Below are 94,577 nucleotides of genomic sequence, written 5' to 3'. Positions count from 1 at the left end.
GGGGGGGGGCCCCCCCCCGGCGCCGCGCCGCCGGGGTCTGGGACTCCCGCCACACCACGGCTCCTTGCCCCGGCCCCCCCCCCGGCCCCCCCGCCCCCCCCCCCCCCCCGGCCCGGTGCCGGCGGGGCGCTACGACTGAGCGGCCCCGTCCCCCTGCGTGGCGTCCCCCGCCGCCACGGTCCGGCTGGTCCGAGAGGAGCGGCGCTTGCTCTGGGTGAGCGCCGCTCCGGCCAGCACGATCAGCGCGCCGACCGGGGTGTTCCAGGTGAGCTCCTCGCCGAGCAGGGTGACGCCCGCCGCGGTCGCCACGACCGGGATGAGATACGTCGTCATGGTCGCGGTCGTCGGACCGACCTCGGCGACCAGCCCGTACTGGAGGAGGAAGGCGAGCCCCGTGCCGAGCGCGCCCAGGGCGAAGATCGCGAGCAGCGGCCCGGCGGGCAGGGCGGACGGCAGCGGGCTGAGCAGCGGCGCGGCGACGCCGAGCTGGAGCGCGCCGACGAGCAGCTGGCCGCCGGACAGCGCCAGATGCCCGTCGCCGGTGCCCGACAGCGTGCGCCGGACGTAGATCCAGCCCAGGGCGTAGCTCACCGAGGCGACCAGGGCCATGGCGGTGCCCTTCGGGTCCTGCCCCGAGAAGCCCTGCCAGGCCCCGAGCACCACGAGCACCCCGATGAAGCCGAGGCCGAGCCCCGCGAAGCGGCGGCGCGTCGGCCGGTCCTCGGAGAGCGCCACGAGCGAGAGCACCATGCCCCACAGCGGGGTCGTGGCGTTGCAGACGCCGGCGAGGGTGGTGGGGATCGTCAGCTCGGCGTAGGCGAAGAGCGTGAACGGAAAGGCGTTGCAGAGGAAGGCCGCGACGGCCAGATGACCCCAGGTACGAGGGGAGCGCGGCAGCCGCTGCCGCTTGATCACCAGGGCCGCGAGGAGCACGGCCGCGCCGAAGAACATCCGGCCGAAGGAGACATAGGGCGGCGCGAAGCCCTCGGTGCCGAGCTTGATGAAGAGGAAGCTGAATCCCCAGACGACCGAGAGCACGGCGAACTTGATCCGCCAGTCGAGGCCCCGGCGCCCCGGGCGAGTGGCTGTCGTGACGGTGGGGGAGAGGGTGGGGGAAGGGGGTTGCTTCGGCGTCGCGACGGTGCTCATGCCGACTACCATGCAGGGCAAATAAGTCTTAGAACAAGCAAATAATTCTATGGGCTATCGCGTAGCATCGCTTACATGTTGAACCTGGAGCGCCTGCGCACCCTGCACGCCGTCGCCCGCCACGGTTCCGTCAGCGGCGCGGCGGAAGGGCTGCACGTGACGACCTCGGCGGTCTCGCAGCAGTTGTCCAAGCTGGAACGGGAGGCCGGGCAGCGGCTGCTGGCCAAGTGTGGCCGCGGTGTGCGCCTCACCGACGCCGGGCGGCTGCTCGCCGAGCACGCCGGGCGCATCCTCTCCCAGGTGGAGCTGGCCCAGGCCGACCTGGAGGCCCAGCGTGGCCACGCCGTCGGCGAGCTGCGGCTCGGCGCCTTCCCCACGGCCGCCCGCGGTCTGTTCCCGGCCGCGCTCACCGCGCTGCGCGCGGACCACCCGCAGTTGCGCGCCCGGCTGGTGGAGATGGAGCAGGAGGACGCCGTCGAAGGGACGGTGCGCGGCGACGTCGACCTCGCCGTGGTCCTCGACTGGTACAACAAGCCGCTGCCGGTGCCGGACGAGCTGGTCAGGGCCCCGGTCCTGGACGACCCGGTGGATGTCGCGGTCCCCGCCGGGCATCCGCTCGCCGACCGGGCGGACGTCACCCTCGCGGACTTCGCGGAGGACGAGTGGATCGCCTGGCCCAAGGGTGAGTTCTGCCACGACTGGCTGCTGTCCACGCTGCGCGGCCAGGGCATCGAGCCCCGGATCGCGCACATGGCCGAGGAGCACGCCACGCAGCTCGCCCTGGTCGCCGCGGGCCTGGGCATCGCGGTCGCCCCCCGGCTCGGTCGCGGCCCCCTGCCGGAGGGGGTGCGCGCGGTGCCCGTACGGCAGGCGATGTGCCGCCACGTCTTCGCCATCTGGCGCGCGGACGCGGACCGCAGACCCTCGATCCGCGCGATGGCCGACGCGCTGCGGGCGGCGGCCGGGGGCGTACGGGGGTGACGGACGGGGGCGACGGACGGGGCGTACGGGCTGGACGCCCCGGCCCGGGGCCCGGCGCGAGCGCTCCGAGGGGCGCGCCCACCCGTACCGGGTCACACCTTCCGCAGCTTGCGGAAGTCCCAGGAGACGACGGCATCCGGCGCAAGCCGGAGCCAGGCGTGCCGGCCGTCGTGGGGCATCGTCGCCAGGCCGAAGTACTTCTCCGCGAACAGCTGCTCGGGAGCCACGAGCTCCGGGCAGGCCACGCCCCGGCGCGGGGCCTCGCCCACCACCGTCACCGTGCCCGACAGCTCCGCGCCGCGCAGCTCCTCGTACTCCTCGCCGTCGTCGACCACCACCGCCACCCGCGGGTCATGGCGCAGATCGGCCCAGCGCCGGCTGCGGACCAGGGAGTACAGCCACAGCGCCCGCCCGTCCCAGACGAACCACAGCGGGCCGACGTGCGGCCGCCCCTCCCGCCCGGCCGTCGCCACCCGGCAGACGCGCCGCCCGGCGAGGAAGACGTCGAGCTCGGCCCGCGTCATCATGGCCCGGCGGCCCCGCCGCTGTGTGACGGTCATCCCCGCGTCACCTGCTTTCCGGATCCGACGTACGCGACCGTGCCGACCGACTGATCTGACTGCTCGTCAGAAGAATGGGGCCTCTTCCCCGGCACCGCAATGCCCACTAGCCTCACGCGGGCCCCCGACGGGGCCCAGGTACGGACCATCACCGGGAAGCGGGGAGCGCCATGGCCACTCAGGACCCGTTCGCCGAGGAGACCGACCCGGCGAGCACGGTGCTGCTGACCGTCGAATGCCAGCGCGGGGTCGTCGGCCCCGACAGCGCGCTGCCCGAACTCGCGGCCGTCGCCCGCGCCTCCGGAGCCCTGGTCAACGTCGCCCGCCTTGTCGCCGGAGCGCACGAGGCGGGCGTCCAGGTCGTGCACGCCGTCGCCGAACGCCGCCCGGACGGCCGCGGCGCCAGCCGCAACGCCCACCTCTTCCGCGTCGCCGAACGACTGCCCGTGCAGCAGCTGACCGGCACCCACGCGGTCCGGGTGGCCGATCCCGTACCCGTCGGCGACGGCGACCTGGTCGTCCGCCGGCTGCACGGGCTCTCGCCGCTGGCCGGGACGGGCGTGGACGCCCTGCTGCGCAACATCGGCTGCCGCACCCTGATCGTCACCGGCGTGTCGGCCAACGTCGGGATCCCCAACGCCGTCTTCGACGCCGTCAACCTCGGCTACACGGCCGTCGTCCCCTCCGACGCCATCGCCGGGGTGCCCGCCGACTACACGGCGGCGATGGTGCGCCACACCCTCGCGCTGGTCGCCACCGTGACCACGACCGATGCCGTCCTGCGGGGCTGGCGCCGGCGGGGCCGTACCCGCCCGGCGCCCGGCCCCGATGGGCTCAGCCCAGCGTGATGGAGTCCCCGTTCACCGAGATCCGCTCCTCGGGCAGCGGCTTCTGCGCCGGGCCACCCCGTACGGCCCCGTCGGTGACCGAGAACCTGCTGCCGTGGCAGGGGCAGTTGATGGTGCCGTTCGCGACGTCCTTCACCACGCACCCCTGGTGGGTGCAGACCGCCGAGAACGCCTTGAACCGTCCCTTCGACGGCTGGGTGACCACGACCTTCCGGTCCGGGAAGACCTTGCCGCCGCCCTCGGGGATGTCCGACGTCCGGGCCAGGGCCGCACCCGCACCCGCCCCGGACGTGGCCCCCGCCCCGGGCGTACCCTTGTCGCCGGCCGCCTGCCCCGGCGTCCCCTTCGACGCGTCCGAAGAGTCGCCGGAGTAGCCCGAGCCCGCGTCGTCGGAGCCGCCACCGCACGCCGCGAGGACGGCGGCGAGACCGGCGGCTCCGGTCGCCGCGACGACGGCACGGCGGGTGGCACGGCGGGCGGCGCGGGCAGGACCGGCCGGGGCAGCCGGATCGGCCGGTCCTGCCGGATCGGCCGGATCGGCCGGGGCAGACGGCGTGGATGGCGCGGGTGACGAATGCGTCATGATCGTTCCTTTGCTGTCGCTTCGCATCAGCTGGTTCGAGGACTCATACGGCCACGCCGCGCCCGGCGTTCAGACGGTCACCCCCGGGCGATTAATCTGGGTCGATGCTTCCCGAAGTCACAGCCACCCGCTATGTCACGCCCTTGCGTGAGGGTGGCTCGCTCCCCGGCATCGTCGAGGCCGACGATCTCGGCACGTACGTCATGAAATTCACCGGCGCCGGACAGGGCCGCAAGACGCTGGTCGCGGAGGTCATCTGCGGACAGCTCGGCCGCCGCCTCGGCCTGCGCGTTCCGGAGCTGGCCCGCATCCAGCTGGACCCGGTCATCGGCCGCGCCGAGCCGGACCAGGAGGTCCAGGCGCTGCTCAAGGCCAGCGGCGGGCTCAACCTCGGCATGGACTTCCTGCCCGGGGCGCTCGGCTTCGACCCGCTCGCCTTCGAGACCGACGCCGCCGAGGCCGGCCGGGTGATCTGGTTCGACGCGCTCATCAACAACGTCGACCGCTCCTGGCGCAACCCCAACCTGCTGGTGTGGCACGGCAGCCTCTGGCTGATCGACCACGGCGCCACCATGATCTGGCACCACAACTGGCCCGGCGCCGCGACCGCCGCCGGCAAGCCGTACGACGCCTCGGACCACGTCCTCGCCACCTTCTCCCCGGACATCGCCGGGGCGGCGGCCGAACTGGCCCCCCGGATCACCGAGGAACTGCTGGCCGAGGTCGCCGCGGACGTCCCCGACGAGTGGCTCGCCGACGAGCCGGGCTTCGACAGCCCGGACGCGCTCCGCCGGGCGTACGTCGAGGTGCTGCTCGAACGCGCGGCGACCATCGGCGAGAGGATCACCATGGGCGAACGCACCGCGGTCAAACCGTCGCAGGCGCCGGAATGGGTACGTGTCAGGCTGGACGGAAAGGGCGCCGCGAAGTGACGGGCCGCGAGAACGGGCACGGGGCGCAGCAGTCGCACCGTGCCACCCAGGACCACAAGGGCCGCGACGGCGCGAAGCGCGACGTCTTCGAGTACGCGCTGCTGCGCGTCGTCCCCCGCGTCGAGCGCGGGGAGCAGATCAACGCGGGAGTGGTCGTCTACTGCCAGGCGCAGTCGTATGTGACCGCCCGCGTCCACCTGGACGAGAACCGGCTGCTGGCCCTCGACCCGGCGGCGGACGTGGCCGGCGTCCGGGCCGCGCTGCACGCCGTCGAGGGGGTCTGCGCCGGGGGCGACCGGGCCGGGCAGGCGGCCTGCGACGACGCCGGCCGCCGGTTCCGCTGGCTGATCGCGCCGCGCAGCACGGTGGTGCAGCCGGGACCGGTGCACACCGGGCTGACGGCCGACGCGGAGCGCGAGTCGGAACGCCTCCTCGATCTGCTGGTGCGATAGCGCCGGTGTGATGAGTGCTGGTGGGACGCGCCGGCGCGATGGCGGGGACGCCCGGGACGAGGGGCGTGCGGTGAGGCGTTGACAGCGCGTGGCGGGACTTCTAGCGTCTGATCGACCGAGCTACTGAGCGGTTGCTCACCCCGCCGCCGCTCCCCTGGCCGGAGCGCGCCGCCGGGGCGAGCCGCCTTCGAGGTGAGGAGAACCCGCATGTCCACCACCGAGCAACGCGTAGCCCTTGTCACGGGCGCGGCCCGCGGCATCGGCGCCGCCACCGCGCTGCGCCTGGCCGCCGAGGGCCGCGCGGTCGCCGTCCTCGACCTCGAGGAGGCGGCCTGCGCGGACACCGTGGAGAAGATCACGGCGGCGGGCGGCAGGGCACTCGCCGTGGGCTGCGACGTCTCCGACGCGGCCCAGGTGGACGCCGCGGTGGCCCGCGTCGCCGCCGAGCTGGGCGCGCCGGTCGTCCTGGTCAACAACGCGGGTGTGCTCCGGGACAACCTGCTGTTCAAGATGAGCGAGAACGACTGGGACACCGTCATGAACGTGCACCTGCGGGGCGCGTTCCTGATGTCGCGCGCCTGCCAGAAGCACATGGTGGACGCGGGCTTCGGCCGGATCGTCAACCTCTCCAGCAGTTCGGCCCTCGGCAACCGCGGCCAGGCCAACTACGCGGCCGCCAAGGCCGGCCTCCAGGGCTTCACCAAGACCCTCGCCAAGGAACTCGGCAAGTTCGGCATCACCGCCAACGCCGTCGCCCCCGGCTTCATCGCCACCGACATGACGGCGGGCACCGCCGCCCGCGTCGGCATGAGCTTCGAGGACCTCCAGGCCGCCGCGGCCACGCAGATCCCCGTACAGCGCGTCGGCGAGCCCGAGGACATCGCCAACGCGATCGCCTTCTTCACCGGCGACCAGGCCGGCTTCGTCTCCGGCCAGGTGCTGTACGTGGCCGGCGGCCCGCTCGACTGACCTGGCCCGTAGGGCAGCACGGCACCCCCCACGCGGGCCGGGGAGCACCGCGAGCGGACGGCATGAGCGCAGGGGTGGTCGTCGGCCGCACGTGGTCGTCGACCGCATGCGGTCATCGGCCGCCCGAGGAGAAAACCAAGGAGAACGGACAGCATGCCCGCCACGCCTTCCACATCCGCTACGCCCTCCACGCCCGCTCAGGAAGGCGAACCCTCCGGCAAGGTCGCCCTCGTCACGGGTGCCAGCCGCGGCATCGGCCACGGCATCGCCCGTGCCCTGGTGGCCCGCGGCGACCGCGTCGTCATCACCGGCCGCAACGAGGACGCCCTCAAGCAGGCCGTCGAGTCCCTCGGCCCCGACCGGGCCATCGGCGTCCCGGGCAAGGCCCACGACGAGGCCCACCAGGCCCTCGCCGTCGAACGCGCCATGGAGGCCTTCGGCCGCGTGGACTACCTCGTCAACAACGCGGGCACCAACCCCGTCTTCGGCCCCATCGCCGACCTCGACCTCGCCGTGGCCCGCAAGGTCTTCGAGACCAACGTCGTCTCCGCGCTCGGCTTCGCCCAGCGGACGTGGCACGCCTGGCAGAAGGACAACGGCGGCGCGATCGTCAACATCGCCTCCGTCGCCGGGGTCGCCGCCTCGCCCTTCGTCGGCGCGTACGGCATGAGCAAGGCCGCCATGGTCAACCTCACCCTCCAACTCGCGCACGAATTCGCCCCGGGCGTCCGCGTCAACGCGATCGCCCCGGCCGTCGTGAAGACCAAGTTCGCCGCGGCCCTCTACGAGGGACGCGAGGAGGAGGCCGTGGCCTCCTACCCGCTCGGCCGGCTGGGTGTACCGGAGGACATCGGCGGCGCGGCCGCCTTCCTGCTGTCGGACGCCGCGGGCTGGATCACGGGCCAGACCCTCGTCGTGGACGGGGGGCTCTTCCTCAACGCGGGGGTCTGAGGGCACGCGGCCGGGCCCCGCACCGGGGCACCGGCGCGGGCGTTGTCAGTGGTCGGCGGTAAGTTCTCCGGCGAGAACGGAACGAACCCCGGAGGTTGTCGACGTGACCGTCACCGACGTGCTGCCCGAGTCCTGGCACGGTGCCCTCGGCGAAGAGCTGGAGAAGCCCTACTTCAAGGAGCTGACCGAGTTCGTGGAGGAGGAGCGGGTCAAGGCCCCGGTGTATCCGCCGCGCGGGGAGGTCTTCGCCGCCCTGGACGCCACCCCGTACGAGCGGGTGAAGGTCCTCATCCTCGGCCAGGACCCGTACCACGGCCCGGGCCAGGGCCACGGCCTGTCCTTCTCGGTGCGGCCGGGCGTCAGGACGCCTCCGTCGCTGCGCAACATCTACAAGGAGATGCGCGAGGAGCTCGGCTACGACGTCCCGGACAACGGCTACCTGCTGCCGTGGGCCGAGCAGGGCGTCCTGCTGCTCAACGCGGTGCTGACCGTCCGGGGCGGCGAGCCCAACTCCCACAAGGGCAAGGGCTGGGAGAAGTTCACCGACGCGGTCATCCGCGCCGTCGCCGCCCGCCCCGAACCGGCCGTCTTCGTGCTCTGGGGCAACTACGCGCAGAAGAAGCTGCCCCTGATCGACGAGGAGCGGCACGTCGTCGTCAAGGGCGCCCACCCCTCGCCGCTGTCGGCGAAGAAGTTCTTCGGCAGCCGCCCCTTCACCCAGATCAACGAGGCGGTGGCGGCGCAGGGCCACGAGCCGATCGACTGGCGGATCCCGGACCTCGCGGTCTGACGGTGCGGTGACGGCCGGTCCGGCGCGGAGGGGCCGCAGGGAGCGGACGGGGCGCAAGAGAGCCGGGGGTCAACGCCCGTACACCTGGTGGCAGATCCGCGACGCGTCGCCGCCCTTCTCCCACTTCCCATAGGAGTCGCCGAGGGCGCACAGCCCCTTGCCCTGCTGCTGCCCCCGCGACGCCGGGGCCGGCGCGGGGGCCGGGGCCGCGTGGCGCTCCTCCGGTTCGGGTGCCGGCCGGGGGGCCGGGCGTTCGGGCTCGGGCGGTGCCGGGGCGGGCTCCTGCCGCTCGGCCCGCCGCTCCGGGGAGGGGGCCCGCCAGGCGCCGCCCGGGTCGGTGGCGGGTGGGGGAGCGACGAGGGACGGCGCGTCCGGGGAGCGCCGCGCCCCCTGGTCACCACCGGCCGCCCGTGAGGGCCCCGGGGGGTCCCAGGGCATGGTCGGATCGGCCGGGTCCTTGGGGTCCTTGGGGTCCGCCGGGTTCTTCGGGGCGTACGGGTCGTACGGGCCCGTCCGGAAGGGGTCCGCCGTCGGGCCCGGTGCCCCGTCCACCCCCGGCGCAGGCCTCCCGTCCGGGGACGGCGGCCGGGAGGCGCCCGGGCCCGTGACGGTCAGCGACTCGCGGGCCGGACCCTGGACAGCCCGGGGTCCTCCGGGCCCGCCGGGCGCGAGGGGGCGGGGGGAGACGGAGACACAGCCGACCGCGGCCGACATGGCCACCGCCACCAGGACGGCGGCTGAGGGCACTCGATGCATTCGGCCAACCCTGCTGCCCGCCAAGGGACATGGGGAATTCCCCGCAGGGGTGACATGGAATCACGGCCCCGGCCGCGCTCCGCTCAGGCTCCGGTCGCGCCGTCGACGCGCTCGCGGATGAGGTCGGCGTGGCCGTTGTGCCGCGCGTACTCCTCGATCATGTGCGTGAGGATCCAGCGGAGGTTGAAGGTCTGGCCCGGGCGGAACCCGACGCCGGTGCCGGTGTCGTCCAGCGACCGCGTGGCGACGAGCTCCCGCGCCCCGGCGATCTCGGCCTGCCAGGTGGCGAGGGCCTCCTCGCCGGTGTCCTTCTCCGTGACCTTGAAGTCCTTGTCACGGTCGGTCTCGTCGTAGTAGATCGGCGGCGCGTCCTCCCCGGACAGCACCCGCCGGAACCAGTGGCGCTCCACCTCGGCCATATGCCGCACGAGCCCCATGAGGGACATGATGGACGGCGGCGCGGACGCCGTCCGCAGCTGCTCGTCGTCCAGACCGGCACACTTGGCGGCCAGCGTGGCCCGGTGGAAGTCCAGCCAGGTCTCCAGCATTTCGCGTTCGCCCGCGGTGGTCGAGGGCATGGGGCGCTTATCGATCGTCATGGTGTCATCATCGCTCCGTAGTTCGAATCCATGCCAGGGGTTATCGTCCTCACGCCAGGGGTCATCGTCCCAGCGCTCCCCGCAGCAGCTCCCTGAACCCCCGCCGCAGTTCGGCGCGGCCGGGCACCTCGGCGTGGTAGGAGCCCGCCGCGCACGAGAACATCAGCCCCTCGCACCACGCGATGAGCGACAGCGCGTGCCGCTCCGGTTCGGGGGAGCCCGCGGCCGTCAACAGCGCGATCACCGGAGCGCGGAAGCGGCCCCGGCCCGTCGCGTCGTAGATCTCCCTCAGCCCGGGCCGGCGCGCCGCCTCCAGCGCCAGCTCGTAGCGGGCGAGGAGCAGCTCGCGCTGCCCGGTGAGCGAGCGGTGCAGCGCGAGCGCGAGGGCGTCGGCCAGCGCGTCGAGCCCGTCCGCCCCCGCCGGGTCCGGCATCTCGCGGGGTGCCAGCACCGCCTCCTCGCGCTCGGCCAGCCGCCGTACGGCCGCCTCCAGCAGCGCGGAACGGGTACGGGCGTGGTTCGACGTCGAGCCGGGCGGCAGCCCGGCGGCCTCGTCCACGGCGCGATGGGTCAGGCCCCGCATGCCGCGTTCGGCGAGCAGGGCGAGCGCGGTGTCCGCGATCAGCTGGGCGCGGGGGCGGGTGGGAGCGGTCTTCTCGGGGCGCACGACGCCAATCTACTGCCCGCACTACAGATGTAGTAGCTTGCTGTCACTACATCTGTAGTTTCCAGTCTCCGGTTTCCTGTTTCCCGGTCGGGAGGGACCCATGGCACAGCCCCGCGCCGTCGTCATCGGCGGCGGCATAGGCGGCCTCACCGCGGCCTGCGCCCTGCACCACGACGGCTGGACCGTCACCGTCCTCGAACGCGCCACCGTCCTCGAACCCGTCGGCGCCGGCATCGCGCTGGCCCCCAACGCCCAGCGCGCCCTCGACACCTTCGGCGCCGGCGACGCCGTACGCGCCCTGTCCGGCTGGCAGGCCGACGGCGGCCTGCGGCTGCCCGACGGCCGCTGGCTCTCCCGTACGAGCAACGAGGCCGCGGCCCGGCGCTTCGGCGGCCCGGTCGTCGTCGCCCACCGCGCCGACGTCGTCGGCCTGCTCGCCGCCCGCCTCCCCGAAGGGGCCGTACGCACCGGCAGCCCCGCCACCCTCGCCGACCCCGGCGCGCCGGACCGCCCCGCCCGCGTCACCACCCTCGACGGCGACCTGGAGGCGGAGCTCGTCGTCGCGGCCGACGGCATCCACTCCGCCGTCCGCGCCGCCCTCTTCCCCGGCCACCCCGCCCCCCGCTACACCGGGGCCACCGTCTGGCGCCTGGTCGTCCCCCGCCCCGCCACGCCCTTCCCGGCGCACGAGACCTGGGGAACCGGCCGGCTGTGGGGCACCGTCCCGCTGCACGACGGCCGCGTCTACGCCTACGCCCAGGCCGTGGCCCCCGCCCGGGCCGTCGCACCGGGCGGCGAACTCGCCCAGCTCCGCCGCCTCTTCGGGGACTGGCACCACCCCGTGCCCGACATCCTCGACACCGCCGACCCCACCGCGATCCTGCGCAACGACGTCCACACCACGACTCGTCCCCTGCCCGCCTTCCACCGGGGCCGGGTCGCCCTCCTCGGCGACGCCGCCCACGCCATGGCCCCAAGCCTCGGCCAAGGCGGCTGCCAGGCCATCGAGGACGCCGTCGTCCTCGCCCACGCCGTGGCCGCCGCCGACCCTTGTGCCGCCCTGGGCGAGTACACCCGGCAGCGCCTGCCGCGCACCACGGTCGTCGTCCGCCGCTCGGCCCGCGTCGCCCGCCTGACCCGCCTCTCCTCACCCCTCGCGTGCGCCCTGCGCACCGGTGCCCTCGCCACCCTCAACCGCCTCGGCCCCCGCGTCGCCCTGCGCAGCCTGGACGGCGTGGCGGACTGGCGACCGCCCGCGCGGCCCGAGCGTCAGCCGGCGGACCTCATGACGAGCCATACGAGCAACTCCACGGCCCCGTAGAGCGCCAGGGCCGCCAACGAGCCGTAGACGGCCCAGTCGCCGGCCCGGACGTACGGGCTGGTGCCGCGCGCCAGGGGCGCGTCGTAGACGGCCGCGGCACTCCGTTCCGTGCCCAGCCGCTCGCCGACGATCCGTCCCCGCGGGTCCGCCACCGTGCTCACGCCCGTCAGCGTCGCGTGCACCATGGGCCGCCAGGTCTCAGCGGCCCGCAGCGCCGCGAGCGAGGCGTGCTGGGCGGGCGCCCAGCTGTGCTGGAAGGTGGACGTGGCCGACTGCGCGACGAGCAGCTGGGCCCCGTCCCTGGACAGCTGCCGGCTCATGTCCGGGAAGGCCGACTCGAAGCACACCAGCGGCCCGACGAGCAGCCCCCGGCCCCGGGTGTCCGGCAGCCGCATCACCACCTGCCGGTCGCCGCGCCGCCGGTCCTCACCGGCGGCCTTGCCCACGGACGTCGCCCAGCCGAGCAGCGAACGGGCCGGAACGTACTCGCCGAAGGGCACCAGCCGCATCTTGTCGTAACGGTCCCCGGTGGGCCCGTCCGGCCCGACCAGTACGGAGCTCTTGAAGATCCCCGGCCGGTCGGACCGCCGCGCGTCCACGTTCACCAGCAGGTCCGCGCCGACGGTCCGGGAGAGCGCGGTCAGCCGGTCACGCAGGTCGGGACGGTTTCCCAGATCCTGCCCGACGCTGCTCTCGCCCCATACGACGAGATCCACCCGCTGCCCGGCGAGCCGGCGGGTGAGCTCCTCCTCGCGATCGAAGCGGCGCTGCACACTGCCCGTCCCGTCGATGACGCCGGGCTGAACGACCGCGACCCGCACCGTCCCCGCGAGCTCCGGCACCGGCGCCCACCCCCACACCCCGGCGACCACCGCCACCCAGACGAGCAGCCCCGCGGCCCCCACCGCACGCGCACGGGGCACCGAAACCAACGCGACGACCGCGGTGTTCACCGCCACCAGTACGAACCCCACCAGCCAGACGCCCCCCACCGACGCCATCCGCAGCGCCGGGGCGACCTGCCACTGACTGGCCCCGAGCAGCCCCCAGGGCCCGCCCAAGTACTCCCAGGACCGCACGAGTTCGACGCCGATCCACCCGGCAGGCACCACGAACAACGCCGCCACCACCCGCCCGGGCCCCGCTACGCCCCCCAGCAACCGGCGCACGAGCAGCCCCCAGGGCGCCCACAACAGCCCCAGCAGCGCGGCCAGCACCAGGATGAACACATGCAGGCTGGGCAGCAGCCAGTGATGCACGGCCAGCAGAAACCCGGCTCCGCCCAGCCACCCCTCGAGTGCGGCCCGTCGGGCGGATACCGCCGAGCGGACCAGCAGCATCCACGGGACCAGCGCCACCCAGGCCAGCCACCACAGCGACGGCGCGGGAAAGGCGAGGGCGGGCAGCGCGCCGGCGGCGACGGATGCGACGGCCCGCGACCCGGGTGAGGTGAGCAGGGCCTCGCTCGGTTCCTCCGCCATGCGGTACCTCCCTCTCCCCATGTGCCAGCCATGCCGGAGTACACCGTTCCATGCGTTTAGGGCGTACTGTCCGGTGTCCACCGTCCGGCGGAGGGTACACCTCCAAGCGGTGCCCACCCGGGGAACAGCTCGCGTTCGATGCGTATTTGGTACGGGGCGGACATGGGCAGGCCCAGATCGGCTGCGACAGCAAGTGTGCTTTGGATCCACAGAGTCGTAGGTTGAACATGACTCTTTGTGGATCGCCCTTCTAGTGACCGGGTACCACCCCGTTCGGACATCTGCGTCCTCACATACCCGCTCTTGTGACCATGCCGACAGGTTGATGACAATAGGCCAGTGGCTGGGTCTTTCGTCCTGTGTGTCGCCATCATGATTCCGTGCAAGCGGTGGCGCACGTGACGTATGGCGCTCGGCTGGGATCGGTGTTGCCGTAGCTCGCGTCTGCCCGGCAGCTCTTTCCGTCCTTGCGTGGCCTCTCGTTCGCGACAGGAGAAGTTGCAGCTAGCGTCTACACCACGAGCGGAGCGATCATGATCAACAAGGGTGGTTCAGCGGTCGCAGCCCCCCTCCCGGTTCAGATCACCTGCGCATCCGCCTTCCGGACATCCGGCGTTGTCGCGGGTGGTGGAGAGGTTCCCCAGCACATCGCCTTCATCGTCGACGGCAACCGTCGCTGGGCGAGGGAGCGCGGCCTCCCGCCCGAAGAGGGCCATCGCCGGGGGGCGGAGAACATCTGCAGGGCTCTGGAGTGGTGTGAGGCGGCGGGCATCCGGATCACGACCTGGTGGCTGCTCTCGACGGACAACCTCAACCGTTCTCCCGGCGAGCTCCGTGAACTCATGAACATCATCGGTGACCTCGTCCGCCTGCTCGCCACCAGCCACCGCTGGCGGATCCGTCACCTGGGCGATCCCGCCATGCTGCCGTCATCACTGGTGACAGAACTGAAGGAAGCGGCGGCCAGGAGTGCTGGCGACGTCCTACGGCCACAGGTCAACCTGGCGATCGGCTACAACGGGCGGGACGACATCGTCGAGGCCGTCCGAACCGTCGTTCTGGAGACAGCTCTCGCGGAAACAGGCGCCAACGCCTCTCTCGACGTGACCGAGAAACGGATCGCCGACGCTCTGTCCACGAGGGGTCAGCCCGATCCGGACCTGGTCATCCGGACGTCGGGTGAGCATCGTCTCTCAGGGTTCATGGCATGGCAGACCAGCATGGCCGAACTGCACTTCTGCCCTGTCATGTGGCCCGACTTCCGGCGTACCCACCTGGAATCGGCCCTGGATGATTACGCGGGGCGGAAGCGACGATTCGGCGTGTGAGAAGCCATCGGCCGCCCCTTGGACGGCCCATGATTCACCTGATTCACCGGTCTCGTGCCACCCATGGCCGCTGGGTGAGTTCGCTGTGCTGTACGCCTGTCGCCGAAGTAAAAGGATGTGCGGAATGGACAAGTCGCGGGTGCCCACACTTCCTGCGTCGCTCTCGGGCACCGGGGTCAATCCCCATATGGAGGAGGCCCGGCGGCGTATGTACGCGTGGGCCGACTCCTTCGGCCTGATCCCTGGGGCCGTACGCGTTCACATGGATCGCAGTCGTATGGAGTATCTGTCTGCCCTCTATTACCCGACGCCTGATGCTGAAACCTTCGACGTGGTGACGGGATGGATCCTATGGGGAACGCTCGTCGATGACGTGATGGACGACGGTCTCGCCGACCAGGCACCCGCAGTGTGCCGGATCGCTATGGCACAGGCGCTGGCTTACCTGGAGCATGGTCATTTGAGTGACACGCCCGTCATCAGGGCTCTGGACCACCTGTGGCAACGCACCTCAGCGGGGCGTTCGGAAGGCTGGAAGCGATCTTTCATCAGTCACTGGCGGCAAGGGTGGCAATCCGGCTGCGCGTCACAGATCGACCGCCTGTCCGGCCGCACCCCTTCGGTGGCCGAATACCGGGAACGCCGACGACACGACATCAAAATGCTTCCGATGGCCGACCTTCTCGAAGTGGCCCTGCGTATCGACCTCCCTGAAGACATTCGTCACCTACCGGCTCTCGAAGCGCAGCACAACTTGGCGTCCGATTACGCCGGCCTGGTCAACGACCTGGTGTCCGTCGACAAGGACCTTGCCCTGGACGGCCCTCAGAACATTGTGACGGTCATCCACGCCCATGAGGAATGCACAATTCAAGATGCGATCGAACGCGCCCGGGAGATGGCCAGGGAGTGCGTACGCTGGTATCTGCGTGCCGAGAGTGAGTTGCCCGTACAACTCGATGCCGCAGGCATCTCCGGCTCACAGCGCGCCGACGCGCTGCGCTACGCGCACAGTCACCGAGCGACCTTTAACGGGAACCGGCAGTGGCATCTTGAAGTCCCGCGCTACACCCATCATTACGACACTACGCAGGCCGGTGAGGCTGCACACATCACCGACCTGCTGACCGTGCTCGGGGATTCCTGAGGGAGCTGTGCCCTACCGGCCGCGGAGCCAGTTCCGCAACGACGTCCACCAGGAGTTGCGAGAAGTCGACTGCTGCTCGGGCTGAGTGAGACCGCCGGCCCGAGCAGCGGTGGCAGGCTCCATGGCCTGATCCTCCTCGGCCGTCATCTCCGGATCCTGTGGTTGATGTGCCGTGAACTTCACCGGCAGTTCGATGAGGTGGCGCGAAAGCAACGAGGAGCGGTAACGCAGACCGGACTCCTCAACAGCGAGGGCGAGGTCGGGAAGCCGGAGCAGCAGAGCGTCGATGCCGGTTCCGGCGATGGCTCGGCCGACGTCCTGACCGGGGCACTCGTGCGCCCCACCGCTGAAGGCGAGGTGTGCCCGGTTCCCGTGGATCGGGGCGTCCAGGTCAGGTCGGACGACGGTGTCGACATTTCCGGCGGCCAACCCCAGGACGAGGGCGTCACCTTCCCTGATCTGCTTGCCGGCGAGCTCGGTGTCCTGCGCGGCCCAACGGCCCAGAACGGTCACGAACGGCGGCTCGTCCCAGAGAACCTGCTCAACGGCGTCAGGGAGGGTCATGTGCCCACCCGCGAGCGACGCCCGGAACCGGACATCGGTCAGGACCATCTTCAGGGTGTTCGCGATGAGGTTCGCCGTTGTTTCGAACGCTGCGATGAGCACCAGCCTTAGATGTTGCTGGACTTCGTCGTCGGACAAGCCCACAGGGTGTTCGAGCAGCCAGGTGGTGAAGTCGGCTCCGGGCTGGGCGTGCTTGCGTGCGACGAGCTTGCGGAGCTTCTCCTGCACGAACTCATTGCTCGCGATGGCGGTCTCGGTGCCCCTGAGCATGTCACGGGCGGCGTTGACCAGCTGTGGGCTGTACTCCTCGGGCATGCCCAGGAGCTGGGTCATCGCCATCATCGGGAGATGCTCGGCGAACTGGTGCACGAGATCGGCGTGCCCTGCGGCACAGAAGTGGTCCACCAACTGGTTGGCGCACTGCGTCACATGGCGGCGGATGCCCCTCTTGTCGAAGCGTGCGACGCTGTCGTTGACCGCGCCGCGCCACCGCTCGTGCTGCTCGCCGTCGACGAACGACATCATGGGCTGCCAGGTGACGATGGGGAGAAGCGGGTTGTCGAGGGCCACCCGTCCCTCCCGCATCTCCGTCCACAGCCGTGCGTCACGCGAAAACCGCGACGGCGTCCGTGTGACGTCCAGGATCTCCCGGTATCCCAGTACCAGCCACGCCGGTAGATCGCCGGAGAGCAGCACCGGCGCCACCGGGCCGTGTTTGGCGCGCAGCCGCTCGTACAAGCCGTGCGGGTCGGATTCGGCCTCCGGCCCGTACAGCCGGGTCGCACCGACATGGGACGCGCCGAGGTGGGCAGGACACCCCGGCGGGGGAGAGACAGGGGAGTCCGTGGGGGAGTGTTCGGAGAGGGGGTTGGTCACTGAGGCTCCGTGGAGACGGTCGTGAGGGTGTACAGATAGCGCATCAGCGCCATCAGGATGTCGCGGCAGGAAATGCGGTCGCGGGCGTCGCAGTCGATCATGGGGACGGAGTCGTCCAGGTCCATCGCCGCCCGGAGTTCCGATACGGGGTACTTGGGGGCGCCGGGGAAGGCGTTGACCCCGACGACGAACGGGACGCCGCGCTCCTCCAGGCGGCCGATCACGTCATAGCTGACCTCCATCCGGCGGGTGTCGAGGAGGACGACCGCGCCGAGGGCGCCCTCGAAGAGGCCGTTCCACAGGAACCAGAAACGCTCCTGGCCGGGCGTGCCGAACAGGTACAGCACCAGTTGGTCGTTGATGCTGATGCGGCCGAAGTCCATGGCCACCGTGGTCTCGGTCTTCTGCTCGATGCCGGCGAGGTCGTCCACGCCGACACCGGCCTGGGTCATCGTCTCCTCGGTGGTCAGCGGCCGGATCTCGCTCACCGCGCCGACCAGGGTCGTCTTGCCGACCCCGAAGCCCCCGACGATGACGACCTTGACGGCCGCGGTGGCCGTGGCGGGGAGGATGTCCTCGCTGCGCGGCCCGGCGTAGTTCTCAGAGCTTCTGTAGTCCATGCATCACCGCCTCAAGGATTCGGACGTCGGGCAGCGCGGCCGCGGGTACCGGTGGGCGGGCCTCGACCTTTCCGCCGGCGAGCAGCTCGGTGAGCATCGGGGTCAGGGTGCTCACCGGCAGCTCCAGATAGGCGGATATCTCCGCGACCGAGAGGGGGAAGTCGCACATCCGCACGACGGCGGCGTGCTCGGGCTGGAGACCGGGGTCGGGCTCCGCACGGGAAACGATCAGGGTGACCAGATCGAGGTGCGTCGAGGCTCTGGCCCGGGTCTCCGCCGTGCTGAGGATGTACAGCCGGTCCGGGTTGCCGGGCGGCTCCGCTCCGGGCTCGTCGTCGGGTCGGGAACCGTTCACGTGGCCGCCCCGCCGACCCGGGGCGGGCTGGTGAGATGGGAGCCGATGCGGGCCACCAGGTCGCGCATCTTCATGCCCATCAGCCCGGCGTCCACGTCGTCGTCGGCCAGCACGGCCAGATACGCCCCGGCCCCGGCGGCCATGAGGTAGAAGAAGCCGCCGTCGACCTCGATCACCACCAGCCGCATCTCCCCGTCCCCGTGCGGGAACTCCTGGGCGATGGCCGTCGAGAGGCTCTGCAGTCCGGCGCAGGCGGCGGCGAGGCGGTCGGCGACCTCCGTGTCCGTACCGTGCTGGGCCATGCGCAGGCCGTCCGAGGACAGCACGATCACGTGGCGGGTCTGGGGGACGCTGGTGGCCAGGTCCTTGAGCATCCAGTCCATGTTGAACCGCGGCTGCTGCGTCACTTGGCTACTCTTCCTTGTCTGACGGGGTATCAGTGATGGGCCGCCCGTTCTGCTCGTGCTGCTCGTGCAGCTCGCCGTTCACGCCGCTGGTGAAGGCGGCCAGCCACAGTCCGGGCTGCACGGGCGGCTCCTCGGGCGTGGGCGGGACGGGCTTGCGCCGCTCGGTCGCGTTCCGGGCCCGTTCGGCGGCCGCGCCCCGGCCGAAGGGGAGCGGGGCCGGCCCGCGCCGCCGACGGCGCTGGGGCAGACCGGTGTCGCCCATCGGCGGCGGGACGGGACTGTCCATCATCGGCGTCGAGGACGGCTGGGCGGGGATGGAGCCGGGGCGCCGCTTCTTCTTGGCGGGCGGAAGCTTGGGGGCGCGGGCGATGTCGCCACCGGGGAACCTGCTCGCGGTGATCAGGTTCGGCGGGATGACCAGTACCGCGCGGACGCCGCCGTAGGCCGAGGGCCGCAGCGACACGATGAAGTCATAGGTGTTGGCCAGCCGGCTGACCACCGCCAGCCCCAGCCGCGGGGACTCGCCGAGGTCGTCCAGGTCCAGGCCGCCCTCCTTGGACAGCACCCGGTCGGTACGGCGGCGGGCCTCGTCGGTGAGACCGACCCCGGCGTCCTCGATCTCGACCGCGATCCCGGACTGGATGTCGACGGCGGTCAGATGCACCCGGGTCTGCGGCGGCGAGTAGCGGGTGGCATTGTCCAGCAGCTCGGCCAGGGCGTGGATGACCGGCTCGACGGCGGGACCCACCACGGCGACGTCGGCCACGGAATGGAGATCCACACGGCGGTACTCGAGGATGCGGGACATCGCGCCGCGCAGCACGTTGTAGAGCGGGATCTCGGAGCGCCACTGACGGCCGGGGCGCGAGCCGCCCAGGACCGCGATGCTGTCCGCGAGACGGCCGGTCAGGGCGTTGCCGTGGTCGAGATGCAGCAGATCGCCGAAGACATCGGGGTTGTTGCCGTGCTTGTGCTCCATCTCCCGGATGTCGTACGCCTGCTGGTGCACGATCGCCTGCATACGGCGGGCGATGTTGACGAACGCGCGGTGGGCCGCGTCACGCAGCGCCTCCTCCTGCTGCACCGCCTCGATCACGGACCGCACCACGGCCCGGTGCGCGGCGGCGAAGCCGGGCTCCAGCTCATGGGCCGGGACGGTGACCCGTACGACCTGGTCGGTCGGGGCGCCACGGCGCATCAGCTTGAGCGCCTCGGGGAGGACGTCCCGGGCGAAGCGCCAGGTCTCGGCGTCGTGCTGGTCCAACCGACGCTGGAGGAGGGCCTCCCGCTCGGCCAGGCGCCGGCGCAGCCCCGCGATCACCCTGCCGCGCCGCGCCGCCTCGGTGGAGGCCAGCCCCACCGCGACGGTGGCCGCCGCTCCGCACCAGGCCACGGGCGCCCGCGCCGCCGGGGCCACGGAGAGGACCGCGGTGCCCGCGCACACGGCCAGCACCAGTGGGGAGATCAGCCATATGAGCGCGGAGGCGGGCCGCCTGGGTGCCGACGAGCCTGTACCAACCATCGAGATCCTCGGAACTCTTGAGACAAGGGAGTGGGTGCCGGAGCGCGGTATTTTCCTCGCTTCTTGGGCGGGAAAGACGGCGGCAGCACAGCACTTGATCGCGGCGGGCCGTACACACGGCGGCCCGCTGCGCGACATGGAGCGTAGCCGGTCGTCGGACGCTCCCGGCGCGAACTTGTCATATTCGCGGAATGAGCTGACGAGCGAATTCGAAAGGCTTCATAATGGCCCACGCCCTAGTGGGCGAATGCATTTCCGAATGACAGGGGGCGCGTTCGGCCCGGAGCGAAGGTCACGCTCACGGGTGGTCCGTCCACCGAACCCTGCCCTTTGGCCGGTGGACGGGGCTAGGCTCGCTCCACCACATCCTCCGGGGAGACACCGTCATGTCGGGGCAACAGCGTGAACGCGTCCTATCTGCCGCCCTGTTCGAGCGAGAGCGCGAGCTATCCGTCGTCGAGCGGGCGGTGTACGGCCTCTGCGGCCGTGAGATCCAGAAGGAGAGCACTGAGAACGAAGAGGTCGAAGCGGTCCTCGAGACCGAGCCCGGGGAGCCCGATGGGGCCAAGGCCGTAAGGGAAGGCGGTCTGCTCCTCGTCAGCGGTGAAGCCGGCCTGGGCAAGACGTCATTGCTCACCCATGTGCGCCGGCTCGCGGGCGAGCGCGACGACTGCACCGTGCTCTTCGGCCGCGGCAGCAAGTCCGCGGAGAGAGTGCCCTTTACTGTCGTCCGGCAGCTCCTCCAGCCCGAGCTCGCCGCTATGACCCAGGAGGCTCGGCGGGGGCTGCTAGGCGACTGGCACGACATCGCCGGCCCGGCGCTCGGCATCATTCCGCCCGTCGGCCCGCAGGCCGACCCCCAGGGTGTGCGCGACGGACTCGACTGGGTGATCACCCAACTTGCCCTCAACAGCAAGCCGTTGATCGCCATCATCGACGACGCCCACTGGGCCGACCCCGAGTCCCTGGCGTGGATCACCTCATTCGCCGTACGGCTGCGGGAGATGCCGCTCCTCATCGTGCTGGCCTACCGGCCGGAGGAACTGCCCGACCACACACCGGGCTTCAAGGATCTGGTCGCCGGTCGGGCGACCCGCCCCGTAGAGCTGCGCGCCCTGACCCCCGAGGCGGTGACCGGGCTGGTGCGCGACGCGCTCGGCCCCGGCGCGGACGATCCGTTCTGCCGGGAGGTCTGGGCGGTCACCGGCGGAAACCCCTATGAGGCCGTCGAGCTGATAGCCAAGGCACGGGACCGCGACATGGATCCGGTCGAGGAGTCCGCCGCGCTGCTGCGCGACCTCGGTGCGGCCGCCCGGGGCCCGGGCCTGGTCGCCCGGCTCGAGCAGCTGGGGTCCGCCGTGACCCGATTCGCCTACGCGGCGGCCGTCCTCGGCACGGAGATCGAGCCGAGGCTCGCCGCCAACCTGGCGGGCATGGGCCCCGCCGAGGCCGATCAGCGCGCCGACCAGCTGCGGGAGGCCCGGATCCTCACCGGCACCACAACGCTGGAGTTCGTCCACCCGCTCATCGCCACCGCCGTCTACCGGGCGATCCCGACGGGCACCCGCACCGCCATGCACGGCCAGGCCGCCTGGTTGTGCCACGACGCGGGCAAGGGGGTCGCCGTCTCGGCCCGGCACCTGCTGGAAGTGCACCCCGACGCCGATGTGGAGGTGGTCGGCCAGCTGCGCGCGGCGGCAAGGGAACACCTCGCTGTCGGCGCTCCCGGCGCGGCCCGCCGCTGTCTGGAGCGGGCGCTGCTGGAACCCCCGCAGGAAGAGGAGCGGGCCATGCTGCTCTACGAGCTGGGCTGCGCCGCGCTGCTGACCTCGCCCCCGACCACGGTCAACCATCTCCGTGCCGCCCTGGCCCTGCCGGATCTGAGCGAAGAGCTGCGCATCGACGCCACCTTCCGGCTGTCCCAGGCGTACGCGCACAACAGCCAGCTCGACGAGGCCGCCAGAGTCGTCGCCGACCAGGCCAAGCGCACGCCGCCGGGCCGGGGCCGGATGCGGCTCCAGGCGGCCCACTACATGTGGAAGGGCATCCAGGTCGAGGAAGAGGACACCCTCGGCCGTTCCCGCCGCATCGCCGAGCTGGCTCGCGACCTGGAGGGCCGGGACGACGCCGAGCGCACCCTGCTGGTGCTGCGTGGCTTCGACGGCCTGATCCGCGGTGAGAACTCCCTGGAGGTCACCGAGTTCATCGACCGGGTGTTGGTGGACGGCAAGTTGCCCGAGGGGCTGGGCTGGACCAACGCGGAGTGGGGCTTCGAGATCCCCAGTCTCGTCGGGATCATCTGCGCCTACACCGACCGGCTCGACGAGGCCAGGGAGCTCTTCGACCAGGCCGTGCGCGCATTCGAGATCGCCGGCTGGAGCGGTGCCCACCTCGCGTTCGGCAACTACTTCCGGGCGTTCGCCCTCCGGCGCCGCGGCGATCTGGCGGAGGCTGAGCGCGTCCTGCGCAAGGGGCTGGGGCTGGCCCACCGGCTCGGTCCCGGGCTGCCCATCCAATGGGACGGCACATGCATGCTGATCGACACCCTTCTCGCACGCGGCAAGGTCGACGAGGCTCAGGAGGTCGCGGAGAACAACTCCTTCCTCCCGCCGTACTCACCGGTCATCGTCCTACCGGACGCCGCCTGTCTGGCAGGTCGGCTGCTGCTCGCCCGGGGCAAGACCAAAGAAGCCATCGCCGAACTGGAGTCGGCCGGCCGCAGGCTCGAGGAACGCGGTCGCCACAACACCCTCTGGGCGCCCTGGGCGCTCGACCTGGCCGTCGCCATCATGGACGAGGAGCCGGAGCGTGCCCGGACCCTGGTCGGCCAGGCGCTCCAGCACGCGATGCGATTCGGCACCGACACGGCCATCGGCGAGGCGCTGCGCCTGGCGGCGAGGGTCGACGCGCCGCAGGAGCGGCTGGCCAAGCTGGGCAAGGCGGTCACCCATCTGCGGATGTCTCCCTGCCGCTACGAGTTCGCGGCGGCCCTGGTCGACCATGGCGTCGCGCTGCGCGAGTCCGGCCACAAGGCCGAGGCGATGGAGCGGCTGCGGGAGGGCCTGGAGGTCTCGGAGCGCTGCGGCGCGGACGGGCTGGTCCGCACCGCCCGTGCGGAGCTGGTGGAGCTGGGCGCCGAGGAGGTCGAGCCCGCGGAGTGAGTTTCTTTGTTGACGCGGTGGGTTGACGTCCGTCGGTGACGTTGCCTTGTGGCGTGAAGAGGGGCTGCCGGGCCGCTGTGCGAAATGCTCAGGAGGCTCGGTGGCCCGTCTTCTTCTCCGCGGTCTTTTTCGCCGTGCCGCTCTTCGCGGTGGTACCCCGGGCCGTGGTCTTTTTGGCCACGGCCTTTTTACTCGCATCTTTGCTCGACTCGGTGGCTTTTTTCGCGCGCCCGGACGACGTGGATTTCGCCGCCGCCTTCGCGGGGGCGCCTTTCCCGCTCGCCGAATCGATGGACGCCTGGAGGGCCGCCATCAGATCGATGACATTGTCGGGCGCGGCCGTGGTCTTCTTCCGGGGCGCCGGCCGGTGATCCAGATGAGCGCTGATGAGCTCGCCGAGGGCGATCTCGTACTCGTCCTCCAGCGTGTCGAGGTCGAAGTCCTCCGACAGCGTGTCCATCAGGCTCGTGGCCATCTTGAGCTCCTGCGGCCGCACGGTGACCGAGGAGGACGGGGCGAGGCCCTGGCTGTCGCGGATCTCGTCCGGCCAGTACATGGTGTGGAGGACCAGCAGGTCCTCGTGGACCCTCAGCAGGGCCAGCGACTCCCGGGTCCGTAGCGCGATCTTGGTGACGGCGACCCGCTCGGTCTGCTTCAGTGTCTCCCGCAGCAGGACGTACGGCTTGTCGGCGGCCGCGCTCTCCGGGGCGAGGTAGTAGGCGCCGGAGAGCCGCAGTGCGTCGATGCGGTCGGCGTCGACGAACGCCAGGACGTCGATGAGCTTCTTGCTCGGCAGGGGCAGGCCCGCCAGCTCGTTCTTGGTGACGACGGCCGTGTTGCCCTCGTCGTCCTCGTAGCCCTTGGCGACGTGCTCGTAGTCGATCTCCTTGTCGCACGCGTCGCAGACGCGCTTGAGGTGGATGCGGCCGCCGTCCTCGTCATGGACCTGGTGCATTCTGAGCCCGTGCTCCTGGACGGCGGCGTAGAGCCGTACGGGCACGGAGACCAGGCCGAAGCCGATGGCGCCCTTCCACATCGTCCGCATGGATCCGTCCCTCCGCGGGGAATTCCTACCTTATGCCCGACTCATCGGACCGGCAGGTGGTGGAGGTCGAGGGCCACAGGCTGGCCCTGTCCCACCTGGACCGGGTGCTCTTCCCCGGGTCGGGGCACACCAAGGCGCAGCTGCTGCGGTACTACGCCCGGATCGCCCCGGCGCTGCTGCCGCACGCCCGCGGCCGGCCCGCCTCGTTCGTCCGTGCGCCCGAGGGCCCGGCGGGGCAGAGCTGGATCGCCAAGAACCCGCCGGGTGGCTCCCCCCACTGGGTGCCCCGTGTGCCGGTGGAGCACCGGGAGGGGCTCACCGAACAGATCGTGCTGGACTCCACGGCCGCGCTGGTCGCCATGGTGAACCTGGGCGCGTACGAGGTGCACGTGCCCCAGTGGACGGCCGGGGCGGGCCCGGACGGGCACGACCGCCTCGTCCTTGACCTGGACCCCGGTCCCGGCACCGACCTCGTCGTCTGCTGCCGGGTGGCCCAGCGGCTGCGCCAGCTGCTCGACGCCGACGGGCTCACCGCCTACCCGGTGGTCTCCGGGTCCAAGGGGCTGCACCTCTACGCGCCCATCCGGCCCGCCTCGGGCCGGGCCGCCTCCCGGTATGCCAAGGAACTGGCCGGGCGCATGATGAGCGAGCACCCCGGGCTGGTGGTGGTCTCCATGGCGCGGGCCGAGCGCCGGGGCAAGGTCCTCATCGACTGGTCGCAGAACGCGAGCGCCAAGACGACGGTGGCGCCGTACTCCGTACGTCTGACACCGGACCGTCCGGGTGTCGCCGCGCCGGTCGGCTGGGACGAGGTCGCCGGCTGCACGGACCCGGCCGGGCTGACCTTCGGCCCGGAGGAGGTCCTCGACCGCGTCGCCGACCACGGCGACCCGCTGGCGGGGTTGGGGGGAGGGCGCGGGCGCGCGCCGCTGCCGTGAGCCGAGGGCGCCCCGGGCCCCGGATGCCGGCCCCGGCGGGCCCGACCGGCCGCGGGCCCGACCGGCCGCGGGCCGGGGCGGCGCCTACGCCAGATCCGTCAGATCCGGCCGGAGCCGGTGCCACGTGGGGTGGCGGAGCCGTCCGGACGCCGTCCAGCCGCTGAAGACGACCTCGGCCACCAGCCGGGGCTCGGCCCAGTGCACGGTCGGTACGTCGACCGGGCCCGCGAACGGGGAGTCGGGCCGCTGGACCACCGTCAGATAACGGGCCAGGTCGGCGCGTTCGCGTTCGGCGAGGCCCGAGCCCACGGAGCCGATGTAGCGCAGGCCGTCGGGCTCGCGCAGTCCGGCCAGTACCGCGCCGGGCAGGCCCGTCAGCCGGCCCTGGCCCTCGGTCCAGCCGCCGATGAGGACGTCGATCGTGATCACGTGCTTGGTCTTGCGCCAGTCGGGTGACCGGAGACCCGGCGCGTACCGCGAGGTCAGCCGTTTCGCGATCACGCCCTCGAAGCCGCTGCTCAGGGTGGCGTCCCAGGCCCGTCTGCCCTGGCCCTCCAGGTAGGCGGGCACCGACCAGTTCGGGCCGCCGATGCCCAGCCCCGAGAGCACGGCCCGGCGCTCGCGGTAGGCGAGCTCGGTGAGGAGGACGCCGTCGAGGTACATGATGTCGAAGAGCATCAGATGCACCGGGTACTCCATCGCCAGGTGCGCCGCGCGGCGTGGGTTGGCGACGCCCATCCGGCGCTGGAGCAGCCCGAAATCGGGGCGGCCCTCCGCGTCCAGGACCACGATCTCGCCGTCGAGCACCACCGGCCGGCCGTGCAGTTGTTCGCCGAGCGCCTGGAGTTCTGGGTAGGTGCGGGTCGCGTCGTTGCCCGTGCGGGTGACCAGGCGCAGGGTGCCGTCGCCGGGCGTGTCGACGACGCAGCGCACGCCGTCCCATTTGACCTCGAAGGCCCAGTGGGCGTCCTCGCCCTCGACGGGCAGCGGCCCGGGGGAGGCCAGCATCGGCTGGATCGAGGGGCGCTCGGGCAGCGGGGCGTTCACTTCGAACCGGCCCAGTCCAGCAGGCGGTCCGCCGGCCAGGTGGTGATGACCCGGTCGGCGGGCACGCCGCACTCCTCGGCGCGGGCGCAGCCGTGGATCTGCCAGTCGAGCTGGCCGGGCGCGTGGGCGTCGCTGTCGATGGCGAACAGCACGTCCGCGTCCAGGGCCCGGCGCAGCAGCCGGCGCGGCGGGTCCAGTCGCTCGGGGCGGGAGTTGATCTCCACTGCGGTGCCGAAGCGGGCACAGGCGGCGAAGACCATGTCCGCGTCGAACTCCGACTCCGGCCGCCCCCGCCCGCCGTGCAGCCGTCCGGTGCAGTGCCCCAGGACGTCCACGAGGGGGCTGGCGACGGCGGCCACCAGCCGCCGGGTCATGGCCGGCGCTTCCATCCGCAGCTTGGAGTGGACGGAGGCGACCACCACGTCCAGCCGGGCCAGCAGCTCCTCCTCCTGGTCGAGCGCGCCGTCGGCGAGGATGTCGCACTCGATGCCCGTCAGCAGCCGGAAGCCGTCGCCCAGCCTCGCGTTCACCTCGGCGACCACGTCGAGCTGCCGCCGCAGCCGCTCCGGGGACAGCCCGTGGGCGATCGTGAGCCGGGGGGAGTGGTCGGTGAGCGCGGCCCATTCGTGGCCGAGCGCGCGGGCGGCGCGGGCCATCTCCTCGATGCCGCTGCCGCCGTCCGACCAGTCGGAGTGGAGATGGCAGTCGCCGCGCAGTGCCTTCCGCAGGGCCAGCCCGCCCTCGGTGAGCGGGCCGCCCGTCTCCTCCTCCAGCCGCGCCAGATAGCCGGGCTCCCGGCCCGTGAGGGTCTCGGTGACCACGCCGGCGGTGCTGGGGCCGATGCCCTTGAGCGCCGTCAGGGAGCCGCCGGCCGCGCGCCGCCGCAGCTCCTCGTCCGGCAGCTCGCGGATCACGGCGGCGGCCGTCCGGAAGGCCTTCACGCGGTACGTCGGCGCCTGTGAGCGCTCCAGCAGGAACGCGATGCGCTCCAGCGCCTCCACGGGCTCCATGGCACCACCTCCACACCACCACCGTGCGGTACGGGGGAGCGGCGCGCATGTGTTCCGGGCGCGCGCGGTATGGGCAGAGCATGCAGTGCGTGCACTGTCCCCACCGTGGCGGAGAAGGAGCGGGCATGAGCGATGCGCACAGTGACGACGGTGCCGTTCCCGGGCGCCGGGCCGTGGTGCTGGGCGGCGGAATGGCGGGGATGCTGGCCGCCTCGGTCCTGGCGGACCACGCCGACGAGGTGGTGGTCGTCGAGCGGGACCGGTTGCCGTCCGGGGCCCTGCCCCGCAAGGGGCTGCCCCAGGCCCGGCACGCGCACCTGATGCTCGCGGGCGGGGCACGGGCGGTGGAGTCGCTGCTGCCCGGGATCACCGACCGGTGGCTGGCCGGGGGCGCCCGGCGGGTGGCGCTGCCGACGGCGCTGGTGTCGCTGTCGTCGCAGGGCTGGCTCCCCCGTACGCCGGAGGCGCAGTTCCTGATCTCGTGCAGCCGGGACCTGCTGGACGCGGTGGTACGGGAGCGGGTGCTGGCCCATCCGCGGATCACGCTGCGGGAGGCCGGTGAGGTCCGTGGGCTCCTGGGTGACGCCCGGCGGGTGACGGGCGTGCGGATCGGCGAGGTGGGCGCGCGCGAGGCGCGGCCGCTCCCGGCCGCGCTGGTCGTCGACGCGACCGGGCGGGGTTCGCAGGCCGCGCGGTGGCTGACGGAGCTGGGGCTCCCCGCCGTCCGGGAGGAGACCGTCGATTCGGGCCTCGTCTACGCGACCCGCCTCTTCCGGGCGCCCCCGGGCGCGGAGGACTTCCCCGTCGTGAGCGTCGCTCCCCGCCCGGACGCGGCTCTGCCGGGCCAGGGCGTGACGATGCATCCGGTGGAGGGCGGGCGGTGGCTGGTGACCGTGTCCGGCACGAGGGGCGGTGAACCGTCGCGGGAGGCTGGGGAGTTCGAGCCGTTCGCGCGCCGGCTGCGGCATCCGCTGGTGGCCGATCTCATCGCCCGCGCGGAGCCGCTCACGGAGGTGCGGCTCAACCGCTCCACGGTGAACCGGCGCCGCTACTTCGAACGGATGGCTTCCTGGCCGGGCGGTTTCGTCGTCACGGGGGACGCGGTGGCGGCGTACAACCCTGTCTACGGGCACGGGATGTCGGTCGCCGCGCACGGCGCTGTCGCCCTGCGCGAGGTCCTGGCGGGGCAGGTCCTCGGCGATCCGCGGCTGGCCCGGCGGGCGCAGCGGGCGGTGGCCCGTACGGTGGACGGGCCCTGGGCGATGGCCGTGGGCGAGGACATCCACTACCCGGGCGCGATCGGGGAGCGGCCGCCGGCCGCGGCGCGGCTGCTGCGGGGCTATGTCCAGCGGATGATGCTCACCGCGACCGTGGACCCGGCCCTGACCCGGGCCATGGTGGATGTGATGACCTTGTCGGCGCCCCTGTCGGCGCTGTTCACGCCGGGGGTGATGGCGCGGGTGGCACGTGGGCCCCGGCGGCTGCCGCCGACGGGGCCGCCGATCACGGCGGCCGAGCTGGCTCGGGCGGGTGTGGCGGCGGCCTGACGCCTGGACGGCGGCGGCCTGACGCCTGGACGGCGGCGGCCTGACGCCTGGACGGCGGCGGCCTGACGCCCGTCGCTGAGCCGGCCGGGGCTGGTCCGCTGAGCCGGCCGGGGCAGGTCCGGGGAGCCGGCCGGGGTTGGTCCGGCGCCCACCAGCCGCCCGACAGCGGCCTTCGGGCGCGGTGTCCGCCCGGTGCCTGGCTTGTCGGCCTGGCGTTCGCCCCCGCTTCAGCGGGCAGGTCGGCACCGCCGGGTCGCGCTCGTGTGGCCGATCGCCGTCGCGGCGGGGGGACAGGCCCCTGCCCCTCCCCCCGGCCACCGCCGGGAGGCGCCCCCACTTCCCGTTTCCCGGAGGCAAGCCCCCGGCCCCCCCCCGGGGGGGCCGGGGCGGTGCTCATGCGCCTCACGGCCGTGCCAGCCGCGCCGGCGGCAGATACTCCCGTACCAGCGTCCGGTGCCACCAGCAGCCCGTCTCTCTGAGCTCGCGCCAGGTCGTGAAGCGGTAGAGGTACAGGCGGGCGCGGACATGGGTGGGCGGGGCGGTGGGGAAGGGATTGTGGCGCAGCAGGCGCAGGGTGGCAGGGTCGGCCGTCAGCAGGCGTTCGACGAAGGGGCCGAACCATTCGCGGGCGTAGCCGGGGGAGATCCCGGCGAACCACATCAGCCAGTCGAGGCGCAGGTGGTACGGCGCGAACTGGCGGGGGAGCCGGCGGGGGTCGCCGGGCTTGCCCCTGAAGCCGTACTCCTTCCACACCGTGTCCTCGGTGAGCCCTTCCTCATCCGTTCCCTCGACGACGACCTCGTAGCGGCTGCGATTGATGCTGCCGAAAGCGCCGTACGTGTTGACCAGGTGGAAGGCGTTGAAGGACATGTTCATCCGCTGCCGCGCGGACAGCAGATTCCGCACCGGCCACCAGCTCAGCACGGCCACCAGAGCAGCGGCGGCAAGCACCAGCACCTCGAACCAGAGCGGGGCGGGTGCCGCCGGGGCGTGCCGGGGGAGGCCCAGCAGCTCGGCCAGGGCCGTGCCGTCGACGGCGGAGAGGGCGAGGACGATCGTCAGCCAGTTGAGCCAGGAGAAGTTGCCGGAGGCGACGAGCCAGAGCTGGGTACAGATGATCAACCCGGCGGCGACGCTCGCCACCGGCTGCGGGGTGAAGAGCCCGAACGGTACGACCAGCTGGGCGACGTGGTTGGCGGCCGTCTCCACCCGGTGCAAGGGCCTGGGCAGCCGGTGGAAGAACCAGCTCAGCGGCCCCGGCATGGGCTGGGTCTCGTGGTGGTAGTACAGGCAGGTCAGATCCCGCCAGCAGGGGTCGCCGCGCAGTTTGATCAGCCCGGCGCCGAATTCGACGCGGAAGAGCAGCCAGCGCGTCAGCCACAGCGTGAGCACGGGCGGGTCCGTCCGGGTGTTGCCCAGGAAGACGGCCAGGAAGCCGGCCTCCAGCAGCAGGGACTCCCAGCCGAAGCTGTACCAGGTCTGGCCCACGTTGACGATCGACAGATAGAGCACCCACAGCGCGGCCCACATCGCCATCGCCGCGCCGAGCGGCACGGCGTCGGCCGCGCCCGCCACGACCGCGGCCGACAGCAGCGCCCCCGTCCAGGCCCACGCGGCGAAGAAACGGTCGGAGTAGTGGAACTGGAAGACGCTGGGTGCCCGGCGCGGCGGTACGTACGCGACGTACTGGGGGACCGGCAGCATGCCCCGCTCGCCGATGAGCGCGCGGAACTGGAGGGCCGCCGAGACGAAGCCGACCAGGTAGATCGCGGCGAGCGCCCGCGTCAGGAACAGCCGGCTCAGCCAGTACCCGGATGCCGTGAACCACTCCATGGCGCCCTCCGTACCGCTTGCGTCCCTCCGGACCATGCAGTCACATCGAAGAAATCGAAGAAACAGACAAAAGATGGCAGGGTGACTCTATGGTTGATCGGGGAGCGACGCCTGCCGCCGTACCGCCGCCGGACGACTGGCCCGCCCGCCCGGAGACGGTGCTCGCCCTCAATCGCATGGGCGGCTTCGACTGGGACCTGATCAGTGGACGGCTGCACCTGGACCCGCAGGCGCTGGAGCTCCTGGAGGTGCCGCCGGAGCGGTTCCACGGCCGGATCACCGATCTGTCGTACCGGGTGTCGCGCCCCGACGCCGCCCGGCTCGACAGCATGGTGGCCCGGGCGCTGAAGGACGGCAGCGAGAGCTACGGCGGCTACTACCTGGTCCGTTCCGACGACGGCTCCCAGCGCTGGACCTACACCCAGGGGCACATCCGGCGCGACGCCGACGGGCGGCCCTGCCGGATCATCGGCATCGTCCGTGACGCCACCGAGGAACTGGGCCGGACCGGGCCCCGTGAGACCGACGAGGAGCGCCGCCACCAGACGACGGTCGTGGAGACCACGACGGCCGCCCTCGCGCACGCCCGGACAGTCCAGGACGTCATCGACTTCTTCCGGGACGCGCGGGCCGTCGAGCACCTCGGCTCCGATCTGCTCGTCCTGGGCCTGCTCGAGTCCGGCCGCATCCACCTCGTCGCGGAGGGGCCCTCGGAGCACTTCATCCCCGGCACCCGCTACACGCGTATCGACGACAACTTCCCGATGAGCGAGGTGATCCGCACCCTCTCGCCCCGGTTCATCGAGTCGCCCGAGGAGTTCTCCACCCACTACCCCTGGCTGTGGGAGCGCATCAGGGACATCGGCATCTGCTCCGCCGCCTACCTCCCGCTGATCGCCCAGGCCCGGCCCATCGGCGCGCTGGGGCTGCTCTACCGCGAGGCGCGCGGCTTCACCCAGCAGGAGCGCAACCTCTACATCGCGCTGAGCAGCAGCCTGGCGCAGGCCATAGCCCGGGCGATGCTCTTCGACCAGGAGCACGACCTCGCCGAGGGCCTCCAGCAGTCCATGCTGCCGCGCCGCATCCCCGACGTTCCCGGCGCGCAGATCGCGGTGCGCTACCGGTCGGCCCGGATGGGCCGGGACATCGGCGGCGACTGGTACGACGCCATCCCGCTGCCCGGCGGCCGGGTCGGGGCGGTCATCGGCGACGTCCAGGGCCATGACACCCACGCGGCCGCCGTGATGGGCCAGCTGCGGATCGTCCTGCGGGCGTACGCCACCGAGGGGCACGCGCCCGCCACCGTCATGGCCCGCGCCTCGTCCTTCCTCCACGAGCTGGACACCGACCGCTTCGCCACCTGCACCTACGCGGAGGCCGACCTCGCCACCGGGCTCGTCCAGCTGGTCCGCGCCGGCCATGTGGACCCCATGCTGCGGCACGCCGACGGCACCTGCCGCCGGCTGCCCGTCTCGGGCGGGCTGCCGCTCGGCCTGTCCGCCGAGTTCGGGCGGCTGGACTACCCGGTGACGACCGTCGAACTGGACCCGGGGGAGACCCTGCTGATGTTCACCGACGGCCTGGTCGAGCAGCCCGGCTCCGATCTCGACGAGGGCATGCGACGGCTCGGCGCCCTGGTCCGCGAGGGCCCCTACGACCTCCACAAGCTGGCCGACCTGCTGTGCGGCGTGGTCGGGGAACGGATGGGCGAGGACGATCTGGCCGTCCTGCTGCTGCGCCGCCAGGGCCCGGCCGCCCGCGGCGGCGGACGGCTCCAGCAGCACATCGCCCCCGCCGACCCCGAGGCCCTCTCGGCCGGGCGGCACATGATCCGCGCCGCGGTACGGGCGTGGGGCGCGCGGGAGCGCTCGGACGAGATCGAGCTGGTCGCCGACGAGTTGGTGACCAACGCCCTGCTGCACACCGACGGCGCCGCCGTCGTGACGATCCGGATGCTGACCGGGCCCGAACGGCGGGTGCGGGTCGAGGTGGAGGACAAGTCCAGTGCCCTGCCGCGCCGCCGGGAACCCGGAGAGGCGGGGGTGTCCGGGCGCGGGCTGCTGCTGGTGGACCGGCTGGCCGACGTCTGGGGCGTGGAGCCGCGCGGAACCGGCAAGTCCGTCTGGTGCGAGTTCGTCGTGCCCGACCGGCACACGGCCTCGGACGACGGCGACTGAGCCAGGGCCGGGGCCGGGGCCGGGGCCGGAGCCGGTTGTCCGGGAGTTCGTGCCCCATACACCTTCCATTGCAAAGGAATTGCAAATTCCGGTCTTTTCGGATCAACTATTGACGCATTCCCAACTGACGGATCGTCGAAAAGGCCGAAACCGATGGGCACCCCCCGCCGCCACCCCCTCCGCCGCAGAGCCGTCCAGCTCCTGGGCGTCGTCTCCCTCGCCCCCGCCGTGCTGCTCACCGCCCAGGCCGGTCCCGCCGGGGCCTTCGGCACCGTCAGCGCGTTCGGGCAGCACGCCGAACACGAGGCGATCACCCGCGCCGCCCTGGCCTGCGCCCCCGGCACCCGGTCCGACGGCACCTGCTTCGAACCCCGCTCCCTGGACCAGCTCGCCGGCCACAAGGGCACCTTCGGCGCGGTCGGCGCGCCCGACACCGACGAGATCGTCGTCCCCGCCGCCCACTGCGACAACGCCGACTTCCTCGCCGCGCCCGGCTACCCGCGCGACCGCGCCGACGCCACCCGGCAGCTGCTGACCTGCATAGCCAGGCTCCAGACCCGCTTCACCGAAGGGGTCACCGCCGCCGGCGGCACGACCGCAGCGGACGGCACGGTCGCCCCGGGCGAGACCGACCTCACCAAGGACTGCACCTTCACCCTCGGCATCCGCGGCCGTGACAAGTGCGAGGCCATCGAGGGCCTGGGCCGCGCCCTCCACGGCGTCCAGGACTTCTACTCGCACAGCAACTGGACCGACAAGGCCGCCGACCGCCCCCTCGGCAAGGACAACCCGCCCGGCCTCGACCGCACCGGGCCCGCCCCGCTCCTCGTCCTCGGCACCGGCCGCCCGCCCGCCGCCACGGCCGTCCCCACCGACCTGACCACCGGCTGCTTCTCCCTCCTCCCGCTCGGCTGCGTCCGCCACGTCCAGCACGCGGGCCTCAACAAGGACACCGGCGTCATCGACCCGGCCACCGGAGCCACCAGCGGCCCCACCACACCCCGCGGCAAGGTCGCCGGGAACTTCGACCGCGCCGTCCACGCGGCCGTCGCCGACACCCGCCGCCAGTGGGCCGACTTCCGCGCCGCCCTGACCGCCAAGTACGGCAAGGACCGCGCGGAGACCATCGGTTGCGCCCTCACCCACGACACCCCCGCCCGCGACTGCGCGCCCAAGGGCTGAACACCGCGGCCCGCCGGGAACCGGTCCACCGGGAAGAGGCCAAGGTCACAACGGTTGCCCCTGCTGCGGAACGCACCCGCTCACTAGCCTTCCCACCATGACGGTCCTGCCCGACGACGGCTTCCACCTGGCTGCCGAGTTCCCGGACGCGTCCCGTGAGCAGTGGCAGCGCCTCGTCACAGGCGTGCTGAGCAGAACGGGCACCGCGGCCGAGGGACCGGCGGCCGAGGACGCACTGGCCACCGCGCTCCAGGACGGGCTCGCCACCCGTCCCCTGTACACCGCCGACGACGGCGGCACGGTGCCCGGCCCGCCCGGCTTCCCCCCGTTCGTCCGCGGCGGGCGACCGGAGGGCACCGCGCTCACCGGCTGGGACGTACGCCAGCACCACGGCGGCCCCGACCCCCGGCGGGCCAACGACGCCGTCCTCGCCGACCTCGAGAACGGCGTCACCTCCCTGTGGCTCGCCGTCGGCGGCGCCGGACTGCCCGTCGAGGCCCTCCCCACCGCCCTGGACGGCGTCTACCTCGACCTCGCCCCCGTCGTCCTCGACGCGGGCGAGGAGTTCGAGCCCGCCGCGCGGAAGCTCCTCGGCCTGTACGCCGAGCGCGGCCTGCCGCGCGACGCGGCCGCCGGCAACCTCGGCGCCGACCCCCTGGGCACCCTGGCCCGCACCGGTACCGAAGCCGACCCCGCCGAGGCCCTGGACGCCGCCGCCCGCCTCGCCGCCCTCTGCGTCCGCGACCACCCGCGCCTGCGCGCCCTCACCGTCGACGCGCTGCCTCACCACGAGGCCGGCGGATCGCCCGCCCAGGAACTGGGCGCCTCCCTGGCCACCGGCGTCGCCTACCTCCGTACGCTCACCGCCGCCGGGCTCACCGTCGACGAGGCCTGCTCCCAGCTGGAGTTCCGCTACTCCGCCACCGCCGACCAGTTCCTCACCATCGCCAAACTCCGCGCCGCCCGCCGGCTGTGGGCCCGCGTCGCCGAGGTCAGCGGCGCGGCGCCCGCCGCCCGCGCCCAGCGCCAGCACGCCGTCACCTCCTCGGTGATGATGACCCGGCGCGACCCCTGGGTGAACATGCTCCGCACCACCATCGCCTGCCTCGGCGCCGGCGTCGGCGGCGCGGACGCCGTGACCGTCCTGCCCTTCGATACGGCCCTCGGCCTGCCCGACGCCTTCGCCCGCCGGATCGCCCGCAACACCTCCTCGATCCTGCTGGAGGAGTCCCACCTGGCCCGGGTCGTCGACCCGGCCGGCGGCTCCTGGTACGTGGAACGGCTCACCGACGAACTCGCCCACGCCGCCTGGGCCTTCTTCCAGGACCTCGAACGCGCCGGCGGCCAGGCCGCCGCCCTGCGCTCCGGACTCCTCGCCGAACGCCTCGCCGACACCTGGCGCACCCGCTCCGCCGACCTCGCCACCCGCCGCGAACCCATCACCGGCGTCAGCGAGTTCCCCCACCTCGGCGAACAGCCCGTCCACCGCGAACCCGCCCCGCCCGCGCCCTCCGGCGGACTGCCGAAGGTCCGCCGCGACGAGGCGTACGAGGCGCTGCGCGCCCGCTCGGACGCCCACCTCGCCGCCACCGGCGCCCGGCCCCGCGTCCTCCTCGCGGCCCTCGGCCCCGCCGCCGCCCACACCGGCCGGGTCACCTTCGCCGCCAACCTCTTCCAGGCGGGCGGCATCGAGCCCGTCACCCGCCAGGTCACGGCGGAGGAGGCCGCCGACGCCCTCGCGGCCGAGGGCGCCACGGCCGCCTGCCTGTGCTCCGGCGACGCGCTCTACGCCGAGCAGGCCACGGCCGTCGCCGCGGCGCTCAAGGGCGCCGGCGCCACCACCGTCCTCCTCGCCGGAAAGCCCAAGGGCGAACTGCGGGAAGACTTCTCGCGGGCGGGAGTCGACGCGTTCGTCTTCGCCGGCGGCGACGCCGTCGCCGTCCTCTCCTCCGTCCTCGACCGCATGGGAGTGGCGTGATGCGGATCCCCGACTTCTCCGGCATCGACCTCGGACCGGCCGCCACCGGCCCCGCCGACCCCGGAGCCTGGCGCGCCGCGCTGAAGGAGAGCACCGGCAAGAGTGCCGAGGACCTCCTCTGGGAGACCCCCGAGGGCATCGGCGTCAAACCCCTCTACACCGCCGAGGACCTCGACGGGCTGGACTTCCTCGCCACCTACCCCGGCATCGCGCCCTACCTGCGCGGCCCGTACCCGACGATGTACGTCAACCAGCCGTGGACCATCCGGCAGTACGCCGGCTTCTCCACGGCCGAGGAGTCCAACGCCTTCTACCGCCGCAATCTGGCGGCCGGTCAGAAGGGCCTGTCCGTCGCCTTCGACCTGCCCACCCACCGCGGCTACGACAGCGACCACCCGCGCGTCACCGGCGACGTCGGCATGGCGGGCGTCGCCATCGACTCCATCTACGACATGCGGCAGCTCTTCGACGGCATCCCGCTCGACAGGATGACCGTCTCCATGACCATGAACGGCGCGGTGCTGCCCGTCCTCGCCCTCTACATCGTGGCCGCCGAGGAACAGGGCGTACCGCCCGAGAAACTGGCCGGGACCATCCAGAACGACATCCTCAAGGAGTTCATGGTCCGCAACACCTACATCTATCCGCCCCGGCCCTCGATGCGGATCATCTCCGACATCTTCGCGTACACCTCGCAGAAGATGCCGCGCTACAACTCCATCTCCATCTCCGGCTACCACATCCAGGAGGCCGGGGCCACGGCCGACCTGGAGCTCGCCTACACCCTCGCCGACGGCGTCGAGTACCTCCGCGCCGGCCAGGGCGCCGGCCTCGACGTGGACGCCTTCGCGCCCCGCCTGTCCTTCTTCTGGGCGATCGGCATGAACTTCTTCATGGAGATCGCCAAACTCCGGGCCGCCCGGCTGCTGTGGGCCAGACTCGTCAAACAGTTCGACCCCAAGAACACCAAGTCCCTGTCGCTGCGCACCCATTCGCAGACCTCCGGCTGGTCGCTGACCGCCCAGGACGTCTTCAACAACGTGGCGCGCACCTGCGTCGAGGCCATGGCCGCCACCCAGGGCCACACCCAGTCGCTGCACACCAACGCCCTCGACGAGGCGCTGGCCCTGCCCACCGACTTCTCCGCCCGCATCGCCCGCAACACCCAGCTGCTGATCCAGCAGGAGTCGGGCACCTGCCGGGTCATCGACCCCTGGGGCGGCAGCGCCTACGTCGAACGGCTCACCCACGACCTCGCCCGGCGCGCCTGGCAGCACATCCAGGAGGTCGAGGCCGCCGGCGGCATGGCACAGGCCATCGACGCCGGCATCCCCAAGCTCCGCGTCGAGGAGGCCGCGGCCCGCACCCAGGCCCGCATCGACTCCGGGCGCCAGCCGGTCATCGGCGTCAACAAGTACCGGGTCGACAGCGACGAGCAGATCGAGGTCCTCAAGGTCGACAACTCCTCGGTGCGCGGCCGGCAGATCGAGAAGCTGCGCCGCCTGCGCGCCGAGCGCGACGAGACGGCCTGCCAGGACGCCCTCCACGCCCTCACCCGCGCCGCCGGAGCCGGATCCGGCCCCGGCCTGGACGGCAACCTCCTGGCCCTCGCCGTGAACGCCGCCCGCGCCAAGGCCACCGTCGGGGAGATCTCCGACGCCCTGGAGAAGGTCTACGGACGGCACGCCGGGCAGATCCGTACGATCTCCGGCGTCTACCGGGAGGAGGCCGGCATGTCGTCCGGCGTGGAGCGCACCCGCGCGCTGGTCGAGGCGTTCGAGCGGGAGGACGGGCGCCGCCCGCGCATCCTGGTCGCCAAAATGGGCCAGGACGGCCACGACCGCGGCCAGAAGGTCATCGCCACCGCCTTCGCCGACCTCGGCTTCGACGTGGACGTCGGCCCGCTCTTCCAGACGCCCGCCGAGGTCGCCCGGCAGGCGGTCGAGGCGGACGTCCATATCGTCGGCGTCTCCTCGCTGGCGGCCGGCCACCTCACGCTCGTCCCGGCGCTCCGCGAGGAGCTGGCCGAACAGGGCCGCGAGGACATCATGATCGTCGTGGGCGGGGTCATCCCGCCGCAGGACGTCCCCACGCTCCGTCAGATGGGCGCCGCCGCGGTCTTCCCGCCCGGCACGGTCATCCCGGACGCCGCCCACGACCTGCTGAAGACCCTCGCCGGGGTCCTCGGCCACGAGCTGTGAGCGCCCATGGCGTCCCCCGTGCGCAAGGCCATTGACCTCGACGCCTACGTCAAGGGCGTGCTGGACGGCAAACGGGCGGCCATCGCCCGCGCCATCACGCTCGTGGAGTCCCGGCGCGCCGACCACCGGGAGCTCGCCCAGCGGATGCTGACCGAGCTGCTGCCGCACTCGGGCGGGGCGCGCCGGATCGGCGTCACCGGGGTGCCAGGCGTCGGCAAGTCCACCTTCATCGACGCCTTCGGCACCATGCTCACCGGCTTCGGCCACAAGGTCGCGGTGCTCGCCGTCGACCCGTCCTCCAGCCGCACCGGCGGCAGCATCCTGGGCGACAAGACCCGGATGGAGCGGCTCGCCGTCGACCCGGCGGCCTTCGTACGCCCCTCGCCGACCGCCGGCACGCTCGGCGGGGTCGCCAAGGCCACCCGCGAGACCATGGTGGTGATGGAGGCCGCCGGCTACGACGTGGTCCTGGTGGAGACCGTCGGCGTCGGCCAGTCGGAGACCGCCGTCGCCGACATGGTCGACACGTTCCTGCTGCTCACCCTGGCCCGCACCGGCGATTCGCTCCAGGGCATCAAGAAGGGCGTCCTGGAGCTCGCCGACGTCATCGCCGTGAACAAGGCGGACGGACCGCACGAACGGGACGCGAAGGCAGCGGCCCGTGAACTGTCCGGGGCGCTGCGCCTGATGCACCCCCACGACGCCGCCTGGAACCCGCCCGTCCTCACGTGCAGCGCCCGCGAGAGCACCGGCCTGGACACCCTGTGGGAGCGCGTGGAGGCCCACCGGGGCGTCCTGGAGACCACCGGCGGCCTCGCCGCCCGCCGCCGGGAGCAGCAGGTCGACTGGGTCTGGGGCATGGTCCGCGACCGGCTCCTGGCCGAGCTGCGTGACCACCCCGACGTCCGCGCGCAGGCCCCCGGCCTGGAACAGCGGGTGCGCGAGGGGACTCTGACAGCGGCCCTGGCCGCCGAGCGACTGCTGGAGGCGTTCCGTCCGCTCCGCTAGACGGGAGGCCGCCGCCCGGTGCGGAGCACCCTCGCGCCCATGACATCCTGAGCCGTCACGCCCCGCCGGGGCGGGCACGGCGGATGTCGGGATTACGAGGATGATGCAGCACATGAGACTCTGCTTCCTGGTGGAGGAGCAGTACCGGTACGACGGCATGCCGGTGGACGTGATCCGCCAACTCACCGCCTGGGGACACCGGGTGGACGTGCTGCGGCCGGGCGGTTCGCTGATCCGGCTCTCCGAGACCGTGCGCTCCGGGCACCACGACGCCTGGGTGCTCAAGACCGTGTCCGGCGGCCCAGGGCTCACCCTCCTGGAGGGCGCCGCCGCCGTGGGGCTCACCACGGTCAACGACGCCCGGGCGATCCGGGGCGTACGGGACAAGGCGCTCGCGGCCGTGATCGCCGAGGCCCGGGGACTGCCGGTCCCCGTGACCTACGCCGCCACCCGCGCCGAGGAGTTCGCCGAGCTGCCCGCCGACGCCTTCCCGCTGGTGGTCAAGCCCGCCGACGGCAGCTCGGGACGGGCCGTGCGGCTCGTCCCGGACGCCGGACACCTCACCGACCCCGCTGCCGAACCCACCGGGGACGGCCTCCTGATCGCCCAGCCGTACGTCCCCAACTCGGGCGTCGACCTCAAGGTGTACTGCCTCGACGGTGAGCTGTACGCCACCGAGCGTCGCAGCCCCCTCCACCCGGACCGGCCGCCCACGGAACGCCACGTACCCCTCGCGCCCGAGGTCGCGGCCATCGCCACCGAGGTGGGCGCCGTCTTCGGCCTCGACCTCTACGGGGTCGACATCGTCCTCGGCCCCGACGGCCCCGTCGTCGTCGACGTCAACGACTTCCCCAGCTTCCGCCAGGTGCCGGACGCCGTCGCCCGGGTGGCCCGGGCCGTCCTCCGGCTGGCCGAGGCGGGCGGCACCGCCCACGTACTGCCGATGCCCCGCCCGGCGCTGACCGCGCCCGCGCGCGCGATCGGCGGCAACGCATGAGGATCTGCCTGCTCACGCCCGACCCGGACCACCCGCTGCTGGCCGCGACCACCGCCCTGCTGACGCCCCACCATCAGGTGGAATGGCTGGATCCGCAGGGCTGCGACGACTTTCCCGAGAGGTTCCCCGACCCTTCGTCCCTCGCCGACGTCTACCTCCTGAAGACCCGCACCCCCCGCGCCCTGGCCCTTGCCCGGTACCTGGAGACCCACGGCGCGCCCGTGCTGAACTCCGCCTCGGCCACCGCACTCTGCCAGGACCGCACCGCCATGGCGGACGTGGCCCGCCGCGCCGGACTGCCGTTCGTGGCCACCCGCACCGAGCCCTCGCTCGCCCCCCTGGTGGCGGCCGGGGAGCCGGCGACGCCCGTCGTGGTCAAGAGCCGCCACAGCCGCCGCCACGACCTGGTCGCCCGGGTCGACGACGCCGCACGGCTGCGGGAGCTCGCCGCCCGCTGGCCGGACGAGCCCGTGGTCGTCCAGCCCTTCGCCCCCAACGACGGCTGGGACCACAAACTGTGGGTCGTCGCCGACCAGGTCTTCGCCGCGCTGCGCCGCTCCGAGCTGGCCGACTCCGTCCCCGGCGAACGCACCCGCACCTTCGGCCCCGGCGAACTGCCGGCCGGATGGGCGGACCTGGCCCGGCGGGTGGGCGAGGTCTTCGCGCTGGACGTCTACGGCGTGGACCTGCTGGACGCCGGGGGAACACCGGTGATCGTCGACATCAATGCCTTCCCGGGCATCCGGGGACAAAGCGGAGCCCCCGAGGCCCTGGCCGCGCTGGCGCTGCGCACCGCCGCGGGCAGCCGCCGGCCGCGCGTTCCGGCGGCCCCGTAGGCCCGTACCGGCCGGTATCCGGAACTTCCTTCGAAGTTTCCGGTCCATGACTCTCGCTGTCGCGACGGTCCGGGCCGATACTGCGGACGCTCCGTCGTCCGCGGTACCCGGAGGAGAGCGCCATGCTTCACGGCATCGATGTCAGCAGCCACAACAGCGCGAGCTACGCGGTCCAGGGACTGGACTTCGTATTCGTGAAGGTGACCGAGGGCACCTCGTACACCAATCCCAAGTGGGTGACCCAGCGCAACCGGGCCCGGAACGCCGGGCTCGTCGTCGGCTACTACCACTACGTCACACCCGGCTCGATGTCCGCCCAGGCCGGCTACTTCCTCGACAAGATCGCGTTACGCGCGGGCGACGTGCTCGCCCTCGACTGGGAACACCCCGACGTCTGGTGCCTGGACAAGGACCGCTGGCTGGAGGACGTCAAGGACGCGGCGCCCGCGCACCGCGTCGTCCTCTACTGCAACCGCGACTACTGGTTCAACCGCGACACCACCGACAACGCCGGCGACGGCCTGTGGGTGGCCGACCCGGACCACGCCCCCGGCCGCCCGGCGGTCCAGCACCCGTGGACCTTCCACCAGTACAGCTGGGCCGGCGGCCTGGACCGCAACGTCGCCCGCTTCGACACCCGCGAGGCACTGCGGGAGTGGGCGGGCGCGTAGGGCGCGCACGAGGACGGGCCCGGCCGCCCGCCGGGGTCCGTCCGGACCCGTCAGCGTGCCCTTCCACGCGGCTTGAGGGATGTCGGCGGAAGTTCCGGGGCCCTCAGCGCGGGACCGTCGTACCCCCGCACCGCGCCGAACCGGGCCCCCGTCGCCCACGCCTCGCGCGCCTCGGCGATCTCCTCGTGCGTACGGCCCACGAAGTTCCACCACATCACGATCCGCTCCTCGAACGGTTCCCCGCCCAGCAGCATGAACGCGCTGTCCACATCGGCGCGCAACGGCAGCTCGGACCGGCCGCAGCCCAGATACAGCATCGACCCGGGCGCCGGCCGCACCCCGTCCACCTCCGCCTCGCCCGACATCGTCAGCGCCGCGTACTCGAAGTCCGGCCGCACCGGCAGCCGTGCCGAGGTCCCGGCGGCCAGGAAGACGTCCGCGCCGACGATCGGGGTGAACGCCGTCGCCGGGGAGACCGCCCCGTCCAGCTCGCCCATCAGGACGGTGGCGCTCAGCCCGTTCCCGCCCGTCACCCGGGGCAGCTCGGCGTGGTGCTCCCACATCGGCGCCGTGTGCCGGTGCTCGTCCGGCAGCGCCACCCACAGCTGCGCCCCGTGCAGCAGGGGAGCGTGCTCCCGGGGGGACTCCTCCGAGTGGGCGATGCCCCGCCCGGACGTCATCAGCCCGAGTCGCCCCGGCCGCAGCGTCCGAAGGCTGCCGAGGCTGTCGCGGTGCAGCACCTCCCCGTCGTGCAGCCAGCTGACGGTCTGCAACCCCATGTGCGGGTGCGGCGGCACCTGCATCCCGGGCTCCCCGGCGATGTCGTCGGGGCCGTAATGGTCGACGAACGCCCAGGCGCCGACCATCCGCCGGCCCATGCTCGGCAGCAGGCGGCGGACGACCGTGCTCTCGCCGAGCGGGACGTTCTTGGCGGGCAGCAGGTCCCGCACGGGACGGCCGGTGACGTCGGCGCGGCCGCCGCAGGTGGCCGGCGCTGGATGGAGGTCGAGGTTGCTCATGCCGGCACTCTTCCACCGGGCGGGCCCGGTATCCACCGGGCGGCGGCCGGGTGGTTCACGCGGCGCTTCCGCTTCGGGCCGAGGGGCGGCGCCGTCCTCGTCCTGTGCCCCGCCTCACCCGCCCAGCGCGCTCAGCCCCGGTACGAACGTCACCAGCACGGGGACGACCGGCACCAGTGCCGCCATCGCCGTGAGGCGGAGCCGCTGGAGGGCCGTCAGCCGGGGCGCGGGGGCCAGCAGACGGTCGACCCGGTCCGGGAGCCGCGAGACCCCGGCCGGACAGGGGCCGAACACGCCCCGGTCCTCGTTGAGTTCGACCAGCGCGAGCGCGGTCGTCAGCCGGCCGAAGCGCCGGGAGGCCGAGTCGTCGGCGGCCAGCTCGACCAGGTGGTGCATCTGGTCACGGAAGGCCGCGAACACCGGCACCCGCGGAAAACCCTTGGCCAGCGCGGAGGAGACATGCAGCAGCCAGTCGTGCCGGGCCCGGGCGTGCCCCTGTTCGTGTGCGAGGACCGCGTCCAGCTGGGAGCCCTTCAGCCGCCGCAGCGCCGCCGTCGTGATGACCAGCCGGGGCGCGGCACCGCCCCGCAGCAGCCACGCCTCGGCCCGCTCGCCCTCCAGCACCACGAGCCGCTCACCGCCGCGCTCCTCCCCGGGCAGCAGGGGCGCGCGGACGAGCAGGTCCGCGCGGCGCCGTCGGCGCCGGGACCGGGCGGTCCGGATCTCGTGGGTGAGCATCGCCGCCGTCCGGACCGCCCCGCAGGCGAGGACGACGGCCAGGGGAGCGGCCCAGGTGCCGTACCCGCCCAGGGCGTACGCCTCCATCACCCCGCGCGGCGCGGGCGCGAACACATGACCGCGCACCGCCGCCCACGCGGCGGCCGCGCTCAGCGCCATGGCCAGCGCACAGCACAACAGCACGGCGGCCACGGCGCATTGCCACACGAGCAACGCGAGCACGGGTTCCCGGCCGGGCCAGTCGGCACGTGCCAGCACACGCGGCGCCAGCGCCGCGACCAGGCCGCCGAGGACCAGCAGCGCGAGCGGGACCATCATGGGCGTCAGCCTATGAGGGCCGCGCCGTGCCCGGATACGGGCACCGCGGCGAAGTGACACAGGACACGCGGCCCGTGGTCCGGCTGTCACACCGTCCTGTCACATCGCCCTGTCACATCGTCAGGAGCATGACCAGCATCCCTATGGCCATCGACAGCCGGCACGCCGTGGCCACCCCGGCTTCGGCGGGCGGTTCCGGGCGCGCCGCGCCGCCCCGCGCCACCGGCGCCCCGGCCGGGACGGGGACGACGCCCGCCGCCGTACGGACGACGTACACCGCGAAATACACCAGCAACAGCCCGGTGAGCAGCGGCGTCCCGGCCGGCGGGTGGTCCGCGCCGGTGTGGCCCGCGTGGGTGCCGGCCGGGACGACCGCCATGGCGAGGGCCATGTAGACCATCGCGAAGGCGCCCACCGCGTGGTGCAGATGATGGGGGCCGGGATCCGCGCGGGCGGCGGTCAGGGCGTGCAGCCCCATCGCCCCGAACAGCGCGGCGAAGAGCGCGTGACCCCAGGGCGGGGTGTCCAGGACGGCCGTGGGCACGGCCATGGCCGCCATGCCGAGGGCCATGACGGCGTCGCCCCCCGCGACCGCGGCCCGGCGCTCCCCCGCCGCGCCGGGCCGCGCCCGCAGAAGGCAGTACACGCCCGCGGCGGCGCACAACGCGACCAGTGACCAGCCGACCAGCGGCGGTCCGTGCACGGCACACCTCCCCACGCGGGCCTGCCTCCGGATGATGCCCGGGCCGGACGCCGCACATGGGAGCGCACAGGCGCACGGCCGTAGCACGGACGGGCTCGTACGCGCGCCCGCGCAGCGCCGGTGCGCGACCGCGGTGCGCCGGGCGGGGGAGGCTCGGGGCGAGCGGGACGGGGGAGTGGGGCGGGGGAGTGGGAGGGGGGAGTGGGAGGGGTGTTCAGATGGCCGGCCGGTAGCGGATCGGGTGCCCCTCCGGTACCTCCACCACCGCGATGCGCACGCCGTCCGGGTCCGCGATCCACATCTCGATCAGCCCCCACGGCTTCTTCTCCGGCGGCTCCAGCACCACCACGCCCCGCTCCAGGAACTCCGCGTACGCCGCCGCGGCGTCCGCCACCTGGAACCAAAGCTCGAGCCCGGGCGCGGGAGGGGTCTGCGACCTGCCCGACACCTCCAGGAAACCGCCACCCAGGAAGTAGACGACACCGCGCTCCTCTCCGGTGCCGAACTCCCGGTAGACCGCGAGCCCCAGGGTCTCGCCGTAGAACCGCCGCGACCGCTCGGGATCGGTCGGTCTCAGTAGCAACCTGCTGCTCAGTACATGCACCATGCCCGCGACTGTACGCACACCCCCTCCGTTAGGGTCGTTCATACGCCCGAAAGCCACCAGGACGTGCGGATCAGGACGCGCGCACCGGACGCGCGGGGAACCGCAGGAGAGGATCAGGGAGCCCATGGAGACCGCCAGCCGCCCCACCACCGAGCCGGCCTTCCGGATCGCGACCGCCGATGACGTACCGGCGCTCGTCCGGCTGGTCGAGTCGGCCTACCGGGGCGACGAGAGCCGGGCCGGCTGGACGACCGAGGCGGATCTGCTCGACGGCCAGCGGACCGACCCCGAGGGCGTGCTCGCCGTGATCACCGACGGGAACAGTCGGCTGATGATCGCGGAGCGCGACGGCGAACTGCTCGCCTGCTGCCAGCTGGAGCACCGGGGTGACCACGTCTACTTCGGCATGTTCGCGGTCCGGCCCACCGCCCAGGGCGGTGGCCTGGGCAAGCTCGTCATGGTGGAGGCCGAGCGCGTCGCCCGCGCCGAGTGGGACGCCCGCGCCATGCATATGACCGTGATCAGGCAGCGTGACGAGCTGATCGCCTGGTACGAGCGCCGCGGCTACCGGCGCACCGGTCAGATGAGCCCCTTCCCTTACGGCGACGAGCGCTTCGGTGTGCCGCAGCGCGACGACCTGGAGTTCGAGCTGCTGGTCAAGGAACTCAAGGAGCCCACGGAACCCAAGGAGCTCGCGGGCTGAGCGGCGCGGCCGGAGATGGCCGGAACACGCCTAGAACGGCCCCGGTGGCGGCAGGGGCCGGGGAGACGGATGATCGGAGCTGATGCCCCGGACAGAGGAGGCCGACAGGAAAAACAGCGGCGTCACCGGGGGGTCGGCAGGATAATTTATGGCTGCACCTCTTGAGCCGGAGAACCTCGCATGGATACGGTGTCTTAACGCCAGGTTCTCCAGAGGAGGGTTAGTCGTGACGGAAATCTTTGCGTCGACGGCAACGCAAGCCGACATTTTGTCTGTGGATCGTGTTGTCGAGCATCCCGCTTGGGCTGCCCTCAAGAGCGCCGTGGAGACAATCCGGCCCTGGCAGTCCGCCGACGGCTCCATCGACCTCGCCGCGGAGGGCGCACCACCGGGCGAGGCGGTCCGCGCCGAGGTCGAGGTGGTCATAGCCGCCGTGGAGCAGCTCTCGCCGCTCCTGCCGCACGACGTGGAGTACCACGCCGCGCTCGTCGCCGACCTGCGCCGCTGGGCCGACGGCGGCTTCGGCGTCCCGGACTTCCTGGAGGCACTGCTGGCCTTCCAGCCCGCCGCCCAGCGCGCCGACGGCCTCCAGCACCTTGTCGTCTTCCCCATGTACACGCAGAACGGCAACCCCGACCGCAACTTCGAGGCGGTCGTGCTGCGCGTGGTCTGGCCGGAGTGGCTCGCCGAGCTCGAGCGCACCCGCTACGACAACCCGCTGTTCCTCGGCATCACCTTCGAGGACTTCACCTCGGGCTACGACACCAATTCCGCCGTCCTCTTCCCGGAGACCATCGCCGTGCGCGAGGCCCCCGAGCGCTTCACCTGGGGCGGCATCTTCTGCGACCGCGAGGCCGCCCGCTTCCGCCGGGTCACCGAGGCCGCCGTGGAGACCCTCAAGCTGGGGCTCCCCGACGACATCGCCGCCATGCTGCACGACCAGCAGCGCTGCCAGGAGGCATTCGTCCTGTGGGACATGGTCCACGACCGCACCCACAGCCACGGCGACCTGCCCTTCGACCCCTTCATGATCAAGCAGCGGCAGCCGTTCTGGATGTACGGCCTGGAGGAGCTGCGCTGCGACCTCACCGCCTTCAAGGAGGCCGTGAAGCTGGAGGCCGACGGCTACGCCCAGGGCCGTGACGTGCAGTACGCCGTCCTCTTCGACCGGATGTTCCGCTTCCCGCTCACCGGCGACCGCGTCCGCAACTACGACGGCCTCGGCGGCCAGCTGCTCTTCGCGTACCTCCACAAGCACGACGTCGTACGCTGGACGGACAACACCCTGCACATCGACTGGGACCGTGCCCCGCAGGTCACCAACCAGCTGTGCGGCGAGATCGAGAAGCTCTACCGCGACGGCATCGACCGCCCCAAGCTCGTCCACTGGTTCGCCGCCTACGAGCTCGTCTCGACCTACCTCGCGCCGCACCCCGGCTCCGTGTGGGCCAAGGGCCCCGACGCCCTCGACCTCAGCCTCCCCCCGCGCAAGCTGGTGGACGAGGTGCTCGCGGACGAATTCCCGCTCAGCATGTTCTTCGAGGCCCTTGCCAAGAAGCTGCGCGGCGTGATCGCCTCGACCAAGGGGATCACCGCGGCCGGCGCCGAGCAGGTGGCCGCGTGAGCGGGCGCGAGAAGGAGGCGACGGGCATGAGCATTCCGACGAACGGGAACGGCGGCCCGCTGGACGGTGCTGTCGTGGCGGTGGCCGGAGCGGCCGGCCCGGCGGGCCGGGCGGCCCTGCTGCGGCTCGCCGAGGCCGGGGCGACCGTCGTCGCCGCCGACGCGGACGCCGCGCGCCTCGCCGAGGCCGTGGACGCCGCCCGCTACGCCCACGGCGGCGCCACCGTCACCGGCGACACCGTGGACCTCCTCGACCCCGACGCCGCCCGGGCCTGGGCGGACCGTACAGAGAAGGAGTTCGGGCGGATCGACGGCCTGGTCCATCTGGTCGGCGGCTGGCGCGGCTCGGCGACCTTCGCCGAGACCGACCTCGCCGACTGGGAGCTGCTGGAGAAGCTGCTCATCAAGACCGTCCAGCACACCTCGCTGGCCTTCGAGGCCCCCCTGGCCCGCAGCGGCAACGGCCGGTACGTGCTGATCAGCGCCGCGGGCGCCAGCAGCCCCACCGCCGGGAACGCCGCCTACTCCGCCGCCAAGGCCGCCGCCGAGGCCTGGACCCTGGCCCTCGCCGACTCCTTCCGCAAGGCGGGCGGCGAGGGCGCCCCGCCGGCCGCCGCCACCGTCCTGGTGGTCAAGGCGCTGGTGCACGACGCGATGCGTGCCGAACGACCCAACGCGAAGTTCGCGGGCTTCACCGACGTCAAGGACCTGGCGCAGGCCATCGCCGGCGTCTGGGACAAGCCCGCCCAGGAAGTGAACGGAACCCGTCAGTGGCTGACCCCGCAACCGTGACCCCGCCCGTGACCGACGCGATACGCCGGCACGACCCCGAGGTGCGCGGCTTCGCCAGCGACAATTACGCGGGCGCGCACCCCGAGATCCTCGCGGCGCTCGCCCTCGCCAACGGCGGCCACCAGGTCGCCTACGGCGAGGACGACTACACCGCCCACCTCCAGGACGTGATGCGGGCCCACTTCGGGCCCACGGCCCAGGCGTTTCCCGTCTTCAACGGCACGGGTGCCAACGTCGTCGCCCTCCAGGCCGCCACCGAGCGCTGGGGAGCGGTCGTCTGCGCCTCCTCCGCGCACATCAACGTCGACGAGTGCGGGGCGCCCGAGCGCGTCGGCGGGCTGAAGCTGCTCCACGTGCCCACCGAGCACGGCAAGCTCACCCCCGAGCTGATCGACCGCGAGGCGTTCGGCTGGGAGGACGAGCACCGGGCCCAGCCGCAGATCGTCTCGATCACCCAGACCACCGAGCTCGGGACCTGCTACACCCCCGAGGAGATCCGGGAGATCTGCGACCACGCCCACGAGCGGGGCATGAAGGTCCACCTGGACGGCTCCCGGATCGCCAACGCGGCGGCTTCCCTGGGCCTGCCCCTGCGCGCGTTCACCACGGACGCCGGGGTCGACCTGCTCTCCTTCGGCGGCACCAAGAACGGCATGGTCTTCGGCGAGTGCGTCGTCGTCCTCAACCCGGACGCGGTGCGGGCGATGAAGCACCTGCGCAAGATGTCGATGCAGCTCGCGTCGAAGATGCGCTTCGTCTCCGTGCAGTTCGAGGCGCTGCTCTCCGGCGACCTGTGGCTGCGCAGTGCCGGGCACGCCAACGCCATGGCGGCGCGGCTGGCCGAGGGCGTCCGGGGCATCGAGGGCGTCGAGGTCCTCCACCCGGTGCAGTCCAACGCCGTCTTCGCCCGGCTGCCGCACGACGTGAGCGAGCGCCTCCAGAAGCGCTACCGCTTCTACTTCTGGAACGAGGCCGCCGGGGACGTCCGCTGGATGTGCTCCTTCGACACCACCGAGGCCGACATCGACGCCTTCACCGCCGCGATCGCGGAGGAAATGGCCAAGCGGTAGCGGCCGGCCCTACCGGCACCTACGGATGCGGGGTACGTACGGTGACGTACGTACCCCGCGCCCATTCGCGTAGCTCTTGGCGTCAGCGCCGTCCATCCGCCCCGGCGACCGCCGGGACGGGGGCCGTGCCGCCGAGGTGGGCGGGGATCCACCAGCTGTCGCCGGGGCCCTCCGTACGCACCGGATAGGCGCGCTGGGCGGCCTCCAGGAGGTCCTGGACCCGGGCGCGGACGCGCTCGGTGACCTGCTCGGCGGGCTCGGCCGGATCCGCGGTCACCGGCTCGCCGACCCGGATGGTCACCGGGATGTGGTTGCGGCGCAGATCGCGCTTGTGGCCCTTGGTCCACAGCCGCTGGGTGCCCCACAGCGCCACCGGCACCAGCGGCACCCCGGCCTCCTGGGCCAGCCGGGCCGCGCCGGACTTGAAGTTCTTCAGCGTGAAGGAGGTGGAGATCGTCGCCTCGGGGAAGACGCCGACGATCTCACCCGACCGCAGGGCGGAGAGCGCGTGCTTGTAGGCGTCGAGGCCGGCCGAGCGGTCGACGGGTATGTGCTTCATCGCCCGCATCAGCGGCCCGGAGACCTTGTGGCGGAAGACGGACTCCTTGGCCATGAAGCGCACCAGCCGCTTGGCGGGCCGGGCGGCCAGCCCGGCGAAGACGAAGTCGAGGTAGCCGATGTGGTTGCTCACCAGGACCGCCCCGCCACGCGACGGGACGTGCTCGCTGCCCTGGATGTCGAAGCGCAGGTCGAGCGCCTTGAACATGGTGCGTGCCATACCGATCACCGGGGGGTAGACGAGCTCTGCCATATCGGGAAGATCCTTCCGGCCTGGGGAGGGTGCTCCCGGCTGAAACGCTGATGTGCTGAAGCGCCTAAGTTACGCGTACGTAGGGTTGGCTTTCGCCAGATCGTGCCTGAATGCCCGCCGAGGAGCCAGCCGGGTGCCCCCGGGGTCCACGAGATCCTCGTCACGTCGGGAAATTTCCCGGTGGACGATGATGCTGCAAGCAGAGACCGGAGGTGGACACCGGTTACGGACGAGGGAGGGTGAGCGTGCCCGTAGGGGACGAACGGGAAGGCGCGCCGGAGCGGCTGAGCGCCGCCGGGATCGGAGTGGCGGAGCTGGGGGAGCGGGCGACGCTCGTCCAGTTCTCCAGCGCCTTCTGTCAGCCGTGTCGCGCGACCCGGCGCGTCCTCGCGGACGTCGCGGCCATGGTCGACGGCGTCACGCACGTCGAGATCGACGCGGAGGACCGTCTGGAGCTCGTCCGCGCCCTGGGTATCACCGCCACCCCCACCACGCTCGTCCTGGACGGCGCGGGGCGCGTCGTACGGCGTGCCACCGGGCAGCCGCGGCGGGCCGATGTCATCGCGGCACTGGGCGCGGCGGTCTGACGCCGTGCTCCACTCCGTCCTCTTCGTCCGCTTCGGCAGAAGGGCAACCCCATGACGGTCTCCCCCGGCTCTCCCGGGATCGACACCGCCGGTCCCGAGCTGCTGCGCTCGGTCTTCCGCAGGCACGCGGCCGGCGTGGCGGTGATCACCGCGCAGGGCACCCGCCCGGTCGGCTTCACCGCCACCTCCCTGACCTCGGTGGCGGCGACGCCCCCGCTCGTCTCCTTCGGCGTGGGCACCGGCTCCTCCAGCTGGCCCGTGCTGGCGGAGGCCGAGCACGTCGGCGTCCACATACTCGGCGAGCACCAGCGGGAGCTGGCCGCGACCTTCGCGCGCAGCGGCGCCGACCGTTTCGGCGCGGCCACGGGCTGGCGGCCCGGCCCGCACGGGGTGCCGCTGCTGGAGGGCGTCCTGGCCTGGATGGTCTGCCGTGTCGTGGCCAGGGTGCCGGCCGGTGACCACCGTCTGGTGCTCGCCGAGGCGGTCGCCGGAGACCCCACGGGTACGGGCCGTCCCCTGCTGTACCACCAGGGAAGCTTCAACGGTCTGCGCGACTGAGGCATCCCTTTCCTGCGCGTTGGGCAGATCACAGTCGACCGGCCTTGCGTTCGGTGAACAGCCTCGATGTACTGACGAGTAACATTCCGGTCGAGGGCGGGAGCCGAACCGATCGGGGTCCGCCCCACCAGGCGCCTATGCTGCCTGCGAAGGCAGCTTTGATAGAGACGATGCAGTAGGAGAGCCGGCGTGAGCTTGAGGATCGTTGTCACTGTGAAGTACGTGCCTGACGCCACGGGCGACCGGCACTTCGCCGAAGACCTGACCGTCGACCGCGACGACGTGGACGGCCTGCTCTCGGAGCTCGACGAGTACGCGGTCGAGCAGGCGCTGCAGATCAAGGAAGCGGCCGACGACGCGGAGATCACCGTCCTGACCGTCGGCCCGGAGGACGCCAAGGACGCCCTCCGCAAGGCGCTGTCCATGGGTGCGGACAAGGCCGTCCACGTCGAGGACGACGACCTCCACGGCACCGACGCGCTGGGCACCTCCCTGGTGCTGGCCAAGGCCCTGGAGCACGTCGGCTACGACCTGGTGATCTCGGGCATGGCCTCCACCGACGGCGGCATGGGCGTCGTCCCGGCGATGCTCGCCGAGCGCCTGGGCGTGCCGCAGGTGACCCTGCTCTCCGAGGTGGCCGTCGAGGGCGGCAAGGTGACGGGCCGCCGTGACGGCGACGCCGCGAGCGAGCAGCTGGAGGCGTCCCTCCCGGCCGTCGTGTCCGTCACGGACCAGTCCGGTGAGGCCCGCTACCCGTCCTTCAAGGGCATCATGGCCGCCAAGAAGAAGCCGGTGGAGTCCCTGGACCTCTCCGACCTGGGCATCGAGGCCGACGAGGTCGGTCTGGACGGCGCCTGGACCACGGTCGACGAGGCCACGGAGCGTCCGGCCCGTACGGCCGGCACGATCGTCAAGGACGAGGGCGAGGGCGGCAAGCAGCTCGCCGAGTTCCTCGCGGGCCAGAAGTTCGTCTGAGCCTGAGCGCTGGGCCTGAGCGCTGAGCTCCGAGCCCGAACGCCCACCGTTCCTTCCTTCGTACTTGCAGGAGAGCAACACCATGGCTGAAGTTCTCGTCTACGTCGACCACGCGGACGGCGCCGTCCGCAAGCCCACCCTCGAGCTGCTGACCCTCGCCCGCCGCATCGGCGAGCCCGTGGCCGTGCACCTCGGCGCCGGCGCGGACACCGCCGCCGCGACGCTCGCCGAGTACGGCGCGGTCAAGGTCCTCACCGCCGACGCCCCCGAGTTCGCCGACTACCTCGTCGTACCGAAGGTGGACGCGCTCGAGGCCGCGTACAACGCCGTCTCCCCGGCCGCCGTGCTCGTCCCGTCCTCCGCCGAGGGCAAGGAGATCGCGGCCCGCCTGGCCGTCCGCATCGGCTCCGGCATCATCACCGACGCCGTCGACCTGGAGGCCGGCGACGAGGGCCCGGTGGCCACGCAGTCCGTCTTCGCGGCCTCGTACTCCACCAAGTCCCGTGTCACCAAGGGCACCCCGGTCATCACCGTCAAGCCCAACTCCGCCGCCCCGGAGGCCGCCCCGGCCGCCGGCACGGTCGAGCAGCTGGCCGTCTCCTTCGGGAGCGCGTCCACCGGCACCAAGGTCGTCTCCCGCACCCCGCGCGAGTCCACCGGCCGCCCCGAGCTGACCGAGGCCGCGATCGTGGTCTCCGGCGGCCGCGGCGTCAACGGCGCCGAGAACTTCACCATCGTCGAGGCCCTCGCCGACTCCCTCGGCGCGGCGGTCGGCGCCTCCCGCGCCGCGGTCGACGCCGGCTGGTACCCGCACACCAACCAGGTCGGCCAGACCGGCAAGTCCGTCTCGCCGCAGCTCTACATCGCGGCGGGCATCTCCGGTGCCATCCAGCACCGCGCCGGCATGCAGACCTCGAAGACCATCGTCGCCGTCAACAAGGACGCCGAGGCCCCGATCTTCGAGCTCGTCGACTACGGCGTCGTGGGCGACCTCTTCGAGGTCGTCCCGCAGCTGACGGAGGAGATCAAGGCCCGCAAGGGCTGATCGGCTCCCTGCCTGGCCTTCCCCCCGTTCCGGCTCACGCCGGGGCGGGGGGTTCGGCTTTGTGTCAGTGCTGCGCGCAGGTCGTCAGCGGACGTGAGCGTGGATGCCGCCTCTGCGGGGAAAAGCAGCCGCAGCGGGCACTTTGACCATACTCGGCGTGATGACGGATCTCCCACTGGCATGAGCCTCAGTGGGGGATCCGTCATTGCTGCCAACATTGCCGCGGAGTCTTGGGATCAGGCTTCCCCGTGTGTGGCCGCCCTCTCTCCCTGAGGCGAGGCGGGGTGTGGGTCTCCACAGCGACGACTCGCCCGCCTGCGAAGCTCCCACCCAACTGCTGCCGTCAGATGCCGCAGTAGCCTCAGAGGAAATGAGCTGGCGCAGGTTTGGGGAATTCTCGCGCCCGCATATGTCAGGCGAGCTTGAATTCGCTCTGGACGACACCGTATTCCGCAGGTTCCTCCCAGCACGTGTAACGACGCCCAAGCAGCTCTGACAGATCAATCCCAAGCTGCTCCGCCAGCCCGGCGGCCCCGGTCTTATGTGTTCGGGAGGAGCCATCGGCAACTTGATAGTGGGCAACAGCCCCACGCAGCTCTACAACAACGCACTCCACGCGCTTGCCCTGCCCGGTCGCCAACTCCTCATCGTGCTGCTGATGGGAATGTTGAGCATCCATCAGCTGACCGCAGAGTCCGCAGCGCATGCCTTCTCGAGAGGCATCCATGGCAGGAATCGTACTGGCATGGCGCTCCGCTGGCGAGTGAACAGGGAAGCCGTTGGTATCACGGCATCACTTGCCCAGTCTCACTGAGAGCCGAAACCTGAAGCCGGAAGGAGCCTGATCGCAACGGTAAGGCTCCTGCCGGTGCGGCATCTATCCGATGTCCGCCCAGCAGGAGCCTCGCGCATTAATTACACGCCACTAACTCGTGATGACATGATGCGGAATGCGGTCAATGGTTACCCGGAGGCTGACCATCTATTCATCCCGCCCTTGCCGTCCGGCCACAGGTATTCAAAGGTTGAAGCTGTATCTTCGGCGGACATCGCATCTGCTTTTGGCAGGGTCCACAGGGTGGCCTGGTGCCCGTTATTCTCACCAGTCCATCTTCGGGGACAGGGCTGGCACCCCAAAATGGATCGTCGAGAATTACGTGATCCTTGATCATTGGTGCACCGCCGGCTGCCCGTGCTGCCCGATTCTCCGTGTGGACCGCTTGGCGCGCCCTTCCCTCGCCCAGACTGGCCTCTTCTGGGGTCGTGGCGCCGCTTCGAAGGGAATATGAGTCGATCTGACTCCCGTGCGCGTCATAGACTTCCACATCGGCGAAATGTGTTTTAGCCGTGATCGGTCCGCAAATTTCCGGAAGGTTGGCGTTGTGGACCAAGACCGGGGCGGCGTCGGCCACGACATAGTACGTGTGCAGACCATTGACCGTGAGGTCGTATGTGACCGCGTCCGCGTGGTACAGCCGGACTGCCGTGACCTCGACATCCCCGGTCTCGGTCTGGAGCCGATCGCCCTCGTGCAGGTCCTTCGCTTCGACGAATGACGACTGCGTCTGGTCGTAGAAGGGGTGGTGGTAGGTGGTGGTGATAGTCGACGTGGGAGGCGTCGACGTGTTGGCCGCGCTCGGGGCCAGAACTGCCGCAGCGGCGGCCACGGTGGCCAGGCCGGCGGCGGCCTTCTTCAGGACGCGGCCTCCCAGGCCACCGGTCTTGGTGGTCGGGGCGACAGTTACGTCGACGAAGTCGTGGTCGGTGGCGGTGACGATGACCTTGTCGACCTTGTGGGTCTCCGTGGCACCGGCCTTGCCCGGTATCGCGTTCTTGATCTCGTCGCCGACCTTGATCTCGTCGATCCGCTTGGACGAACTGTCGGCCATGGCCACCCGGGTCGATCCGGTGAAGCTGTGCGGTTTCCGCGAGCAGGACGGTCCTGTCGACTCCTCCTCACCGCGCCCCGCACTGATCCGGCCCCTGACGCGGGCCGCCGCGGCGGAGGTGACCGCGCCGGCCGCGCCGATGACGGCACCCATCGCCGCACCGCCGGCCGCTGCCTTGCCCGCTCCGGACCAGGAGCAACCCGCACCGCTGCGCGAGCAGCTGATGCCGTATTCGCCCGCTCCGATCACGCCGCCCGATATGCCGCCGATGGCGGCGCCTTCCAGGGTGCTGGAGACGACCTTCGGCAGAACGTGGCCGAGCGCGGACTCGGCGAGCTTGCCACCGAGCGCGCCACCGATCGCGCCGCCGACGGCACCGATGCCCACCGCGCCGGCGAAAGCACCCACCGAGCAGGCACCTGCCTGGCCGGACATGCACTTCGCGCCCTGGTTGATCGCGCCGCCGACCGCACCGGCCAGTGCGCCGCAGCCGGCCGCACCCACGATGGGGCCGATGCCCGTGGGGGCGAGGGCGGCCTCGCAGCCGGCGAAGACGGCGAGCGAGGCGGTGAAGGAGGCGATCGCCGCCGCGTGCTTCTTGACATAGACCGCGGCCGCGTTGACCACCTTCGCGGTCGCGTGGTACGCCGTCTTCACCGCTTGGACGGTGTGGTGGTACGCGTGGCTCACCACGTGTTTGGTCACGTGATACGCGTGGCTGACGTGACGTCTGACGTATCGATAGCCGTCATGGACAGCACGGCCGGCCCGGGAGACGGCCCTGTGCGCGTAGTGCGACAACGTGTGGGACGCGCGCTTCACGTACGACGTCGTGGCGTGGTACGCGCTGGAGGTCCAGCTGGATGCGGTGTCGTAGGCGCTGGACGCCCACGACGAGACGGTGTTGTACGCGCTGGACGTCCACGACGAGAACGAGTCGTAGGCGCTCGACGCGTAGGACGTCAAGCTGTGCACGCCGCTGGAGACGGACTTCTTGAAGTTGCCCCACCAGCCGTGACCCGACGGGTCCGTCCCCTTCAGCGGGTTGTCGTCCACGTACGCGAACGGGTTGGCCGTGACCGAGTTCGGGACCGGATTGAAGGCCATCGTGTCGCGGTTCATGAACTGGCCGGTGGCCGGGTTGTACCAGCGGGCGGCCATGTTGACCTTGCCCGTGGCGTTGTCCGTCCAGCCCGACTGGTAGCCGAGGTGGCCGAATGGGGCGCCGGTCGTGCCGGTGGGGTTGCCCAGCGGGTCGTAGCCGACGGAGCCGGAGAGGTCCGTACCCGTTGCCGTGAAGTTGCCGATGACGTCGTCGTGCTGGTCGGTGAGGGCGAGCACGCCGGGGACGGAGCCGCCGGGGGTGCCGATGCCGATCAGGCCGTTGTCCGGCGTCCAGGTGTAGGTGTTGGCGCCGTCCGAGGCCAGGGTGTTGCCCGTGCCGGTGTAGGCGAAGGTGGCGTTGGCCCCGTTCGCGCCGGTGTTGGTGACGACCCGGCCCAGGGCGTCGGTGACATACGTCTGGGTGCCCTGCGTGAGCTGCTGGTCGAAGGCGTCGGAGGCGAAGACGGTCGGCGTGCCGATGGCCGTCGACTGCTGGGTGAGGGTGCCTCGGGCGCTGTACCGGTAGGTGTTGACTCCGTCGCTGGTCAGCTGGTCTCGGGCGTCGTACGCGTAGACGTTGGAGCTGACCCGGATGCGGTTGCCCGAGTCGTCGTAGCCGTACGCGGTCGTGGTGTTGCCGTTGTTCCAGGAGGTGAGGCGGTCGGCCCAGTCATAGGTGTAGGTGTTGTTCGACGGGCCGGCCAGACCATTGGTGGTCTTGCTGGTGAGGTTGCCGTTGGTGTCGTAGCCGTAGCCGATGGAGGCGACGGTGTTGCCCGCGGCGGTCTTGAGGGTGTCGCCGGTCAGCCGGTGCAGCTTGTCGTAGCCGAAGCCGCGGACGTTGCCGTCCTTGCCGCCCTGCGTGTACTGGATACGGGTCGGCTTGGAGAGGTTGTTGTAGGTGTAGGTGAGCTGTGTGCCGGTGGCCGGGTCGGTCAGGGTGGACAGGCGGCCGGCGTTGTCGTAGCCATAGCCCGTGGTGCCGGCGGCGTCGGTACGGGTCGTGACGAGGCCGTCGCCGTTGTAGCCGAAGGAGCTGGAGCCGGACGTTCCGGCAGCGGTCAGCAGCAGGCCCCGGTCGTTGTAGGTGAAGGTGTTCGATGTCGCGGGGACGGGCGTCCCGGATATCGCAATGGTCGCGGCGGAGGTCATACGGCCCTCGGCGTCGTAGCCGAAGCTACGGGTCGCCGTGCCGATCTCCGCTCCGCTGCCGGACTGCGTGGTCAGGTTGCCCAGCGCGTCGTAGTCGGAGGTGACCGTCACCCCGCCGGGCGAGGTCTGCTTCACCGGTCGGCCGGCCGCGTCGTAGGCCGTGGTGAAGGTCGAGTCCGCGGCGCTGGTGTAGCTGTACGTGGACATCGACACCGACGGTTCGATGACCGACTCGGGCAGGTTCCAGGAGTTGAAGGTGTAGTAGCGGGCGTTGCCGCGGCCGTCGGTGAAGCGGGTGCGGTGTCCGGCCGCGTCGTAGCCGAAGCCGGTCGTGATCGAATGCGTCGCGTCGACCGGCTGCACCTCACCGGTGACCTGGCCGAGCGCGTCGCGCGTGAAGGCGGTGGTGTGCTGGTTGGCGTCCGTGGAGGACAGCAGGTGACCGGCGGCGCTGTAGGTCGCCGACCGCGTCGAGAGCACCGTCTTCTTGTCGGTGTCCAGCGCCTGAGTCCGGACGGGGTTGCCCAGCTGGTCGTAGGTGACGGTGTTCCACGTGCCGTCGGGCAGGCCGACGGCCGTCTTCTGGCCCTTCAGGTCGTAGGTGTTCTGGGTGGTGTTGCCCGCCGCGTCGGTGACCTGGGTGACCTCACCGGCCCGGTTGTAGCCGTAGCTGGTGGTCACACCGTTCTGCGAGGTGGTGGAGGCCAGGAAGGCGCCACCGGGGTTGGCCGCGGAGGTCGCGTAGGAGTGGGTGGTGGTCGACGTGGCCGGGTTGGGGAAACGCTCCAGGGTCGTCGTGGTGAGCTTGCGACCCATGAAGTCGTACGTCGCCTGCGTCTGCGCGCCCGACGGTGATGTCACCGACAGGGCGTCACCGTTGGCGTCGAAGACGGTGCGGGTGACGCCCTTGTTGGCGTCCGTCACTTGCACGACGTCACTCAGCTGGTCGTAGACGTAGCCGGTGGTGCGCCGCAGCGGGTCGGTGACCAGTGTGACGTTGCCGAGCGCGTCGTACGTCCAGTTCGTCGTGGCACCGGCGATGGGTGTGCTCGAACCGGGTGGCGTGTAGTCGGGCAGGGTCTGGGCCGTCTTGCGGCCCTCGGCGTCGAAGGAATTGGTGGTCGTGTTGCCGTTCGGGTCCTGCGTCTCCGACTGGTCGCCGAAGGTGTTGTAGCCGACCGTGACGGTCGGGTGCACCAGGGTCGGCCCTCCGCCGTTGATCTCCGCGTTGACCGCCGGAGCGACGGTGACGGTCCGGTGACCGGCCTCGTCGTAGGCATAGCCGGTGACGTTGCCGTCGGCATCGGTCATGCTCACCGGCAGGCCCCGCTTGTCCAGCTTCCAGCTGGTGGTCGCCTGGCCGCCGGACGCAGTGGTGCCGCCGGAGCGGTCGGCGCCGTACAGGCGGGCGACCTCGTCGCCCGAGAGGGCGCGCGCGTAGGTCTGGACGTTGTCGATGGAGCCGTTGACCTGGTTGTACAGGCCCCCGCCGGTGGTGTGGATCGCACCGAAGGTCGTTTGACCGGGGGCGTTCCACGGGCTGGAGTTCGTCGCCGTGCCGGCCGGCTGGCCGTTCACGTAGAGCTTCATCGTGCCTGTGCCCGAGTCGAACGTCGCGACCAGGTGCGTCCAGGTGCCGGCGGCCGCGCTGCCCGCCGGCGCGAGCGCGGCCGGGTAGGCGGCGGTGGAGCCGTCACCGGTGGTGGACCCGAAGGACCATGTCTTGGTGCTCGCGCTGTAGCCGAGGTAGAGGGCCTGGCGGTTGGCGCCGCCCTGGCCGACGAACGTCTGGTCGCTCGCCGCCTGGCTGTTCAGCTTGACCCAGGTCGAGACGGAGTACGACGACGCCGTGTTGAGCGCGGGACCGTTGGTGCCGATCACGCTGGTGGTGCCGTTGAGTGAGGCCGCTCCATCGTTCCAGGCGACATCCGTGGCGACGGCGGTGTTGCCGGTGCCGGAGGCGTCGGCGACCGTGGTGCCGGCCGTCTGGTTCAGCGGCCACCAGCCGGTCGGACGGCCGACGCCGTCCTGCCGTATGGAGCGGCTGGTCAGGTTGCCCATCGCGTCGTAGGTCGAGCTGGTGGTGTCCGCCGTGCCGCTGCCGTCGTTCAGGGTGCTCGTGGCGATCCTGTCGTCCGGCGTGTACGACACGGTGGTCGTGCGGTTGACACCCGTCGGGTCGACGGCGGTCGCGGTCACGCGGTCAGCCGCGTCGACAGTGGACCTCGTCACGGTGGCGCCGTTGTTGGTCGCCTGTTCGATCAGGTTGCCGGCGGGGTCGTAGGTGTTGGCCTGCTGGACGAAGACGTTCTTTCCCGACGGGTCGGACTTGGTGATCGTCGCCGTGAGGTCGTTGTCCGTGTAGGTGTACGACGTGGTGTTGCCCATCGCGTCGGTGATGGACTGCAGCCGCCCTGCCGGGTCATAGGCCCGGGAGGACTGGACCAGGTCCTTCGCCGGCGAGGGGTTGGCCGGGTCGCCCGTGTAACCCTTGAGGGTCTGGGTGAGCAGGTGCCCCTCGGCGTCGTAGGCGAAGGCGAGGGTGTTGCCGAGCGCGTCGCGTTCGGTCGCCTTGTTGCCGTACGCGTCGTAGGTGAACGAGGTGGCCGACTTCGTCGCGTCGGTGTTCGTCTCCAGCTGGTTGTACTGGTTGTACGTGGAGGAGACGGTGCGCGGCGCGTCGCCACCGGAGAGGTCGGCGACCGTCTGGGAAGTGACCAGTCCGTCCGCGTCGTAGACCGTGCTGGTCCTCGCCTGGTGGAGGGCACCGCGTGGCCGCCACCTGCGTCCCGCCGACCGCGATCACGACATCGCAGTGCCGCTGGACGAGCGTGTTCACATACGGCACGGCGTTCGCCACGGTGTCCGGGCCGAGCACCGGCAGATTCATCACCTTCGCCTTGGTGGCGAGGGAGGCGTCCTCCATGCCCGCCCAGACCGGGGCCGCCTCGCTTCCCGTCACCCCGTGCTCGTCGGTCAGCAGGCAGGCGCTGTGGGAGGTGTACTGACGGGCTCTCGGCGCGGGCTCCCCGTCGTCGTCCCCGCTCAGCAGGACGGCCGCGATCACCCCTCCCACCAGCACCACTGTTCCGGCCCCGGCGGCCAGCCATGACGTGCGACGCATCGCGCGCTTCCTCTCGCGTGGGACCGGGCCCGCTGCCCGGTCATGGATCCGCGCGAGCATAGACACAAAGGGAACCCGCCGGTCCGGCCGGGGGAGCCGTCATGCCGTCAGGTGCAGTCCGTGCCGCCCGGGCCGCCGTGGAAGAAGTACTCGTTCCAGGGGGGATCGGCGTGGTTCACCTCGCAGGTGAAGCAGTTCGGAGAAGGCTGGGACGGCGTCAGGGAGGCCTCCACCGCGCCGCCCGCGGTGGGGTAGTAGACGACGTCGCGGTGGTACGCGGCCCACTGCCAGCCCGACGAGGCGAACATGCCGCTGCCCATGGGCGGCCAGGCCGTGTTGTCCACGACCTCGCCGCCGTAGTCCACGTCCGACGCCGCGCCGGAGGCGAGCGGTCCGCTGCCGAACAGCGAGCCCGGGTAGTAGCCCACGGCGTTGCTCGCGCTGGTGCCCCCGAGGTAGAGCCACCAGTTGCCGCCGTTGAAGTAATAGGTCACTTCCAGCTCGTACTGCGCGCCGCCCAGCACGCTCACCGGGCCCAGCGTGCCGCCGAAGGCCCAGTTGGGGTTCGTCTGGACGAAGGCGGAGCAGTCGTGGTTGTAGCAGCCGGTGTTCTGGTAGCCGTCGGCGGTCCAGTAGATGAAGAGGCACGGCTGGGTGGTGCCGTACTTCCCCGGGTAGACCTGCCAGCCGCACTCGACCGTCTGCACCGGTGAGCCCGCGGCGTACCAGTGCTGGGAGAGGGAGAAGACCTGCGACCCGACGGCGGGGTCCCAGATATTGATGAAGCTGTGGCCACCGAGGTTGCCGGCCACCTGATAGGCGTGGGCGTACTTGTGGACGCCCGCCTGCACGGCGGGCGGGCTGAGCCGGGGGTGGCGGCCGGTGCCCAGGGGGCTCTTCTGGAAGAAGTTCCGGAGGGTGCCCCTCCGGGCCAGCTCGTCGAGGGTGATCCGGCGCAGGGCGATCGTGCCCGGCGGACACGCCATCGCGTGCCCGAACTTGTCGATGCGGTCCGATCGCAGCTGCGGCTGCAGCGGCAGGCCCTGCGAGGCGGCGCGAGGGCCGGGTGCGGCCGGGGCCTCGGGCGGCGCGGGCGGGGCTTCGGTGGCGCCCCGGAGAGCGGGCTGGCTCCTGACGGGGACGCAGTCGAAGACCTGGTCGTTGTCGTCCACGAAACTGTGGGGGACCGTCTCGATACCGGCATAGAGGGACTGGATGTGAGCCCTCATCCCGTCGAATTCCTCGGCGCCCACGCGCAGGGCGGGGCGGGCAGCGGTGAATCGTGCGTGCTCCGCGGAGTTCACACGGTCGATGAAGGTGGAGTAATCAGGAAAGTGCGGCTCGTTTCGCGAGGGCATGATCGGACTCTCCGTTCCGTTCGGTGCGGGCGTGCCGATGCGCGGCCTTTACATGGTGGATTCCCGCCGGTTCAGCCGTTCAGCAGAGAAGTCGCCCGAACGGTCCAGTCCGGTTTGGGGCGGCCTCGGCGCCGGCTCTTTGCCGGAACCCGCGCTCAATGGAACCGCCGCTCATCGGGTCCGCCGCCGTCCGGGTGATGTGGGCGGGGGCCGGGGTGTCCGCCGTGACCGGGCGTTGGAAGAGATACGGCATGCAGACTGACACCCTGACGCGGTTCCTCCATGCCCTGAGCCCCGCGAGCCGAGAAGACGTCGAACAGCTGCCGCGCGAGCAGCAGGAGAAGATGGCCGAGGCGTGGGAGGGATATCTGCGCGACGACACCGATCTGCTGTCGCTGAGCGAACTGGACCCGGCCTCGGCGGAGAACCGGGCCGCCGAGCACGTGGTCCGGGACTACTTCTGAGCGACGGACCGCCCCGGTGCGCAGGGGTGTTGACCCCCCGCCGTTCCGCTGACTAACTTCGCGACACGGATGGTCGATTCCGTGCAGCGGAAGTTGCTTGGTCGGGGAGGGGTACCCATGGGGCAGCGGACGGCGGTCGCCACGACCTTCACCAGCGCGGTGCGGGAGAGCGTCGGCGACTCCCTCGCGGCGGTCGACGCCGAGCTCGCCCGGCGCTATCCGGGCGACACCGGTACCCGCCAGCCCGTGCACACCGTCTACGTCCCGGCCGACGCCTTCACCGCCGGCACCGTTCGTGAATGGGGCGACCGGGCGCTCGCCGCCCTCGACGAGCACGCCCCCGGCGCGGAGGCGTTCGCCGCCGTGCTCGGGCTGCCCGGCGAACTCGCCGGGCCCGTGTACGAGCGGGTGCGGGCCAAGCTGGAGCGCGAGCCCGTCGAGGACCTGCGGATCGACTTCGAGGACGGGTACGGGCCGCGCCCGGACGCCGAGGAGGACGCGGCCGCCGCCCGCGCGGCCCGGCTGGTGGCGGAGGCGTACGCCGACGGCACGGCGGCCCCCTTCATGGGCGTGCGCGTCAAGTGCATGGAGGCGGCCGTCCGCGACCGGGGCATCCGCACCCTCGACATCTTCCTCACCGGGCTGATGGAGGCCGGCGGACTGCCCGACGGGCTGATGCTCACCCTGCCCAAGGTCACCTATCCCGAACAGGTCGTCGCGATGGCGCGGCTGGCCGGGGAGTTCGAGACGGCGCACGGGCTGGTGGAGGGGCGGATCCGCTTCGAGATACAGATCGAGACCACCCAGGCCGTCCTCGGGGCCGACGGCCGGGCCACCGTCGCCCGGCTGATCGACGCCGGCGGCGGACGCGTCACCGCGCTGCACTACGGCACGTTCGACTACAGCGCCGCCTGCGGCGTCGGCGCCGCCCACCAGGCGCCGGACCACCCGGTGGCCGACCACGCCAAGGCCGTCATGCAGGTCGCGGCCGCCGGCACGGGCGTCCGCCTCTCGGACGGCTCGACGAACGTGCTGCCCGTCGGCACGACCGCGCGCGTCCACGAGGCGTGGCGGCTCCACCACGGGCTCGTCCGCCGGTCGCTGGCCCGCGCGTACTACCAGGGCTGGGACATCCACCCCGGACACCTGCCCACCCGCTACGCCGCCGTGTACTCCTACTACCGCGAGGGGCTGGAGCGGGCGGCCGCCCGCCTCGTGGCCTACACGGAACGGGCCGCGGGTGACGTGCTCGACGAGCCCGCCACCGCCCGGGCGCTCAGCGGCCATCTGCTGCGCGGGCTGGACTGCGGGGCCGTGGACGCTGTTGAGGTGACCGGGCTCACCGAGTTGGACCGGGCCGCGCTGGAGCGGTTGGCGGGGCGGGTTGTTTGACGGGCGGGTTGTTTGACGGGTGGGCTGGTTGACGGGGGCTTTGTCTTTGGGCCCGTTCTCGCTTCTACGGTCCCGGCGGATCAGCGCTCGACCGGCGGGAGTTCGCCCGAGCCCCGGACGATCAGGCGGGTCGGCAGTTCGACGCTGCTGGGCGCGTCCTCCGCGCCGTCCAGCCGGCGGAACAGCAGTTCCGCCGCCGTACGGCCGAGGCGGGCCGCGTCCTGCGCGACGACCGTGACACCGGGGGAGAGCAGGTCGGCCAGTTCGAGGTCGTCGAAGCCGACGAGCGCCACGGGGTGGGGCAACTGCGTGATGACACGCAGGATCGTGACCGTCACCCGGTTGTTTCCCGTGAAGAACGCTGTCACCGGATGTTCGCCCGAGAGCATGCGCTCCGCCTCGGCCCGTACGCGCTCGGGGGTGGTCGGGCCGAGGGAGACCCAGGCGTCGGAGACGGGCAGCCCGGCGTCGGCCATCGCGGCGTGATACCCCCGCAGTCGCTCCCCGGCCGTGTGAATGCGCGGCCGGTCGCCGATGAAGCCGATGCGGCGGTGGCCGTGGGCGATCAGGTGGGCGACACCGGCGCGGGCGCCGCCGTGATTGTCGGAGAGCACCGCGTCGGCGGCTATCCGCCCGGCCGGACGGTCGACGAAGACGGTGGCGACGCCGGCGGCGATCTCGGGTTCCAGGTAGCGGTGGTCGTGGCCCGCCGGGATGACGATCAGGCCGTCGACGCGGCGGGCGCAGAACGCCAGGGCGAGCTCCCGTTCCCGCTCGGGGTCCTCGGCGCTGGAGCCGTTGATGAGCAGGGCGCCGTGGGCGCGGGCGACTTCCTCGACGGCACGGTTCAGCGGCGCGTAGAAGGGGTCGGCGAGGTCCTCCAGGACGAGGCCCACCGTCGAGGTGCGGCCCTTGCGCAGGACGCGGGCGCTGTCGTTGCGCCGGAAGCCCAGTGCGGTGATCGCCTCCTGGACGCGCCGCTCGGTTTCCTGGGTGACGCCCGGCTCGCCGTTCACCACGCGGGAGACGGTCTTCAGGCCCACCCCGGCGCGGGCCGCGACGTCCTTCATGGTGGGGCGGGTGCCGTAGCGGGGGAGCCGGCCGGTGGCGGCGTCGTTCACAATCGCTGGTCCTTTGCGCGGAGGGGCGGCTGAGCCATGCGTCCGATGTGCGGAGTGACGTCGAGCATAGGCCCTGGACAACGTTGTCAACCCCGGCGAGACTGACGTCCCGAAAACCCTGCGGTGGCCTTGCGGCGAGCTTGTGGCGGTCGCGGCGGCGCGGTCGCGATTGCGGCAGCCTTGCCGGGTCAGGATTTGTGGAACACCGGGTCAGGATTCGTGGAACAGGAGAGAGACCGGCACCGTGCACACCGACTCCGGCGACCTCGTCGCCGCTCTCGACATCGGCGGCACCAAGATCGCCGGGGCGCTGGTGGACGGTGCGGGGCGGCTGCGCGTCCGTGCCCGCCGGCCCACCCCGGCGCGGGAGGACGGCGCGACGGTCATGGCCGCCGTGGCGGCCGTCCTCGACGAACTGGCCGGGTCCGCCGAGTGGCCGCTGGTCCGGGCGGTGGGCATCGGCAGCGCGGGCCCCGTCGACGCGTCCGCGGGGACCGTCAGCCCCGTCAACGTGCCCGGGTGGCGCGGATTTCCGCTGGTCGCCGAGGTGACCCGGCGGGTGGGCGGGCTGCCGGTGACGCTGGTGGGCGACGGGGTCGCGATGGCCGCCGCCGAGCACTGGCAGGGCGCCGCCCGGGGACGGGCCGACGCGCTCTGCATGGTGGTCTCCACGGGGGTCGGCGGGGGGTTGGTTCTGGGCGGACGGTTGCACTCCGGGCCTACTGGCAACGCCGGGCACATCGGTCACATCAGTGTCGATCTGGATGGAGATCCTTGTCCGTGCGGCTCCCGGGGGTGCGTCGAGCGCATCGCCAGCGGTCCGAACATCGCCCGCCGCGCCCTTGAGGCCGGCTGGCGGCCGGGGCCCGACGGCGATCCGAGCGCGGCCGGCGTCGCGGCCTCCGCCCACGCGGGCGACCCGGTCGCGCTGGCCTCCTTCGCCAGGGCGGCGCGGGCGCTCGCGGCGGGCATCGCCGCCACCGCGACGCTTGTGGAGATCGAGGTGGCGGTCATAGGCGGCGGTGTCGCCGGCGCCGGCGACGTCCTTTTCGCGCCGCTCCGTGCACACCTGCGTGACTACGCGGCGTTGTCCTTCGCCTCGGGCGTCGAGGTGCTCCCGGCCCGGCTCGGCTCCGACGCGGGCGTGGTGGGCGCGGCCGCCGCGGCCGCAGCGGAGGCGGGACTGTGGGGGGCGGCCGGGGGAGCGGGGGGAACGGGCCCGGGAACCGCCAGCGGCATGTGACGGCTGCTCAGACCCCGGTCCGGTGGCCTGCCGTGGGGGCCGCCGGTGGTTCCTCGGCGCCCCGTCGGCGGCCCGTGGCCGGGACCGCGCCCCATGCCGCTCGTACACGTTTCCGTGGCAAGGTGGTGCGGGCACTGTGTTCCCGAGCCCGTCACAGGGGGCTACGGGGCCGGGGCCGTCACCGGGGGCTACGGAGGAGGGGGAACCGTGATCGTCTGGCTGAACGGTGCGTTCAGTGGGGGCAAGACCAGCACGGCCAAGGAACTGACCCGGCTCATCCCGGGCAGCACCCTCTACGATCCCGAAGTGACCGGCGGGGCGCTGCGGTATCTGCTGCCGCCGAAAAGACTGAGTGAGGTCTGCGACTACCAGGACCTGCCGATCTGGCGGCGGATGGTCGTGGACACCGCGTCGGCGCTGCTGGCCGAGGTGGGCGGGGTGCTCGTCGTGCCCATGACGCTGCTGCGGCAGGAGTACCGGGACGAGATCTTCGGGGCGCTGGCCTCGCGGGCGATCCGGGTGCGGCATGTGGTGCTGACGTCCGAGGAAACGATCCTTCGGACGTGGATCGAGGGTCGTGTCGAGTTCCCCGACGATCCCGTGCGGAGCGAGGCCGTACGGCAGTGGGGGCGTGATCATGTCGCGTCGTATCGGGAGGCGCTGTCCTGGTTGAGGGGGGACGCGCTCGTCGTCGACAACGGGGGGCTGACCCCGTTCGAGACCGCCGAGCGTATCGCCGAGGCCGTGCGGAACGGGACGGCGGGCTTTTGCCCGATCGTCCAGACGCCCGAGCCGAAGGCGGCGACGCTCGCGGCGGGGGTGTTGCTCTTTGACGAGGACGATCGGGTACTGCTTGTCGACCCTACGTACAAGCCGGGGTGGGAGTTTCCCGGTGGCGTGGTCGAGCCGGGGGAGGCGCCCGCGCGGGCCGGGATGCGGGAGGTGGCCGAGGAGATCGGGATCGAGCTCAGTGCGGTTCCACGACTGTTGGTCGTCGACTGGGAGCCGCCTAAGCCGCCTGGTTTTGGGGGGTTGCGGTTTCTGTTCGACGGGGGGCTGTTGAACTCGGCTGACGCGCGGCGGTTGTTGCTGCCGGGGGCGGAGCTGCGGGGGTGGCGGTTCGTTACGGAGGACGAGGCGTCGACGATGTTGCCGCCGGTGCGGTTGCGGCGGTTGAGGTGGGCGTTGCGGGCGCGGGAGCGGGGGCGAGTGATGAATCTGGAGGCTGGGGTGCCGGTGGGGTGACGCCGGTGTGGGCGGTGGGCCGGGTCGGGGGCGGGGTGGACGGGCCCTTACGGGGCTGACCTCTTCGCGGCGCCTGGCATTGCTGTGTCGGGTGCCCCGCGGTTGGCTCTGGCGGCGAAGAGCTCTTCACGCCCCTACCAGGGCCCGTCCACCCCGCCCCCTCACGTCACCCCAGCCTGGGCCGCCCCGCCGGAGGGAGACAGTGGCCCGGTTCCCCGGCTCCCCTGGGGAACCGGACCGCACCACGAAACAGCAGAGCCACCAACGACCGTATCCGGCAGCGAGGTTCGGCCGGGTGCCGGCTATGTGATCCTGCATCGGGAAGAACTCAGCCCTCGCATCCGTTCCACGCAAGCAGTGAACATACGGAATTCTGGGCAGAAGGGCGAGACCGTGTCAGTGGTGTTCAACGAGGAGACGCGCAAGCTTCTGGACGGGAGGAACTTCGCCACCGTCGCGACGCTGAACCGGGACGGTGGGCCGCAGACCTCGGTCGTCTGGATAGCACGGGACGGAGACACGGTGCTGTTCTCCACCACGGCAGGGCGGCAGAAGGCACGGAACCTCACCCGGGACCCTCGGGTCAGCCTCACCGTCTACGACGCCGAGAACCCGTACCACTCCGTGGACATCCGCGGCACCGTCGAACTGATCGAGGACCCGGAGAAGTCGCTTCCGCGAAGGCTCTCGCAGAAGTACCTCGGCGAGGACCCGCCCGCCGAGTCGGACGATGTCCTCCGGCTGGTCGTCCGGGTGATTCCGCGGAGGCTCTCCGGCTTCTCTGTCTGAGGGCGGCGAATTCCTGTGCCGGACAGGTTCGGTACATGGGTTGTTGGCGCTGTTCTCAATTTCCCTCCGGGGAAACGGGGGGCGGCCGTTTCCTCAGCGGTTTCTCGACCACCGGCGTCCGTACCAGATGGCGGCCGTCGCCAGCGAGACCGCGCACAGGACGATCAGGCCGGTGCCCCACGGGCCTCCGGCGACGCGCACTTCCGTCAGGATCGCCGCACCCGCCGTCGCCACCGGCAGGAGTGCGAGGGCGACGAACCGCAGTACGGAGGTGATGCCGGGGGCCTTCAGGACGCGGTGGGTCCACCGCCGCCGGCCCCGGTCGGCGCGGGCAACGGCCGGATCCTGCGCGTAGAACATCGCCGCCTTCGCACCGAGCCGTGATGTCGCCTGCCGGTAGAACATGGCCAGAACGGGCATCCAGATCCACGGCAAGGCCACCCCGATGAGAAAGAGGCCAGAGAAGGAGACGATGGACAGGGCCTGCTGGGCCCTGCTTCGTTTTCCGCCGGCGATGAGTCCCAGCAGCGCCGCCATCTTGACGATCAACCGCCACCGCGTCCGTCGCGGCACCCGCCCCGGCCCTCCTGGAGGCTGCCGCTCCGCACGCGCCAGCGCGTCGTTCGCTTCGTCCACCGAGGCGTAGACGTCCTGAAGGATCAGCAATTCGGCGACCCGGTGCTCGCTCTTCGGGTCGTGGCCGGCCACGGCCGCCAGCTCCAGCACCATCTGGGCCCGCGCGAGCAGCGCCGCCACGAAGCTCACCGGGATGAGGACGATGAACGGGCCGCCCACGACCGCACCCTCGGCGATCGTCACGCGCGTGCCACGGCTGATAATGCCGGCGTTGAGCTCGTCGGGCCCCGCGCCGGGCTCACGTTCCCGCCGTCGTTCCACCGCGGCGGCCGCCCGGTGCCCGAAGCGGCGGACGGCGAAGAAGGCGAGCTGTTCGGGCATGTGTCCGGGATCGCCCCAGATCAGCGGCAGCAGCGCCTGCGCCTCGACCGTGACCGACCGGACGGGCCGGGCGGAGGACGGTTCACGTGGAGCGTGTTCACGGTTCCTCATACGGCGGGCTCCACGGGTTCATGTGCGTTTCCCCGGGGCGGGAGGAGCGGCGTCCGGTGTTTCGCGGTGGCGGCGCAGTCCTGACTCGACGGCGCCGACCACCACCCGGGCCGCGACCCCGACCAGAAGGACATCGGCGGCCATCTGGGCCATCGTGACAATCCGGGCCGACTCCGAGGACGCGACGATGTCGCCGAAGCCGACCGTGCTGAAGACGGTGAGTGTGAAGTACAGGGCCCCGGTGCGGTCGAGGGTCTCGCTGAAGCTTCCCGGAACGTTCCGCTCCAGCAGGTAGTACGTGGTGGCGAAGAGGAGCAGGAACAGCGGCACGGTCGTCGCGAGCGTCTCGACCGCTCGCAGCCGGGGCTGGGGCGAGTACGAGATCGAGCGCAATTGCCAAAGGAAGAGCAGGAGGAGCGCGGCCAGCCCCAGGACGAGCGTCACCGCCGCCCCGCCCGCGAACCTCGCGTCCATGGGCAGCAGGTAGTAGGCGAGCACCAGGGCGGTCGCGGTGACCAGGGGGCGCACGGCCGCCCCCACGGACGGGCGGTCCGTCACGACGCCGCCCCGTGGCCGGCGGCGGCCGTCAGCCGGGCCGTCGGGAGGCGGCGGGTGAAGGCGAAGCTGATGAGCGTGATGCCGGAGGCGGCCAGGACGGCCGCCTTGAGGCTCTCGATCTGGGCGCCCGCGTAGGCGTCCACGACGGCGTCCGTCTCCCGCTGCGAGAGCCCGGACCGTTCGGCGGCGTCATTGACCTGCGTGGTGCTGACGAAGCTGACTCCCGCCTCGACGGCGACTCCGGTCTCCTGGCGGACCGCGTCCGAGATCCTCGGGTCGCCCTCGATCCGCGTCGTGAAGACGCTCACGAGCGCGCCGATCAGCAGGGAGCCGATGAGCGCGGTGCCCAGGGACGAGCCGAGGTTCTGCGCCGTGTACTGCAGCCCTCCCGCCTCGCCGCGCTCGGCCTCCGCCACGCTGGACTGGGTGACATTGCCGAGCTGGGAGGCGAGCAGCCCCATGCCCAGGCCCAGGACGGCCATGGCCGCCCCGAAGGACAGGTTGTCGATGTCGGGCCGGATGGCACTGATCAGCCACAGCGTCGCGATCAGCAGCACCGCCAGGCCGCACCGCACGATCGTGCGCGGTCCGGCGATCCTGCCCAGCATCGGACCGGACAGGGCGGACACCAGCATCGTCACCGACGTGGGCAGCAGTCGCAGCCCGGTCTGGAAGGCGTTGAACCCCTGGACGATCTGTAGGTAGAGGGGGACGGTGAAGAACAGGCCGAGCAGGATGAGGTTCTGTGCCAGCAGCATGCTCAGGCCGGCGCGCAGTGGCGGCACGCCGAACAGCGAGAAGCGCACCAGCGGATCCCGCCCCCGTGCCTCCCGTCGCCGTTCCCAGGCGTGGAAGAGCCACAGGAGCACGCCACCCGCGGCGATGACGAAGAAGGTGGGGGAGTAGCCCAGAACGGTGAAGGGCACGCGGCGTGGCCGCAGCCAGCCCCACGCACCGCTTTGCAGGACACCCAGTACGACGAGGGCGAGCCCGGTGGCGGACAGCGCCACGCCCGCCGCGTCGAGCCGGGGCCGGGACTCCGGCGGGGAGTCGGGGATCCAGCGGACGCAGCACAGCATGGCGACGACCACCACGACCTCGGCCGCGAACACCAGACGCCATGTCAGGTACGTCGTCACCCATCCGCCGATCAGCGGTCCCACCGCGATGCCCGCACCGGCGAGGCCCCCGATCACCCCGTAGGCGACCGCCCGTTCCCGGTCCCGGTACGCGCCGGCGACGAGCGCCGCGAGAGCCGGGAGGACCAGGGTGGCGCCCAGCCCCTCGATCACCGACCAGCCGACGGTGAGCACCCACAGGGCCGGGGCCAGGGCGGTGAGGGCGGACCCGGCGCCGTACACGGCGAGGCCGACGGCGAAGGCGCGCCGCCGTCCGGCCATGTCGCCGAGCTTCCCGCCGGTGATCATGAAGGCGGCCATGACGAGGGTGTAGAGGGTGATCACGGCCTGGATCGACGTGACGTCGGTGTGGAAGTCCTCGACCAGCCGGCTGATCGACACGTTCATGACCGAGGTGTCCAGCACCATCAGGAACTGGGCCGTGCCGAGGACGGCCAGGGCCCGCCAGCGTTTCACGGCATGTGCCTCCTCCCTGCCGCCAGGGCCGGTGCGCCCGGCACGGGCACGAAGATCACCATAGGTCGGCGGAAGCGGCCGGAAGGCGCGATGGGCGTTCTCCGGTGCCTCGGGTCACCCGGCCGGACCGCCTTCCGCTCACGTGGCGGGCCCGCCCGGCGAGGAACACGATGGAACGAGAGCCGCCCGAGCCGCCGCGACCCACGCGGAGGGAGGCAGCGATGGACCCGTCCGGCGCACACCCACCCGCCCCCGAACCTCTCAGCACGGCGGAGCGCCAGGAGTACGAGCGACTGCGCCGGCTGGCGACCATGCGTCACCGGCGGGCGCGCAACGTCACGGCGTCCGTGCTGCTGGTCCTCACCTTCCTCCTCGCCCCACTGGCCGTCGTGGCGGCCTGGGTGAACAGCCAGATCTCCGACACCGACCGGTATGTGCGGACGATCGCCCCCGTCGCGACCGCGCCGTCCGTGCGGAACGCCCTGACCGACCGGCTGACGGCCCGCGTGGTCGACAAGGTCGACTTCCGCGCCATCACCGATGCCCTGGGCCGCGCCCTGGCCAGGACGGACGCGCCGTCCGCCGTCGTGGACAAGACATCGCTCCTGACGGGCCCGCTCAAGAACGCCATGACCACGGCCGTCCGCACGGTCGTGAACAAGGTCGTCACCAGCGACCAGTTCGCCGAAGCGTGGAACATCGCCAACCGGCGCGCCCACGCGGCGGTGGTGAAGACCCTCACCGGCGAGGGCAACAGCGCCGTACAGGCCAAGGGCGACACCATCGTCCTGGACATCGGCACACTCGTCGACAACGTCAAGAAGCGTCTGGTCGACGAGGGATACGAGAAGGCCGCCGCCATCCCGGACGTGGACAGGACGGTTCCCCTGTTCACGACGGACAAGCTGGACAAGGCGCAGAGCCTGATGCGCCTGCTCGATGTGGTCGGCACCTGGCTGCCCGTCACCACCCTCGCCCTCGCGGCGATCGCCGTCTGGACGGCGCCCTCGCACCGGATCGCCCTGATGGCCGCGGCCATCGGCACCGGCGTCATGATGATCGCGCTGCTCGTCGCGCTCGCCGTCATGCGGAGGGTGTACCTGGACTCCGTTCCCACGAACGTGCTCCCCGCCGACGCGGCGAGGACCATCTACGACGCGTTCGTACGGTTCCTGCGCGTCAGTACCCGCACTGTGCTCGTCACGGCGATGATCACCGCCGTGGCCGGTTATCTCTACGGTCCCGGGCGCGGGGCGCGCTTCGTACGGTCGGTGACCGCCCGGGGCACCGGAGCCGGCGGCAGGGCCCTCGCCCACGCCGGTGTGCGCACGGGCTCCACGGGCCGCTGGCTCGAGACCCACCGTGCCTGGACGACCGGCGCCGTCATCGCCGGCGGAGCCGTGGCCCTGGTCCTGTGGAACTACCCCACCGCCGCCTGCGTCGCCCTGGTCCTCGGCATCGTGGTCGTCGTCCTCGCGCTGCTCGGCATCCTCGCGGCGGCCTCTGGAGTGACCCCGGGCACGGAATCCGCCCCGCCGCGAACGGGCGATCAGATCAGGAGAACGACATGAGCGCATATGTGAACCTCGCCTACGACTACCCCGTCCTCGGCGCGTTCTGGACCATCCTGTGGATCTTCCTATGGGTCCTGTGGGTCATGCTGCTCTTCCGCGTCATCGGGGACATCTTCCGTGACGACCAGCTCGGCGGATGGGGCAAGGCGGCATGGCTGCTCTTCACGGTCTTCCTGCCGTTCCTCGGCGTTTTCGTCTACGTCCTCGCCCGGGGCAGGGAGATGGGGGACCGCGAAATACGGCACGCCCAGGCCCAGCGGCGGGCGTTCGACGAATACGTCCGCGAGGCCGCCGCCGGCTCGGGGAGCACGAGCGCGGCCGACGAACTGGCCAAGCTCTCCGATCTCCGGGCTAAGGGTGACATCTCGGACCTGGAATTCCAGCGGGCCAAGGAGAAGATCCTGCACTGAACCCCGGTTGTGCCCGGCAGGTCGTGGACGACCTGCCGGACACCGCTCGACGGGGCGGTGGAGGCTCAGGCCTTGCTCTCCGCGTACTTCGTCAGGAAGACCGCCTCCGCGAGGGAAAGCCGCTCCAGCTCCTGCGGGGAGACGCTCTCGTTCACCGCGTGGATCTGCGCCTCCGGCTCGCTCAGGCCGATGAGGAGGATCTCCGCCTCCGGGTACAGCGTGGCGAGCGTGTTGCAGAGGGGGATCGAGCCGCCCATGCCCGCCGTCTGCATCTCCTCGCCCGGGTACGCGATGCGCATGGCCTCGGCCATCGACGAGTACGCCGGGCTGTCCGTGTTGGCCTGGAAGGGCTGGCCCTGGCCGACCTGTTCCGTGGTCACGCGGGCGTTCCACGGCGTCGTCTGCTCCAGGTGCGCCCGCAGCAGCTTCGTCGCCTCGGCGGCGTCCATGCCCGGCGGGACGCGCAGGCTGATCAGCGCGCGGGCGCTCGCATGGACGGACGGGGTGGCGCCGACGACCGGCGGGCAGTCGATGCCGAGGACGGTGACGGCCGGGCGGGCCCACAGGCGGTCGGCCACCGTGCCGTCGCCGATGAGGCCGACGCCGTCGAGGACCTTCGCGTCCTGGCGGAAGTCCGCCTCCGGGTACTGGAGGCCCTGCCAGGTGCCCTGTGCCTCCAGGCCGGCGACGGTCGTGGAGCCGTCCTCCGCGCGCAGCGAGTCCAGGACGCGGATCAGCGCGGCGAGCGCGTCCGGGGCGGCGCCGCCGAACATGCCGGAGTGGAGGTTGCCCTCAAGGGTGTCCACCTGGACCTGGACGAGCGTCATGCCGCGCAGGGTCGCCGTCACGGTGGGCAGCCCGAGGCGGAAGTTGCCCGCGTCGCCGATGACGATGGTGTCGGCGGTCAGCAGCTCCGGGTGGGCCTCGGCGTAGCGCTCCAGGCCGCCGGTGCCCTGCTCCTCCGAGCCCTCGACGATGACCTTGACGTTGACCGGGATGCCGCCGTGCTCCTTGAGGGCGCGCAGGGCGGTGAGGTGCATGATCAGGCCGCCCTTGCAGTCGGCGGCGCCGCGCCCGTACCAGCGGCCGTCGCGCTCGGTGAGCTCGAACGGCGGGGAGATCCAGGCGGCCTCGTCCAGCGGCGGCTGCACGTCGTAGTGCGCGTAGAGGAGCACCGTCGGGGCGCCGGCCGGGCCGGGGAGGTAGCCGTAGACGGACTGGGTGCCGTCGGGGGTGTCGAGGGTGGCGACGTCCTGGAAGCCCTCCGCGGTCAGCGCGTCGGCCACCCAGCGGGCGGCGGCCTCGCACTCGCTCTTGGGGAACTGCGCCTCGTCCGCGACCGACTTGAAGGCGACCAGCTCGGCGAGCTCGGTCCGGGCGCGGGCCTGAAGGCCGGCGACGGTCGCCGCGAGCGCGGCCGGTTCCGGCTGGCGGGTCGGGGACGTGTCCATGGAACGCTCCTAGGGGGCGCGGCGTTGAGTCCGTACGTACGGGCGATATCGCCCCCGATCCTCCCATGGCGGTCGCCGGGTCCGGCCGGTGGGCCGCCCGATGGCGGGCCTTAGGATGCGGGCGACAGCCATAGCCGGTGTTCGAGGGGAGCAGAAGCACAGGTGAGCAGCGACAGCGCAGCCCGGGAAGACATGGGGGACAGCGGGCCGGTGTGGGACGTCGTGGTGGTCGGAGCGGGGCCCGCCGGTGCCTCGGCAGCGCGTGCCGCCGCCTCCGAGGGACGCCGGGTGCTGCTCCTGGAGAAGGCCGAGCTGCCGCGTTACAAGACCTGCGGAGGCGGCATCATCGGCCCCTCGCGCGACGCGCTGCCGCCCGGCTTCGAGCTGCCGCTGCGCGATCGCGTGCACGCCGTCACGTTCTCGCTGAACGGGCGGATGACGCGGACGCGGCGGTCCAGGCACATGTTGTTCGGGCTGATCAACCGGTCCGAGTTCGACGCCGCCCTGGTCGAGACCGCCAAGGCCGCCGGGGCCGAGGTGCGCACGGGCGTGACCGTCTCCCGGGTGGAGCAGCACGGCCCGGCCGTGCCCGACCGTCGCACGGTGGCCGTCGTGCTCGGCGACGGGAGCACCGTGCTGGCCCGCGCGGTGGTGGGCGCCGACGGCAGCGCCGGGCGCATAGGAGCGCACGTGGGGGTGAAGCTCCAGCAGGTGGATCTGGGCCTGGAGGCCGAGATCCCGGTGCCCGCGACGGTCGCCGAGGACTGGGCCGGGCGCGTCCAGATCGACTGGGGTCCGATTCCCGGCAGTTACGGGTGGGTCTTCCCCAAGGGGGACACCCTCACGGTCGGTGTGATCTCGGCGCGTGGCGAGGGCGCGGCCACCAAGCGGTATCTGGAGGACTTCATCGCCCGGCTGGGGCTGGCCGGCTTCGAGCCCAGTATCTCGTCCGGGCACCTGACGCGCTGCCGGGCCGACGACTCTCCGCTGTCCCGGGGCCGGGTGCTCGTCTGCGGCGACGCGGCCGGGCTGCTGGAGCCGTGGACGCGCGAGGGCATCTCCTTCGCCCTGCGCTCCGGGCGCCTGGCGGGGGAATGGGCCGTACGGATCGCCGAGGCACAGGACGCCGTGGACGCCCGCCGACAGGCCCTCAACTACGCCTTCGCCATCAAGGCGGGGCTGGGCGTGGAGATGGGCGTGGGACGCCGGATGCTCACGGTCTTCGAGCGCCGCCCCGGTCTCATCCACGCCGCCGTCACCGGTTTCCGCCCGGCCTGGCAGGCGTTCGCCAGGATCACGCGCGGCTCGACCACGCTCGCCGAGATCGTACGGACGCACCCCGTGGCCCGGCGGGTGCTGGGCGCCGTCGACCGGGGCTGACGCCCTCCTCTCCGGGCGGCTGACCCCTTCCTCTCCGGGGAAGGGAGTGCCGCCCTTTCCGGAGCCGGTGCGTCAGAACAGGGCGTCCTGTGGGCCCGCCGTCTCCGGCCGGGCCGTCGCCGTCGTCGGGGCGGACGGGTCCGCGGCGGTGAGGGGCCAGCCCGCCAGCCGGCGGGCGTCCAGCAGGAGCGGACGGCCGTCGGCCGCGTCCAGATAGACGTCCGGGCCGGCGACCGCCGTCACGCGGCCCGCGACCGTGCGGCCGGGGCCGAGTTCGACGACGGCCTGGCCCGGGCGTATCCGGTCCAGATGGAACACCGCGTCGTGGTGCTCGGGCGAGAAAGGCCGTGCCGTCAGGGACTCCGGCAGCAGGGCCGGGGCCCGGTCGTGCAACCGGGCCAGCTCTGACGTCCGCAGCTCCCGCGTGGGCACGGGGTGGCGCGCCGCCCGCTTCGCCGCGTACGGGAAGCGGTCCGGGACCGCGAGCGCCGCGCCCAGCACCGCCTCCGCCCGGCGCGCCGCCATCAGCGGGCCGCGGGCGAGCAGCGCGGAGGACAGCGCCGCCTGCTCCAGGAGGCGGACACCCTGCCGTTCGGCGGCGGTGATGCCGACCTTGATCAGGCCGGGGGCGAACCAGGCGAGGTAGAGGTCGTACGGACGGGGGTCGTCGGCGATCGTGTCCGCCGCCACCGAGTGGGCGCGGTCCAGCCGGGCGCACTCCGGGCACTGTGCCGAGACCGCCGAAGGCGGGATCACCGCGCCGGTCGGGCACGATGTGTGGCGCCCGCCCCTGCGCACGCCGACGCATCGCCTGACGTCGCCGGTGGTGAAGGCCAGCGGCCGGTCCGGCGGCAAGGGGGAGAGCCGCTCCCCGTGTCGCGGATGGCGCCAGACCAGCGCCGGGCCCGAGGCGCTCCACCGTGGGCCGGCGCAGAGCCAGCCCTCGTCCTGGCCGCTCATCGCGCCCACCCCCTTCGGTCGCCGTGTCTCGCCCTCCGTGTGTCGTCCTCCATGGTGTCAGCCCGCACTGACAGCGGTGCCCGCCCGGCGGGTGGCGTAGGCGACGAGCGCCGAGACCGCCGCGAGCGCGGCGACCGTGGTGAGCGCCAGGGGCAGCGAGAAGCGGTCGGCGAGGATTCCGATGGCCGGTGGTCCCAGCAGCATGCCGCCGTAGCCGAAGGTGGAGGCGGCGGCGACACCGCCCGGACCGGCCAGCTCACCGGCCCTGCCGACCGCGACCGGGAAGATGTTGGCCAGACCCAGCCCGGTGATCGCGAATCCGGCGAGGGCCGCCCAGAGGGACGGTGCCAGCGAGCCCAGCAGCATGCCCAGCGCGGCGGTCGTACCACCGGCCACCAGCAGCCTCGTCTGCCCCAGCCGTTCCAGGAGGGCGGTGCCGCTCAGCCTGCCGAGCGTCATGGCGAGCGCGAAGACGGAGTAGCCGAGGGCGGCGAGCCCGGCCGGGGCTGCGAGGTCCTGCCGGAGATGGAGCGCGCCCCAGTCCGCGAGCGCGCCCTCCCCGTAGGCCGTGCACAGGGCGACGGTTCCGAAGACGGCGATCAGTTTGCGTTCCCGGGTGGTGGTGCGCCGCCCGTCGGCCCTCGGTTCCGGGGTGCGGGGCGGGCGTGGTGCCGGGTGGGCGAGGAGGACGCGGCCCGCCGCCGCGCCGGCGACCAGGCCGGTCGCGGTGAGGAGCAGCAGGTGCGCGGTCACGGACAGCCGGCCGGCGAGCAGGGCTCCCAGCCCCGCGCCGAGCATGCCGCCGACGCTGAACGCGGCGTGGAAGCTCGGCATCACGGGTCTGCGCAGTGCCGCGACGAGATCGACAGCCGCGCTGTTCATCGCGACGTTGAGACCGCCGTAGGCGGCGCCGAAGACCAGCAGCACCAGGCCGAGGGCGAGCGCGGAATGCGTCAGCGGGGGCAGGGCGATGCCGAGGCACATCAGCAGGGCGGCGGCGACGGTCACCGGATGGCTGCCGAAGCGCCGGCACAGTCGTCCGGTCAGCGTCATGGTGGCGACTGCTCCGGCCGACACGCCGAGCAGAGCGAGGCCCAGAGCGCCTTCGGAGGCGCCTGTCTGCTGCTTGATGGCGGGAATGCGGACCACCCAGCCGGCGAAAAGGAAGCCGTCCAGGGCGAAGAAAAGGGTCAAGGCTGAACGAAGGGGACGGAGAGCGTCGGCGCCGGAGGTTACTCGCGGTCCTCCGAGGATGGCCGTCCGTATTTTGTTTAGCGTCGGCACAAAGTCAGAATAGAGGCGTGACGCAGACTCGGACAACACGTTTGGAGCGGGGACGGGGCGCCCTCGGCCCCGCCCTGGAGCTCGTACACACCGGTCGCGCCCCCACGCGCGCCGTGCTCACCACCGAGCTCGGGGTGACCCGGGCGACCGCCGGTGCCGTGGCCGCGGAGCTGGAGGCGCTCGGCCTGATCCAGGTCGACCCGCATCCGGTGGCCGCCGGCTCCCAGGGCCGGCCCTCCCACCGGCTGACCATCGCACCCAACGGGCCCGTGGTGCTCGCCGCGCAGATCCACGCCGACGGCTATCGCGCGGCACTGGTCGGCCTGGGCGGCCGGATGGTCGCCACGGCGCCCGGCTGCATGGACGTACCCGCCGATCCCTCGCACATCATCGACGCCGTCGTCGAGGCCGGGGCCGGGCTGCTGCGGGAGTCCGGGCGGCGCTGTCTGGGCGCCGGGCTCGCCGTGCCGTCGGCCGTCGCCGAGCCCGAGGGCACGGCCCTCAACCCGCTGCATCTGTCCTGGCCCGTCGGCGCCCCCGTGCGCGAGCTGTTCACCGAGGCCCTCGCCAAGTCCGGAGTGCTGCGCCCGGACGCCTCACCCGTCCCGGGCGTCACGGGCAACGACGTCAACCTCGCGGCCCTCGCCGAGCACCGCCATGGCGCGGGCCGGGGCGCCCGCCATCTGCTGTGCGTGGCCACCGGCCACCGGGGCGTGGGCGGCGCGCTCGTCCTCGACGGCCGTCTGCACAGCGGAAGTTCGGGCCTGGCCCTGGAGGTGGGGCACCTCACCGTCAACCCCGCGGGGCTGCCCTGTCACTGCGGCAGCCGCGGCTGCCTCGACGTCGAGACCGACCCGCTGGCCTTCCTCAGCGCCGCCGGGCGCATCCCGGGCCCCACCGTCTCGCTGCTCCAGCAGGCCCGTGACCTGCTGCGCTCGGAGTACGACGACCCGTCCGTCCGGGCCGCCGCCGAGCTGATCGTCGACCGGCTGGGCCTGGGCCTGGCCGGACTGGTGAACATCCTCAACCCCGACCGCATCCTCCTCGGCGGCCTCCACCGCGAGCTGCTGGAGGCCGATCCCGAGCGGCTGCGCGCGGTCGTCGCGGACCGCAGCCTGTGGGGCCGCAGCGGCGGCGTCCCCATCCTCCCCTGCACCCTGGACTTCAACAGCCTCATCGGCGCGGCCGAAGCGGCCTGGCAGCCCGCCCTCGACGACCCGCTGGCCCTGCTCGGCTGACGGCCCGTCCGCCGTATCAGCCCGGGACGGCGGACCGGAGGGGGGAGTGCTCGCGCAGCACCGCCCGGCGCGGCCCGGCCGCCGTCCCCGTGAACGCGGGGTCCTCCAGCCCGTCCAGATCCTCCAGGACCGGCATCGCGCGCCCCGGCCGTGCGAAGGGGGTGACGGTACCCGCGCTCCGCGCGGAGCGCGGCGGCGCCGCCGGGGCGGCGGCCGGTACGGCGAGGGTGAACCAGACGACCTTTCCGCCGTCCTGCCGCTGCTGCACCCCCCAGCTGGAGCTGAGCGCCGCGACGAGCGCCAGCCCCCTGCCATGGGTGCTGCCGGCGTCGGCATCGCCGAGGGAGGGCAGCCGGGGATCGTGGTCCCGTACGGAGACGGTCAGCCGGGACGGTACGAGGTCGATCTCCACGGTGCAGCGTTTGTCCGGTTCGGCATGCTGGTGAACATTGGTCAGAAGCTCGGTGACGCCGAGCGCGGCAAGGTCGATGAGGGTGTCGAGATGCCAGTACCGCAACTGCGCAGATACGATTCTGCGCACTTGCCCGATACGCGGCGGGAGTGCCTGGAGCTCAACGGTGCAGTGCTTGTTCACTCGGTTGATCACGGCTGCGACTCCCTGAAGAAGTAGGGCTAGCCTGATTCCGATGGACGGTGCGACACACGCCCGACGCGGTCCGATGGCGCCTCCGGCCGGCCCGCCCGGCGGCCCGGCCCGCAGGGTGACCGCCGATGGACCCTAGGTGATGCCAATATGAGTAAAGGGTCGACTCTCGCGGCCGTGTTCGCAACTCCTGCACCCGTCAGTGCTTCACCGTGCTTCCGTGCGCCGACCGCACCACCTCCAGGAAGCGGTTGACCTCCGCCTCGCCCGTGGTAGAGCCCGGCTCCCCGGCGTCCCCGGGGCCGCCCAGGGTGAGTACGTAGCGATTGCCGTTGACGGTCGCGCGGGCCCGGTCCCGGGCGGCGAACCACGGCTTGCCGGCCCGCACCGAGTCCACCGGCGCGCTGTCGATCTCCCGGCCGTAGCTGGTCAGCAGCCGTAGCAGGCCGTCCTGGATCCTCACCTGGCCGGCCCGGGTCAGATTGCGGTGGGCGCGTTCTATCCGCACCCCTGTCGCGCTGAACTCCGGTTCCGTCACGGTGCACCGCCTCTCGGCCGAAATCGCTGTCCCGTGCGCAGTCTGCCCGTGAGCAGGCCCGCGCACCAGTGCCCCTTTATGATCGAAACGCCCGAGTGATCCGTGTGAGTCCCCATCCGGAACCATGAGGAGCGGCGTGTGACCGGCACCGTGCGCACCATCGACGTGGACCGCGGCGACGCGTCCTACCGCCTTTGGCTGAAGGAGGCGGTCCGCAAGGTCCAGGCGGACGCCAACCGTTCCGCCGACACACATCTGCTGCGATTCCCGCTGCCGGAGGAGTGGGGCGTCGACCTCTACCTGAAGGACGAGAGCACGCACCCCACCGGCAGCCTCAAGCACCGCCTGGCCCGCTCGCTCTTCCTCTACGGGCTCTGCAACGGCTGGATCCGCCCCGAGGTCTCGGTGATCGAGGCGTCCAGCGGATCCACCGCCATTTCCGAGGCCTATTTCGCCCAGCTGATCGGCGTCCCCTTCGTCGCCGTCATGCCGCGCACGACGAGCCGTGAGAAGTGCCGGCTGATCGAATTCCAGGGCGGCCGGTGCCATTTCGTGGACGACCCCCGGACGATGTACGCGGAAGCCGCGGCCCTCGCGGAGCGGACCGGCGGACACTACATCGACCAGTTCACCTACGCCGAACGGGCCACGGACTGGCGCGGCAACAACAACATCGCCGAGGCGATCTACAGCCAGCTACGGCTGGAGCGCCACCCCGAGCCCGCCTGGATCGTCGCCACCGCGGGCACCGGCGGCACCTCCGCGACCATCGCCCGCTACACGCGTTACATGCAGTACGACACCAGGGTGTGCGTCGCCGACCCGGAGAACTCCTGCTTCTTCGAGGGCTGGCGGGACCACGATCCCGACGCGACCAGCGAGCGCGGCTCCCGCATCGAGGGCATCGGCCGGCCCCGCATGGAACCCAGCTTCCTGCCCGCCGCGATCGACCGGATGATGAAGGTCCCGGACGCCGCCACCGTCGCGGCCGTACGCGCCCTGGAGACGGCCCTCGGCCGCAAGGCCGGCGGCTCCACGGGCACCGGCCTGTGGGGCGCGCTGAAGATCGTCGCGGAGATGGTCGCCGAGGGGCGCGCGGGCAGCGTCGTCACCCTCATCTGCGACCCCGGCGACCGCTACCTCGACAAGTACTACTCCGACGCCTGGCTCGCCGCGGAGGGGCTGGACATCCAGCCCTACGCGATGGCCATCGACGCCTTTCTGTCGACCGGCCGCTGGCCCTGCTGACCCTCAGCCGTCCGCGCCGTCGCCCCGGGCGCCGGCCACCACCAGCGACGGCAGCCGCTCGGCGATCTCCGAGCGGGCGCGCGGCGGCAGGCCCGCGTCGGTCACCAGCACGTCGACCTCGTCGAGCGTGGCGAACGAGCTGAGCCCCACCGTGCCCCACTTGGTGTGGTCGGCCAGCACCACGACGCGCCGGGCGGAGCGTACGAAGTGGCGGTTGGTCTCCGCCTCGGCGAGGTTCGGCGTCGACAGGCCCGCCTCCACGGATATGCCGTGTACCCCGATGAACAGCACGTCGAAGTGGAGCGACCGGATCGCCGCGTCCGCGACCGGCCCCACCAGCGTGTCCGAGGGGGTGCGCACCCCGCCCGTCAGGACGACCGTGGCCGCGCCCGGGCGGGCCTGCGGCCCGGACGCCGACATCGTGCGCTGGGAGGCGTGGAACACCTCGGCCACCCGTACCGAGTTGGTGACCACCGTCAGATCCGGGATGTCCACCAGCCGCTGGGCCAGGGCGAAGGCCGTCGTCCCGCCCGCGAGCGCGATGGCCGCGCCGCGCGCGGCCATCCGGGCCGCCGCCCGCGCGATGTCCTCCTTGGCGGAGAGCTCCAGCGCCGACTTCGCCTCGAAGCCGGGCTCGTGCGTGGTCGCCTCCGCGACCGGCACCGCGCCGCCGTGCACCTTCTCCACGACGCCCTGCCGGGCCAGCGCGTCCAGGTCGCGGCGGACCGTCATGTCCGAGACGTTGAGGCGCCGCGTCAGTTCATTGACCCGTACACCACCGCGCCGCCTGACCTCGTCGAGGATCAGGGCACGCCGCTGCTCCGCCAGGAGATTCTGCTGGTCGCTCACGCGGCCCCTCCTTCCCGGTCGACCGTCGCCCACGATGCGCACACATACTCCCACGCGCGAACGACAGCGATCGGTTTCGCTCAAGCCCCTTACGGCTTCCCCTTTTTCCCCCAACACCCCTCAGTGTGGAGGTGTGCCCTCGGCGCCGCCGCGCCCGGCTCACGGCGAATCGGGCAGATCCTCCGCGTACAGCAGGGTGAGGTCGTCCGTGCTGGGCGCGGTCAGCTGCGCCACCCGGCCCGCGTGCCGCTCGACCATCGCCTCGAAGGTCCGGCGGGCGGTACGGCCGTTGCCGAAGGCCGGCCCCTTGGGGATGTCGGTGAAATACCGCAGCAGCGCCCCGGCCGCCTCCTCGCCGATCCGGTACTCGTGCTCGTCGGCCTGCTGCCGCACGATGCGCAGCAGCTCCTCCGGCTCGTAGTCGCCGAAGGTGATGGTGCGTGAGAACCGGGACGCCACGCCGGGGTTGACGGTCAGGAAGCGCTCCATCTCGGTCGTGTAGCCGGCGACGATGACCACGACCTCGTCACGGTGGTCCTCCATCAGCTTCACCAGCGTGTCGATCGCCTCACGGCCGAAGTCCCGCCCGGAGTCCTCGGGGCACAGCGCGTACGCCTCGTCGATGAACAGCACCCCGCCCCGCGCCCGGTCGAAGGCCTCCTGGGTGCGCAGGGCCGTGGAGCCGATGTGCTCGCCCACCAGGTCCACCCGGGCCACCTCCACCAGATGGCCGCGCTCCAGCACCCCGAGGGAGGCGAGGATCTCCCCGTAGAGCCGGGCCACGGTGGTCTTCCCCGTGCCCGGCGAGCCGGTGAAGACCAGATGCCGGCGGGGCGAGGCGGCCTTCAGCCCCGCCAGCCGGCGCCGCCGCCCGACCTCGAGCATGTCCGTCAGGGCCCGCACCTCGCGCTTGACGCTCTCCAGGCCCACCAGGTCGTCCAGTTCGGCCAGCGCCGCCGTGGCCGTGCGCGAGTCCCCGGCGGGCGGCGGGTCGGCGACGGCCGGGGAACGCTGCGCCGGCACCCCCGGCACCCCCCGCTCCGGCGGCCGCGCCGCCTTCTCCACGGCGGGCACCGCGGCCCGGTGCCGCACGGTGTCCTCGTCGCTGGTGCAGCCCTGGCTGACCGGGCCGTCCTCCGCGAACTCGTAGCCGCCGCGCGCGCACCGCTCGGTGCGGCACGCCGTCAGCGTCGACCGGCAGCCGTCGATGACATGGAAGCCGTAACCGGCGCTGCCCGTCACCCGGCAGCCGTCGAAGGTGCCGCGCCCCTCGGCGGAGACGTAGAAGCCCGCCTCCCTGGGCGAGGTCACCGTGCAGCGCTCGACGACCGGGTCCGCGCCCTTGGTGACGATGACGCCGGTCGACGTCGCGTCGACGGCACAGCCGCTCAGGGTGCCCCCGCTGCCGTGGCCCCGGAACCAGACGCCCGTGGTCGCCTCCCGGATCCGGCAGTCGGCCAGCCGCGCGGTCGCCCCGCCGCTCACCGAGACCGCCGTACCGCGAACCCGCGCCAGATCGCTGTCGGTGACGTCCGCGCTGGACCCCCGGTCCAGGACGAACAGCGCGTCCGGCACGTCGTGCACCCGGCAGGAGACCAGCTCGGCGCCCGCGCCGTCGCTCACCCACACCGCCGGGTAGTCGCCCGTGCTGTCGTGGATCTCGCACTGCCCGGCCTCCACCCGCGTGCCCGGATCCCACACCGACAGGCCGTTGCGGCCGAAGCGGCGCACCGCCGAGCGCGTCATCGTCAGCACCGAGCGGGAACGCAGATCGATCGCGTTCTCCGGGACGTCGTGGATGTCGCAGTCGGTCAGGGACAGCACGGCGTCGGTGTCCAGGGTCACGCCGTCAGCCGACGTGCGGTGCACCCGGCAGTCCGTCAGCAGCCCGGTGGCGCGCGAGGTCAGCTGGACGCCCGTCCCCTGGATCTCGTACACCTCACAGCCGACGGCCTCCAGGGTGCTGCCCTCGCCCGTCAGCGACAGACCCGCCCCCCGGGTGTGGTGCACCCGGCAGCGCTCCAGCCGCGGCGCGGCGCCGCCGCGCACCGTGACGCCCGACTGGCCCGCCGCCACCACCTCGCAGTCCTCGAAGAGCCCGGCCGCGCCGTCCAGCACGCTGATGCCGACGCCCCCGGGGTTGTCGACGGAACAACGGCGCACCGTCGGCCGGGCCCCGTCGCGCACCTCGATGCCCGCCGCCGAGCGCGTCACCACCCGCAGGTCCGCGAGCTCCGGTGCCCCGTCCTCGACGAGCAGCGCCGGCGCGGACGCGTCATGGCCCTCGATCAGCAGATCCCGCAGCGTCGCCGAGGCGCGCACGGTCACCGCGACGCCCTCGGTCGGGGCGATCCGCACCGCCCCGCGCCCGCCCTCGCCACCCCGCAGGGTGACGGACCGGGACACGACCAGATTCTCCCGGTACGTCCCCGGGGCGACGGACAGCACATCGCCGTCGGCCGCCGCCTCCAGGGCGGAGGCCAGGGAGTCGTACTCGCCCGTACGCCGCCGCCAGCGCGATGTGCCCGTGTGCGTCACCTGGACCGATCCCGTGCTCGAACCCTGTGCCATGGTGCTGCTGTGCCCCCACGTTCGCGTGTGTGTGCATCCGGGACGGAGGAGTACCGGCCGCACCACCGTAGCGCGCGTGGAGCACGGGAGTTGGCTGTCCGGGACCCTCGTCAGCTTCCCGCGTCGGCCCGCCCCCAGGTGTGCCCGGCGCGTTCCCAGGCCAGGTCCCACTCCGCGTAGCGGCGGCGGGCGATCCGCCAGACCACCAGCCTGCGCGCTCCCTCGACCAGGCCGGCGGCGGCGCCCGCCGCCCCCAGGCCCGCGAGCACCGCGTGGACGGTGGCGGCCGCGCCGTCCATGGGGCGGCTCACGGCGGCGCCCCGGTCGTCGGTCCACAGCGGGAACGGCTCGCCGGGGCTCGCGTACTGACGGACGGCCACCAGACCCGTGCGCTCCAGGCCGTCCGGGCCCCGCCAGCGGGCGAGGACCCGCCGGTAGCCGTCGCGCCCGGCACCGCCCTCGTGGCCGTCGCCGTCGGCGCTCCCGGAGACCGGGGCCAGGGCGGTGGCCGTCACCAGATGACGGTGCAGGTGCTGCTCCCGGACGGTCTCCCGGAGCGCCTCATGGGCGAGGGAACCCGCCGTCCAGCCGAGAGCCGGACCCACGAGCAGCATCAGCACCACGGCGGCCACCCCCGCCCAGGCCTCCAGGACATCGCTCCGGCGCCGCAGCGGACTGCGCCGCCGACGCCACAGGGACAGCCAGAAGGAAAGCGTCGCGCGTATGGTGTTCACCCCCTTACGCGTCCGTAAATACCTCACACCGGGCGCCTCATGCGGAGGAAGGCGACGGAGAGCGGAAAATCACCCCCCGCGGCTGCCGAACGCGGCGGCACGTTGACGGAAGACGGGACGACGAAGGACGAGCCGGACAGGACGGGACGAGAAGGGCTCAGTCGAGGATTTCGACCGGATCGCCGACCCGGACGGTCCCGGTGTGCTCGGGTATCAGGTTCTTGCCGAACACGGCCTTGCCGCCGACGCGGTGGTGCCGGGCCAGGCTGCGCAGGGGCTCCTTGCCGCGCTCGGCCGTCCGCTGGTCGGTGGTGGTCACGATGCAGCGGGCGCTCGGCTTGACCGCGCGGAAGGTCACCCCGCCGACGCGCACCCGGCGCCACTCGTCCTCGGCCCAGGGCGCGGTGCCGTCGACGACCAGGTTGGGGCGGAAGCGGTTCATGGGCAGCGGCCCCTCGGCGGCGCGGTCACCGTGGGCGATGAGGGAGTTGAGCTCCCGCAGCGAGGCGGTCGTGGTGACCAGCAGCGGATAGCCGTCGGCGAAGCTGACCGTCTCGCCCGGCCGCGCGTAGTCCGGGTCGATCGGGCGGCGCCGGGCCGGGTCGTCCATGTGCACGAGCCGGGCGCCGGTGCCCAGGAACGCCGTCAGCCAGGCCTCGGCGGCCCCGCCCGCGGGCACCGCCTCCACCTTGTCCCGGAAGATCTCCGCGACGACCGTGCCGCCCGGCCCCTCGGCCGGGGTGGGCACGGCCACCTCCAGGGGCTCGGCGCCGGGGGCGGTCAGCCGCACCCCGCCGCCCGGCAGCGGCTCGGCCGCGGCCAACGCGAGCCGCGGCTCCTGCCGTTGGGTGATCATCCGGTGGTCCGGATCCACCACGAGCCATCTGCGGTCCCCGGTGAGCCCCCAAGGCTCCACGGCCGCCTCGCCGGGAGCACACCCCGCCATCGACTTCACCGGGTAGAAATGAACCGAGGACAGCACAGAAGTGGACATGCGTCCATCTTGCCAGCCGGATATGACAGTTGGCCGCCCCGGTGGACCGGCGCCCGGCGCGCGGGTCAGTAGCCCCGCTGCTCCGGGTACGGGCGGCCGCCGCCGTACGGGTCCTCGTACTGCGCCTGCGCCGGGCGAGGCGCCACGGGGCGCATCGCGTCGAACCCGGCCGGGCTCATGGACGCGGCGCCCGGGCGCTGCTGCGCCGGCTGCGGCGCCTGCCCCGCGTAGCCGACGGGCGGCGTGGCGGCCTGCTGCGGGATGAACGGCGCGGGCGTCTGCTGGAGGCCGGGGCCGGGGCCCTGGGCCTGCGCGGCGGCGGGCTGGCCCATGCCCATGGGCTGGCCACCGTACTGCGGGGCGGGCGCGGACGCGGCGTAGCCGGCCGGCGGGGCCTGGTGGGAGGAGGGCCCGGAGGGCAGGGCCGGCAGCGCGGGAAGGTTCCTCTGCGCCGGGGCGGGGGCGGGCGCGCCACCGAAGTCGTACGGGGAGGACACCCGGATCGGCGCGATCTGCGGGGTGCCCCGCTCGGCGACGAGGCTGTCGTAGATGGGGGTGTCCGGGAACGACGACGAGGCGTAGTAGCCACCGCCGTAGGTGCTGCGGGGGGAGGTCATAGCCCATAAGTTAAGCCCATGCTGTGCTGGTTGGGGAGACGGGTACTGGGGTTGTTTGCGGTGCCCGGAGAGGCGGCGCTTTACCAATCCCATCGAACCTGGGGAAATCGGTCGTCAAGGTACGTTGGGATCGTGTAAAGAGCCGGGTCATTTCGGAGGGGTTGAGGATGGAAATGCTCAAAGGCGCCAATGTCCGGATACCTTCACAGGTGGTACGGATCGAGCTGCGCTGGCGTACGGGCCCGGGGGTGCCCGACGCCGACGCGTCGGCGCTGCTGCTCTCGGCGGGCCGGGTCCGGTCGGACGCGGACCTCGTCTTCTACAACCAGCCGGTCCACCCCTCGGGCGCCGTGCGGCACGAAGGCAAGCGCACCGCGGACGGGTCGGTGAGCGACACCCTCACCGTCGATCTCGCCGCCCTGGAGCCCGCCGTCGAGTCGGTCGTGCTCGCCGCCTCCGCCGACGGCGGCGCCTTCGGGCGGGTGCCGGGGCTGGGCATCCGCGTCCTGGACGCGGCGGCCGGTACGGAGCTGGCGCGCTTCGAGAGCCGGGACGCGACCGTCGAGACCGCCTTCGTGCTGGGCGAGCTCTATCGGAGGCAGGGGGAGTGGAAGTTCCGCGCGGTCGGGCAGGGCTACAGCAGCGGTCTGGAGGGCCTGGCGACGGACTACGGCATCACCGTCGACCGGCCATCGGCCGCCGCCCCGGTGCCACCGGCCCCGACCCCCGCACCGGCGCCCGCGCCTTCCGCCGCGCCCGTACCGGCTCCCGCGCCGGCCTCCGCGCCGGCGCCCGGCCGGCCCGTGCGGCTGACCAAGGTCACGCTCACCAAGGAGGCCCCGAGGGTCTCCCTCGCCAAGCAGGGCGGCACGTCCGGCGCCCTGCGGGTCAACCTCAACTGGTCGATGCGACAACAGACCAGGACCTGGGGACGGCGGCTGGGCATGGCGTTCCAGCCCGGGATCGACCTCGACCTGGGCGCCCTCTTCGAGCTCACCGACGGCACCAAGGGCGTGGTGCAGGCCCTGGGCAACTCCTTCGGCTCGCTGCACCGGCCCCCGTACATCCAGCTCGACGGCGACGACCGGACCGGGGCGGTGGAATCGGGTGAGAACCTGACCGTCAACCTCGACCGGGCGGCCGCCTTCCGGCGCATCCTCGTCTTCGTCACGATCTACGAGGGCGCCACGAGCTTCGCCGGCCTCCACGCCACCGTCACCCTCCAGCCGCAGCACGGGGCGCCGGTCGACTTCTCGCTCGACGAGTGCGTCGTCGCCTCCAACGTCTGCGCCCTCGCCCTGATCACCAACAGCGGCGGCGAGCTCGTCGTCCAGCGCGAGGCCCGCTATCTCGTGCCCGACCGCGGCCTCAGCCCCCAGCGCACCCTGGACCGCGCCTACGACTGGGGCCTGAACTGGACCCCCGGCCGCAAATGACCTCGGGCCGCCCGAGCCGGCCCCGGGGCGCGAAGCCCGGGGCGGTCAGGGCGCGGCTTCCGGACGGGCGTACGTCCGCCCCTTCCAGGCCGCGCCCCGGCCCCGGTGGTGCTGGACCGCCGAGTCCACCGTCATCAGCAGGTACAGCAGCCCCGTGACCGGCAGCAGCGGGGCGAGCCACAGCGGCTGCCGGTAGTAGCGCAGCATCGGCGCGTACGTCCCCGCCATCACCGCCCACGCCAGGCCCCCGCACACCAGCGGTACGGCGGAGCCGGTCAGCGCCCCCGCCACGACGGCCACCGGCGGCGCGAGGTACACCACCGCCAGCCCGGCGACCGTGGCCGCCAGCAGCAGCGGGTTGTGGAGCAGCTGGGCGTAGGCGCTGCGCGAGACCATCCGCCACAGCGGCCCCAGCCCCGGATACGGCCGGACGCTCTCGACCCGGTCCGCCAGCCCCAGCCAGATCCGGCCGCCCGAGCGCCGCACCGCCCGTGCCAGCGACACGTCGTCGATCACCGCCTGCCGGATGCTCTCCGGTACCCCGGCCCGCAGCGCGGCATCGCGGCGCAGCAGCACGCAGCCGCCGGCCGCCGCGGCCGTCCGCCCGCCGGGGCGGTTGACCCGGCGGAAGGGGTACAGCTGGGCGAAGAAGTACACGAAGGCCGGGACGATCATCCGCTCCCAGAACGTGGCGACCCGCAGCCGGGCCATCTGCGACACCAGGTCCAGCCCCCGGGACCGGGCCGCCGCCACCAGCTCCCGCAGGCTGTCCGGGCCGTGGGCGATGTCCGCGTCCGTGAGCAGCAGGTACTCGGCGTCGGTACGGTCCTGGGCGAGCGCCATGCCGTGCCGCACGGCCCACAGCTTCCCGGTCCAGCCGGGGGCGGGCTCCCCGGGCGAGGCCACGGTCAGCGGCGGCCCGCCGTGTGTCTCCGCGAGGGCCCTTGCCAGCTCGCCCGTGCCGTCGGTGCTCCCGTCGTCGACGACGAAGATCTCCAGCGGGCCCGGGTAGTCCTGCGCGAGCAGGGACGGCAGGCTCATGGGCAGCACCTCGGCCTCGTCCCGGGCGGGCACGACGACCGCGACGGCGGGCCAGTCCGCGGGCGGGGTCCGGGGCGGCAGCCCGACGTCCGTACGCCAGAAGAAACCCTGCCCCAGCAGCAGCCAGCCCCACGCGGCCAGGGAACCCGTCGCGATCCACGTCAGCGCGCTCACCCGCCGCAGTCTGCCGCAGCGGGGCCGGGCCCGCCGGGCACATCGATTAAAGTGACCGGGTGAAGATCGCGCTCATCGACTCCGGAAACGGCCTGCTGGCAGCGGCCGCCGCCGTGCGCCGGCTGCGTCCCGACGCCGATCTGGTCATCTCCTCCGACCCCGCCAGCATGCCGTGGGGCCCCCGGACCCCCGAGGACCTCACCCGGCACGCCCTGGCCTGTGCCCGCGCGGCCGCCGCGCGGCGCCCCGACGCGCTGATCGTCGCCTGCAACACCGCCTCGGTCCACGCGCTGGAGGCCATACGCGCCGAGCTGGAGCCCGGCCTCCCCGTCATCGGGACCGTCCCCGCGATCAAGCCCGCCGCGGCCGACGGCGGCCCCGTCGCCATCTGGGCCACCCCCGCCACCACCGGCAGCTCCTACCAGCGCGGGCTGATCCGTGACTTCGCCGCCGGCGTCGAGGTCACCGAGGTGCCCTGCCCCGGCCTCGCCGACGCCGTGGAGCACGCCGACGCGGACGCCATCGCCGCCGCGGTGCGCGCCGCCGCCGCCAGCACGCCCGCCGATGTGCGCCGCCTCGTCCTGGGCTGCACCCACTACGAGCTGGTCGCCGAGCGCATCCGCGCCGCCGTCGCCGAGATCCAGGAGCCCGGAGCCCGGCCGGTGGAGCTGTACGGATCCGCCATGGCCGTCGCCGCCCAGGCGCTGCGCCGCGCCGGCACCGCGCCCGACCCCGAGGCCGCCCGCACGGGCGGGCTGACCGTGCTGCTCACCGGCCGCGAGGCGGAGCTGGGGGCGGCCTCGCTGAGCTACGCCGAGGGCCGCGCGCTCGGCCCCGTGAGCGCCGCGCGCTCCTGACCCGTCCGTTACGCACCGTTCGCGTCGCGTCCGCGCGCACCCCTGCCGTCGTGGCGGAACGTGAGTAGGCTGCCCGGTATGAGGGACCACTCCGAGGACCCGCGGGAGCCGGGGAGCGCGCCTGCCCCCGGTGGCGACGAGCGGACGGAAGCGCCCGGGCAGCCCGGTCCCGCGACGCCCGCTGTCTGGACGGGTCGCGCGACCAACCGCGTCCAGTGGCTGCTGGCCGCCGTCGGCGCCGCGTGCGTGGCGCTCGGCGTCGACCTGGCCGTCGACAGCGCGTGGACGTCCGGGCTCGCCCCCCTGGTGATGGCCGTAGTCGGCTGTGTGGCGGCGGGCCTGCTGATGCTGTACGGCACCATCGCCTTCGTGCATGTGGCCGTGCGGGTCGACAAGGACACCCTGGAGATCCGCTGCGGTCACATCGGCGTACCGCGCACCCGCATTCCGCTGACCCATGTGGTCGGCGCGGACTTCGACCCCCGCGTCACACCGCGCCAGTGGGGCGGCTGGGGCTATCGCTGGCGCCCGGAGAAGGGCACCGGTGTGGTCGTCCGGCGGGGCGAGGGCTTTGTGGTCCGGCTCGGGGACGGTCGTATGTACACGGTCACCGTGGACGACGCCGAGGCCGCCGTGCGCGTGATCCGCGACCGGCTCCGGATGCTGGGCGGCGGCCGCTCCGCGCACGCGTAACCCGGCCCGGCGCGGCCATGCGCGGCCCGGCGCGCGGAGGATTCCGGGCGCCCCCAGCGCGTATGTCCGTGGGGTGGATGCGCCCTGTCCGGGTCCCGTTGGTTAGCCTCGGCGCATGGCGATCCCCGACTTCATCCGCGACCTCCGGACCCTCATCGGCGACAAGCTGCTCTGGATGCCCGGAGTGAGCGCGGTCGTCCTCGACGAGGAGGGCCGTGTGCTGCTCGGGCTGCGTTCCGACACCGGGGAGTGGTCGATCATCGGGGGGATTCCCGAGCCGGGGGAGCAGCCCGCCGCGGCGATCGTGCGCGAGGTGTTCGAGGAGACCTCGGTCCGGTGTGTGCCGGAGCGGGTGCTCCTGGTCGAGGCGCTGCAACGGGTCGTCTACCCCAACGGGGACGTCTGCCAGTTCATGGACACCTGTTTCCTGGCCCGCGCGGTGGGCGGGGAGGCGCGCGTCAACGACGACGAGTCGCTGGAGGTCGGCTGGTTCGCGGTGGACGCGCTGCCGCCGATGGAGTCGTTCGCGGTGGCGCGGATCAAGCAGGCCGCGATGGACGCGCCGACGTGGTTCGCGGGATCCGGCGGGGAGTTGGGCGAGGGCTGACGTCTCGTCACTCAGTTTCTGATGCTTTGTCAGGCAGGGGTGGCCCCGGCGTGCGCTCCGGGGCGCGGCCCGGTGTGATCGTAGGTCAGTTCGTCAGCACCCTCGTTCCAGCGCTCGAAGAAAAAGCCGGGGCGGCGAATTCACTAAAGATCCTTTGATCCCGATGCCGTCCATGGCCGTACACGAGCACTGTTGGGAAAGAGGTTGCTTTGCTAATGTGTCCCCTGCTCATTCTTCCGAGAGCAGTCGGGGGTCAGTGAGGATGCATCGCAAAAGCATATGATCGACCGCCCTCTCACCGTCAGCGAGTGCGACCGTTCCTGTGAACGGGAAAGCGAGCCGACGATCTGGACGCCGGGGCGCTCTGGCCCTTGATCAGGCTTCTGATCAGGAAGAAGTCCAAGGGTAGCCCCCTGGCCGCCGTCCCTGCCGCTTGACGCACAGTCAAACCCCCGGAGCAAGGCGCACCTTTGGTTCAGGGTGTTTCAGCCTGCCCGGGCTGGATTCAGGAACGCGCATGAGAAACATTCGGGCGACGCGCGAGTTCCCACTCGCATTGCGATTGCTATTGCTCAATCAGTTTGGGATCGACATTGGCTTCTACCTCCTGATGCCGTTTCTCGCGGCATATCTGGAGCAGGGCCTGGGAATGTCGGCCGCGCTCATCGGGCTGGTGCTCGGGGCGCGGAATCTCAGCCAGCAGGGCCTGTTCATCCTCGGTGGCTCCGCCACCGACCGGCTGGGGCCACGCGTGGTGATCATCACCGGCTGTGCCCTGCGTACCGTGGGCTTCGCCCTCTTCGCCTTCGGGGGCTCGCTGCCGCTGCTGCTCGGCGCCTCGGTGCTCACCGGGCTGGCGGCCGCACTGTTCTACCCGGCCGTCCGCACCTACGTAGCCTTCGAGTCGGGCGACCGCAAGGCCGAGTCGTTCGCTCTCCTCAACGTCTACGCCACCATCGGTTCACTGATGGGCCTGCTGCTCGGGAGCGTGCTGTTCCTGACCGACTTCCGGTTGTGCGCCGTGGTGGCGGCGACGATCTTCGGGGTGCTGACGGTCGCCCAGGCGCTGGTCCTGCCCACAAAGGGGGAGCCGCCCCGCAGGCCGTCGGCCACCGTCCTCGGCGACTGGCGCGAGGCCTTCTGCAACCGCCGGTTCCTGCTGTTCTCGTTCTCCACCATCGGCATGTTCACGATGGAGAACCAGCTCTACCTCCTCCTGCCCGAAGGGGCGCTGAGCGCCTCGGGCTGGAAGGGCTCGGCCGGAGTGCTGCTGGCCGCGGGCGCCCTCGCCAACATGCTGTTCCAGCTACGGATCACCAGAGCGCTCCAGCGCAACGGCGGCGGCACCCGGTGGATCAGCTCCGGCCTGGTCGTGATGGGCCTCAGCTTCCTGCCCCCGCTGCTCGTCTGCGGTGGCGAGGCCCCGGCCGGCACGAGCGAGGCGGTGGCGCGGATGACCGTCATGGTGGCCGGCTCGGTGCTGCTCTTCTTCGGCATCATGGTCGCCCACCCGACCGTGCTGGAGATGGTGCCGATGTTCGGGCGGGAGAGTCTGACCGGTACGTACTTCGGGCTCTTCTACGTCTTCTCCGGTCTCGCGGCCACCGCGGGCAACGCCGTGGTCGGCCGGGCCATGGACTTCGGCGGGCGCACCGGCCTGTGGTGGCTGCCCTGGCTGGTCTGCCTCGCCTTCGGGATGGCCTCGGCGGCCTCGGTGGCCCTGCTCCAGCGCGGCGGCATGCTGCCGGGACTGCCGGTGCCGTCCGGGGCGCCGGTGGTGGAGGGGCCGGTCGTGGGCAAGCCGGTCGTAGGCAAGCCGGTCGTGGGCAAGCCGGTCGTGGGCAAGACCGTCGTCAAACGGGCGGCGGCGCCCGTGGTCCCCATGGCACCCGTGGCCCGCTCGGGACCGCAGGTCACCAACGCCTCGGTGCCCGGCGGGGAGGCCACGGGCCCGGCGAGCGACTCCCTCGACGGCCTCCGGCAGCACGATCCGGCTCGGCTGCCGGGCCCGGCCAGAGCCACCGACGAGGCCACCGACCAGCCGCCGAGATAGCGGGGGAGCAGGGTGAGGGCGGGGGGGGGGGGCGGGGCGCCCGCCCCCCCCCCCCCCGCCGGCCCCCCCCGCGCCCCCCCCCCCCCCCCCGGCGCCCGCGGCGCCCCCGCCCCCGGCGCGCGCA

The 94,577-nt window shown here is 72.3% G+C and carries 85 protein-coding genes; 46 read left to right on the top strand and 39 right to left on the bottom strand.

The features are described 5' to 3' along the window. Positions 1-129: 129 nt before the first annotated feature. Positions 130-1,149: a DMT family transporter gene (locus tag AB0E98_RS16630; protein WP_361702791.1), complete on the bottom strand. Its 1,020-nt coding sequence runs from the start codon at positions 1,147-1,149 to the stop codon at positions 130-132. A gap of 75 nt (positions 1,150-1,224) precedes the next feature. On the opposite strand from AB0E98_RS16630, the gene AB0E98_RS16625 reads away from it, so the two are divergent. Further along, the gene (locus tag AB0E98_RS16625; RefSeq protein ID WP_361702789.1) at positions 1,225-2,130 is read left to right on the top strand and encodes a LysR family transcriptional regulator; all 906 of its coding nucleotides are present in this window, start codon (positions 1,225-1,227) and stop codon (positions 2,128-2,130) included. Positions 2,131-2,222: 92 nt separating this feature from the next. Here AB0E98_RS16625 and AB0E98_RS16620 read toward each other — a convergent pair whose 3' ends face one another. Continuing rightward, positions 2,223-2,690, bottom strand: a complete 468-nt coding sequence (locus AB0E98_RS16620) for a pyridoxamine 5'-phosphate oxidase family protein (RefSeq protein ID WP_361702788.1) — start codon at positions 2,688-2,690, stop codon at positions 2,223-2,225. A 170-nt stretch (positions 2,691-2,860) separates the two neighbouring features. Between AB0E98_RS16620 and AB0E98_RS16615 the strand changes: the two genes are divergently transcribed. Then, on the top strand, positions 2,861-3,538 hold the full coding sequence (locus AB0E98_RS16615) for a cysteine hydrolase (protein WP_361702786.1): 678 nt from the start codon (positions 2,861-2,863) through the stop codon (positions 3,536-3,538). Here the strand turns inward: AB0E98_RS16615 and AB0E98_RS16610 are convergent. Next, entirely contained in the window at positions 3,525-4,121 is a 597-nt protein-coding gene (locus AB0E98_RS16610; protein ID WP_361702785.1) for a Rieske (2Fe-2S) protein, read from the bottom strand. The genes AB0E98_RS16615 and AB0E98_RS16610 overlap by 14 nt on opposite strands. A gap of 104 nt (positions 4,122-4,225) precedes the next feature. Here AB0E98_RS16610 and AB0E98_RS16605 point away from each other — a divergent pair, with 104 nt between their 5' ends. The 5 genes from AB0E98_RS16605 (at position 4,226) to AB0E98_RS16585 (ending at position 8,215) form a co-directional block, all read left to right on the top strand. Then, complete coding sequence (locus AB0E98_RS16605) at positions 4,226-5,053, top strand: HipA family kinase (protein ID WP_361702783.1); 828 nt, start codon at positions 4,226-4,228, stop codon at positions 5,051-5,053. A gap of 98 nt (positions 5,054-5,151) precedes the next feature. After that, positions 5,152-5,505 carry a DUF3037 domain-containing protein gene (locus AB0E98_RS16600; protein ID WP_361702807.1) on the top strand — a complete coding sequence of 118 codons (354 nt, stop codon included), beginning with the start codon at positions 5,152-5,154 and terminating at the stop codon, positions 5,503-5,505. 207 nt (positions 5,506-5,712) lie between these two features. Beyond that, positions 5,713-6,474 (top strand): 3-oxoacyl-ACP reductase FabG, encoded by a 762-nt coding sequence (fabG, locus tag AB0E98_RS16595; protein WP_361702782.1) that lies wholly within the window; start codon positions 5,713-5,715, stop codon positions 6,472-6,474. Between the two features lie 153 nt (positions 6,475-6,627). Then, the gene (locus tag AB0E98_RS16590) at positions 6,628-7,425 is read left to right on the top strand and encodes an SDR family oxidoreductase (RefSeq protein ID WP_361702780.1); all 798 of its coding nucleotides are present in this window, start codon (positions 6,628-6,630) and stop codon (positions 7,423-7,425) included. Positions 7,426-7,528: 103 nt separating this feature from the next. Continuing rightward, positions 7,529-8,215: a uracil-DNA glycosylase gene (locus tag AB0E98_RS16585; protein ID WP_361702778.1), complete on the top strand. Its 687-nt coding sequence runs from the start codon at positions 7,529-7,531 to the stop codon at positions 8,213-8,215. A 69-nt stretch (positions 8,216-8,284) separates the two neighbouring features. Here AB0E98_RS16585 and AB0E98_RS16580 read toward each other — a convergent pair whose 3' ends face one another. From AB0E98_RS16580 to AB0E98_RS16570, 3 genes are all read right to left on the bottom strand, one after another. Then, a complete protein-coding gene (locus tag AB0E98_RS16580; RefSeq protein ID WP_361702777.1) occupies positions 8,285-8,971 on the bottom strand; it encodes a hypothetical protein in 687 nt (228 codons plus the stop codon). A gap of 83 nt (positions 8,972-9,054) precedes the next feature. Then, positions 9,055-9,570: a DinB family protein gene (locus AB0E98_RS16575; RefSeq protein ID WP_361702776.1), complete on the bottom strand. Its 516-nt coding sequence runs from the start codon at positions 9,568-9,570 to the stop codon at positions 9,055-9,057. A gap of 61 nt (positions 9,571-9,631) precedes the next feature. Next, complete coding sequence (locus AB0E98_RS16570) at positions 9,632-10,237, bottom strand: TetR family transcriptional regulator (RefSeq protein WP_361702774.1); 606 nt, start codon at positions 10,235-10,237, stop codon at positions 9,632-9,634. Positions 10,238-10,337: 100 nt separating this feature from the next. On the opposite strand from AB0E98_RS16570, the gene AB0E98_RS16565 reads away from it, so the two are divergent. Continuing rightward, on the top strand, positions 10,338-11,558 hold the full coding sequence (locus tag AB0E98_RS16565) for an FAD-dependent monooxygenase (protein ID WP_361702772.1): 1,221 nt from the start codon (positions 10,338-10,340) through the stop codon (positions 11,556-11,558). Here the strand turns inward: AB0E98_RS16565 and lnt are convergent. Next, positions 11,507-13,039, bottom strand: a complete 1,533-nt coding sequence (lnt, locus tag AB0E98_RS16560) for an apolipoprotein N-acyltransferase (protein WP_361702770.1) — start codon at positions 13,037-13,039, stop codon at positions 11,507-11,509. The genes AB0E98_RS16565 and lnt overlap by 52 nt on opposite strands. A 533-nt stretch (positions 13,040-13,572) precedes the next feature. On the opposite strand from lnt, the gene uppS reads away from it, so the two are divergent. Beyond that, positions 13,573-14,367, top strand: a complete 795-nt coding sequence (uppS, locus tag AB0E98_RS16555; protein ID WP_361702768.1) for a polyprenyl diphosphate synthase — start codon at positions 13,573-13,575, stop codon at positions 14,365-14,367. Positions 14,368-14,491: 124 nt separating this feature from the next. Next, the gene (locus AB0E98_RS16550) at positions 14,492-15,514 is read left to right on the top strand and encodes a hypothetical protein (RefSeq protein WP_361702767.1); all 1,023 of its coding nucleotides are present in this window, start codon (positions 14,492-14,494) and stop codon (positions 15,512-15,514) included. 12 nt (positions 15,515-15,526) lie between these two features. Here the strand turns inward: AB0E98_RS16550 and AB0E98_RS16545 are convergent, their stop codons facing one another. The 5 genes from AB0E98_RS16545 to AB0E98_RS16525 are packed head-to-tail and all read right to left on the bottom strand — an operon-like array spanning position 15,527 to position 19,858. Next, entirely contained in the window at positions 15,527-16,954 is a 1,428-nt protein-coding gene (locus AB0E98_RS16545; protein ID WP_361702765.1) for a cytochrome P450, read from the bottom strand. After that, entirely contained in the window at positions 16,951-17,574 is a 624-nt protein-coding gene (locus AB0E98_RS16540) for an ATP/GTP-binding protein (protein WP_361702763.1), read from the bottom strand. Before AB0E98_RS16540 ends, AB0E98_RS16545 begins: the two co-directional genes overlap by 4 nt. Further along, complete coding sequence (locus tag AB0E98_RS16535; protein ID WP_361702761.1) at positions 17,555-17,929, bottom strand: DUF742 domain-containing protein; 375 nt, start codon at positions 17,927-17,929, stop codon at positions 17,555-17,557. Before AB0E98_RS16535 ends, AB0E98_RS16540 begins: the two co-directional genes overlap by 20 nt. Next, entirely contained in the window at positions 17,926-18,312 is a 387-nt protein-coding gene (locus AB0E98_RS16530) for a roadblock/LC7 domain-containing protein (protein ID WP_126917876.1), read from the bottom strand. Before AB0E98_RS16530 ends, AB0E98_RS16535 begins: the two co-directional genes overlap by 4 nt. 28 nt (positions 18,313-18,340) lie before the next feature. Beyond that, positions 18,341-19,858 carry an ATP-binding protein gene (locus AB0E98_RS16525; RefSeq protein WP_361702759.1) on the bottom strand — a complete coding sequence of 506 codons (1,518 nt, stop codon included), beginning with the start codon at positions 19,856-19,858 and terminating at the stop codon, positions 18,341-18,343. 386 nt (positions 19,859-20,244) lie between these two features. Here AB0E98_RS16525 and AB0E98_RS16520 point away from each other — a divergent pair, with 386 nt between their 5' ends. Further along, positions 20,245-23,019, top strand: a complete 2,775-nt coding sequence (locus AB0E98_RS16520) for an AAA family ATPase (RefSeq protein WP_361702757.1) — start codon at positions 20,245-20,247, stop codon at positions 23,017-23,019. An 88-nt stretch (positions 23,020-23,107) separates the two neighbouring features. On the opposite strand, the gene AB0E98_RS16515 is transcribed toward AB0E98_RS16520, so the two are convergent. Then, positions 23,108-24,064: a Ku protein gene (locus AB0E98_RS16515; protein ID WP_361702755.1), complete on the bottom strand. Its 957-nt coding sequence runs from the start codon at positions 24,062-24,064 to the stop codon at positions 23,108-23,110. 32 nt (positions 24,065-24,096) lie between these two features. Here AB0E98_RS16515 and ligD (AB0E98_RS16510) point away from each other — a divergent pair, with 32 nt between their 5' ends. Further along, a complete protein-coding gene (gene ligD / locus AB0E98_RS16510) occupies positions 24,097-25,002 on the top strand; it encodes a non-homologous end-joining DNA ligase (protein WP_361702753.1) in 906 nt (301 codons plus the stop codon). An 84-nt stretch (positions 25,003-25,086) separates the two neighbouring features. Here the strand turns inward: ligD (AB0E98_RS16510) and ligD (AB0E98_RS16505) are convergent, their stop codons facing one another. Together ligD (AB0E98_RS16505) and AB0E98_RS16500 are read right to left on the bottom strand one after the other, a co-directional pair. Next, positions 25,087-26,010 carry a non-homologous end-joining DNA ligase gene (gene ligD / locus AB0E98_RS16505; RefSeq protein WP_361702805.1) on the bottom strand — a complete coding sequence of 308 codons (924 nt, stop codon included), beginning with the start codon at positions 26,008-26,010 and terminating at the stop codon, positions 25,087-25,089. A 35-nt stretch (positions 26,011-26,045) separates the two neighbouring features. Continuing rightward, complete coding sequence (locus AB0E98_RS16500) at positions 26,046-27,059, bottom strand: PHP domain-containing protein (RefSeq protein ID WP_361702751.1); 1,014 nt, start codon at positions 27,057-27,059, stop codon at positions 26,046-26,048. Positions 27,060-27,184: 125 nt separating this feature from the next. On the opposite strand from AB0E98_RS16500, the gene AB0E98_RS16495 reads away from it, so the two are divergent. Next, positions 27,185-28,606 (top strand): FAD-dependent monooxygenase, encoded by a 1,422-nt coding sequence (locus AB0E98_RS16495; RefSeq protein ID WP_361702749.1) that lies wholly within the window; start codon positions 27,185-27,187, stop codon positions 28,604-28,606. Positions 28,607-29,008: 402 nt separating this feature from the next. On the opposite strand, the gene AB0E98_RS16490 is transcribed toward AB0E98_RS16495, so the two are convergent. Beyond that, complete coding sequence (locus AB0E98_RS16490) at positions 29,009-30,439, bottom strand: lipase maturation factor family protein (protein WP_361702748.1); 1,431 nt, start codon at positions 30,437-30,439, stop codon at positions 29,009-29,011. A gap of 89 nt (positions 30,440-30,528) precedes the next feature. Between AB0E98_RS16490 and AB0E98_RS16485 the strand changes: the two genes are divergently transcribed. The 8 genes from AB0E98_RS16485 to AB0E98_RS16450 all read left to right on the top strand — a co-directional run bounded on the left by AB0E98_RS16485 (position 30,529) and on the right by AB0E98_RS16450 (position 41,489). Then, positions 30,529-32,616, top strand: a complete 2,088-nt coding sequence (locus tag AB0E98_RS16485) for a SpoIIE family protein phosphatase (RefSeq protein WP_361702747.1) — start codon at positions 30,529-30,531, stop codon at positions 32,614-32,616. A 153-nt stretch (positions 32,617-32,769) separates the two neighbouring features. Further along, positions 32,770-33,798 (top strand): CinY protein, encoded by a 1,029-nt coding sequence (locus tag AB0E98_RS16480; RefSeq protein WP_361702746.1) that lies wholly within the window; start codon positions 32,770-32,772, stop codon positions 33,796-33,798. Between the two features lie 97 nt (positions 33,799-33,895). Next, positions 33,896-35,776 carry a methylmalonyl-CoA mutase subunit beta gene (locus tag AB0E98_RS16475; protein ID WP_361702745.1) on the top strand — a complete coding sequence of 627 codons (1,881 nt, stop codon included), beginning with the start codon at positions 33,896-33,898 and terminating at the stop codon, positions 35,774-35,776. Beyond that, the gene (gene scpA / locus AB0E98_RS16470) at positions 35,776-37,977 is read left to right on the top strand and encodes a methylmalonyl-CoA mutase (RefSeq protein WP_361702743.1); all 2,202 of its coding nucleotides are present in this window, start codon (positions 35,776-35,778) and stop codon (positions 37,975-37,977) included. The genes AB0E98_RS16475 and scpA overlap by 1 nt, the downstream gene beginning before the upstream one ends. An 18-nt stretch (positions 37,978-37,995) precedes the next feature. Next, a complete protein-coding gene (gene meaB / locus AB0E98_RS16465; RefSeq protein ID WP_361702741.1) occupies positions 37,996-38,985 on the top strand; it encodes a methylmalonyl Co-A mutase-associated GTPase MeaB in 990 nt (329 codons plus the stop codon). A 112-nt stretch (positions 38,986-39,097) separates the two neighbouring features. Then, complete coding sequence (locus tag AB0E98_RS16460; RefSeq protein ID WP_361702739.1) at positions 39,098-39,982, top strand: hypothetical protein; 885 nt, start codon at positions 39,098-39,100, stop codon at positions 39,980-39,982. Next, on the top strand, positions 39,979-40,818 hold the full coding sequence (locus tag AB0E98_RS16455; protein ID WP_361702738.1) for an alpha-L-glutamate ligase: 840 nt from the start codon (positions 39,979-39,981) through the stop codon (positions 40,816-40,818). The genes AB0E98_RS16460 and AB0E98_RS16455 overlap by 4 nt, the downstream gene beginning before the upstream one ends. Before the next feature lie 122 nt (positions 40,819-40,940). Continuing rightward, complete coding sequence (locus AB0E98_RS16450) at positions 40,941-41,489, top strand: GH25 family lysozyme (protein ID WP_361702736.1); 549 nt, start codon at positions 40,941-40,943, stop codon at positions 41,487-41,489. Positions 41,490-41,539: 50 nt separating this feature from the next. Here the strand turns inward: AB0E98_RS16450 and AB0E98_RS16445 are convergent, their stop codons facing one another. The 4 genes from AB0E98_RS16445 to AB0E98_RS16430 form a co-directional block, all read right to left on the bottom strand. Next, positions 41,540-42,508, bottom strand: a complete 969-nt coding sequence (locus AB0E98_RS16445; protein ID WP_361702734.1) for a pirin family protein — start codon at positions 42,506-42,508, stop codon at positions 41,540-41,542. Positions 42,509-42,622: 114 nt separating this feature from the next. Beyond that, entirely contained in the window at positions 42,623-43,564 is a 942-nt protein-coding gene (locus AB0E98_RS16440) for a M56 family metallopeptidase (RefSeq protein WP_361702733.1), read from the bottom strand. A gap of 112 nt (positions 43,565-43,676) precedes the next feature. Then, complete coding sequence (locus AB0E98_RS16435; RefSeq protein WP_361702731.1) at positions 43,677-44,267, bottom strand: DUF5134 domain-containing protein; 591 nt, start codon at positions 44,265-44,267, stop codon at positions 43,677-43,679. Positions 44,268-44,481: 214 nt separating this feature from the next. Continuing rightward, positions 44,482-44,874, bottom strand: a complete 393-nt coding sequence (locus AB0E98_RS16430) for a VOC family protein (RefSeq protein WP_361702730.1) — start codon at positions 44,872-44,874, stop codon at positions 44,482-44,484. A gap of 124 nt (positions 44,875-44,998) precedes the next feature. On the opposite strand from AB0E98_RS16430, the gene AB0E98_RS16425 reads away from it, so the two are divergent. From AB0E98_RS16425 to AB0E98_RS16410, 4 genes are all read left to right on the top strand, one after another. Beyond that, the gene (locus AB0E98_RS16425; protein WP_361702728.1) at positions 44,999-45,577 is read left to right on the top strand and encodes a GNAT family N-acetyltransferase; all 579 of its coding nucleotides are present in this window, start codon (positions 44,999-45,001) and stop codon (positions 45,575-45,577) included. A 148-nt stretch (positions 45,578-45,725) separates the two neighbouring features. Further along, entirely contained in the window at positions 45,726-47,201 is a 1,476-nt protein-coding gene (locus AB0E98_RS16420; RefSeq protein ID WP_361702726.1) for a DUF6421 family protein, read from the top strand. A gap of 26 nt (positions 47,202-47,227) precedes the next feature. Further along, positions 47,228-47,992, top strand: coding sequence for an SDR family NAD(P)-dependent oxidoreductase (locus AB0E98_RS16415; RefSeq protein ID WP_361702725.1), 765 nt, complete (start codon positions 47,228-47,230; stop codon positions 47,990-47,992). Continuing rightward, a complete protein-coding gene (locus tag AB0E98_RS16410) occupies positions 47,971-49,062 on the top strand; it encodes a low specificity L-threonine aldolase (RefSeq protein WP_311614157.1) in 1,092 nt (363 codons plus the stop codon). The genes AB0E98_RS16415 and AB0E98_RS16410 overlap by 22 nt, the downstream gene beginning before the upstream one ends. An 82-nt stretch (positions 49,063-49,144) precedes the next feature. Here the strand turns inward: AB0E98_RS16410 and AB0E98_RS16405 are convergent, their stop codons facing one another. After that, complete coding sequence (locus AB0E98_RS16405) at positions 49,145-49,873, bottom strand: lysophospholipid acyltransferase family protein (protein ID WP_361702723.1); 729 nt, start codon at positions 49,871-49,873, stop codon at positions 49,145-49,147. Between the two features lie 245 nt (positions 49,874-50,118). Here AB0E98_RS16405 and AB0E98_RS16400 point away from each other — a divergent pair, with 245 nt between their 5' ends. From AB0E98_RS16400 to AB0E98_RS16385, 4 genes are all read left to right on the top strand, one after another. Then, complete coding sequence (locus AB0E98_RS16400) at positions 50,119-50,460, top strand: thioredoxin family protein (protein ID WP_361702721.1); 342 nt, start codon at positions 50,119-50,121, stop codon at positions 50,458-50,460. Between the two features lie 51 nt (positions 50,461-50,511). Then, positions 50,512-51,018, top strand: coding sequence for a flavin reductase family protein (locus tag AB0E98_RS16395; protein ID WP_361702719.1), 507 nt, complete (start codon positions 50,512-50,514; stop codon positions 51,016-51,018). A gap of 189 nt (positions 51,019-51,207) precedes the next feature. After that, positions 51,208-51,993, top strand: coding sequence for an electron transfer flavoprotein subunit beta/FixA family protein (locus tag AB0E98_RS16390; RefSeq protein WP_361702718.1), 786 nt, complete (start codon positions 51,208-51,210; stop codon positions 51,991-51,993). Between the two features lie 82 nt (positions 51,994-52,075). After that, on the top strand, positions 52,076-53,038 hold the full coding sequence (locus AB0E98_RS16385; RefSeq protein ID WP_361702716.1) for an electron transfer flavoprotein subunit alpha/FixB family protein: 963 nt from the start codon (positions 52,076-52,078) through the stop codon (positions 53,036-53,038). A gap of 412 nt (positions 53,039-53,450) precedes the next feature. Here the strand turns inward: AB0E98_RS16385 and AB0E98_RS16380 are convergent, their stop codons facing one another. Together AB0E98_RS16380 and AB0E98_RS16375 are read right to left on the bottom strand one after the other, a co-directional pair. Continuing rightward, complete coding sequence (locus AB0E98_RS16380; RefSeq protein ID WP_361702715.1) at positions 53,451-53,765, bottom strand: hypothetical protein; 315 nt, start codon at positions 53,763-53,765, stop codon at positions 53,451-53,453. Between the two features lie 259 nt (positions 53,766-54,024). Further along, entirely contained in the window at positions 54,025-59,820 is a 5,796-nt protein-coding gene (locus AB0E98_RS16375) for a LamG-like jellyroll fold domain-containing protein (RefSeq protein WP_361702804.1), read from the bottom strand. Between AB0E98_RS16375 and AB0E98_RS16370 the strand changes: the two genes are divergently transcribed. Beyond that, positions 59,786-59,920, top strand: coding sequence for a hypothetical protein (locus AB0E98_RS16370; RefSeq protein ID WP_361702713.1), 135 nt, complete (start codon positions 59,786-59,788; stop codon positions 59,918-59,920). The two genes, AB0E98_RS16375 and AB0E98_RS16370, sit on opposite strands and share 35 nt — an antisense overlap. A 34-nt stretch (positions 59,921-59,954) precedes the next feature. After that, positions 59,955-60,191, top strand: coding sequence for a hypothetical protein (locus tag AB0E98_RS16365; protein ID WP_361702711.1), 237 nt, complete (start codon positions 59,955-59,957; stop codon positions 60,189-60,191). A gap of 223 nt (positions 60,192-60,414) precedes the next feature. On the opposite strand, the gene AB0E98_RS16360 is transcribed toward AB0E98_RS16365, so the two are convergent. Then, entirely contained in the window at positions 60,415-61,665 is a 1,251-nt protein-coding gene (locus AB0E98_RS16360; protein WP_361702709.1) for a neprosin family prolyl endopeptidase, read from the bottom strand. Between the two features lie 251 nt (positions 61,666-61,916). Between AB0E98_RS16360 and AB0E98_RS16355 the strand changes: the two genes are divergently transcribed. Both AB0E98_RS16355 and AB0E98_RS16350 read left to right on the top strand, forming a co-directional pair. After that, positions 61,917-62,129: a hypothetical protein gene (locus tag AB0E98_RS16355; protein ID WP_361702707.1), complete on the top strand. Its 213-nt coding sequence runs from the start codon at positions 61,917-61,919 to the stop codon at positions 62,127-62,129. 117 nt (positions 62,130-62,246) lie between these two features. Further along, entirely contained in the window at positions 62,247-63,521 is a 1,275-nt protein-coding gene (locus tag AB0E98_RS16350; RefSeq protein ID WP_361702706.1) for an aldolase/citrate lyase family protein, read from the top strand. A gap of 80 nt (positions 63,522-63,601) precedes the next feature. Here AB0E98_RS16350 and AB0E98_RS16345 read toward each other — a convergent pair whose 3' ends face one another. Beyond that, entirely contained in the window at positions 63,602-64,591 is a 990-nt protein-coding gene (locus tag AB0E98_RS16345; RefSeq protein ID WP_361702803.1) for a LacI family DNA-binding transcriptional regulator, read from the bottom strand. A gap of 295 nt (positions 64,592-64,886) precedes the next feature. Here AB0E98_RS16345 and AB0E98_RS16340 point away from each other — a divergent pair, with 295 nt between their 5' ends. The 3 genes from AB0E98_RS16340 (at position 64,887) to AB0E98_RS16330 (ending at position 67,919) form a co-directional block, all read left to right on the top strand. Further along, complete coding sequence (locus AB0E98_RS16340; RefSeq protein ID WP_361702704.1) at positions 64,887-65,885, top strand: ROK family protein; 999 nt, start codon at positions 64,887-64,889, stop codon at positions 65,883-65,885. A gap of 207 nt (positions 65,886-66,092) precedes the next feature. Then, positions 66,093-67,130, top strand: a complete 1,038-nt coding sequence (locus AB0E98_RS16335; protein WP_361702702.1) for an NUDIX hydrolase — start codon at positions 66,093-66,095, stop codon at positions 67,128-67,130. 393 nt (positions 67,131-67,523) lie between these two features. Continuing rightward, positions 67,524-67,919: a PPOX class F420-dependent oxidoreductase gene (locus AB0E98_RS16330; RefSeq protein WP_361702701.1), complete on the top strand. Its 396-nt coding sequence runs from the start codon at positions 67,524-67,526 to the stop codon at positions 67,917-67,919. Positions 67,920-68,012: 93 nt separating this feature from the next. On the opposite strand, the gene AB0E98_RS16325 is transcribed toward AB0E98_RS16330, so the two are convergent. The 3 genes from AB0E98_RS16325 to AB0E98_RS16315 are packed head-to-tail and all read right to left on the bottom strand — an operon-like array spanning position 68,013 to position 71,140. After that, a complete protein-coding gene (locus AB0E98_RS16325) occupies positions 68,013-68,987 on the bottom strand; it encodes a hypothetical protein (RefSeq protein ID WP_361702699.1) in 975 nt (324 codons plus the stop codon). Between the two features lie 18 nt (positions 68,988-69,005). Beyond that, positions 69,006-69,545 carry a potassium channel family protein gene (locus AB0E98_RS16320; RefSeq protein ID WP_361702698.1) on the bottom strand — a complete coding sequence of 180 codons (540 nt, stop codon included), beginning with the start codon at positions 69,543-69,545 and terminating at the stop codon, positions 69,006-69,008. Then, positions 69,542-71,140: an MFS transporter gene (locus tag AB0E98_RS16315; protein WP_361702696.1), complete on the bottom strand. Its 1,599-nt coding sequence runs from the start codon at positions 71,138-71,140 to the stop codon at positions 69,542-69,544. The genes AB0E98_RS16320 and AB0E98_RS16315 overlap by 4 nt, the downstream gene beginning before the upstream one ends. Positions 71,141-71,361: 221 nt before the next feature. Between AB0E98_RS16315 and AB0E98_RS16310 the strand changes: the two genes are divergently transcribed. Next, positions 71,362-72,711 carry a hypothetical protein gene (locus AB0E98_RS16310; RefSeq protein WP_361702694.1) on the top strand — a complete coding sequence of 450 codons (1,350 nt, stop codon included), beginning with the start codon at positions 71,362-71,364 and terminating at the stop codon, positions 72,709-72,711. Further along, complete coding sequence (locus AB0E98_RS16305; RefSeq protein ID WP_361702692.1) at positions 72,708-73,124, top strand: SHOCT domain-containing protein; 417 nt, start codon at positions 72,708-72,710, stop codon at positions 73,122-73,124. The genes AB0E98_RS16310 and AB0E98_RS16305 overlap by 4 nt, the downstream gene beginning before the upstream one ends. 65 nt (positions 73,125-73,189) lie before the next feature. Here AB0E98_RS16305 and AB0E98_RS16300 read toward each other — a convergent pair whose 3' ends face one another. Beyond that, positions 73,190-74,575 carry a dipeptidase gene (locus AB0E98_RS16300; protein ID WP_361702690.1) on the bottom strand — a complete coding sequence of 462 codons (1,386 nt, stop codon included), beginning with the start codon at positions 74,573-74,575 and terminating at the stop codon, positions 73,190-73,192. Positions 74,576-74,767: 192 nt separating this feature from the next. Between AB0E98_RS16300 and AB0E98_RS16295 the strand changes: the two genes are divergently transcribed. Next, positions 74,768-75,955, top strand: coding sequence for a geranylgeranyl reductase family protein (locus tag AB0E98_RS16295; RefSeq protein ID WP_311614223.1), 1,188 nt, complete (start codon positions 74,768-74,770; stop codon positions 75,953-75,955). A gap of 72 nt (positions 75,956-76,027) precedes the next feature. Here AB0E98_RS16295 and AB0E98_RS16290 read toward each other — a convergent pair whose 3' ends face one another. Both AB0E98_RS16290 and AB0E98_RS16285 read right to left on the bottom strand, forming a co-directional pair. Then, entirely contained in the window at positions 76,028-76,915 is an 888-nt protein-coding gene (locus tag AB0E98_RS16290; protein WP_361702688.1) for a DUF2797 domain-containing protein, read from the bottom strand. A 57-nt stretch (positions 76,916-76,972) separates the two neighbouring features. Next, positions 76,973-78,199, bottom strand: a complete 1,227-nt coding sequence (locus AB0E98_RS16285; RefSeq protein ID WP_361702687.1) for an MFS transporter — start codon at positions 78,197-78,199, stop codon at positions 76,973-76,975. A 17-nt stretch (positions 78,200-78,216) separates the two neighbouring features. Between AB0E98_RS16285 and AB0E98_RS16280 the strand changes: the two genes are divergently transcribed. Next, positions 78,217-79,437: an ROK family protein gene (locus AB0E98_RS16280; RefSeq protein WP_361702685.1), complete on the top strand. Its 1,221-nt coding sequence runs from the start codon at positions 78,217-78,219 to the stop codon at positions 79,435-79,437. Between the two features lie 16 nt (positions 79,438-79,453). Here AB0E98_RS16280 and AB0E98_RS16275 read toward each other — a convergent pair whose 3' ends face one another. Then, positions 79,454-80,044, bottom strand: coding sequence for an ATP-binding protein (locus tag AB0E98_RS16275; protein WP_361702683.1), 591 nt, complete (start codon positions 80,042-80,044; stop codon positions 79,454-79,456). 196 nt (positions 80,045-80,240) lie between these two features. Next, on the bottom strand, positions 80,241-80,579 hold the full coding sequence (locus AB0E98_RS16270) for a hypothetical protein (RefSeq protein ID WP_361702681.1): 339 nt from the start codon (positions 80,577-80,579) through the stop codon (positions 80,241-80,243). Positions 80,580-80,717: 138 nt separating this feature from the next. On the opposite strand from AB0E98_RS16270, the gene AB0E98_RS16265 reads away from it, so the two are divergent. Further along, positions 80,718-81,827, top strand: coding sequence for a PLP-dependent cysteine synthase family protein (locus AB0E98_RS16265; protein ID WP_361702679.1), 1,110 nt, complete (start codon positions 80,718-80,720; stop codon positions 81,825-81,827). Positions 81,828-81,830: 3 nt separating this feature from the next. Here AB0E98_RS16265 and AB0E98_RS16260 read toward each other — a convergent pair whose 3' ends face one another. From AB0E98_RS16260 to AB0E98_RS16240, 5 genes are all read right to left on the bottom strand, one after another. Then, on the bottom strand, positions 81,831-82,676 hold the full coding sequence (locus AB0E98_RS16260; RefSeq protein ID WP_361702677.1) for a DeoR/GlpR family DNA-binding transcription regulator: 846 nt from the start codon (positions 82,674-82,676) through the stop codon (positions 81,831-81,833). A 159-nt stretch (positions 82,677-82,835) separates the two neighbouring features. Continuing rightward, the gene (locus tag AB0E98_RS16255) at positions 82,836-85,247 is read right to left on the bottom strand and encodes a right-handed parallel beta-helix repeat-containing protein (RefSeq protein WP_361702676.1); all 2,412 of its coding nucleotides are present in this window, start codon (positions 85,245-85,247) and stop codon (positions 82,836-82,838) included. A gap of 110 nt (positions 85,248-85,357) precedes the next feature. After that, the gene (locus AB0E98_RS16250) at positions 85,358-85,981 is read right to left on the bottom strand and encodes a hypothetical protein (RefSeq protein ID WP_361702675.1); all 624 of its coding nucleotides are present in this window, start codon (positions 85,979-85,981) and stop codon (positions 85,358-85,360) included. A gap of 157 nt (positions 85,982-86,138) precedes the next feature. After that, positions 86,139-86,975 (bottom strand): MOSC N-terminal beta barrel domain-containing protein, encoded by an 837-nt coding sequence (locus AB0E98_RS16245; RefSeq protein WP_361702673.1) that lies wholly within the window; start codon positions 86,973-86,975, stop codon positions 86,139-86,141. Between the two features lie 65 nt (positions 86,976-87,040). After that, a complete protein-coding gene (locus AB0E98_RS16240) occupies positions 87,041-87,592 on the bottom strand; it encodes a DUF6643 family protein (RefSeq protein ID WP_361702671.1) in 552 nt (183 codons plus the stop codon). Positions 87,593-87,765: 173 nt separating this feature from the next. Here AB0E98_RS16240 and AB0E98_RS16235 point away from each other — a divergent pair, with 173 nt between their 5' ends. Continuing rightward, entirely contained in the window at positions 87,766-89,028 is a 1,263-nt protein-coding gene (locus AB0E98_RS16235; protein ID WP_361702801.1) for a TerD family protein, read from the top strand. Positions 89,029-89,073: 45 nt separating this feature from the next. Here the strand turns inward: AB0E98_RS16235 and AB0E98_RS16230 are convergent, their stop codons facing one another. Further along, positions 89,074-90,243 (bottom strand): glycosyltransferase, encoded by a 1,170-nt coding sequence (locus AB0E98_RS16230; RefSeq protein WP_361702669.1) that lies wholly within the window; start codon positions 90,241-90,243, stop codon positions 89,074-89,076. A gap of 59 nt (positions 90,244-90,302) precedes the next feature. Here AB0E98_RS16230 and AB0E98_RS16225 point away from each other — a divergent pair, with 59 nt between their 5' ends. The 4 genes from AB0E98_RS16225 (at position 90,303) to AB0E98_RS16210 (ending at position 94,453) form a co-directional block, all read left to right on the top strand. Beyond that, positions 90,303-91,100 (top strand): aspartate/glutamate racemase family protein, encoded by a 798-nt coding sequence (locus AB0E98_RS16225; protein WP_361702667.1) that lies wholly within the window; start codon positions 90,303-90,305, stop codon positions 91,098-91,100. Between the two features lie 78 nt (positions 91,101-91,178). Continuing rightward, positions 91,179-91,793: a hypothetical protein gene (locus tag AB0E98_RS16220; protein WP_361702665.1), complete on the top strand. Its 615-nt coding sequence runs from the start codon at positions 91,179-91,181 to the stop codon at positions 91,791-91,793. Positions 91,794-91,908: 115 nt separating this feature from the next. Further along, positions 91,909-92,400, top strand: coding sequence for an NUDIX domain-containing protein (locus tag AB0E98_RS16215; RefSeq protein ID WP_311614124.1), 492 nt, complete (start codon positions 91,909-91,911; stop codon positions 92,398-92,400). 517 nt (positions 92,401-92,917) lie between these two features. Further along, positions 92,918-94,453: an MFS transporter gene (locus AB0E98_RS16210; RefSeq protein ID WP_361702663.1), complete on the top strand. Its 1,536-nt coding sequence runs from the start codon at positions 92,918-92,920 to the stop codon at positions 94,451-94,453. Positions 94,454-94,577: the final 124 nt, after the last annotated feature.

This window comes from Streptomyces sp. NPDC037389 (genome assembly GCF_040636475.1).
GTDB lineage: Bacteria > Actinomycetota > Actinomycetes > Streptomycetales > Streptomycetaceae > Streptomyces > Streptomyces hesseae.
The sequence above is the reverse complement of the archived record's forward strand: the minus strand, read 5'-3'. Positions and strand labels throughout refer to the sequence as shown.

Coding starts and splice junctions, on each gene's coding strand:
- AB0E98_RS16630 (WP_361702791.1), bottom strand. CDS start 1,149: ATGAGCACCGTCGCGACGCCGAAGCAACCCCCTTCCCCCACCCTCTCC.
- AB0E98_RS16625 (WP_361702789.1), top strand. CDS start 1,225: ATGTTGAACCTGGAGCGCCTGCGCACCCTGCACGCCGTCGCCCGCCAC.
- AB0E98_RS16620 (WP_361702788.1), bottom strand. CDS start 2,690: ATGACCGTCACACAGCGGCGGGGCCGCCGGGCCATGATGACGCGGGCC.
- AB0E98_RS16615 (WP_361702786.1), top strand. CDS start 2,861: ATGGCCACTCAGGACCCGTTCGCCGAGGAGACCGACCCGGCGAGCACG.
- AB0E98_RS16610 (WP_361702785.1), bottom strand. CDS start 4,121: ATGACGCATTCGTCACCCGCGCCATCCACGCCGTCTGCCCCGGCCGAT.
- AB0E98_RS16605 (WP_361702783.1), top strand. CDS start 4,226: ATGCTTCCCGAAGTCACAGCCACCCGCTATGTCACGCCCTTGCGTGAG.
- fabG (WP_361702782.1), top strand. CDS start 5,713: ATGTCCACCACCGAGCAACGCGTAGCCCTTGTCACGGGCGCGGCCCGC.
- AB0E98_RS16590 (WP_361702780.1), top strand. CDS start 6,628: ATGCCCGCCACGCCTTCCACATCCGCTACGCCCTCCACGCCCGCTCAG.
- AB0E98_RS16580 (WP_361702777.1), bottom strand. CDS start 8,971: ATGCATCGAGTGCCCTCAGCCGCCGTCCTGGTGGCGGTGGCCATGTCG.
- AB0E98_RS16575 (WP_361702776.1), bottom strand. CDS start 9,570: ATGACGATCGATAAGCGCCCCATGCCCTCGACCACCGCGGGCGAACGC.
- AB0E98_RS16565 (WP_361702772.1), top strand. CDS start 10,338: ATGGCACAGCCCCGCGCCGTCGTCATCGGCGGCGGCATAGGCGGCCTC.
- lnt (WP_361702770.1), bottom strand. CDS start 13,039: ATGGCGGAGGAACCGAGCGAGGCCCTGCTCACCTCACCCGGGTCGCGG.
- uppS (WP_361702768.1), top strand. CDS start 13,573: ATGATCAACAAGGGTGGTTCAGCGGTCGCAGCCCCCCTCCCGGTTCAG.
- AB0E98_RS16550 (WP_361702767.1), top strand. CDS start 14,492: ATGGACAAGTCGCGGGTGCCCACACTTCCTGCGTCGCTCTCGGGCACC.
- AB0E98_RS16540 (WP_361702763.1), bottom strand. CDS start 17,574: ATGGACTACAGAAGCTCTGAGAACTACGCCGGGCCGCGCAGCGAGGAC.
- AB0E98_RS16530 (WP_126917876.1), bottom strand. CDS start 18,312: ATGGACTGGATGCTCAAGGACCTGGCCACCAGCGTCCCCCAGACCCGC.
- AB0E98_RS16525 (WP_361702759.1), bottom strand. CDS start 19,858: ATGGTTGGTACAGGCTCGTCGGCACCCAGGCGGCCCGCCTCCGCGCTC.
- AB0E98_RS16520 (WP_361702757.1), top strand. CDS start 20,245: ATGTCGGGGCAACAGCGTGAACGCGTCCTATCTGCCGCCCTGTTCGAG.
- AB0E98_RS16515 (WP_361702755.1), bottom strand. CDS start 24,064: ATGCGGACGATGTGGAAGGGCGCCATCGGCTTCGGCCTGGTCTCCGTG.
- ligD (WP_361702753.1), top strand. CDS start 24,097: ATGCCCGACTCATCGGACCGGCAGGTGGTGGAGGTCGAGGGCCACAGG.
- ligD (WP_361702805.1), bottom strand. CDS start 26,010: ATGCTGGCCTCCCCCGGGCCGCTGCCCGTCGAGGGCGAGGACGCCCAC.
- AB0E98_RS16500 (WP_361702751.1), bottom strand. CDS start 27,059: ATGGAGCCCGTGGAGGCGCTGGAGCGCATCGCGTTCCTGCTGGAGCGC.
- AB0E98_RS16495 (WP_361702749.1), top strand. CDS start 27,185: ATGAGCGATGCGCACAGTGACGACGGTGCCGTTCCCGGGCGCCGGGCC.
- AB0E98_RS16490 (WP_361702748.1), bottom strand. CDS start 30,439: ATGGAGTGGTTCACGGCATCCGGGTACTGGCTGAGCCGGCTGTTCCTG.
- AB0E98_RS16485 (WP_361702747.1), top strand. CDS start 30,529: ATGGTTGATCGGGGAGCGACGCCTGCCGCCGTACCGCCGCCGGACGAC.
- AB0E98_RS16480 (WP_361702746.1), top strand. CDS start 32,770: ATGGGCACCCCCCGCCGCCACCCCCTCCGCCGCAGAGCCGTCCAGCTC.
- AB0E98_RS16475 (WP_361702745.1), top strand. CDS start 33,896: ATGACGGTCCTGCCCGACGACGGCTTCCACCTGGCTGCCGAGTTCCCG.
- scpA (WP_361702743.1), top strand. CDS start 35,776: ATGCGGATCCCCGACTTCTCCGGCATCGACCTCGGACCGGCCGCCACC.
- AB0E98_RS16460 (WP_361702739.1), top strand. CDS start 39,098: ATGAGACTCTGCTTCCTGGTGGAGGAGCAGTACCGGTACGACGGCATG.
- AB0E98_RS16455 (WP_361702738.1), top strand. CDS start 39,979: ATGAGGATCTGCCTGCTCACGCCCGACCCGGACCACCCGCTGCTGGCC.
- AB0E98_RS16450 (WP_361702736.1), top strand. CDS start 40,941: ATGCTTCACGGCATCGATGTCAGCAGCCACAACAGCGCGAGCTACGCG.
- AB0E98_RS16445 (WP_361702734.1), bottom strand. CDS start 42,508: ATGAGCAACCTCGACCTCCATCCAGCGCCGGCCACCTGCGGCGGCCGC.
- AB0E98_RS16440 (WP_361702733.1), bottom strand. CDS start 43,564: ATGATGGTCCCGCTCGCGCTGCTGGTCCTCGGCGGCCTGGTCGCGGCG.
- AB0E98_RS16430 (WP_361702730.1), bottom strand. CDS start 44,874: ATGGTGCATGTACTGAGCAGCAGGTTGCTACTGAGACCGACCGATCCC.
- AB0E98_RS16425 (WP_361702728.1), top strand. CDS start 44,999: ATGGAGACCGCCAGCCGCCCCACCACCGAGCCGGCCTTCCGGATCGCG.
- AB0E98_RS16420 (WP_361702726.1), top strand. CDS start 45,726: ATGGCTGCACCTCTTGAGCCGGAGAACCTCGCATGGATACGGTGTCTT.
- AB0E98_RS16415 (WP_361702725.1), top strand. CDS start 47,228: ATGAGCATTCCGACGAACGGGAACGGCGGCCCGCTGGACGGTGCTGTC.
- AB0E98_RS16405 (WP_361702723.1), bottom strand. CDS start 49,873: ATGGCAGAGCTCGTCTACCCCCCGGTGATCGGTATGGCACGCACCATG.
- AB0E98_RS16395 (WP_361702719.1), top strand. CDS start 50,512: ATGACGGTCTCCCCCGGCTCTCCCGGGATCGACACCGCCGGTCCCGAG.
- AB0E98_RS16385 (WP_361702716.1), top strand. CDS start 52,076: ATGGCTGAAGTTCTCGTCTACGTCGACCACGCGGACGGCGCCGTCCGC.
- AB0E98_RS16380 (WP_361702715.1), bottom strand. CDS start 53,765: ATGGATGCCTCTCGAGAAGGCATGCGCTGCGGACTCTGCGGTCAGCTG.
- AB0E98_RS16360 (WP_361702709.1), bottom strand. CDS start 61,665: ATGCCCTCGCGAAACGAGCCGCACTTTCCTGATTACTCCACCTTCATC.
- AB0E98_RS16355 (WP_361702707.1), top strand. CDS start 61,917: ATGCAGACTGACACCCTGACGCGGTTCCTCCATGCCCTGAGCCCCGCG.
- AB0E98_RS16350 (WP_361702706.1), top strand. CDS start 62,247: ATGGGGCAGCGGACGGCGGTCGCCACGACCTTCACCAGCGCGGTGCGG.
- AB0E98_RS16345 (WP_361702803.1), bottom strand. CDS start 64,591: ATGAAGGACGTCGCGGCCCGCGCCGGGGTGGGCCTGAAGACCGTCTCC.
- AB0E98_RS16325 (WP_361702699.1), bottom strand. CDS start 68,987: ATGAGGAACCGTGAACACGCTCCACGTGAACCGTCCTCCGCCCGGCCC.
- AB0E98_RS16310 (WP_361702694.1), top strand. CDS start 71,362: ATGGACCCGTCCGGCGCACACCCACCCGCCCCCGAACCTCTCAGCACG.
- AB0E98_RS16305 (WP_361702692.1), top strand. CDS start 72,708: ATGAGCGCATATGTGAACCTCGCCTACGACTACCCCGTCCTCGGCGCG.
- AB0E98_RS16300 (WP_361702690.1), bottom strand. CDS start 74,575: ATGGACACGTCCCCGACCCGCCAGCCGGAACCGGCCGCGCTCGCGGCG.
- AB0E98_RS16295 (WP_311614223.1), top strand. CDS start 74,768: ATGGGGGACAGCGGGCCGGTGTGGGACGTCGTGGTGGTCGGAGCGGGG.
- AB0E98_RS16290 (WP_361702688.1), bottom strand. CDS start 76,915: ATGAGCGGCCAGGACGAGGGCTGGCTCTGCGCCGGCCCACGGTGGAGC.
- AB0E98_RS16255 (WP_361702676.1), bottom strand. CDS start 85,247: ATGGCACAGGGTTCGAGCACGGGATCGGTCCAGGTGACGCACACGGGC.
- AB0E98_RS16245 (WP_361702673.1), bottom strand. CDS start 86,975: ATGTCCACTTCTGTGCTGTCCTCGGTTCATTTCTACCCGGTGAAGTCG.
- AB0E98_RS16240 (WP_361702671.1), bottom strand. CDS start 87,592: ATGACCTCCCCCCGCAGCACCTACGGCGGTGGCTACTACGCCTCGTCG.
- AB0E98_RS16235 (WP_361702801.1), top strand. CDS start 87,766: ATGCTCAAAGGCGCCAATGTCCGGATACCTTCACAGGTGGTACGGATC.
- AB0E98_RS16220 (WP_361702665.1), top strand. CDS start 91,179: ATGAGGGACCACTCCGAGGACCCGCGGGAGCCGGGGAGCGCGCCTGCC.
- AB0E98_RS16215 (WP_311614124.1), top strand. CDS start 91,909: ATGGCGATCCCCGACTTCATCCGCGACCTCCGGACCCTCATCGGCGAC.
- AB0E98_RS16210 (WP_361702663.1), top strand. CDS start 92,918: ATGAGAAACATTCGGGCGACGCGCGAGTTCCCACTCGCATTGCGATTG.